Source organism: Paenibacillus aurantius (assembly GCF_032268605.1).
In the GTDB taxonomy this organism is placed as follows: domain Bacteria; phylum Bacillota; class Bacilli; order Paenibacillales; family NBRC-103111; genus Paenibacillus_AO; species Paenibacillus_AO aurantius.
Genome location: NZ_CP130318.1, coordinates 5,470,439 through 5,585,781, shown reverse-complemented (window position 1 = coordinate 5,585,781; position 115,343 = coordinate 5,470,439). Strand labels below are relative to the sequence as shown.

Below are 115,343 nucleotides of genomic sequence, written 5' to 3'. Positions count from 1 at the left end.
ACGTCGGCGAAGCGCTGATCTGGACGAGCCGCGTTCCGGTCAAGCTGAACGGGCGGACCGTCGGGGCGCTCGCCGTGTTCCAGGACCGGACGGAGGTGACCCGGATGGCGGAGGAGCTGACGGGGGTGCGCGAATTCGTCGATGCCCTGCGGGTGCAGAACCACGAGCACAGCAACAAGCTGCACACCATTGCGGGTCTCCTTCAGCTCGGCCGGCAGGACAGGGCGCTCGATTATCTGTTTGAGACGGCGGAGCATCAGGAGGAACTGACCCGTTTTCTGACGGGCCGTATCCACGATCCCAGCCTGTCCGGGCTCATTCTCGGCAAGATCGGCCGGGGCCGGGAACTCGGCATCGAGGTGGCGGTGGACCGCCGCAGCCGGCTGGAGCGGTTCCCCGAGCAGATGGACCGCCACGACTTCGTGCTCATCTTGGGCAACCTGATCGAGAATGCGTTCGACGCGCTGCAGGCGGTGTCCCGGGAGCCCAAGCGGGTTGAAATCAGCATCGAGCAGGACGAGGAGGTGCTGTCGCTGCTCGTGGAGGACAACGGCGCGGGAATGGACGAGGAGACGAGGCGGCGGATGCTGGAGCCGGGCTTCTCCACCAAGGGCGGCCAGGGCCGGGGCATCGGCCTCGGTCTGGTGGCCCGCATCGTTGCGAAGGGCGGCGGGGAGCTGGCCTGCGACAGCGCCCCGGGAGAGGGCACGAGCTTCGTGATTACGTTTCCCATGAGAAGAGGAGAGTTGTGAGCATGGAAGGCAAATGGGTGGAGGTCGTTCTCATCGAGGACGACCCGATGGTAAGGCAGGTCAACCGCGAATTCGTCGAGCGGGTGCCGGGTTTCCGGGTAGTCGGCGCCGCGGGCAACGGCGTGGAGGGCTTGCAGCTCGTTCGGGAGCTTCGACCTTCGCTGGTGCTTCTCGATGTCTTCATGCCGCAGCAGGACGGGCTCGAAACGCTTCGGCGGATCCGGCAGGAGGCCGTCGAGACGGACGTGATCGTCATCACGGCGGCCCGGGACGAGGCCACGATCCGCGAGATGATGCGCGGCGGGGCGGCGGACTACATCCTGAAGCCGTTCAAGTTCGAACGGGTGAAGGAATCTCTCGAGCGCTACCTCCGCCTGCATGCCGGGCTGAAGGAGGCGGAGGCGTTCTCCCAGGAAGAGCTCGATGCCGTCCTGCACGGGAGACGGGAAGCCCGCCCCAGCGTCTCCGGCGGATCCCCGGCGTCTCCGGCCGCTGGCGCCAAAGGGCCGGCCCTTCCGCTCCCGGAGGAGCTGCCGAAGGGCTTGAACGCCCAGACGTTGAAGCAGATCGCCGGCTTCCTCGAGAGGACGAACGAGCCGGTTTCGGCCGAAGAAGCGGCGGACGGGGTCGGCATTGCCCGCGTAACGGCCCGCCGCTACCTGGAATACCTGGAGAAGACCGGCTGGGTCGCCCTCGATATCCGCTACGGGGGAGTCGGTCGTCCGGTCAACCGGTACCTTTTGCAGAAGCGGTAGGGGGAAGGCAGTGCCTTATCCGTTAGGGTAGTTCTTACCGGATAAGGCACCAGGAACAAAATGAACAAAAGGCACAATATGTTCTTAACTTCCTTTTTCGCTATGTAAGCGATATCATTAGGTCATAACTCAGGAGAGCAGGAGGGGATCGCATGGCAGTACCAACAGGAGCCAGTACGACGATTATTTTGAGGCTGGAGATCGACAAGCAGGGGATCACCTTCGGGCAGATCGCCACGGCTATCGGAGACGCGGGCGGGGATATCGTCGCCATCGACGTCACCCGGTCGACGAAAGACTCGACGATCCGGGACATTACCGTCAACGTCACCGACCAGCTTCATACGAAGCGCATTGAGGAAGTGACGCGCCGGCTTCCCGGGGTTAAGCTTCTCAACGTGTCGGACCAGACCTTCCTCATGCACCTGGGCGGCAAAATCGAGATGAACCCCAAGGTGCCGATCAAAAACCGGGACGACCTGTCCCGTGTCTATACACCGGGCGTGGCCCGGGTCTGCATGGCCATTCACGAGGAGCCGTCGCGCGCCCATTCCCTTACGATCAAGCGGAACACGGTCGCCGTGGTGTCGGACGGCTCCGCGGTGCTCGGACTCGGAAATATCGGTCCGCTCGGGGCTATGCCTGTCATGGAAGGAAAGGCGATGCTGTTCAAGCAGTTCGCGGGCGTCGATGCTTTCCCGATCTGCCTGGAAACCCAGGATACGGAAGAGATCATCCGCACGATCAAGAACATCGCGCCGGCCTTCGGGGGCATCAACCTCGAGGACATTTCGGCTCCGCGCTGCTTCGAGATCGAGGAGAGGCTCGTCCAGGAGCTGGACATCCCCGTCTTCCACGATGACCAGCACGGCACCGCCGTCGTGCTCCTTGCCGGGCTCTTGAACGCCACGAAGCTCGTCGGCAAGCGGCTCGAAGACTGCAAGGTCGTGCTGGCGGGCGTGGGTGCAGCCGGAACGGCGTGCACGAAGATTCTGCTGTCGGCCGGCGTCCGCAACATCATCGGCGTGGACCGCCAGGGCGCCCTGGTGGCCGGACAGGATTACGGCAACGCGACGTGGAACTGGTACGGGGAGAACACGAACCCGAACCGCGAGGAAGGAAAGCTCTCCGACGTCATCGAGGGCGCGGATATCTTCATCGGCGTGTCGGGACCCGGCGTCCTGAAGGTGGAGGACGTGAAGCGCATGGCCCCCGATTCCATCGTATTCGCGATGGCCAACCCGACGCCGGAGATTTCGCCGGATGAGGTGGAAGGAATCGTGCGCGTGATGGCGACCGGACGCTCGGACTACCCGAACCAGATCAACAACGTGCTCTGCTTCCCCGGCCTGTTCAGGGGCATGCTCGACTGCCGCGCCTCCCGCGTCACGGAGGAGATGAAGCTGGCCGCGGCACGCGCGATCGCTTCGGTCGTGACGGACGAGGAGCTGAACGAGTCGTACATCGTGCCGAGCGTGTTCAACCAGCACGTCGCGGAACGGGTGCGCGAGGCCGTGCTGGATGCGGCCTACAGCTCGGGCATCGCCCGCCGCCGGGACATCCGGGAGCCGAAGTAACGGTCGCATGACCAGCGGGGCCCATACTTAAGCAGGCCCCGCCAAAAGAAGAGGAGCGGATGGCTGACGGCAGCCATCCGCTCCTTTTTTTGTTTGACCGGCCCTTAAGGGGGCTTGCTACCTTACAAGGCGCTGTACCCGTTGAAATAGTGCACCCCGTCGTGGGCGGTATCCGACGCGTCGGTTTTGCGGTTGGTGTTGAACCAGAGCTTATCCCCGTTGGCGATTCCGACGCTCTCAATCTCGAACAGGTTCGAGTAAGTGGAGGACGTAATGCGGAACGACAGATTATCGTCGGAGTAGATGGTGCCGGAGGCGGTGGAAATGTTGAGGTAGACGAGGACAATGCTTACGTTGTTATAGGTCAGCGGGACATAGATCGTGTTATTATAATAGCCCAGGCCCTGGGAGGTATACGAGCCGATGTTCGAAACGGTGCTGCCGTTGACCAGGGCGTCAGCCGTATTCAGGGCAAAGCCGTAGGCTGCATTGATGGTTCCGCTGTTAGCGGTCAGAGGAAGCGTCCCCCGGTACAGGGTCAGGCCGGATTTGAAGAGGAAGTAGATGCTGCTCGTGTCTTTGCCGGTGATGGCTACCCCCGACATGGCCTTGTCCGCTCCGCTGTACTGAATGCTGTAGTTCCCTACTTGGTAATACGTCGTCCCTACATATTTCAGCTTCACGAGGCTCATGCTGCCGGCTTTCATGGTGACGATGAACATATAGTACTCCCCGTCGATCGTGCTGAGGACCATATCGTTGGCATGGCCGAGGGAGGCGGTGTAAGTTGTGCCGCTATCCCCATTCGTCATGAGCGTCGTCGTTCCATCGCTCATGTTGGTCCGGTAAATGACAGCCTTGGTGTCGTCTCCGTTGATCTTGACGGAATAGGCGTAGGTGGAGCCGACAGCGAAGCCTTGCGCAACGTAGCAATCATTGGCATTGCCGAGCGTGGCGACGTCGGTGTAAGTATTGTAGTAGGCGGCACTGGCCGTAAGGGGCAGCAGCATCGCCACACTGAGGACAAGGGCCGTCCACAGAATAAAGCGCTTTCTAAATTTCCCGAACGTAGTCCTATTTCCCCATTTTCCTGAGACCATCTTCCTCATTCCCTAACCTCCGTAGAATCGTTTTGGTGCTGCGTATGTAAAATGGAATGAGGTCCCGGCCTCGGTAAGGAAAGGGTTCATTCCATGGTAACGTCATTATATATTACCCGTTTATCGTCTTCATTCGGGGAAGGCGGGGGTAAGAATAAATATTTTTTTGGGATTCTTTTAGATACAATTTGTCAGCAAACCTTACCTATTCCCTGCAAGTTTGATACAATTAGTATCATATGATTCAAGCTGCCCTCTAAAAGGGTAATGAAATTGTTGAATACATAATAGTCTGCCTTAGAAAAGGGGGAGTGCATTTGATCCGGTTCCAACGGGTGAACAAGCATTTTGGGCACTTCCATGTGCTCCAAGACATCAACCTGGAGATCGGGCAGGGGGAAGTGGTCGTCGTGATCGGGCCTTCCGGCTCCGGCAAAAGCACCCTTCTCCGCTGCATCAACCGTCTGGAAACGATTACGGACGGGGACTTGACGGTGGACGGGGTAAAGGTGAACGATCCCAAAACAGATATCAACGAGCTGCGCCGGAACATCGGGATGGTTTTTCAGCATTTCAACCTGTACCCGCACAAGAAGGTCATCCAGAACATTACGCTCGCCCCTGTCAAAGTGCTGGGGGTCTCCGAGGAGGAAGCCCGCCGGACGGCGATGCACTATCTGGAGAAGGTCGGCATTCCGGATAAGGCGGAGTCGTTCCCGTCGCAGCTGTCCGGCGGCCAGCAGCAGCGGGTCGCGATTGCGCGCGGGCTTGCCATGAAGCCGAAGATCATGCTCTTCGACGAGCCGACATCGGCACTCGATCCGGAAATGATCGGCGAGGTGCTTGACGTCATGAAAGCGCTGGCGAAGGAAGGGATGACGATGGTCGTTGTGACCCACGAGATGGGCTTCGCCCGCGAAGTAGCCGACCGTGTGGTTTTCATGGACCAAGGGAAAATTCTCGAGGAGGCGGCTCCCGCTGCGTTCTTTGAGAACCCGCGGGAGGAGAGGGCCCAGCTCTTTCTCAGCCGCTTGATCAACCATTAAACCGATAACAGGGGGATGAAGAAGAATGAAGAGATCCAAAGGTTGGCTTTCGCTTGTGATGGTTTTGACGCTGGTGCTGCTCGCCCTTGCGGGCTGCGGCAATAAGGATAACGCGGGTGGAACGTCGGGGTCGGGCAGCCCGTCGCCGGCGGGTTCCCCGTCAGGAGGCAGCGGCGGAGGCGGATCGGCCGCAAGCGGCAAGGCGCTCGACGGGATCAAGAAGCGGGGCAAGCTGGTGGTCGGCGTCAAGTACGATACGAAGCTGTTCGGGCTTAAGGATCCAGCTTCCGGCAAGGTAGAGGGCTTCGACGTCGACATCTCGAAGGCTATCGCGAAGAAGCTGCTCGGCGACGAGAACAAGATCGAGCTGAAGGAAGTGACTTCGAAGACGCGCATCAACATGCTGAACAATGACGAGATCGACATGATCGTGGCGACGATGACCATCAACGAGGAGCGCAAGAAGGAAGTCGACTTCTCGGACATTTACTTCAACGCCGGCCAGTCCCTGCTCGTGAAGAAGGGAAGCCCGATCAAGAGCATCAAGGATGTCACGAAGGACACGAAGGTGCTGAGCCAGAAGGGCGCGACTTCGGTCAAGAACATTGAGGAGAAGGTACCGGGCCTCCGGGTTCAGCAGTTCGACAACTACCAGGATGCCTTCACGGCGCTGAAGTCGGGCCAAGGTGATGTGCTCACAACCGACAACGCGATTCTGTACGGCATGATGAAGCAGGATCCGAACTTCGAGGTGGTGGGCGAGCCGTTTACGGAAGAGCCGTACGGTATTGCTGTCAAGAAGGATACCCCGGATCTCGTCAAATTCATCAACGATACGCTTAAAGAGCTGAAGTCAAGCGGCGAGTACGACAAAATCTACACGAAGTGGATCGGGGAAGCTCCCAAAAAATAATCCCGGGTAACCGCAAGGGGCGGGTCCGATAGAGCGCCGGCAACGGCGGCTGGACGGCCCGCTTTTTTGGTTAGCGGAATCTCATTATGGAAGGAGCGTGAACGGGTGATCGATTTCTCTGTACTCACCGAGAATTGGCGGGACTTCCTGGAAGGCTTCTACCATACGGTGCTGGCCAGCGTGCTGGCCCTGGCCGGAAGCTTCCTGCTCGGAACCCTGGTGGCGGTCCTGCGCATCACCCCTTCCCGGGTATTGAACGGGATCGGGGCCGTCTATGTGGAGCTGTTCCGGAACATCCCCCTGCTGCTCGTCGTTTATATTTTCTATATCGGGCTGCCGGCCGTCGGAATCCGGCTGCCGGTGTTTGTGTCCGGGACGCTTGGGCTCATGGTCTACACGTCCTCTTACATAGCCGAAGCGATCCGGGCGGGAATCGCGTCCGTGCCGAAGGGCCAGATGGAGGCGGCCCGGTCCTCGGGCCTTACTTACGTGCAGGCGATGCGGCTCGTCATCCTGCCCCAGGCGATCAAGCTGGTGATTCCGCCGATCAGCAACCAGTTTCTTAATCTCGTCAAGAACTCTTCGATTCTCGGCGTCATTGCCGGATTCGATCTGATGTATTATGGGGACATCGTCGATTCGGAGACGTTCCAGACGCTCAGCACTTATTTCTTCGTCGGTTTGTTCTATCTGGTACTGACTATTCCACTCAGCTATGCGTCCGTTGTCCTCGAACGGCGCTTGGCGAGAAGCGGGTAAAGGGGGAACCGTATGGATTTCATTGGAGCCTATAACCCGGACAATCTCCGGTTTCTTCTCGAGGGCTTCCTGCTGACGCTGCAAACGGCGTTCACGGCCATCGTGCTGAGCTTCGTGCTGGGGATCCTCCTCGGCGTGCTGCGGTATGCCCGGATTCCCGTGGTGTCCTGGATCGTCGGCCTGTTCGTGGAGCTCATCCGTAACCTGCCGCTGCTGCTCCTCATTGTCTTCGCGAAGCTTGCTCTTCCCGAGGTGGGCATCAAGCTCGGCCTGTTCTGGTCGACGGTCGCGGCCTTGACGGTTTTCGAAGCGGCCATGATCGCCGAAATTGTGCGGAGCGGGCTGAATTCGGTGGACAAGGGCCAGATAGAGGCCGCGCGCTCGTCCGGGCTCGGCTACACCCAGACGCTGTGGCACATTGTGCTGCCGCTTGGGCTCAGGCGGATGGTTCCGCCCATCGTTTCCCAGTTCATTTCGCTATTGAAAGACACCTCGCTTGCCGTTAGTATAAGTTTGGCGGAGCTGATGCATAACGCGAAGATCATCTCCGGCCAAAATGTTAACTTTGTCTTCCCGATTCTGATCGCGGCCGCCGTGCTTTATTTTGCGGTGAACTACACGCTGTCTCTCTTGGCGCGTCGGATGGAGGCAAGACAAGTGTAAGCTGAAGGAGTCCTGCATCGTGGATTTGACTATGTGGCAAATGATCCTGTTCGTAATCGCCGGGGGGTTCCTGGCGGCATTCGTAGATTCAGTCGTAGGCGGGGGCGGATTGATATCCGTTCCCGTCCTTCTTATGACCGGCCTGCCTCCGCATATCGCGCTCGGCACCAACAAGCTCGGCGGCACGCTGTCTTCCTTGACAAGCACGCTCTCCTTTCTGAAGTCAGGCAAAATCGACCTCAAGCTGGTCCGCGGCCTCCTGCCGTTCACCCTGGTCGGGGCGGTGGCGGGTACCGCAGCCCTGCAGAAGGTGCCGTCTGACTTCCTGAAGCCGCTTGTCGTCGTCATGCTGCTCGCGGTTACGGTCTATACCCTGACCCGCAAAAGCTGGGGGGACGTCTCAACCTACCGTAAGCTGACGGCCAAATCGGGCTTCTATATGGCCCTGGCGGCCCTCGGCATGGGCTTCTACGACGGCTTCTTCGGCCCGGGCACCGGCTCGTTCCTGATCTTTATCTTCCTCATGCTGGGCTTCGACTTCGTGACGGGAGCGGGCAACGCCAAGGTGCTGAATTTCGGCAGCAACATCGCGAGCCTTTCGACTTTCCTGTTTTTCGGGGCGGTGGATTTCCGCTACGGCATCCCGATGGGCCTCGCCATGATCGCCGGGTCCTACGTCGGCTCGCAGGTCGCCATCCGCAAAGGCGCGGCGTACATCCGGCCGCTCTTCATCGGGATGAGCGTTCTGCTGATCGGCAAACAGATTTGGGACCTTATGCATCGGGGCTAAGGAATTCCGCCGAGGGCAGAAGAATATCCGACCATTCAAAAGGAGGGTAAGCCAGATGCAGATTGTCGCGATGCTTACGATGCTGATCGACCACATCGGCTTCCTCTACTTTCCCGAAAGCCCAGGCTGGAGGGTGGTCGGGAGGCTGGCTTTTCCGATCTACGCCTATTTTATCGTACGGGGCTACCGGCATACCTCCAGCGTCAAAGCTTACATGACCCGGCTACTGCTGCTCGCGGCCGTATCCCAGCTTCCCTATATGCTTGCCCTGAAGCAGACCGGGATCAACGCCATCGGGACGCTCTATGTATGTCTGCTGGCCCTTTACCTGCTGCAGCGGAAAAGCAGGACGGTTTCCCTCCCCTTTACGCTGCTGCTCGCAGTCCTGATGGAGCTCTACGATTTTGATTACGGTGCTTACGGCTTGGCCCTGGTGCTTATCTATCACTACCTGAAGGCCGATAGGGTGGTGCTGGCCCATCTCGGCATCACGCTGGTGTACGTCCTCCTCGGAAAAGGAGGCCCCATCCAGCTGTTCAGCCTCTTTGCGACCTTCGGGATCGTCTATGGACCGAAGGTTTACGAGGCGTGGGACAAGCGTAACGTGCCTTCGTGGCTGTGGCGAAGCTTCTATCCGGCCCACCTCGCGGCCTTGGCTCTTCTGGAAAGCTTATAAGCTGCCTTCAAGGCAGCTCTTCAAGCGCAATGTTCCCCTCGATGATTTCCGTGAGGGGTTCTTTGTTGTGGATTCGGGTCAAGGCCTGGGCCAGGAGAGGGCCAACGGACAGGACGGTCAGCTTGTCCAGACGCTTCTTCTCCGGAATGTCCATCGTGTTGCAGACGATGACCTCGTCCACCGGAGCCGCTTTCAGCCGGCTTATCGCTTCACCGGACAGCACCGGATGGGTGCAGGCCACGATGACCCTTATCGTGCCCCGATCCTTCAGAGCCTGCGCTGCGTTGACGATGGTTCCCGCGGTATCGATCATGTCGTCGATAATCACGGCCGTCTTGCCCGCTACGTCCCCGACGAGGTGCAGCACCTCGGACACATTCGGCTGGGGCCGGCGCTTGTCGATGACGGCGATGGAAGCCTGGGGGATCAGCCGCGCCAGCTTGCTCGCCCTCTTCGTTCCTCCCATGTCGGGAGAGACGACAACCGGGTTGTCCAGCTTCTGCCGGTTCAGATAAGAGGCAATCAGGGCCGTGGCGTTCAAATTGTCCATCGGGATGTCCACGAAGCCCTGGATCTGATCCGAATGCAGATCCAGAGTCAGAATGCGGCTTACGCCGGAGGTTTCGAGCATCCGGGCCACCACCTTGGCGGTGATGGGGGAACGGGTGCCGTTCTTGCGGTCCTGCCGGGCGTACCCGAAGTAAGGGACCAGTAGAGTAATGGAATCCGCCGAGGCCCGACGCATGGCGTCGACGATAATCATCAGCTCCATCAAGTGATCGTTGACCGACCGCCCTTCCGCCGGAGCCGTGGGCTGGATGAGGAACACATGAAAGCCCCGGACCGTCTCGTTCAGGTCAACCCGGATTTCCCCGTCACTGAAATGGGAGCATGTCAAATCCCCGAGGGCCATCCCCAGCCGGCCGGCGATTTCCTCGGCAAGCCCGCGGTGGGCCGTTCCGGTAAAGATCTTGAATTGATTCATCCTTCCAACTCCCTTCTGGTCATTTATTAAGCTTGATAAACCTATAACCATGTTAAAGATAATAGTACCAAATTATTCCCCGGCGTGAATCATCTATAGAGAAAAGGCAGCGGTTTTACGAATCAGATCGAAGGTCAGGAGCGGGAAGAACACGGCGGGTACGACAAAGAGGCCCGGGGGAACGGGCCTCCATGTGCTGGGGCAAGAGGAGGGGAGGGGTATAAAGTGATGCTAGGTAACACCTGACAAAGGCAATTCTATTCCTCAGAATCCTCGGTCAGACGGTTCGTGACGGCTTCAGCCACTCCCGCAACGGTTCCCGCCGCGGCTGCGGCTGCTTTTCCAACGGCTTCTACGGCTTCTACCGCTACGTCAGCTGCTTGAGGTGCAGCCGTGCTGGCCATGGAAGCAGAGGCAGCAGGGGTAGCAGGGGTAGCGGCAGTCATGCCGGCCGCTTGAGCCTTGGCTGTCTGGTGCAAAGCGGAATTGATTTGATTAACGCTCTGTTGAGCCTGGTTAAGCTGCTGCATGCTGGCCATTTGGGCCTGCTGGGCTTGACCGGCCAGCAGCTCGGACGTTTGAGCCGACTGGAAGGCTTGAGCGGCCTGCTGCACGAACTGCTGGGCCTGCTGCTGCGTTTGCTGGAGCGCCTGGTTCACCTGCTGCCCGGCCTGCTGCACGGATTGCTGGGCTTGCTGCTGGGCCTGCTGAAGCGTTTGAGCAGCTTGCTGCTGAGCTTGCTGAAGAAGCTGCTGGGCCTGCTGCTGGTTCTGCTGGACCGTTTGCTGCACCTGCTGAACGGCTTGTGCGGCTTCGAGCTCTACCTGCTTAGCGGCGGCCTTGGTTTGCTGGGGCTGGGGGTTGGAAGGATTCGTCGTCATGGGCTCACCTCGTTAGTTTTTTTAGGTGTAACACTTCTTTTACTATGCGTTTAACGGGGCTGGTTTATTCGGCGAGAGGCCCGTTCCGCTCCTTCTTTAATCTTTTTTTCAGCTTGGCCGGTTATACTGAACCCATAACGAAAGGGGATACCTGCACATGGTCAAAACATCGCGTCTTCTTCCCTGGCCCGCACTATTGGCGGCCGCGGTCAGCCTTCTGCTGCTCGGCGGGTCCCTATTTCTGGCGGCTCCCAAGCATCGCCCTCTTCCCTCAGGCCGTACAGGCAGTCAAACGCAGGGGCAAGGGACCCAAGGGAGAAGTTCCAAGGACAGCTTGGGCGCTCCAGGAGAAGGACAAGCTCCCGGCTCCTTCCGTCCGAAACATGAGGAAGAAGGAGGCCCCTTCAAGCTGCTGGGGACGTTTGCCGTCGCAAGCGGGGCGGTCAGCTTCGGCTGGTACGGCTTCCGCCGCCGGCTCGGTTCGCGTCAGCTTCTCCTTAAGAAAGCCGGGCGGCTGCTGCATTCCGTCCATACGTACGCGGGCTGGCTGACGCTTGCACTTATCGCCGTGCACGGCGGCTACTACCTGGTCACCAAGCTGGGGGAGCGGGACATGTACACGGGGCTTGCCGCGTTTGTCCTGCTCCTGGCCATTGCCGGCTACGGCTACGCTTACCGGAAGGTGCGGAAGCTGGCGATGCGGCGGGCGCATTTTGTGCTGGCCACGCTGTGGGTGCCGATCCTCCTGATTCATGCCGGCGGCTCCGCAATCGCAGCTGCTGCGGCGACGGTCGCGGTTTGGGGGGCGGCGGCTCTGCTGGACAAGAAGACGGCCAAGCCAACCGGCGCCGTCTAACGGATAGCGAAGCGGCGGGGCTCTGGCTTGCCACACCAGGAGTCGGTAGCATGAGATAGGCTGCCTATGCCAAGAGTCGGTTGCAGGGATTCTAACAAATCCTCAGAACCTTATTAGCCCCATATGGGCCTCGAGGAATTACTAACGAATCGCGGTATCGCTATTCCTCCCTTTGGCTCCCTTTTTGGCGGAAAACGGGCCATTTAGCGACTAGAGGATTCGTTAAGAACGGCCAGGGGGCTGAATAGAGAGGAATAAGCTTTGTGCGGTTCGTTAACGGGCTCGGCAGAACACTTACAAGAGCATATCTGCCTTCCGTTGGGATTTACAATATGGGCTGTGATGATGGAATAAGGGTTCGTGATTTGGCTTTAGGTCTTTTCCGTGAGGAAGCCTATATGGGATATATTCTACTAGGGAAGCTTTGTTTATTTGGGAAAGCATTAAATCAAGCAAACAACAAAAAAGCCGGGATGACAACCATGTCACCCGGCACTTTTTTGGAACTTTTTTAGATTATCGCTGCAGCCCTAAGCCGCCTCGCTAACCTTGCTGTCCGCCGCACCGGAAGCGGTGCGTTCACGGAGGCCGTTGAACAGCAGGTTCAACACGATGGCGGTCACGCTGCCGGCTACGATCCCGTTGTTCGTCAGAATCTGAACGCCGGCCGGCAACTCCTTGAACAGATCCGGTACCGCGGTCACGCCGAGGCCCATGCCGACGGAGCAGGCGATGATGAGCAGGTTCTCGTGGCGGTTCAGGTCGATGGCCCCGAGCATCTTGATGCCGGAGGACATCACCATGCCGAAGAGGGCGATCATCGCTCCGCCCAGAACCGGCGTGGGCACGAGCTTCGTCAGCTCCGCCACCTTCGGAATGAGGCCTAGCACGATCAGAATGCCGCCTGCGGTGACAATGACGCTGCGCGTCTTGACCTTCGTGAGCTGCACAAGCCCGACGTTCTGCGAATACGTCGTGTAAGGGAAGGAGTTGAACAGGCCGCCGATGAGGCTCGCCAGTCCTTCCGCGCGGTAGCCGCGGGTCAGGTCGGCCGGCTGGATGTCGCGGCCGGTAATCTTACCGAGCGCCATGAACACGCCGGTCGATTCAATCATGCTCACGATGGCGACAAGCGTCATGGTGAGAATGGCCGACGGCTCGAAAGTCGGCAGCCCGAAGTAGAAGGGCTTCACCATATGAAGCCAGGACGCGTCCAGTACAGGCTGGAAGGACACCATGCCCATGAAGGCCGCGGCAATCGTTCCGGCGATGAGGCCGAGCAGCACGGAGATGGTCCGCAGGAAGCCGGTCAGGAACCGGTTCATGAGCAGAATGAGCACCAGGACGCCGAAGGAAAGCATCAGGTTCTTCGGGGAGCCGAAGTCGGGGCTGCCCTGGCCGCCGCCCATGTCGTGAATGGCGACGGGAATCAGGGTGATCCCGATGATCGTTACGACCGAGCCGGTCACGATCGGCGGGAAGAACTTCACTAGGCGGCCGAAGAAGCCGGCGAACAGCACGACGAGCAGGCCGGAGGCGAGAATCGAGCCGTAGATGGCCGAGACGCCGTATTCGCTGCCGATGGCGATCATCGGGCCGACGGCTGTGAAGGTACAGCCGAGGACAACCGGCAGGCCGATTCCGAAGAAGCGGTTCGTCCACACCTGAAGCAGCGTGGCGATCCCGCACGTAAGCAGGTCGATGGAGATCAGGTAGCCGAGCTGCTCGGGCGTCAGCTTCAAGGCTCCGCCTACGATAAGCGGCACGATGACGGCTCCGGCATACATGGCGAGCACGTGCTGGAGGCCGAGGGTGAAGGTTTTGGCTGGACTAGGCATGGATGGTTTCCTCCACGAATTGGACTTGGTTGTTCTCAAGCGACGCGATCCGGGCGAGTGACTCTACCCGGTAGCCCGCCTCCTGAAGCTTGGCGGCTCCGTTCTGGAACGATTTCTCGATGACGATGCCGATCCCGGCGACGGCCCCGCCCGCTTCCTCCACGATCTTGGCGAGCCCGAAGGCCGCTTCCCCGTGGGCGAGGAAGTCGTCGATGATGAGGACGCGGTCGCCCTTCTCCAGGAACTTGCGGGAAACGGTCACTTCGTTCTCCACCTGCTTCGTGAACGAGTATACTTTCTGGACATAAAGGTCGTCCCGCATCGTCAACGACTTCTGCTTGCGGGCAAACACCACCGCCACTCCAAGCTCGAGCGCAGCCATCAGCGCGGGAGCGATGCCCGACGTTTCGATGGTGAGAATTTTCGTGATGCCGGCTTCCCGGAAGCGTTCGGCGAATTCGCGGCCGATGGCGGCCATGAGCACCGGGTCGATCCGGTGGTTAAGAAAGGCGTCTACTTTCAGTACGTTGGCCGACAGGACGGAGCCCTCCGTCCGGATGGCTTGCTTGAGCTGTTCCATAATTCCTCCCTTAGATGCGTTAGGTATTAAGTGCGTTAACGATTTCTGCCGCTAAACAAAAAACACCCGAAGCCGGCCGGCGTCCGAAGACGTCGGGGTTCGAGTGATAATCCATACAGGCGCGTATCGGCCCAAAGCCGTCCCTTGGCGGGACAGACTCCTGAAAAACGTGGAGTAATCACTCGTAGTCCGGTCATTTCCGGTGACCGGGTAGAGACTTGCAGGCCCATTCCTGCTATTATACGAGAGGCTTTTGCGGGTAAACTTGTTTTTCCCTTCGAGTATAGCGTAAATGCCCGGACATGAAAAGAGGAAAAAGTGAGAAAAACGAACAATTTTATATATTCCAATATAATCGTTCGGATATTGATAGAGTTTTCAGACAATAATCTACCCAAGCAGCCCACGCTTCTCAGGTAACGCAAAAGAACCGCCAGCAAGGATAAGCTCTCCGAGCGGCGGTTCTTTCTATTCGGCTTCTGCCGTTATGCAGCCAAGGATTTCACTGCGGTATCCGCATGGCGCTGCTTGGCGGATTTGCGGAAGTACAGCAGCTCGTAAAGAGCCGGGATGACAATCAGGGTCAGCACCGTTGCCGAAGCAAGGCCGCCGATAACGACGATGGCCAGGCTCTTCGAAACGATGTTCATACCGCCTGAGACGGAATGGCCGAACACGAGCGGCAGCATCGCGCAAATGGTGGCGACCGCCGTCATGACGATCGGGCGCATCCGGGTTGTTGCGGCCTCGAGGATCGCTTCGCGGATCGTCATGTGCATTTCGTTGTGCTTGATACGGTCGATCAGGACGATCGCGTTCGTCACGACGATACCGACCAGCATCAAGGCGCCGAAGGCAGCCGTAAAGTCGGGACTCGTGCCGGTAATCATCAGCAGCAGGATAGCGCCGATGGCGGCTAACGGCAGGGACATGATGATCGCGAACGGGGCTCTGAGCGTTTTGAATGTCAGTACCATGATCAGGTAAACGAGACCTATGGAGACGAGCATGGTCTTCAAAATCTCCGAGAAGTCACCGGACTGCGTAGCGGACGCGCCGCCGGCAGCGAGGGTGACGCCTTTCGGCGCTTCGATCTTGTTGACTTCTTTCTTGATGCTAGCGCCGATTTCGGAAACCTTTTTCGGGTCGACTTCGGCGGATACGCGGATATATGTTTTGCCGTCCTTGTGGAACAGCTGCGACGGTGCATGGCGCACTTCGAACTTCGCGAGGCTGGTAACCGGAACCGGTCCTGTTGCCGATAGGATGGTTGCGTTCTTCAAATCGGCTTCCGATTTCGGCTTCAGCATCGCATCCAGCATGACCATGGACGAGGTCCCATTCAAGTCGATCTGGCCAATTGGCATCGGGTTCAGCATGCCGGCAAGCTGCATGGAAATTTCCTGGGCATTCGCCTGCGAAGGATCGACCGTGAAGGAGAAGACCGGTTTCGTCTCTTCCATGTTCGTGGTGACTTTCTGGACGCCTTCGATCGGTTTCACGGCGGCGGTCACCTGATCGGCAACCTTGCGGATCGCGTCGAGGTCGTCACCGATGATGTCCACATACTCGGTCGTGGAACTGGCCCCCATCAGGCCGCCCGGATTGGCGGAAAGCGTCGCTCCGGCATAATTGTCTTTTTGTGCGCGGACGGCTTCGATAAACGATTCGGCATCCACATCTTTTTTCATGATAACGGTCAGGGTTGCTTCCGTCGGAGCGGAAACCTGGCCGAATTTGGCATTTTCCGAGGAGTTGCCGGCCTGGAGAATGACGGTTTCCCCTGCGTTCTGCTCGATGATGAACTTCTCGAGCGATTTCGCTTTTTCCATGACCTGGTCGACAGGCGTATCGCTCGGAAATTTCAAGGTAACGAAAACAGCGTCGGTGCTGGACGTATCCAATGCGGCTTTCGGCATCATAAAGTAAGCACCGATCGAACCGGCGAAAATAACTACGGCAAGCAGCAGTGTCACCCATTTAAAGCGCAGGTTCCAGTGCAGGAATTTCGTGAACCATTTCGGGCCTTCGTGCTCTTTCATCGCCGTTTTGCGCAGCAGCGCGGAGCTCAGCAGCGGCACGACGGTCAACGCGACGAGCAGGGAAGCAAGCAGGGAATACGTAACCGTCAGCGCAAAAGGCAGGAGGAACGCCTGCAGGCCGCCGCGCAGCAGACCCATCGGCAGGAACACGCACACAGTAACGATCGTGGACGACGTTATGGCCGTCGACACTTCCTTCGTGGCGGAGAGGATCATGTCGCGGGAGAACGGTTCCTTTTGCAGACGGCGGTAAATGTTCTCGATGACGACGATACTGTCGTCGACCAGACGTCCGACGGCTACCGCGACGCCGCCCAGGGTAATAATGTTCAATGTAACGCCGGAAAGATCAAGCAGGTACAGCGTAATGGCGAGCGAGAGCGGGATCGAGACGATCGTAATGAGCGTCGCCCGGATGTTGCGCAGGAACAGCAGGATGACCACTGTTGCAAAAAGCGCTCCCATCAGCACTTCCTGAATCATGCTGTCGACGGAATCGACGACCATGTCCGAGGTGCTGAATACGACCTTTAGTTCGGCATTCTCCGAATCCGCGGTCAGTTTTTCGGCGGCCGCTTTGACGCCGTTTCCTACGTCCACCGCGTTGGCGCTCGCTTCTTTGGTGACCACGGCGTACAGGACATCCTCGCCGTTGGCACGGGTGACGCTTTCCTTATCGGTCTTCAGCTCAACCGCAGCCACATCCTGGAGCATGACGCCCGGAACGACCTGCAGCTTTTTCAGCGTATCGACGCTGGTGATTTCGGAAACCACGTTGACGTTTCCGGTTTTGCCGCCAAGATTCTGTTCCCCGATGGAGGCGGACACGTTTTTGCCCTGCAGCACACCCATGAGAGCCTGTTGCGGGACGCCCTTCTCGGCCAGCTTTTGCGGATCGGCCGTTACCATCACAAGTGGAGAGGTTTTGCCGTACAAGGCCACGCTCGCGGCGCCCTTCACTTTTTGCAGCTCAGGCAGGATTTCTTTCTCGGCCTTCTCGATGTTCTTATCCGTCAGCCCCTCCCCTTTAAAAGAAATCGTAAGCTGCGAGATCGGGATCATCGACGTATTGAACTGGACGATAAACGGCTTCATGACGCCTTCCGGAAACGGCAGCTGGCCGACCGCTTTCTCGACCTCCTGCGTCGCCGCCTTCATGTCGGTACTGCCGTCGAAATTAAGGTTGATGCTGGAATAACCGTCACCCGAGGTGGAGAACATGTCGGTTTTGCCTTTTATGAGCCCGACGGCATTCTCGATCGGTTTGGTGACGTTCTTTTCCATGAATTCGGTGTTTTTGCCTTGTCCAAGTGCTGTAATCGTAATTTGCGGATTATCCGCCTCCGGCATAAACTCCATCGGCAGCGTCGTGTAACTGAATACCCCGATGAGCAGCGCGATCGCGGCCAGCAGGCCGACCCCCCTTTTGTTGCCGAACGACCATTTTGTGAACCAAGTCATTGTTTTTCTCCCTCCGATTGGAAAGCTTCTATCTCACGTCCCTTATTATAGCGGCGGGTAGTCATGTGCTGGCAGTCCATCCAGTCATAAATGGGGAGTGACTAAAGTAATGGGGACTGATATGGGGGGATATGACCGGAGTGCAGGTTGCTCGGGTTCAAACGGTTTGACGACCCGGTCTGCGGCTTGTCAAATATAGACGGCAGCCTTGTATAAGTTTGTTTTCCTTCTTTTTTGGCGGAAATCACGATATAATGAATGAAATACTTTACCTATTCAGATGGGGAGGTGGCAGCGGTAATGGACGATGACCCGGGAGAAGAGGGCGATAGTTGCCGAACACAATCGCCGGCAGGTCCGGCCAAAATTTCCTATTATCTCCGGCTGTAACCCTTTGACGTTTGTTTTTTGTCTCATTCAAACCAAACGTGGAGGGTGACGCTTGACTATGGAATTCGTGGTTCTTATCCTGTTGATTGTGTTGAACGCTTTCTTTGCCGCTTCGGAAATCGCCTTGATCTCGCTGAACGATAACAAGATCAAAGCGATGGCGGAGGGAGGCCACAAGAAAGCGAAACTGTTGCAGAATCTTCTTAGCGAGCCTAGCCGTTTCCTCGCTACCATCCAGATTGGAATTACCCTGGCCGGCTTCCTGGCCAGTGCTTTTGCGGCGGAGAACTTCTCCGGCCGGTTTGCTGATTTTCTCCAGAGTACAGGGGTTCCCTTGGCGGATAACGTGCTGGAGACGATTTCCTTGATCGTCATTACCCTGGTGCTTTCCTACTTTACCTTGGTGCTGGGCGAGCTGGTGCCGAAGCGGCTCGCGATGCAGAAGGCCGAGACGATCGCCATGTTTGCGGCGACCCCGCTGACCCTGCTGTTGAAGATTGCCTCTCCGTTCGTCAAGCTGCTGACCTTGTCGACCAACCTGCTGGTGCGGATGTTCGGCGTTGATCCGAATGCCGACAAAGAGCAGGTGACGGAGGAAGAGATCCGGATGATGGTCGACGTCGGCAATGAGAACGGGGCCATTCAGGAAACCGAACGCATGATGATTAATAATATTTTTGATTTCGATAATATCACGGTTTCCGATATCATCACCCACCGGAAGAATGTCGTCTGTCTCCCGCATGATGCGAAGCTTGGGGAAGTGGCCCGCCTGGTTCAGGAAGAGCAGTACACCCGGCTGCCGGTCTATCAGGAGAACGTCGACAACATCATCGGGATTCTGCACGTCAAGGATCTCATTCCTTTCATCGAGGAAGGGAAAGCCGGAAGCTTTCAGGTGGAGAAGCTTATGCGCCCTCCTTATTTCGTTCCCATGTCCAAGCCGGCCGATGACCTGTTCAAGGAAATGCAGAGGGACAAGGTTCATCTCGCGGTGGCGATTGATGAATACGGCGGCATGGGCGGAATCGTCACGATCGAGGATTTGCTGGAGGAGATCGTAGGCAATATTTTCGACGAGCACGACGAGGAAGAGAGCGAAATCGAACAGCTCGACGAGCGGACTTACCGGATCAGCGGACTCACGCCCCTGAGAACGGTGAACGAGCTGCTCAAGATGGAGCTGCCCCATGAGGACTACGACACGTTGAGCGGCTTTCTGACGGGCCAGCTGGGAAGAATCCCCGCCGAGGGCGAGCAGCCGGAGATCGATTTCAACGGCCTCGTGTTCACGGTGGAGGCGGTTGATGAGAAGCGGATCAGCCAAATCCGGGTAAGCCGAACTGAATAACCGGGGCAGACCTTAACCGGTCTGCCTTTTTTCAACGGGAAGGAGCTTTCCCCAAGTCCGATTGGCCGTGAAAAAGTAGGGTAATAGGTAACGTGTGCCTTATCTGAAGCAGAAAGGAAGGAGAACGATGCCCGATTTGCCGCAGGACTGGCTGGAGCAGATAGGGGAGGAATTCAAGAAGCCCTATTACCTCAAGCTCCGCGACTTTCTTAAGGAAGAGTACCGCAACCGGATCATCCATCCGGATATGCACGATATTTTCTCGGCCCTGCAGTTCACGCCCTACCGCGAGGTGAAGGCCGTCATTCTTGGCCAGGACCCGTACCACGGGCCGAACCAGGCGCACGGGCTCAGCTTCTCGGTCAAGCCGGGAGTGGCCGTGCCGCCCTCGCTTCAGAACATCTTCAAGGAGCTGCACGCCGATCTGGGGCTTCCCGTCCCCAATAACGGCTATCTCGTTCCATGGGCGAAACGGGGGGTCCTGCTCCTGAACACGGTCCTCACCGTCCGGGACGGGGCCGCCAATTCCCACCGGGGCAAAGGCTGGGAGCTCTTCACCGATGAGGTGATCCGGGCGGTGAGCCGCCGGGAGGAGCCCGTCGTCTTCCTGCTCTGGGGCGCGAATGCCCAGGAGAAGACGAAGCTGATCGATACGGAGAAGCATCACATCATCCGCTCGCCTCATCCGAGCCCCCTCTCCGCGCACCGGGGGTTTCTGGGAAGCCGCCCTTTCTCCCGCACGAACGAGTTTCTGCAGAAAATCGGAGCGGGCGGGATCGACTGGCGTATCGCCGACCTGTAGCGCTTAACCTTAGAACGCCGTCCGCACAAGCGGGAACGGCGTTTTTTTTCGTTGTTTTCCGACAAATAAAGTGCAGGCTTGCCCCGACATTTAGACATACTTCTCATGGCGACTTTTATAAAATAAATTTTGCCGCCGTTCCCCGAATAAGACGAAAGAGATTTTCATATATTCTTTCGAAGACGCGGTTAGTCACTAAAGAGAGGGAGAAGATCAGCTGCCATATGGAAAAAAGAGACACGAATGTTTACGCGACCCTTCAGGCTGCGGTGAGCCAGCAGGTTGCCGCCCCGAACAAGAAGCAGGCTCTCGAGCTGGCCGATTTTCGCATGAACCGGAACAACGTGCAGCTGCAGCAGGTTCTGCTGCAGAACGAGATCGGAGGCAAGAAGGTTTTTACGATCGAGGGGGTCGAGGAAATCCGGTGGTTCGATGTTCAACTGGGGGATTACAGCGGCCGCTACGAGGTATACGGGCATGTCCGCGTTTCCATCCGGCTTCCGGTAGGGCCGGAGCATCTGATCCGGGAGATTCAGCAAACGTGTTTCTATCTGCCCCGTTCTTTGGTAACGGACAAAACGGTATGGGTGGTTCCAACGTTCAGCAAGCCGGTGTTCGTACGGGTCGTTCACCAGGCAATGGAATGGAAGAAGACCCCGGCTCTCGATCCGGCTTCCCTGTTCCGGGTGGGGTAGAGCGGACGGCAGCCGGGGAAACAGCGCGTCCGATGCAGCGGGCCCGGAGGCGGGCCCCGCGGGTTGGGCTGCCCGACTCTTGGAGCAGCCGTTCCCCGGATCCAGCTCCTGCCGGTTCCGGCTGGACGGAGTCATGAAACCCCATCTCATTGTGATTTTTATCACATACTCCAGTCGTTACGCTTGGTAAACTTGGTTCAGAAGCTTCCGAGAGGGAGCCAAAGCCAGCGTACATGGAGGATGAATTCTATGAAAATGATAAAAGCGTACGACGGACAGCAGAAGTTCGAGGGACTCGGCGCCATGGTTGCCATCATCACGGTGCTGCTTTCCTCTCCGGTGCTTTACTTTACCGTCCAGCTTCTCTTGGGTCATGCCGACCTGTTTGCCATTAACGGATACAAATGAAGAAAAGACCTTGAATCCATGGGCACATTGGGCTCATGGATTTGCTTAGGCGGCCGTTCTCCGCGCTGCTTAGGCCCGCCCTTTAGGGGAGAGCCAAGCGAGCCACCGGGGGAGCGGCCTTTTTGTTTTCCGGGCGGCAACATGCCTCCGGGAGAAGGCATCCGGTCCTGCAGCATGACGCGAAGAGGGGCTTGCCGGTCTCTCCGTTTCCTCGTTTTCCAAGGCCGGGCGGCGGTTCCTGTCCTCCTCCCATCCCGCTCTTTTCTCCTTCACATAAACCTCTACTTCAAAAGGGCTCCACATCCGGCCTCACTCCTATCTTATTGTCTGTACCGGTAAGTACTTTATGGGCCCAGTGTACCCTGGATAAAAGGGGACAAAAAGAGTATAATGCTTTCCAAACATTTCCCCTTTTGGGGAGGGAGGGCAGAAAGGCCATGCAAACAGAGGAGCAATATTTGCAGCTTCACGCCCTTCATCCGGGAGCCGGCGGCGGGGAGGCCGTGGAGATGACACTGGGGGAGCTTGCGGAGCTGTGGTTCTGCACCCCGCGAAACGTCAAGATCGTCATCCGCAAGATGACCGAGAGCGGCTGGCTGGAGTGGATCCCGGGCCGGGGCCGGGGACATACGTCCCGTGTCCGGTTTCGGGCGGACCGGGAGGAGATGCTGCTGGCCGTGACCAGGGAGCTCGTCCACAAGGGACGGCTCAGCACCGCGCTTGACTGGATCAACCGGTACGGCTCCGCCACGGAAGCCAGAACGAGGTTCATGGAATGGCTGAACGATTATTTCGGCTATGTGAAGGAAACGGACCCGGGGAAGGGCAGGGAGCGCAAGGTGGAGACGCTTCGCTTTCCGCTGTTCCGGGTGATTCACCGGCTCGACCCGGCCGAAACGATCTACGCCTTCGACGTCTTCATGCTGCGGCAGATTTTCGATACGCTGCTGACGTACGATGCCGTAAAGAAGGAAGTGCTGCCGGGCATCGCCCACTATTGGGAGGCGAACGCCGACCGGACCGTTTGGCAGCTGTATTTACGCCGCGGGGTGCTCTTTCACCACGGGCGGGAGGTGGAAGCGGAGGACGTGGTCTACTCCTTGAACCGCTGCCGGGCGAACGGGACCCACATGACCAACCGCTGGCTGCTGAAAGGCGTCGACCGAATCGAGACCCTGGACGAACGGGGGGTCCGGATCCGCCTTGCCGCTCCCAACCACCTATTCCCGCGGTTTCTGTGCTTCTCGCCGGCTTCCATCCTCCCCCGGGAGCTGCTGGAAGAGCAGGGGGAGGCGTTCTTCGAGAAGCCGGTCGGCACGGGACCCTTCCGGGTCGAAACGCTTATGAAGGACCGGTGCGTGCTGGAAGCCAACCCCGGCTATTACAGGGGAAGGGCGCATCTCGACCGGGTGGAGATCAGCATACTCCCGGCGGAGCACGAGCGCTCCGTTCATTGGGACCCGAGGAAAGGGCAGCTGTTCATCAACCATGGGGAATTCGAGCCGCTCCCTTCGGTTCAGGATTGGGAGAAGATCCTGAAAGTCAGCGACGGCTGTTCCCTGCTTACCTTCAACCTCAACAAAGAAGGCCCCCAGCAGAGTAAGCTCTTCCGGAAGGCCCTTCACCATCTCGTGGACCGGGGACGGATGATCCGCGAGCTTGGCGGAGACCGCCTCTATCCCGCCTCGGGCTGGCTGCCCGGACCGGAGACGAAGGAAGCCGACGTGGCCTATGATCCCGATCAGGGCCGGGCTCTTCTGGAGCAGTCCGGGTATAACGGGGAGCCGCTTCACTTGTTCCTGTACGGAAAGCATGAAAGGGATGCCCGCTGGCTGGCCAAGCACTTGGCCTCCTTCGGGATCCGGCTGGAGATCACCGTTACCACCTGGGCCAAGCTCCGGAACGCCGATAGGGTCCGGGCGGCAGACGCCATTCTCTATGAAGTGTGCATGGAGGTGGAGGAGGTCACCCTGCTGGAGATCTACTTGCGGGACGGCGAGTATGTCCGGATGCACCTTAGTCCGGAGGTGCGGGTGAGGATCGAGGAGATGGGGGAACGCCTGGTTCAGCTTCCGGAGGAAGAGGAACGGGCGGATATGTTTCGCAAGATGGAGGAGCTTCTTAAGGAGGAAGGGGCCCTGCTGTTTCTGCTGCACAAGGAGCTGAACACGTCTTACAACCGTACCCTTAGAGGCATTCAGTTCAATTCGCTTGGCTGGGTGGATTTCAAGGATCTGTGGTTTCAGCACCAGCGGTAAACAAGGCGGATTTCTGCTTTGGAACGATGATTCCCCTCCCGAAAAAGCCTGTCGCGCCGGTCACGAACATGACCTTGGCGGACAGGCTTTTTGATGGTTGCAGGGCTAGCAGCGGCAGCGAAGATGGCGGAATAGAGCTACCGGAGCGCTTTGCCTGGGCACCGTTTCTTATTCGCCGATGTGGCGAATTCGGCCCTCGGCAGCCTTCAGCGGGATGACCAGCTGGTTCGCCGGCTTCCCGTCCTTGGCGCTCTCCCAATACAGAACGAGCATCATGTTCTCCTGGGACGCTTGCTTGTAGGTGACGTCGAAGTGGAAAGGACCCCAAGCGGGAGCTCCTCCGTCCGCCGTCACATTCCCTTCGGCCAGAACGTTGTGGCCGTCCTCCAAGGTCCAGTGGAAAACCGCCTCGAAGACGCGGGCTTCCCCTTCCACCGTGAAGGTAGAGGCGGGGGTGGAGCCGGGGGCCGGGGAGAACACGCGGAACGCTTCATTCTCGGCAACCGGCGTCCGGACGGGCTTGCCGGTGGCGGCGTCGATGCGCACGGCAGCCGGCTTGGCCGGAGCGTCGTGCGTCACGAGCTCGACGGTCCAGACGCCCTTGGCTTCGTCGAGGGAGGCGGACTTCACGGCCGAGATGGCGGAGCCCGCGGCCTGGGCCTTCAGAGCGGCCTGCACGGCTTCCGACCGGCTGATCCGGCCTTCGGAGCCTTGGCCGGTCTCTTCCTGCAGGACGATTCGGGCCGCCCCCGCCTGGCCGGGATAGGATTCGGCAATGGCCCCGCCGGTCCAGGCACTCACCCGGCTTCCGACCGGGAGCTTATCGGCCGTAAGGCTTTTGCCCTTGCTGTCCTGCAAAGCGGTTTTATCGGTAACGGTGAACCAGATGGCTTCAACCGAAGGGGAGTCCTTGCCGGACCGGTATTCCGTGATCAGCCAGCGGCTGCCTTCTTTCTTAAGCAGCGTTCCTTTGTCGATGGCTTGGATCTCCTTTACCGGCGTAGGGCTGGGGGAGGCGGACGGACTGGCCGACGGACTGGGGGACGGGGAGGTCCCGGTTGACGGCGGCCCGGAATCCGGCGGTGCCGAAGGACCACTCGAAGCAGGCTTCTGGCCGCAGGCGGACAACAGGATCAGGCTAAGCAGGGCGGGGAACAGGATCTTACGATGTCTTCTCATGCCACTCATCTCCTTTGTAAAAGGTTAAACGGAGCGGGAAGGGCAAAGGTTTCATGGGGATCTGAACATTCTTTTAAGAGGGGCTTAGCTTTTTCTTAACACTTTCCTATCGGGGAATGGCAGGGGGGAAATCGGCTTGTTTTAGGCGGGCCGGGCGGAGCTCAGTCCTCTTCAAACAGCTCGCGAAGCACGGCCTGCCGGTTCTCCAGAAAGCGGCGGGTGACGATGTAATGCAGCGTGTCCTCGTAGGCGATTTCTCTTACCGGCTGGGCATCAAAGTCGAGAATCTGCGCACCGGGATAGCCCAGCAGAATCGGGGAATGAGTGGCGATGAGGAACTGGGCGTCCCCCTCCCGATCCTTGATGATCCGCAGAAGCGCCAGCTGGCGGGCCGGAGAGAGGGCGGCCTCGGGCTCGTCAAGCAGGTAGAGGGCCTTTCCTCCGAAACGGTTGGCGAACAGGGACAGGAACGCTTCCCCATGCGACTGCTTGTGAAGCGAGCGTCCGCCGTAATACCTAAGGCTCTCGGGCATGGTTTCGAGATGCGTGGCAAATTGATGGAAGGTTTCCGCCCGCAGGAAGAAGCCGTTCGTGATTTTCGGCAGCCATGACAGACGAAGGGCATCCCCAAGCGCCGAATGCGACGCGTCTGCTTCATAGGTGTTATTCCGGCCGCCTCCGGCCGTGTTAAAGCCGCACTGATAAGCGACCGCCTCAAGCAAAGTGGATTTGCCGGAGCCGTTCTCCCCTGCGAAGAAAGTGACATTCGTCCGGAAGGTGAGAGCGTCGAGGCTTCTAACCGCCGGAATCGAAAAAGGATAGCGGGAAGGGTCGGCCTCTTCGTTTCGTATGATTTCAAGCCTGCGCAGAAACATGGGTACCTCCTCGTTAAAAAGAAGCGATTAGGGCAGGGTGCGATTTCTCATCGGCTCCCCTTTCTACTATACTTCGTACGGCCGCCTGCTTCCAGAGACAGGGTCCCCAAGCTTTCAGCAAACCTTCAGCCGGCTTTCATGCTGGTTTAAGATAGCTCCGGCATAATCTAACCATCCAAACCACACACAAGAAATGGGGATGCTTATGAACGCCATAAAAAAATGGGAACCGGGGGAACGGCCCGCCGCACCGGGGAGGACCCCCGGGCCCGCACTCCGCCGCCGGTTCCGTCTGGATCCTTATGTGGCCGCCATCGCTCTGCTGGCAGCTTTTTTGAACGGCTTCCAGATCTGGACGGAGCATTATGCCAACACCTATTACACGATGACGGTCGCCAGCATGCTGCAGAGCTTCCATAACTTCTTCTTCGCTTCGCTGGACTCCGCCGGCTCGGTCACGGTGGATAAGCCGCCGCTTACCTTCTGGATTCAAGCCGCGAGCGCCTACCTGTTCGGCGTGCACGGCTGGAGCGTGATCCTGCCCCAGGCGCTGGCCGGCGTTGGCTCGGTCTTTCTGATGAACGCGTTGGTCAAGCCCGCGTTCGGGCCGGCCGCCGGACGGATCGCGGCACTCGCCATGGCGGCGACTCCGGTAGCCGTTGCCGTAGCGCGGACGAACAACATCGACGCCATGCTGGTCTTTACGCTCCTGCTGGCGACCCGTGTTCTGTTCAAGGCGGTGAACAGCGGCAGGCTGTGGACCGCCGTCGGAGCTTTTGCTCTGATCGGGGCAGCCTTCAATATGAAGATGCTTCAAGCGTACATGGTGCTGCCGGCCTTCTACCTGTTCTACCTGGCCGCGTCCAAGCGGAGCTGGAAAATCAAAGCGGGCCATCTCGCCGCAGCTACGGCCGTCATGCTCGTCCTATCGACCGCCTGGGCGGTGATCGTGGACAGCATTCCGGCGGACAAGCGCCCTTACATCGGCAGCTCCTCTACCAACTCCGTGCTGGAGCTGGCCTTCGGCTACAACGGCGTGTCCCGGCTGACGGGCAACCAGGGGCCGGGCGGGGGCCGGGGCGGCATACCTCCGGGCGGCACTGACGGCATGCCGGGAGCGGCGGCTGGAAGCCCAGGCGGCCAGTCGTCCGCTGCGGACGGAGGCGCGGGGGCCGGTGCAGCCCCCGGAGCGGACGGCGGTCAAGGCGGCCAGGCGGCTGCAGCCGGAAGAACGCCCGGTGCGACAGGCGGCCAAGCAGCTGGGGACGGAGGAGCCACGGGTACCGGAGGAGCTCCCGGAGCGGATGGCTCCGGCAGTGGAGCCTCCGCAGGCCAGCCGTCCGGTTTCGCGAATGACGGCCAGCGGTCCGGACGGGCCGGCGGGGATTTCGGCCAGGGCGGACCTGGCGGCCAGGGTGGCCAAGGCGGAGCCTTCAATACGGGGACGAAGGGACCTCTGCGGCTGTTCCAGTCGGAGCTGTCCGGCCAGGCAAGCTGGCTGCTGCCGTTCGTGCTTTTCGCCGTCATCGGGCTGTTGGCCGGGCTTCGCCGCCGTCTGTTGACCCGCCAGCATCTGGAGTCGCTGTTCTGGCTGGCCTGGCTGCTTCCGGTTATGGGCTTCTTCAGCATTGCGGGCTTCTTCCATCAATATTACCTGATCATGATGGCACCCCCTATAGCGGCCTTGGTCGGGGCCGGCTGGAACGAGCTCTGGGCGCAATACCGCGGGGGATCCGGCTGGCGGAGCTGGCTGCTTCCCGCAGGCGTTCTTGCCACCGCCGCCTTTGCCTGGTTTATCATGCGTCCCTATGACACGGTCATCGGCAAAGGATGGTCCCTCGGCATCCTGCTGGGCGGCCTTGCGGTCTCGCTTCTTCTCGCGCTGGCCCCCCGCCTTTATCACCGCTTGCCGGTGCTGGCCGCCTCTCTCGTCGGCGTGGTGCTGTTCGCCGGCCCTCTGTATTGGGCGGCTACGCCCATCACCTACGGCCAGAACAGCATGCTTCCGGCCGCCGGTCCCGGCGGGTCCGCGGTGTCGGGTCCCGGCGGCATGGGCCGGTTCCCGGGAGGCATGGCCCAGCCGGGCGGGGACGGCACGGGCCGAACCGGCGGGATGCCGGGGAACGCATCCGGTGCTCCGGCTGATGCTTCCGGCGCTCCGTCCGGCTCCGCGGCCATCCCGGGCGATGCCGCCTCCGGCAGCTACGAAGGCAGGCAGGACGGCCGCAACGGCGGCATGCCGGGAGGACCGGGCCAGGAATCGCTGAACGAGAAGGCGCTCGCTTACTTGAAGGAGCATAACACGGGCGAGGAATACCTGTTCGCGGCCTCCGATTACGGAACCGCCGCCCCCTATATTATTGATGCCGGCGAGAAGGTCATCTCGCTTGGGGGCTTCTCCGGCAATGACCCGGTCTACACCGCTGCGAAGCTCGAAGAGCTTGTTTCATCGGGGCAGGTGAAATACTTCATGCTGTCCGGACGCGGAATGGGAGGCCGGGGCGGCAGCTCGGAGCTGACCGCCTGGATTGAAGAGCACGGCACCCTTATCCCTTCGGAGGAATGGCAGGGAACCGCCGCCGGTTCGGCCTCCGGATCTCGGACCGCAGCAAACCCGAACGGAAGCGGAGCCGGAGGGTTTCCCGGTTCAGGGAACGCTCAGCTGTATGAGGTGAAACTATAAGGGAGGAGGCAAGCCAGCCATGAACAGGGTAACTTATTCCGTAATCGTTCCTATGTACAATGAAGAGGCCGTCATCGAGGAAACTTACCGCCGGCTCAAAAAGGTCATGAGCGGAACCGGAGCTTCCTACGAGCTTCTCTTCGTAAACGACGGCAGCCGGGACCGCTGCCCCGCCATCATCCGGGATTACGCCTATTGGGACGATACGGTCAAGCTCATCGATTTCTCCCGCAATTTTGGGCATCAGATCGCCATCACGGCGGGCATGGATTATGCGGAGGGCGAGGCCGTCATCATCATCGATGCGGACCTTCAGGATCCGCCGGAGCTCATTTATGACATGATCGCCAAATGGAGAGAAGGCTACGAGGTCGTTTATGCCCAACGGATGAAGCGCAACGGGGAGACCTGGTTCAAGAAAAGCTCCGCCAGCCTGTTTTACCGGCTTCTGAGAGCCTCCACCGAAATCGACATTCCCGTGGATACGGGGGATTTTCGCCTGATGGACCGCAAGGTGGTGGAGGAGATGAAGAAGCTCCCCGAGAACAACCGCTTCGTCAGGGGGCTTGTGAGCTGGGTCGGCTTCCGGCAGACCTCCGTGGAGTACGAGCGGGACGAACGGCTCGCCGGAGAAACGAAGTATCCCCTGAAGCGGATGATCAAGCTGTGCCTGGACGGGATCACCTCTTTCTCCATCAAGCCGCTTAAGCTGTCCGGGTACCTCGGGGCTCTTCTGTCGGCAAGCGGATTTCTCTACCTGCTGTATGTGCTGTATCTGGCCGTCTTCACGGACGAGACGCTGCGCGGCTGGGCTTCGCTTGTGAGCGTGATGCTGCTTTTTAACGGATTCATTCTTCTCATGCTCGGGATTATGGGCGAATACATCGGGCGCATTTACGACGAGACGAAGGGCCGGCCCTTATACGTGGTCCGGGAAGTGTATGGCATGAGGGACGGGGATAAACCGGGAAGAACGCCGCTCGTCGTCAACCGGTAAGGAGGCGTTAGCGGGCTGCCTTTGGTCCCTGTTCCAAGAAAGGAGTGGAAAGCATGAAGCGGATACGCAAAGCCGTTATTCCGGCAGCGGGTCTCGGCACCCGGTTCCTGCCGGCAACCAAAGCGCAACCGAAGGAGATGCTGCCGATTCTGGATAAGCCGGCCGTTCAATATATCGTGGAGGAAGCGGTACAGGCCGGGATCGAAAGCATCATTATCGTCACAGGCCGCAACAAGAAGTCGATCGAGGATCATTTTGACAAGTCGGTGGAGCTGGAGCAGCTTTTGCAGGAGAAGGGCAAGACGGACCTTCTCCGCGAGGTTCAGGCGATCAGCGACATGGCATCCATTCATTATATCCGGCAGAAGGAGCCGCTTGGGCTCGGCCACGCCATCCTTTGCGCGAGGGAGTTTGTCGGAGAGGAGCCGTTCGCGGTGCTGCTCGGGGATGATCTCCTTCACGCACCCCAGCCGGCCATCGGCCAGATGATCGGGATCTATGAAAGGACGGGCCGGCAGGTAGTCGGTGTGAGGGAGGTGCCCTCCCCGGACGTTCCGAAATACGGGATTATTGCGCCTGCCGAAAGGCGGGAGAGGCTTCACCGGGTAGCCGGGCTGGTAGAAAAGCCGCGTCCGGAGGCCGCGCCTTCCAATCTCGCGGTCATCGGCCGGTATGTGCTGTCGCCGGACATTTTTCCCGTGCTGGAGCGGCTCGAGAAAGGGGCGGGAAGTGAATACCAGCTGACCGACGCGCTTCATGTCATGGCGGCCGGCGGAGAGCTGCTCGCTCTGGAGCTGGAGGGCAAGCGGTACGACATTGGCGACAAGCTCGGGTACTTGAAGGCCAACATCGAGATGGGGCTGGAACGGGAGGATTTAGGGGCGGAGCTTCTCGGGTATTTGCAGGGCCTGCTACACGAGCGGGGGCAGTCCGTCCGGGCTTCCGGCAGCGGGCTCGTGCCGAACGCCGTGCCGTGGTCCTGACACGGAACGTGAGACAAGGCCGGTTCCAAGGTCATCCAGGATGACTTTGGGGCCGGCTTTTGTTTTATTGTGTCGTCGCCTCGACGTTCTTCCGACCGAGGGTCGCCCAGACCCGGTGCATGAATGCGTGTGTTTATTTCGGTTAAGTCTTCTTATAAAGATCCCTTATTTATTACCGAGTTGTTCCGCCAACCCTATTAGAAGTCCTTCATTTCCACGAATGTAGCAGAGCCGATACGAATTCTCGTACTGAACCACTTCGCCAACGAGCTGGGCACCATGTTTAGTGAGTCTGGCTACCATTTCGTCAATGTCCTCAACGGTGAACATGACGCGTAGATAACCTAGGGCATTAACAGGAGCCGTTCGGTGATCGGATATAGTAGGCGGGTTGAGAAATCGTGAAAGTTCAAGTCGGCTGTGGCCATCCGGGGTAACCATCATAGCAATCTCTACACACTGGGAACCCAGCCCGGTTACGCGACCAGCCCATTCCCCTTCGACAGTAGCTCGCCCTTCGAGCTTCAAGCCAATCTCCTCGAAGAAAGAGATGGCGTCATCCAGGGATTCGACCACGATGCTAACATTGTCCATTCTTAGTAATTTGTTTTTTGCCATAGTTTTATCTCCTTATGTGGACGAATTTATTACCTGATCATCTTCCTACTTATTCTATCAAGAATTACTAATTACTTCCAGGTTAAACTAAACTGCCTTTTAGTTGAATAAAGGAGCCGTTCGATTCCCTATATCCTGCCTTACCAGGTTGGAACCGAAATCTGGCAGTGCCAAGTCAACGAACAGGCGTATAGTGAAGCAGCACAACGCCGGAGCCGAAGGGTTTGGTCCCGGTCAGCTTCAAATTTAGTCGCTCATGAACTCCCCCCAATAAATGAGGGCCACGTCCGGCAACGATAGGATTTACCAGGAAGTGAAACTCATCCACCAAGTCCAGTTGGGCCAGGGTGGAACCGAGACCGGGACCGGCGTTAACGAGCAGGTTCTTCCCTTCTGCCATAAGCTTCGGCACCTCCTCGGAAACAGGCCCCTTCAACAAGAAAGAGTTCTGCCACGACAAGTGATCCAGCGTCCGCGAGACAACGTACTTGGGTTTCTGATTGAGTTTGTGTGCGAAGTCGACCGTGAATGGGGGGCCTTCACCGCTGCTGGCAATGGCCGGCCAAAATTGCTCCATCAGCTGGTAGATTTTACGTCCAAAAAGCAGACCATCGGACTGGTCGATCAGCTCCTCCGTATACCGGTGAAGTTCCTCGTCCGCAATCATCTGCGTGTGGTCACAGCACCCGTCCAGTGTCACATTCATCATCATAATGATACGTCCCATAAGCAGCCTCCTTTATGATTATATTTTATCCTCCAACAGCAGGCCTGCTTTCTCATGGATTGCTAATGTGCCCTGTAAAACGATTTAATAGAATATGGTTGCATCGACCCATGTAATTTATCCATTCCCCCATATTCATTGCCGTGACCTGAGACTATAATCCAAATTATAACAAATTAACACTTTACAAGGAGATGCTGATTGTTTATACAAATTAAAGGACATTTTGTTAACGAGGGCAGCTTTTATTGGTGCCTTGTATCCGACGAGGTACTTTCTTAGAAAGTTAGCATGACTAACAACTTTTGTGACCGCTAATGGAATTCTTCGATAACCATTCCCCAAACAAATTTAACAGCAACCCTGCTGTTAACGATCTCTCTGTACTCGATTAGTCGGGTTTTAAATACGACTGCGTTCTGCTCCTCCTCTACTCCGACGATAGTTTCAAACCCGATAAGTGCCCTCTTCCTTGCTGGTTTTTCGACAACCTTCTGATTTATCATCCCGTGCCCTTCTAAGTTCTATTAGAATAAAACCTCTTAATCAACCGAAAATGTTAGCGCTTACTTTCATGGCGGGATGGGAATCACCTATTAGAATAATTCCTTAATTAATATAAAGATTATGGAAAGGAGGTGATAAAAATTGGTGAAGGCAAACGAATTATTAAAGAATATCCGTCGTTTTGAAAAAACATGAGGTCATGGAAAGAGTGTGCCTTATCCGGTACGAAAATTAATAGGAAAGCGGAACAATACTCCCGGATAAGGCACTAGCTCCGGCACATGCGGATTTTAAGCAAAGGCGGTGATAAAGAAACAAAAGAAAAAACAATAGTATCCTAGTTTTTTATTTACTATATGACAAGGAGGATTAAGATGTTTAAATTCAAAAAAGCAGTAGGTCTAATGCTAACGTTTTCTTTGGTTGCGCCCCTTAGTGCGGTGACCGCAGACGGGACAGGCAGTACGAACATACCCAACAAGTACAACATCCCCTACTCCGTAGATGATGATGAGATCTTCATCTTCGCGGCGAACTACAAACCTTTAGAATATAGTGCGAAGGGCCAAACCGGTGGCGACGTGGTCTTCAACCAAATCATCGGAGACAAGCTTCGGGAAGCCTTCCCGGGACTTAAGATCAAGTTCGGCACCTGGGATTATCCGGTCCGCTATGAGGATCTGAAAGCGGCCGGGGTCGTGCCCGACATCGTCATCGAGAACCCGTACAACCGGATCGACCGTGACCTCGAACCCCTTGGCTGGGTCCAGGACATGACTTCTATGATCGAGCAGAGCGGGATCGACCTTAGCGCGCTCAACCCGGCCGCCGTGGAGATGGTAAAGTCACGGTCCGATGGCGGGATCTACGGCGTACCGCTCTTTATCGACGACTATATGCTCTACTACAACAAGAAGATCTTCGATAAGTTCGGCGTGAAGTATCCGACGCCCGGCATGACGTACGATGAGATCTACAGGATGGCCAAGAAGCTGACCACGCAGGACGGGCTCGACGCCTACAAGGGATTCATGCAGCATCCCGACAACTACCTGCAGTATAACCAGCTCGGGCTGTACCCGTTCCAGCCGACCAACAGTGAGGAGCCTGCACCGGAGGACGTGAAAGTGGACATCACGTCACCGGAGTGGTTCCAGTTGGGCGAGAACATCGATCGCTTCCTCTGGCTTCCTCGTAACGGCTTCACCACGGTCACCGACTTCCTCAAAGGGGACATGAGCCGTCCCGGGCATGTCGCTATGGCGGTCGACACGTTGCAGAAGCTGCCTGCGTACGCTGGGGACGACCTCTTCATCAAGGATGGGGATGAAGCCCGCTACCATGAGTGGTTGAATAGTATCGATGTCGGCGTCACGTCGGTGCCCGTGCTTAATAATCGTTCACAGACGACGTATCAGCCCAACACGATGGCGGCGTTCATTCCACCGCAGGCACGCCATCAGGAGGAGGCTCTCCAGATCGTGAAATGGCTGGTGTCAGAAGAGGGACAGGTAGAACTGTCCCGCCATGCTATCAAAGGGGTCCTGCAGACGCCAGCCGTCGTGGACAGCTTTGGTGACGATGTGCCAGGGCTGGCGAACGTCGATACTTCGGGTGTTTTCTGGGGTTCCAATGCTGTCGTAAAGAACTACCAGAAGACCGAGTACTGGGATATTCCGCTGTATTCCGTGTTCCGGCAGCACGTGTTGAAAGACGCGATGAGTGTCGAGGCGGCTTTCACCGTCACCGAGACGGTGGATATTCCCAACTACATCAAATCCCAGACGAACGCGGGTAAAGGCTGGTAACCCAACCACACCCGCACCGTGCCGGTGCCGCGGAAGTAGTGGAGCGCGGTCTCTGGTGTACTGCGCAAGAAGCAGCTGAACCCGTTGAGGGTATACGAAGAGCCGACGTCAGGCGTGGAAGCGGCCCGGATGGCGTTCTGAACTGAATTTTTCGATATAAAAAACCGGCAGGCGGGATCCTTGTTCCCGTCTGCCGGTTTCTTATGGATTCCGGCTGTTATTCGGCCCTTACTTGCAGCAGCTTAGCCAGCATCTTGACGGTCTCTTTTCTCGCAGCCCCCGGCTGCCCGGGCGCTTCAGCCGGCCCAGTGGGAAGGGCGGGGGAGTCCCGGCGGAAGCTTCGTGCGGGAGTCTCCCTTGGCGGCGTTCACCTGAAAGACGGTGAGAAACAGGCTCCCCGTCAAGTCCGCCCCCCGCAAATCGGTATCGCGCATATCCGCGCCGATGAGATCGGCTCCGTTCAGATTCGCTTCCCGCAGATCGGCCGCGATCAGGCACGCTCCCCGCAAAAAGGCTCCGCGCAGGTCGGCTCCCTTCAGCTTGGCGCCAAAGAGGTCGGCGCCCCGGCCGAAGGCTCTCTTCGCCCCGCTCCGGGCGCCGCCTTGGCGCCGGCGCCCGGCTTCCGCCTCCGCGCGCACCAGTTCGCTCACGCGAAGCAGCAGGAGGTTCACCTCCGCGCGGTGAGTGGCTGCGTCAAGCTCCCGGAGAGCAGCGGGCTCAAGCCGGGTGAGGCGTTCCGTCTCGTCCCGGGCGGCCTGAAGCTCGGGGTAGAGGGCACGGACCGCGGGCACCTCCAGCGCCTCCTCCTCGTACCACAGCAGCTCATACAGCTGGCGCATCACCGGGAACACCTCGAACATCGTCTTCGCGGTTTCGGGCGCTTGCCGCCAGTCCGTTCCGCCGAAGGTCACCTGGGAGACCGTCTGGCCGGCCCCGAAGCAGTCATAGACGGTGCAGCCGCGGAAGCCTCTCTCCCGCAGGCTGCTGTGGATGCCGCAGCGGAAGTCCTTCTGCAGGTTCGGGCACGGCTGGCCGGCCGCCTTGTCGATGGCAAAGTCGGACGAAGCGGCAAAGGGCAGGGCGGCGCAGCACAAGCCGAAGCAGCTTTCGCAGTCCGCCTGAAGGCGGGAGCGGAAAGCGGCACGCTCAGGTTGGGGACGGTTGGAAGGTGGGGACATCGGGCATACTCCTTTTGTTCATATGGTCATCCTAAAATGGTAGTACGGATCCCACTCCCCGTCAATCCTGGGCACTCGTTTTTCATTCTGAGGAATCCGGTGTATTGGAAGGCCAATCCATGCGGCAGAGTAAGGATTCCTCCTTATCTTAGGGATATAACGGCGGTCCATAAATTGGTATAATTGGTGCTGGACATCGCGAAGGGCTATAAGTCTGCCTAACAACCACAAGAAGAGGAAAACGCAGGAGCCTGCGAGAAGATAGACCGAACCGTGCTTAAGAAGCACCGGTTCCGAATGGGAGGTGGACCGATGATCGTGTGGATTAACGGAGCCTTCGGGGCAGGCAAAACCCAAACTGCCTTTGAGCTTCACCGGCGGCTTCCCGGTTCGTTCGTGTACGACCCGGAGAATGTAGGGTACTTTATCCGCCGAAATCTTCCGAAGGAGCTGGCCGGCGGGGATTTTCAGCACTTTCCCATGTGGAGGGAGATGAACTACCACATGCTCGCCTACTTGAACCGTGAGCATAAGGGCGTTCTCCTCGTTCCCATGACCGTGGTGGATACCGGGTATTTCGACGAGATGGCAGGCCGGCTGAGAAGAGAGGGGGCCGATGTGCGGCACTTTGCGTTATGCGCCTCCCGCGAAACGCTGCTGAAGCGTCTGCGGAGCCGCAGGGAGGGGCCGGACTCCTGGGCGGCCCAACAGATTGACCGCTGCGTGAAGGGCCTCGCCCACGAAGCCTTCCGGCATCATCTCGACACGGAACATCATACCGTCCGGGATAATGTGGAGGCGATTGCATCCCTGGCCGGACTGGAGCTGCAGCCTGACAACCGGGGACCGTGGAGGCGCAGGGCCGACCGTCTGCTGACGACGCTTAAGCACATCCGGCTGAAATGACGCCGGCCGATGACGGCGGGCCTGCCGGCTGTCGAAAGGTTGCGTTCTTGTTGCCGCCCGCTTCTCTCCCGGACCGCCCGGGGGTATACTGGCGGTAAAGGAGGTGACGCGGATGGACGCCGAATTGTTCAACCGGGTCTACGAAACGGTGGCCCGCAAGGAAAGCACCTTTGACGGCATTTACTATACGGGGGTCCGCACGACGGGCATCGTCTGCCGGCCCTCCTGCCGGGCGAAGACCCCGAAGCCTGAGAACGTTACGTTCTTTCCCTCAGTAAAAGCCGCGGTCCGGGAAGGCTTCCGCCCGTGCAAGCGGTGCCGCCCCGAAACGCCGGGAAGCCACGGGCCCGACGCCGCGCTCGCCGCCGAGGTGGACCGGCTTCTCACGGAGCGGCTCGGCCGCCCGCTGACGCTGCCCATTCTGGCCGACGAGCTTGCCGTCAGCCCTTACCACCTGCAGCGCGTCTACAAGCGGGTAACCGGCCGGAGCCCCGCGGAGCAGCTGCAGCGGGTGAGGCTGCAGGAGGCGAAGAGGCTGCTCGGGGAAGGAAAGCTGTCCATGGCCGAGATCGGCTCGGCCATAGGCTTCCGCAGCGCCTCGCATATGGCCCAATGGTTCCGCAGGGAAACGGGAAGGACCCCTACCGAATACCGGGAGGGGTCCCTCGATTCCCGCTGACCGGCGGGTCGTTCTCCAGGCGGCGGCGAAATCCGGCGGGAGCCGGACTGCCGGGCTGGGGACGGGAGCTCTATTCCTTGATCGGAGCCCAGCCCCACCGGCTCCGCTTGCTCGTCTCCCGTCCCTTGGCCGGTCTCCCGGGCGCTTCGTCTCCCGGCCTCTCCTCGGCCATCATGGCCTCGGCCTCGTAAGGAAGCAGCAGGGACAGAAACTCGTCGGATCTCCGGTAGGCCGGATCAAGCCATGGGGCCGTGTCCTGCTCCTGAAGGATGACCGGCATCCGGTCATGATAAGGAAAGATCACCCGGTTCGCCCGGGTCGTCAGAATGGTGCACGTCCGGTACTCCGCTCCGCTTGGCTGTTTCCATACATCATAGATACCGGCAAGCCCGAACACTTGGCGGCCGGGTAGGGTGAATTTGACGGGGATGCGGGTTTTGCCTTCCATTCTCCATGTATAGAAGCCGTCGCACGGAATGAGGCAGCGGAATTTGGCCATCAGCCGGCGATAGGCGGGCTTCTCGGGAATGGATTCGCTCTCGGCGTTGACCGAATCCTTGGCCCAGTGGGGGAAAATCCCCCAGGTATGAAGGTCGAGGCAGGTTTCCTTCTGCTCGGCCCCCTTCATGTAGAGCACGGGAATCGGCTCCGTCGGCCGGTAAGAGGCATCGGCTTCATAGCCGGTCACGATGCGGTCAACGGAATAATGGGCCGCTACTTCCTGCGGGGGGAGTGAAAGTGACAAGCGGTTGATCATGGAAGCACCACCTTTTTCTAACCAGTATCCTCTCTTCCGGCGGGAAGTATGTATGGGCAGGGGTCATTCTTGGATAAGCTAGTTTCTTATCCGGGAACTTTGTTGGCAAGTAAAGCACCGGGTATGCGCACGAGAATCCATAGGAAAGCAGAACAACACTCCCGGATAAGGCACTTGCCGCACTTGGTTCAAAAGCCTTTCCGGCGGGTAAACATCGTTGACATGCTTAAAAACGCCGGTTTGCTTTGCTCACTCACTTTCTTTTTACAAGAAGCTAACTATTTCCGAAAACCAGATCACAGTTGCGGAGGGAATACCCATGACCAAAGAGTTTGCCAAGGCCGTATCGGAAAGACGCTCCATCTATACACTCAGCAAGGAATCGACCGTTTCGGACGAGCGCATCCAGGAAATCGTCCACGAGGCGGTGAAGCATACGCCGTCCGCGTTCAATTCCCGCAGCTCCCGCGTCGTCATTCTGTTCGGGGAGCAGCACAACAAGCTGTGGGACATCACGACGGAAATCCTGAAGACGATTGTCCCTGCGGACAAGTTCGAATCGACCCAGCAGCGAATGGACGGATTCCGCGGTGCGTACGGCACGGTGCTGTACTTCGAGGACCAGGCGGTAATCGAGGAACTCCAAGCCAAGCTTCCGACCTACCAGGATCGGTTCCCCGTCTGGTCGCAGCAGTCATCCGGCATGCTCCAGTTCGTCATCTGGACGGCTCTGGAGGCCGAAGGGCTCGGCGCGAACCTGCAGCATTATAACCCGCTCATCGACGAACGGGTCAAGGCCGAGTGGGGGCTTCCGGAAACGTGGCAGCTCATTGCGCAGATGCCCTTCGGAACCCCGACCGCTCCTCCGGGAGAAAAAGAATTCGGTCCGGTCGAGGAACGGATCCAGGTGTTCAAGTAAGCTTCGGCCTGCCATCCGACCGCCTTACGGGCCCAACGGGCTGGGGGCGGTTTTTTTTGTGGAAGGAAATAGTGGTAAGGGGGACCGGACTTCGTTTAAAGTATAGATAGCGGATAGCGCTCGGCCGGCAGCGGTCAGCCGTCGGCAGATGAAAGCCAGGAGGGCCCCGAAATTATGGAGTTTTATGCGGATAAGGAAGTTGTCTTTGAACGGGCTTACGAAAGCGCTCCCTTCGGGATCGGAATCATGGACAGGCAGGCGGGTCACTGGGTAATGGCGAATCCTTCCCTGTGCCGTCTGCTGGGATATGGGGAAGAGGAGCTGCGGAGGATGACCGACCGGGAGCTGACTCACCCTGACGATCCGGCGTTTCCGGCCGTCGGGGAGGAAGAAAGGCTTTTGTCCGAACCGCTGGTGAAGCGCTATCTTCATAAGAACGGAACGGCTGTCTGGCTGTCGCTGGCCTTCTCGGAATGGGAAAGGACGGAAGGGGACGACAGGCGCTTTCTGCTCGTTCAAGCCGTCGACATGACCGGGCTGCGCTTAATGGAGAAACGGCTGAAGGACAGCGAACGAAAGCAGCGTCTGATCACGGAGGCCTCCCTCGACTGGATCTCCCGGCATACGGCGGATGAGGCCGCGACCATCACCTTCTCGTCCCCGAGCTGCCGGACCTTTTTCGGCTATGAACCGGAGGAAATGGTAGGGGGAAGCGCCATTGAAATGGTTCATCCGGAGGACCTGGACCGGGTGAAGGTCTTTCTCGACCAGAACCGGTATACGGAAGGCAGCAGCGTCACCTTCCGCTTTCAATGCAAGGACGGCCGTTACGTATGGCTCGAATCGACGAGCCGCTACATGATGAACGGCAACGGCGAGCTGGAGGAGATTATCTCCATCTCCCGGGACATTACCGAGCGGCGGGAAGCGGATCAGCGCCTTCAGGAAAGCGAGCAGCGGTACAAGTCGCTTTTTGACCATAATCCGGCGGCGGTTTATTCCATGAACCTGGACGGGGATTACCTGACGGCCAATGCCAATCTCGTGAAGATTACAGGCTATACGCTGGAGGAGCTGATCGGCATGTACTGGGGGCCGATCGTCCATCCGAAGGACCTGCCGAAGACCCTGCATCACTTCGGTCTCGCCAAGCAAGGAGAGCCGCAAAGCTACGACCTGACCATCCTTCACAAAGACGGGCACCCGGTGGAAATCAACTCGACGAACATTCCGATTATCGTGGACGGGGAAGTGGTCGGGGTGTTCGGGATCACGACGGACATTACCGAGCGTAAGCAGTACATCGAACAGATCGAGAAGCTAAGCTCGGACTATACACTTATTCTGAACTCGGTCTCGGAAGGGATCTTCGGGCTCGACGAGGAGGGCCATGCCATCTTTATCAATCCGGCGGGGGCGGCCATGCTCGGCTTCGAGGCGACGGAGCTGATCGGACGGCCTTATCTCGGGATGCTGAGAGAAGCGCTTAACGACATGAGCCGGCTGACGACGGAAGAAACGGCGCTCTTCCGCACCATCCGGGACGGACGCTCGCACTACAACAAGGAAGCGGTGTTCTGGCGCAAGGACGGCTCAAGCTTTCTGGCCGATTACCGCGTTACCCCGCTTGTCGAGAACGGCCGGCCGAGAGGGGCGGTGGTCGTGTTCCGGGACATCACGGGAGAGAAGGAAATCCTCCGGGCAAAGGAGGCGGCGGAGAAGGCCGATCAGGCCAAATCCGAATTTCTGGCCGTGGTCAGCCATGAGATCCGGACCCCCATGAACGGCATTATTGGCATGGCGGACCTGCTGGCGGGAACCCCCTTGTCTGAGGAGCAGAAGCTCTACACGGAGACCATCATCAAAAGCAGCAAGGCGCTTCTGCGCATCATGAACGAAATTCTCGACTTCAGCCGGATCGAATCCGGCAAGATGGAGCTGAGCCATGACAGCATCGAGGTGCATTCTCTCCTGCGCGGTGTTCTGGAGCTGTTTGCCCCGAAGGCAGCCGAGAAGGGGCTGGCGCTGGAATGGCGGGTGGACGAAACGGTGCCGGTCCAGCTGGGGGGAGACGAAGGGCGGCTCCGGCAAATTCTCGTGAACCTGGTCGGGAACGCGGTGAAGTTTACGGAGGAGGGCCGCATTGAAGTGCAGGCCCGGTCCCGGTTCGTCCCGGAACGGGATCAGGTGCTTCTCGAAATCGCGGTTGAGGACACCGGAATCGGCATCCCCGCGGACAAGCATGATCTGCTCTTCCAGTCCTTCTCCCAGCTGAGTCCCGTCATTAACCGCAAATATGGCGGAACCGGACTGGGGCTTGCCATCTGCAAGAAGCTCGTGGAACTCATGGGCGGTTCCATCGGCGTGGAAAGCCGGGAGCACGAGGGCTCCACCTTCTCCTTTGTCGTTCCCCTCACTCCTCCCGGCAAGGAGTTCGCCGCCGCGGCCCTTCATCCGGCTATCGAAACGGATGTCGCCGCCGCGGGACGCCGGGAGGACAGGCCGGCTCTTGCTCCTGAAGAGGCGGTGGACTACAGCGCTTTGCGGATTCTCGTGGCCGACGACAATGGGGTGAACCGGCAGCTCCTTCACTCGCTGCTCCGGAAGCACGGCTGTGCAGCCGACAGCGCCGGGAGCGGGGTGGAGGCGCTGGAAGCGTCGAAGGCAGAGGCCTATGACCTGATCTTCATGGACCTGGAGATGCCGGACATGGACGGCTTGGAAGCCACCCAGGCGATCCGGCAGCATTATCCGCCCGGCGAGGGACCTGTCATTGTGGCCGTTACGGCGTACGCGCGGAGGGACGACCGGGAAAGGTGTTTCGAGGCCGGGATGATGGACTACATCAGCAAGCCCGTGTTTGCTCCCGAGGTGGAGCGGGTGCTGAGGCAGTGGGCTCCGCGCCCTGCCTAACGGGACGGCTGGCAGCATTAAGGCACTAGAATCGGCCCGCACCAAAAAACGCCCTTTCCTCTCGTCCGCCGGACGAAAGGAAAGGGCGTTTTGGTGCGGGCCGGCCGGTTCGCCGGCGGCGGGCGGTCCCCGCCTCGCACCCTCGAGCCATTCCGCGGCGAGCTAAGCCTCTGCGGAACGGCGGGCCTTCGCGCCGAGGGCAATCACGGCCGCGGCGGCCGCCTGCAGGCCCACCTTGACGAGCACCTGCCCGGCCATGGCGTAGCCGACGGCCTCCCACGGCAGGAAGCCGGCGCCAAGCGGGGACAGGCCGATGAGCACAAACAGCACACTGTCGACGGTTCCCCCGGCGAGGCCGCTGTAGAGAACCCGGCGGGCGAGGGGAAGCTTCAGCCGCGTATAGATTTCCGTATCCGTCGTTTCGGAGACGAGGAAGGTGACGGCGGACGCGAAGACGATCCACAGCGTATCGCCGAGCAGCCAGGACGTCACCGCCGACAGCACCATCGCGCAGGCGATGACAGCGTACGTTCGGGCACGGCCATAGGCGTTCTGCACGAGATCGCGCAGGATGAAGATCGCGCCGATCAGGAACGACCCGGCCGGCACGAGCACCGGCCCGAACGCGAGCGGCGCCGTGGAAGCCGTCACGACGTTGGCGCCGGCAATCGAAACGAGGTAGAGCAGGAGAAGAAATGGTCTCATCGGTTTCTCCCTCCTACCGGTTATCCACTTTTTCGGGATAGAGATCGTGATTCATTAGCCGGTGCTCGGCCATGGCTTCGTATTTCGTCCCCGGCTGGCCCCAGTTGCAGTAAGGGTCGATGGAGATGCCGCCGCGCGGGGTGAACTTGCCCCAGACCTCAATGTAGCGGGGCTGCATAAGGGCGATCAGGTCGTTCATGATGATGTTCATGCAGTCCTCATGGAAATCGCCGTGGTTGCGGAAGCTGAACAGGTAGAGCTTAAGAGCCTTGCTCTCAACCATCTTCTTATCCGGAATATACGAGATGTAGATCGTGGCAAAATCCGGCTGTCCCGTCATCGGGCACAGGCTGGTGAATTCGGGGCAGTTGAACTTGACGAAGTAGTCCCGGTTGGGGTGCTTGTTGTCGAACGCCTCCAGAACCCCGGGATCGTAGCCGAAGCTGTATTTCGTTCCTTGGCTGCCGAGCAGGGTGATGTCTTTCATTTCTTCCGGCTTTCTTCCTTCCGACATAAAAAAATCTCCTTCCTGGATGCGGCCCTAAGGCCGAATGGGTAGAAGAAGAGATTCCGGGAACAGGCTATGATCAAACGTAAGAATGCGCAAAAAAGGCATACCGGTCCTAGGACGGCAGCATCCATTCTTAGTTTTTTATAGAGGGAGTTCGCGAACCTCTCCTAGGACTGGCAGCCCTAGAGTTTCTTCTTTGGTTATCCTCTAGTACTATACCACATATGTCTTCCGTCTGCATCCGCCGCCTTATCTTTCAAAAGGCACCCCCCCAAACAGCGGATCGTTTCCGATGTCTTTGGAAGAGGTGCCTTTTAGGAAGGTGTCCGTTTCTCCGGCTGGCGATGCTCCCCGACGAGCGTTCCGGCCCGCTGCCGTTTAAGGGGGTTCGCAGCCGTTCCTATTATAATAGAAGAGACAGGGTGGAGACGGTTCACTTTACTTCCTTCGGATTCATTTCCCGCTCCGCCCTCACGAAGGCGATAAAACGCCGTGCTTCTTCCGGGGTTAATCTTCTTCCGTCCACGGTCAATTGAAATTTCTCCAGCAGGGTTTCGTCGGAAAGCTCCAGGTTATCCACGAACTCCCTGACGTCGGGATCGAGCGTGCGATGGGGCTCGTTCGTCCGATTCATGAGATAATCCGCACTGACGGAGAAGAAATCGGCGAGCTTCAGAAGCGTATCCCAATCGGGCTCCCGGCGGTTATTCTCATAGTGGGATAAGGAAGCCCGGGTGACCCCGACTTTCTCGGCGAGCTCTCCTTGGGTTAGGCCCCTGGCCGATCTAAGCTGTGCTATACGGTTTCCGTCCTTCAAGAAAATCCCTCCAACGATACTCAGTGTAACCTATTATACAGGCAGATGGGTCTAGATGACTACTCGGAATTCAAAGCCGGGCCGGAAGCAGCCGGAAACTTGCCGTTAAAGCCGTTATTGGTCTTAAAGGAGCATAGAAAACGGGGAGAACCAGTCATTAAGTGCGACTTGTCGAACCCTGTCTCTCCATGAAAATCAGCCGAAAAATCCGGGATAAAGTCCCTTTTTTTTGCAGGGGATTCCGCTATAATGGTAAGTACCGTGATACATATCGTTACATTATTCCCAACAATCATGACCGCTCCTCCTGCTCCGTAAGGAGGACGGACAAGCTCACACTATATTATACGTGGTGTTGCGGCAATTTGCTTACTATTTCGACAGATGGAAGTAAATTTTTTTCGGTATCGGTCAACCGGCAGGAAAACAACTTATTTTTTCGTTAAGGAGGGCTTTTCGTGGAGAAACAAGGAATCGAATTGGATATTCTGAAAGTGATGCAGCAGCTTGGGCTGTGTCCCGAGAAGTTTGAGAAAACGAAAGAGTCCCGCTGGGTGTCCGAACTCGAACGCAAGAAGGCCATGTAATCCTCTGCAGCCGCGAGAGCAAGGAAGCGGGCTTGTCGGGTAAGGTTACATCCGAAAGTCCCAGAAGAAGAGGACCTTCCTCCAGCAGCCTCCTCCAGCGCTATCTTCCACCCCTTCTATATAAAACCGCCTCCAGGCGGACAAGGCCTCCCATTTTTCCTCCTTTTTTTAAAAATGCTGAAAACGCTTAACTTAACCGCGAATTCCCCGTGATATCGTCGAAAACCCTCTGAAAATCCTAACGATTTACAAAGAATTAACTCGAAATGTTAGGCAATTTTTAGAAAAGTTATTGACAAGATACATTTTGTATCTTAAATTGGTCATACGGTGGATGATACATTATGTATCACAGTGTGTCACTGCGTATCATCACTCCATCAAACGAGCAAAGGGGGGACGTTATGATAGACATCCATTGCCACATTCTTCCCGGCATGGATGACGGCCCTGAAGAGATGGACCAGTCGGTCCGCATGGCCGAGCTTGCCGTCCGGGAAGGGATCACCGCTATCGTCGCTACCCCGCACCATGCCAATGGCGTTTACCGGAATTCTGCATCCGCTATTATACAAGCCGTCCATACCCTTAATGCTGTTCTGGCCGATCTCGACGTAAACCTGGAGATTATCCCCGGCCAAGAGGTCAGGCTGACTGACCGGCTGCTGGAGGATTTGGAGGAAGGCCGCCTGATTCTGCAAGGAAACCGCTACCTGCTTCTGGAGCTGCCGGCGAGTCGCTTGCCCTCCCGTCTGGAGGAAACCCTTCATGAGCTTCGGGTGCTGGGCATTACCCCCATTATCGCCCATCCCGAAAGAAACGCCGTCCTGGCCGCCGATCCCGGGCTCCTCGAAGCCCTGATCGACAAAGGAGCCCTCAGCCAGCTGACTTCCCATTCCCTGACCGGTCTGTTCGGCTCCCGAATCCAGAAAGCCGCCTTGCGGTTCTGTGACCGGGACCTGGTTCATTTCGTGGCAAGCGACGCCCATGATACGGAGGTTCGAAATAACCGGCTGGCTCCGGCCTATGCCCTCCTGCAGAAAAGACTGGGAGATGCTGCAGTCGAACGTCTCCGGCGCAACACCGAGCTTATGCTCACAGGCGAGGCCATAGACCCCTGGCCCATCCGGCAGAAGCCGAAAGGACTTCTCCGCCGGTTGACCATACCATTCCAAAGAACAAGAGGTGAGCATGCCAAATGAAGAAAACGACGATTGCTACGACGCTGTCCCTAAGCCTGCTGCTGACCCCCGCAGCCCTGCTGCCCCTGCAGTCGGATGCCTACGCGGCCGTGTCGCTGCCCCCGCAAGCCGGCCAGGTGCAGTTGAAGCTTAACCGGATCCATGATTTCCTGCTCCAGGAGGATCTGCCTCTCATCCGGGAAGTGCGGAACAATGTAAAGGCCTTGACCGATCCCATGCTGATCAAGGAGATTTGGGAGCCGATCGCCGCTAAGAAAGGGAACCAAGAAGGCTTCGAGTTCGTGACCGAGGAGAACCTGATGGATCTCGTGACCGATCTTGGGATTTACTATAATCCAACCCTCGCCGATCTTGAGCGGGTACGGGTGAAGCATTATCCGCTGCTCAGCCAGCTGGCCAAGCTCTCGGGCATCAGCGCCGGGGCGAACGGCTTTGACTTCCAGGACATCGTGGAGTTTTACGGCGCTCTTGAAAGCAACCTCCAGGAGCGGCTAGCGAAGAAATCCCTTCCCCAGCTCGCCGAGCTGGCCCAGCGCCCCGAAGCCGCCGAATTCATCAACGATACGTTCCGGGAAGTGATGGCAAGCGACGGCCTGACCTTCAGCCGGATCCTGAAGGGCTTGAATATCACGGCGGACGACATTATTGAAGTGAAGAACAAGATAGGGATCGTGGTGGATCCCGGCAGCCAGGCCCGAATGGCGTTTGCCTTCGGCTATGCCCGGTCCAAAATCGTCTACACCGAGGACCGCAAGAAGAACGGGAAGGAAGTTACCCCTCACCTGAAGCTGTTCGGCAAGGAGATCCCCAATTCCCTGATCACCTGGGAAGAGGTAGTCGACGATCCCAACGTGGAGATCGACAAGAAGGGCACGATCAAGCTGAAGCAGGGAACGGGAGCGACGGTTACGGTTAGAGCGGTGCTCACGATTCTCGGCAAGCCGCTGCTCGACAACAAGCTCGTGGCTCTAGGGGACGCTTCTGGTGAGGAGGCCCCGCTTCCGCCTCAAGCGAAGGAGCTCGTGGCCAAGCTGAACGCCATCCATGATTCGCTGCTGCCGGAAGACATCGAGGCGGTCCAGCAGGCCCGCGACAACCTGAGAGAGATCAGCGACCCGATGCTGATCAAGGAAATCTGGGAGAAGATTGCCGCCAAGAAGGGAGACCAGGATGGGTTCGAATTCGTTACCCAGGAGAACCTGATCGAGCTCGTGTCCGACCTTGGCATCTACTATGATCCCCAGCTCTCGGATCTCGAGGCGCTTCGCCGCAAGCATTATCCGCTTCTAAGCCAGCTCGCGAAGCTGGGCGGAGTGGAGGACGGCATGAACGGGGTGGACTTCAACGACATTACCGAGTTCATCGCGGCCTTTGAGGCGCGCTTCAAGGACAAGCTGTCCCGCCTGACCCTGCCGGAGCTCGCCGAGCTCGCTACGCGCCAGAAGGCGTCCGCTCTTATCAACGAGACGCTGACGGAGCTGCTGAACGACGACAAGCTGACCCTTTCCCGCATTGTGTCGGGGCTTGGTATAACGGCGGACGATATCATCGAGGTTAAGAACAAAATCGGCCTTGTGACGGATCCGGGCAGCAAAGCCCGACTGGCCCTCGCTTTGGCGTATGCCCGTTCCGAAGTGGTTTACAGCGAGACGGAAAGCGAAGGCGGCACCGTACTCACGCCGCACCTGTCTCTCTTCGGCAAGGAAATTCCGAACGCCCTGCTGACCTGGGAGCTTGTGAAGAGCCATCCGAACGTAGAGATCGGACAGGACGGTACCCTGCGGCTGACCAGGGGCAAGAACGCCAAGGTGACCCTCCGCGCGGTCATTTCCATGCTGGACAAGCCGCTTCTGGATGCGCAGGACGTAGAGATCCGCGCGGATAAAGGAAACGGAAATGGTAACGGTAACGGTAACGGTAACGGAAACGGCAATGGCAACGGAAATGGTAATGGTAATGGCAATGGTAATGGAAATGGAAATGGTAACGGAAATGGCAAGGGCAACGGTAACCGCTAATTTTCTTGCCGCTACATAAGGCACCAGGCATAACGGAGGGGAACCGGCAGGACCCGGACGACAATCAAGCTTTTGCTCGCCCGGGTCCCGCTTCCTTCCTAACCTTAAGCTGGACACAGCAGTGGAGGAAAAGCATGGGACTGAAACAATACATGAACATCATCCGAAAGAGGCTTTGGCTGATTGCCCTCTGCGTTCTGGCCTGTACGGCCGCAACGGCACTCATCAGCTTCTACTACGTAAAGCCGGTCTACGAAGCCTCGACCAAGCTGATTGTGAACAAGTCCAATGACAGTGTCGCCGTTCAGCCCCAAATTACTTATGACAATGTGAATGCGACCATCAAGCTGATTGATACCTATAAAGAAATCATCAAAACCCCGGCGATCATGAACAAAGTCGTCGAGCAGTACCCCGATCTAGGCCTTAGCGCCGCCCAGCTCATCGAGCAGGTGAAGGTCAGCTCCGTCAACAACACCCAGGTCATGACCCTGGAGGTGGAGGACCCGTCCTACGAGAAGGCGGCCGCCATTGCCAATGCGGTATCCACGGTCTTCCAGGCGGAGATTCCCAACATCATGAAAGTGGACAACGTGGCCATTCTGAATGTGGCCGACACGGCGGAGGCTCCGGCTCCGATCAAGCCGAACAAGGCGCTGAACATTGCCGTCAGCCTGATTCTGTCGCTTATTCTTTCCTTTGGCCTCGTCATTCTGCTCGAGTACCTGGACGACACGATCAAGACCGAAGAGGATGCGCTCCGCCACCTCGGCCTGCCGGCGCTCGCCGTGATCTCGAAGATCAAGGAGTCCGACCTGAAGGAGAAGAGCCCAGCATCCTCCAAGCGAAAGGTAGGGGAAACGACTTATGCGACTGCCAACCATTAACCGCCCGATCATCATGGACGTCAATCCCCATTCCCCGATTGCGGAAGCCTACCGGACGCTGCGGACGAATATCGAGTTCTCCGCGGTGGACGAGGAAATCCGTGTCATCATGATCAACTCGGCTCAGCCGGGGGAGGGCAAGTCCACTACAGCGGCCAACCTGGCCGCCGCCTACGCCCTGTCGGGCAAGAAGGTGCTGCTGATCGACGCCGATTTGCGGAAGCCGACGGTCCATCACATCTTCGGCTTGTCCAACCGGTTCGGGGTGACCAACCTGCTGACCACCCCGGCGGACTTTAAGGAGGCGGTACGGGAGACGCATGTCGACAACCTGCATGTGCTGACCTCCGGACCCACGCCTCCGAATCCTTCCGAGCTGCTTGGCTCGAAAAAGATGGAGAACCTGGTTCACGCGCTTAAGGAAGCGTTCGATGTTCTCATCATCGATACACCCCCGACCCTTGCGGTCACGGATGCCCAGATCGTAGCAGCCCTGTGCGACGGGGTGCTTCTGGTTCTCGAATCCGGCCGGATCAAGCGGGAAATCGCCCGCAAGGCGAAAGCGAACCTAGAGCACGTCAATGCCCGGATCCTCGGCATCGTACTGAACAACGTCAAGCGCCGGGATGGAGATGCGCCTTATTACTACTACGGGAGCTCGGCAAAAGGAAGCTGATCAGGCGCCGGCGCCTGATCAGAAAATGATGGTCCGCTTCCGGTTGGTGATAGGCAATAGCTATTAAAAGATAGATGTTGATAGTTCATTTTGATCAACCATTAGGGGAGGAACCGATCATGAAGAAAGTAAGAAAAGCCATCATTCCCGCCGCCGGCTTGGGAACCCGATTTCTGCCCGCCACCAAAGCCATGCCGAAGGAAATGCTGCCCATCATTGACAAACCGACCATTCAGTACATTGTCGAAGAAGCGGTCGAAGCCGGAATCGAGGACATTATCATCGTCACGGGAAAAGGCAAGCGCGCCATCGAGGATCACTTCGATCACGCCTTCGAGCTCGAGTCCAACCTCGAATCGAAGGGCAAGCTGAAGCTTCTCGAGGAAGTGCAGCGTTCCTCGAAGGTGGACATCTACTACACCCGGCAGAAGGAACCGAAGGGCCTCGGCCACGCCGTCTGGTGCGCCCGCCGCTTTATCGGGGACGAGCCGTTTGCAGTCCTGCTTGGCGATGATATCGTACGGGCCGAAACCCCCTGCCTGAAGCAGCTGATCCAGCAGTACGAAGCGACCGGCCAGCCCGTCATCGGTGTGCAGCCGGTATCCGACCAGGAGACGGAGCGTTACGGCATCATCGATCCCTCTTACCGGACCGGGCGGCTCTACGGAGTGAAGGGCTTCGTCGAGAAGCCGGCGCCGGGACAGGCACCCTCGAACCTGGCCATCATGGGCCGCTACCTGCTGACTCCGGAAATTTTCGACATTCTCGAGAAGCAGGAGAGAGGCTCGGGCGGGGAAATCCAGCTGACGGACGCGATTCAGAAGCTGAACGGAATCCGCGAGGTGAATGCCTATCATTTTGAAGGAACGCGTTACGATGTGGGCGAGAAGCTCGGCTTTATCAACACGATTCTGGATTTTGCCCTGCAGAACAAAGAGCTCCGGGATTCGGTGCTGCATTCCCTCGAATCGATTGTAGACCGCGAATTGGCCATACGCGCCAACAAAATTGGATAGGAGATGAAGAACGATGAGCTTGTATCCTTACCCGAAGGAAGCGGACGCGGTCAAGAATGCGCCTTTTAGCGGGCGGTATGTGTCTCCTCTGTCGGAAGGAAGCGCCGGTTACCGGTTTGCGAAAAGGAGCATGGATATCGCCGGAGCGGCTGCCGGCATCATTATCCTGGCGCCCGTGCTGCTTCTGATCGCTGTGCTCATCAAGTGGGAAGACCCGAAGGGGGGCATTTTCTTCAAGCAGACCCGGGTGGGCAAGAACGGGCGGACGTTCCAGATGTACAAGTTCCGCTCGATGGTATCGAACGCGGAGGAGCTCCTGAAGGAGCTGCTGGCGAAGAATGAAATCCAGGGCGCCATGTTCAAAATGAAAGACGATCCGCGGATTACCCGCATCGGCAAGCTGATCCGCAAGACGAGCCTGGATGAGCTTCCGCAGCTGTTGAACGTGCTGAAGGGCGAGATGAGCCTCGTCGGCCCCCGCTTCCCCGCGAGGTGGAGGAATATACGGCCTACCATAAGCAGCGCCTGAACGTCACACCGGGCTGCACCGGCCTTTGGCAGGTAAGCGGCCGCAACAGCCTCAGCTTCGAGGAGATGGTGGAGCTCGACCTGACGTACATCCGCAGCCGGTCGATCGGGCTGGACATTAAGATCATTTTGAGGACGTTCAAAGAGGTGTTCGCCTCGAGCAACGCATTTTGACGAAAAGGACGGAGCAGCGATGAAGAAGCTTAGGATCGGAATTGACGCCCAGGCGGTCGGAACCAACTTCAGCGGCAATGAAATCTACATAAAGAACGTCATCAAGCACCTGGGCGGCCACGACCGCTTCGAGTATGTGCTGTTCGTCAACGAGAATTACAATTACGCCGGAGACTTCACGGACTCATCCCTGCGGATGACCCGTTTCAAGTCGAGAAGCCCCTTTATCCGGCTGCCGATTGAGTTTCCCTACAAGATCAACCGGGAAAGCCTGGACCTGCTTCATGTCCAGTACACGGGACCCTTCTTCGCGAGCTGCCCGGTCGTCTCGACGATTCACGACATCTCGTTCGAGCACTATCCCGAATACTTCACGAAGAAGGAAGCGGTGCTTCTGAAGTACGGGGTGCGCAAGACGGCGAAGGAGGCGGCCAAGATCATCACCGTGTCCGAGTACTCCAAGCAGGACATCATCGACACCTACGGCGTGCCGGAGGACAAGGTGGCGGTCACCTACAACTCCATCGACACGAGCTTCCAGGTTGAGAAGGATGCCGCGAAGGTGGAAGCCGTGAGGAGCAAGTACGGCATCGAGGGCGAGTACGTGCTCGCCGTCGGCAACCTGCAGCCGCGCAAGAACATCCCGAGGCTGCTTCAAGCCTACCGCAGCATTCGCGACGGCAACCCGAACGTGACCGACAAGCTCGTGATCGTCGGCCGCAAGGCCTGGCTGTTCGACAGCATCTTCGACGCCTTGAAGGGCTTCAAGTACATCCAGGACGTCATCATCACGGATTACGTGCCGAAGGAGGATCTTCCGCTTCTGTACAACGGGGCGAAGCTGTTCGTGTATCCTTCGATTTTCGAAGGCTTCGGGCTTCCGGTCCTCGAGGCGATGGCTTGCGGGGCGCCGGTCGTTACCTCGAACACCTCCTGCCTCCCGGAAATTGCCGGAGGAGCGGCGCTGCTGACGGATCCCTTCCGGACCGAGGACATCGCGGGGGGCATCCTGAAGCTGCTGACCGACTCCAGGCTGCGCCAGGAGTATTCCCGGAAGGGGCTCGCCCGCGCCGGCGAATTCTCCTGGGAGAAGACGGCCCGGCAGACGATGGACATCTATGCAAGCGTGGTGTGAAGGGACGAAGGCGTCCGCCTCCGGAAGCCGTCCAAGCGGCCGGCCATCCGGCCTCATCCATATATTTTAGGAAGAACAGGTGAATGGACATGAAAATTCTCATCAGCAACGCCTACTGCTACTTGAACAAAGGAGACGCCGGCATCATCCGCGCCATGGTTCAGGAGTTCCGCAAGAAGCATCCGAGGGCCGAGATCAAGGTGGTCTCCCTGTTCAAGGATCTGGATCAAGGCAAATACGGGAACTGCGAGGTGATCGACTGCATCATCAAGCCGTATACCGGCAAGAGCCGCCTTATGAAGACGATCCGGAACACCGCGCTCTATTTTCTCGTGTGGCTGCTCAACCTGCTGGGCATCCCCTTCAACCGGACCGTCCGGGAGTTCAAGGAAGCCGATATTGTCGTCAGCTGCGGAGGAGGGTATTTGAAGGCCCGCAACCTGGCCCAATTTCTGGGTGATTTCATGTACCATTACATCCAGTTTCTTACTGCGATTCAATACAAAAAGCCGTTCGTGGTCTACGCCCAAACGGTAGGCGAATTCGGCAGCCACCCTTACGTCACGAGCCGGATCAAGAAGGTGCTGAACAAAGCCGCTCTCGTGCTTCCGCGGGAGCCGATCTCCTACAACTACTTGAAGGGCTTCGTTCCGGACAACCGTAACTTCTTTGAAACGAGTGACATCGCCTTCCTGCTCGAGAAGAAGGAAATCGACTCCAAGAGCCTGAAAGGGCTGCTCGCCGTGAAGAAAACCAAAGTAGGCATTACGATGAGAAGCTGGCATTTCCCGGGGACGCCTAACCGCGCCTGGCAGCTCGAGAATTACAAGAACGCGATGAGCAAGCTGATCGAGCATCTCGTTACCCGGCAGAACGCGGAAGTGTTCCTGATGCCCCAGTGCATCGGACCGGGCGAGGACAACGATCTTCTCATCTCGCGGGAGGTGTACGCGCCGTTCCAGGAGAACCGCAGCGTCCATCTGGTGGATAACAACCTCACGCCGGAGGAACTCAAGTACGTGTACTCGCAAATGGACCTGTTCGTCGGGACCCGGATGCACTCCAACATTTTTGCCTTGTCCGAGAAAGTGCCCTGCGTCGCCATTTCCTACGACCTCAAGACCGACGGGATCATGAAAGCGGTGGGGCTGAAGGATTATGTTCTCGACATCAAGGACCTGAACGAAGGCGGCCTCCGGGCCAAAATCGACCAGGCGCTGGCGCGCCGGGATCTCATGAAGCAAACGCTGGAGACATCCATCCCCCAAATTTGCTCGAAAGCGCGAATGAACAATACCCTTTTGTACCAGGTGATGGACAACAAAGGGAAACAAACAGCCGAAAACCGGAAGATCGGGGAGCTGCTTGATGCTTAAGAAGAAAGTTTTGTTTCTTGGCGCTTTTCAGGAGCCCGGCGGGGAAGAGGAAGTCATTACGTATCTGTATAAGCATTTGGACCGCACCCGGTTCGAGCCGTTCCTGTGCGGCCCGTTCCGCAGCGAGTTCTTCGACAAGCACGGCATCGGCCGGGAGGAGATTCTCGAGCTCGACATGAACGGCATGACGGACATCGCCTCCATGCGCAAGCTCGCGGGCTACATCGACCGCTACGGCATCGATCTGGTGCATTCGCACGGCAACCGGGGCGGCCTGTTCGGGAGGGTCTCGACCTTCCTGTCGAAGACCCGGCCGGTGTCGGTGTGGACGTGCCATCTCCTCATCGAGGAGAACGACTACACGCTTTCGAAGCTGCGGAAGAAGATCTACTCGAATGTCGAGTATTTCCTGAGCAACCGCATGACCGACCACGTCGTAACCGTCTCGAACGACCTGCAGACGAAGTACCGGGCCCACTGCTCCTCCCGTAAAATCACGACGATCCACAATGGAATCGACACGACGAAATATTACGGGGAGAAGCCCTTGGCGGACCGGAAGAAAACCTTCACCTTCGGCTTCGTCTCCCGGATGTCCAAGCAGAAGGGGCTGCCCTATCTGATCGAGGGCTGGAAGAAGCTGACCGACCGGTACAAGGACGCGGACGTCACCTTGAAGCTCGTTCTCGCCGGAAGCGGAGAAGAGGAGCAGCCCACGAAGGAGCTCGTCCGGCAGTACGGCCTCGAGGACACGGTGACGTTCCTCGGGTTCCGCAAGGACATTCCCGAGCTGTTGAACCGGATCGACGTTCTGGTGCTGCCTTCTCTGTTCGAGGGCTTGCCGATGATCGTGCTCGAGAGCCTCTGCTCGGGAACGCCGGTGGTCGCGTCCCGCGTGAACGGGGTTCCCGAGGTGATCGAGGACAAGCACAACGGGCGCCTCGTGACTCCCCGGCATGTCGACGAGCTGGCGGAGGCGATGGCCTATTACGTCGAAGAGCCGGACCGGATCGCCCTGCATGGGGCCCGCGGGCAGGAGCTCGTCACCGGGCAGTTCACGAAAGAAGCCATGCTTAACAAGCACGCCCAGCTCTACAGCGTCCTGCTGGAGGAACGCGGGAGGGCGATATGAGCCGCGGGAAAGCCGCCTCCAACACCTCCGTCCTCTTCCTGGTCACGATGGCGCTCGCGGTTGTCGCGAAGCTGTCGGGGATGATCCGGGAGGTCATCATCGGATGGTATTACGGCACCGGCGCGGAGCTCGACCTGTTCTACTACATCTACTCCATTCCGGAGCTGTTCATGACCGGGATTACGGCGGCGGTCGCCGTCGCGGTCATTCCTTTCCTGAAGGCGAAGCAGGATCCGGATTTCGCCGCCAACAAGGCGATTATTTCCCAGGTGATCGTGATCGGGACGCTGTTCTTCAGCACCGTGACGGCCGCCGCTCTCCTGCTTCACAAGCCGATTCTGGCGTTCTACCTGGCGAAGTTCGATGCGCCGGTAACCGGCGCCTACGGCATCCTGCTCGTCTCCTGCCTGCAGATCGTGCCGACCTTCTTGTGCGCCATTCTGCTGGCCGTGGAGACGAAGCTGGAGAAGTTCAAGACGATTACGCTGCTCAGCCTGCCGCTTAACCTGGCCTCCGTGCTCGTCATGGCGCTGCTTAACCAGCCGGTCGGGGTTCTCTCCATCGGCATCGGTCTTCTGGCCGGCGTTCTGCTGCAGCTAGGCTACCTGTTCTGGGACCTGCGCCGGGAAGGCATCCGGTACGAGCTGAAGCTGAACCGACCGCGGGTCAAGGAAGCGAAATTCTACGAATTTCTTCTGCTCCTTCTTCCGGTATATTTCGGAACAGTCGTTCAGCGGGCCGGCGTCTTCATCGACCGGTACCTGGCCGCAGGCCTGGAGGAAGGAAGCATCTCGGCGTTGTCCTATGCCGACCGGATTATCCAGATGGCGGTCATGATCATCGTGAGCACGATCGGCATGATTCTCTTCTCGAAGATCAGCCATACGATCCACCACGATGAGGAAGGAACGGTGGAGCTGCTCGGCAGCACGATCGTGTTCTCCTGCCTGACCATTCTTCCCGTTTCCGCCTTCCTGGCCGTGTTCAGCGGAGACATCACCCAGCTGCTTTTCGGGCGGGGGCAGTTCGACGAGAAGGGCCTTCAGATGACCTCAATCGCCTTGACCGGCTACAGCATCGGGCTGTTCGGCATCGGGATGCGGTACATCCTGAACCGCGTCTATTTCGCCCAGCACAACGTCAAGGTGCCGACCGTCAACACAATCCAGGCACTCGTCATCAATGTCGTGCTGAGTGTCGTGCTCTGCCGCTACTACGGCCTACTCGGCATCGCCGTCGCCGGCTCGGTGACGATGCTTCTCTCCAGCATCATGCTGGCCGTCAAGCTGGAGAAGAGCTTCCGCTTCCTCTCCCGCATGGATTGGAAGGACGCGGCCCGCTCGTTCCTGCTCAGCCTGATTCTTCTCGCGGTCTGGCTGGCCGTCAAGCAGTTCGTCCTTCCGGGCGTCCCGGGCACCTTCGTCCGCCTGGCCATATCGGGAGCGGTCGGAGCTCTGGTATTCGTCACCGGCGCCAAGCTGCTCGGCATCCGCGAATTCGGGAAGCTGACCGCCGCCTTCGGGCGCAAATTCAAATGGAGCAAGAGCAAGCGAAGCGGTACCGTACTTCAGAAAGGGTGAGACCATGAATCACGTGTTTATTATCGGGTCCAAGGGCATTCCGGCCAAATACGGCGGGTTCGAAACCTTCGTCGACCAGCTGACCCGGCAGAAGCTGACGGGCCACATCCAGTATCATGTCTCCTGCCAGAGCGACAACGACGACGAATTCGTGCACAACGGGGCCCGCTGCTTCAACGTGAAGGTGCCGGAGATCGGCCCGGCCAAGGCGGTGCTGTACGACGTGCTGAGTCTGAAGCGCTGCCTCTCCTACATCAAGGAGAACCGGATCGAGAACGCCATCGTGTACATTCTCGCCTGCCGCATCGGTCCCTTTCTTTCGTCGTACCGCAAGGCCCTCGCGGCTCTTGGCGCCAAGGTGTACGTCAACCCGGACGGCCACGAGTGGAAGCGGAGCAAGTGGAACCGCATGATCCGCGCCTACTGGAAATATTCCGAGAAGCTCATGGTGAAGAATGCGGACCTGCTCGTGTGCGACTCGGTCGGCATCGAAGAATACATACAGACCGAGTACAAACGGTTCCGCCCGGTGACGACCTACATCTCCTACGGGGCGGACCTGGAGCGCTCGGCCCTCTCCAACAGCTCGCCGAAGCTGAGGGAATGGTACGGCAAGCACGAGCTTCTGCCGGATGCCTATTACCTGATCGTCGGGCGCTTCGTGCCCGAGAACAACTACGAGCTCATGATCCGCGAGTTCATGGCCTCGAAGACGGACAAGGACCTGGTGCTGATCTGCAACGTGGAGCAGAACAAGTTCTATGAGCGGCTCCTGCGCAGCACGAATTTCCCCAAGGACAAGCGGATCAAGTTCGTCGGCACCGTCTACGACCAGGAGCTGTTGAAGAAAATCCGCGAGAACGCGTACGGTTATCTGCACGGCCACGAGGTCGGCGGGACGAATCCTTCGCTTCTCGAGGCGCTCGCCGGCACGAAGCTGAACCTCCTTCTCGACGTGGTGTTCAACAAGGAGGTCGGACGCGGCGGCGCGGTGTATTTCACGAAGGCGGCCGGAAGCCTGGCCCGGACACTCGAGCACGCCGATGCGTTGACGGAAGCGCAGCGGGACGCTTACGGGAAGAAGGCGGTCCGCCGCATAGCCGAGGCGTATTCCTGGTCGAAGATCGTCGACCAGTACGAGCATCTCTTCCTGGAGGCCGGCCTGAGCCGAAAGGAAGACGTGTTCCTGAAGAAAGTCGTTTCGTTCTCGAAGCAGGGGTAAGCCGCTCATGGCTTCCTTACGATTCAGCCGGGCGGGGATCCCGTTGGGCGATGGACGGATGGCAGCCATCCGGATAAACAGATTGAAACCATTCACACATAGAAAGCTTAAGCCAACCAGCAAAGGAGCGATTGGGATGAAAGGGATTATTTTGGCCGGAGGAACCGGTTCGCGTCTGTATCCGTTGACGAAGGTGACGAACAAGCATCTGCTTCCCGTCGGGCAGTATCCGATGATTTACCACAGCATCCATAAGCTCATCGAGGCGGACATCAAGGACATTCTCATCGTCACCGGACGGGAGCATATGGGCGACGTCGTGAGCCTGCTCGGAAGCGGCCACGAGTTCGGCGTCACATTCACCTATAAGGTCCAGGACCAGGCGGGCGGCATCGCTCAAGCGCTCGGTCTTGCAGAGACCTTCGCCGGCAACGATTCGATGGCCGTCATCCTCGGGGACAACATCTTCTCGGACAGCATCGCTCCTTATGTGGCCAGCTTCGGGGAACAGGGGCAAGGAGCCAAAATCCTGATCCAGCAGGTCGAGGATCCCGAGCGCTACGGGGTGGCCGAGTTGAACGGCAAGCGGATCGTCTCCATTGAAGAGAAACCGAAATACCCGAAAAGCTCGTATGCCGTTACCGGCATCTACATGTTCGACTCCTCCGTGTTCGAGGTTATCCGCACGCTGAAGCCTTCGGCCCGCGGCGAGCTGGAGATTACCGACGTGAACAACCACTACATCCGCCAGAACACCCTCACCTACGGGGTGCTGGAAGGCTGGTGGACCGATGCGGGGACGCACGAATCGCTGGCTTTGGCCAACCGGCTCGTGCAGGACCAGACCTTCGATCTAAACTTCGGACGGAAAAAGGCTGCGGCCGTGTAAAGGGGAGAAAAAGATGAAACGGTTGGAAACCAAGCTGGAGGGCGTTGTTATTCTGGAACCGGCCGTTTACGGCGATCACCGGGGATTCTTCACCGAGAGCTATAATCGTAAAAATCTCGCCGGACTCGGGATCGAGCTCGATTTCGTCCAAGACAACCATTCCTATTCGGCGGAAGCCGGAACGCTGCGGGGGCTGCATTACCAGCTGAACCCGATGGCCCAGACGAAGCTGGTTCGCGTAACGGCGGGGGCGGTCTACGACGTGGCGGTGGACATCCGCGAAGGTTCCCCGACCTACGGGGAGTGGGTCGGCGTCATCCTGAGCGAAGCGAACCATCGGCAGCTGCTCATTCCGGCAGGCTTCGCCCACGGCTTCTGCACGATTACCCCTCACACCCATGTGAGCTACAAAGTGACCGACTATTATTCGGCCGAGCATGACCGCGGCATCCGGTGGGATGATCCGGAGCTGGCCATTCCGTGGCCGGTCACCCGTCCTGTTCTGTCGGACAAGGATAGCAAGCACCCGAGCCTGCGCGAAGCGGAAGCCCATTTCCCCTACAGAGAGGTGAGCCTGACATGAAACTGCTCGTTACCGGCGGCGCCGGCTTTATCGGAAGCAATTTTATCCGTTATGTGCTGAACAAGCATGAGGACTACACGGTGGTTAACCTGGACAAGCTCACCTACGCGGGCAACCCGGACAACCTCGCGGACCTGGAGAAGGACCCCCGTTATGTGTTCGTAAAAGGCGACATTGCCCACAAGGAGCTCGTGAGCATGATCGTACGCCAGATGGAGATTGACGTTATCGTGAATTTTGCGGCGGAATCCCATGTGGACCGCAGCATTTCGGATCCGGGAATCTTCGTGCAGACGAACATCACGGGAACCCAGGTTCTTCTCGAAACCGCCAGGGAGAACAAGATCAAGAAGTATGTGCAGATCTCGACGGACGAAGTATACGGGTCCCTTGGGGAGACGGGCTATTTCACGGAAGAGACGCCGCTAGCACCCAACAGTCCCTATTCGGCGAGCAAGGCGGGAGCGGACCTGCTGGTCCGGGCTTACTATGAGACGTACGGCATGAACGTCAACATCACCCGCTGCTCGAACAACTACGGGCCGTATCATTTCCCCGAGAAGCTGATCCCGCTTATGATCACGAACGCCGTGGAGGGCAAAACCCTTCCCGTCTACGGGGACGGCCTGAACGTGCGCGACTGGCTGCATGTCACGGATCACGCCGCCGCCATCGATCTGGTTATCCGGGACGGGCGCCCGGGAGAAGTGTACAACATCGGCGGCCATAACGAGCGGACGAACCTCGACATCGTCCGGGCGATTCTGGACAAGCTCGGAATGGGACACGAGCGTATCCAGTTCGTGGCGGACCGCCTGGGGCACGACCGGCGCTATGCCATCGACCCGGCGAAGATTACCGCCGAGCTCGGCTGGAAGCCGCAGTACACGTTCGAGACGGGACTCGCCGAGACAATCGACTGGTACTTGGCGAACCGGGACTGGTGGCACCGGATCCGTACGGGCGACTACCAGAAGTATTACTCGAAGCAGTACGGGGAGCGCCTCTATGGCTAAAGGAAAAGTCATCGTCACCGGAGCGAACGGACAGCTCGGCGTTGACCTCGTGAAGACCTTGAAGGGCCTCGGCTACGAGGTGTACGGCATGGGCCGGGAAGAGCTCGATTTCAGCTACGCGGAGCAGGTGGATTGGGCTTTCCGGCGCATCCGCCCGGATGTGGTTATTCACGCGGGCGCCTACACGAAGGTCGATCAGGCCGAGAAGGAGCCGGCGGAGGCGTTCCGCGTGAACGGCTTCGGCACGCGCCATGTTGCCTCGGCGGCCGAAGAGGTGGGGGCGAAGCTCGTGTATGTGAGCACGGACTACGTCTTCGACGGCGAGAGCGGGGAGCCTTACGGGGAGGAAGCCCTTACGAATCCGCTCAATGTCTACGGCCAGACGAAGCTGGCCGGAGAGAAGTTCGTGAGGGCGGTCCATTCCCGCTCCTTCATCGTCCGGACGTCGTGGGTGTTCGGCGCCCACGGGCCGAACTTCGTCAAGACGATGCTGAGGCTCGGGGCGGAGAGGGACACGGTGTCGGTCGTAGGCGACCAGATCGGCTGCCCGACCTACACCGTGGACCTGGCGAACTGCATCGCCCGCCTGATCGAAACGGAGAGCTACGGAACGTATCACGTGTCGAACACGGACAGCTGCTCGTGGTATGAGTTCGCCCAGAGGATCTTCGACAAGGCGGGGACGCCGGTCCGGGTGGAGCCGATTACGACGGCCGAGTTCCCGAGACCGGCGAAGCGGCCGGCTCACTCGGTGCTCGAGCACGGGATGCTCCGGAAGAACGGCTTCCCCGACCTGCGCAGCTGGCGGGAGGCGCTCGACGCCTTCTTCGAGGAGCTTCTCGCGGAGGCCGAGCAGGCACCGGTCACGCGCAGCTCGTAGAGGCTTGGCGAGCGGCTCGCCGCGCTGGGGAGCACCCGCAGCTTACAAGCTCGCTGCTGGCTGGCGGGACCCCTGGCCTGCACGAACAGCTAACGGGTGCACACTGCCGGATCGGCAGCGTGCAAGTAAGCCGGTTCGCGCCCCGCTTGAGCCGATCTGGGCCGCCGGCCAAGGCTGCACCGCCACCGCCGGGGCCCGATAGAGGAACTCAGATACCCTATTCGGCTGTTTTCGCTGATTTCACCACAAATAGAGGAACTCCGATTCCCTATTCAGCGAAAAAGAAGGCCTTACCCGGCCTGTTGAGGCGGAATAGCGGAACAGAGTTCCGCAATCATTTTGACTTTGAGGACAAATGGGCGAATAGAGAATTAGAGTTCCTCTATTCTGCAGGGTGCACTTCAGGGTGAGCGGCTAGTGAGCGCACTCCGAAGTGAAGTTGAAGTACATACAGGCGGCAACGCCACTCCCAATCAGGAGGAGGAAGCGGCATGAAGCTAATCTTATTGTCGGGCGGATCGGGAAAGAGGCTGTGGCCCCTGTCGAACGATTCCCGCTCCAAGCAGTTTCTGAAGGTTCTGCGCAGCCCGCAGGGAGAGCTGGAATCGATGGTCCAGCGGGTGTGGCGGCAGCTCGACGCCGTCGGCCTGGGCCCGCACTCGTATATTGCGACCGGGCGTGCCCAGGTCGAGATGATCCAGAGCCAGCTCGGCGCGGAAGCCCGGCTCATTACCGAGCCCGAGCGGCGGGACACGTTCCCGGCCATTGCTTTGGCCGCCTCCTACCTCTATTCGATGACGGATACCGGTCTTCAGGAAACGGTGGCCGTTCTCCCGGTTGACCCTTATGTGGAGGACCGGTTTTTTCTGCAGGTGGCGGGCCTTGAGAAGGTGCTGAACGATTCCGGCGCGGATCTCGCCCTGATCGGGGTGACGCCTACTTATCCTTCGGAGAAGTACGGCTATCTCGTTCCGCAAGGAGAGGTATCCGCATCGGCGGCACCGGAGGAGACCTACCGGAAGGTGGCACGGTTTACCGAGAAGCCAGACGAGGCGGGGGCCCGGGAGCTTATCCGCGAGAGGGCTCTCTGGAACTGCGGGGTATTCGCCTTCAAGCTGGACTATCTGATCAACGAGCTTATCGCCCGCGGCCTTCCGATCCAATACGAGGAGCTGCTGAAGCAGTACGGCCAGCTGAAAAAAATCTCCTTCGACTACGAGGTCGTCGAGCAGGCGAAGCATATCGTCTGCACGGCATACGACGGAGACTGGAAGGACCTCGGCACGTGGAATACCTTGACCGAGGAGATGAGCACGACCCAGCTTGGCAAGGGCATTCTGACGGAGGAATGCCAAGGAAGCTACCTCCTGAACGAGCTCGACATTCCGGTAACGGTCATGGGCCTTACGAATGTCATCGTGGCTGCGAGCCCGGACGGCATTCTCGTCACCGAGAAGGAGGCCAGTCCGCGGATCAAGGAAGTGCTGAAGCATACGGAAGCCCGTCCGATGTACGAAGAGCGCCGGTGGGGCTGGTACCGGGTGCTGGACTGCAAGAAATACGGGGAAGGCCAGGAAATGCTGACCAAGCGGATAGGCATCCGCGCCGGCTGCAACCTGAGCTACCAGCTGCATGAGAAACGCCGCGAGGTCTGGACGATTCTCTCCGGAAGCGGAGAGCTCATCCTGGACGGGCGGCTGTACCCGGTGGATGCCGGCGACGTATGGCAGATCCCGGTCGGGGTCAAGCACAGCCTTCGCGCATTCACCGAGCTGGAACTGATCGAGGTGCAAACGGGCAGCGAGCTCGTGGAGGAGGACATCGTCCGCCTGTGCTTCGATTGGGACGAAGCCCTGCGTCTCATCCAGAAGGCCTAGCCTTTATCCGCCGGGCCGGCTCAAATGCTGGAAAGAACGTGCTTTCCTGCCACGCTTGGCAGGGGGACGCCCCGGCGGATAAGCGCCGGTGATCGGACGGCAGCCCCGCCGCAGGCATGGATGGATGTCTCCGGCGGGTCGGGCCGCTATCCGGGCGGGATGGCCCGGATAGTCTTAAGCTGCTCCGGGTCATTTTTCACCGGAAAAGGGGAAGGGACTGTTCGTGCGCATAAGGCACCAGGCAAGGAGCCGCGTCCGTCATTAGGCAGGGGACCGGAATCCGAACCAAGCCTGGCCGGCACTCTCCCCGCAGGGGACGGCAGATGGGACACAGGGACCAGCAGACATCAATCAACCGACCAACCGTACACAAACGACACGAGGAGGAAACAAGGATGGCAAACGAAAAGCGCAACACGAACGGAATCAAACGGGCGGCTGCCTTAGGCATGAGTTCCGCCTTGGCTTTCTCGCTTTGGGGAACGGCTTTGGCCGCACCTCCGCTTAAAGACGTAGGCACCAGCTATGCTGCTAATGAGATTAACACGTTGGTGGAGAAGGGGATTATTTCCGGTTATGAAGACGGCAGCTTCTCCCCGCTTGGGAACTTGACCCGCGCTGAGCTGGCCAAAATCATTACAGCCGCCACCGGACTGGCCGAGGATTCCTCCGCCTCCGGGAAGTTCCAGGACGTGGAGCCGGGCTCGTGGTACAGCGGATACGTCGGGGCTTTGGCCAAGGCCGGGATTACGGACGGCACCTCGGAAACGACCTTTTCTCCTTCGGCCAACGTGACCAGGGAACAGATGACCGTTTTCCTGCTCCGCGCGGTGAATCTGGAGAAGAACGCCCTGAACGGCGATTATGCATCTCCGTTTGAGGACAAATCGGACATCTCCGCCTGGGCCGCCAAGCAGATAGGCTATGCGTACCAGATCGGCCTGTATACCGGGTTTACCGGCAAACCGCTGACCAACCTGGAGCCGCAGAAAGCCATCAAGCGGCAGGACGCCGTCAAGCTGGCCTATGAAGCGCTGAAATACGCGGGTAAGGATAAGCCGGGGCAGCCAGGGCAGCCGGGAGCCGTCGGTTCCCTGGAGCTGAAATCGGCGACGGCGGTCATCGGAGGCGAGAACTATACGGCGGAGCATAACGGGAATGGAGCCTTCGTGATTTCCCTTCCGAAGGGAATCGATCCGGAGGCGAAGCTGACCGGCTTCCAGCTTAAGGCTTCCCCTGACGCGGCCAGCCTGACGGTCGACTTCATGGGCGAGAGCCGGACGGTGGAATTCAAGGAAGGCGTCGCCCTGATTACCGTCAAGGATCTGTTGGGCGGTTTGGATGTTAACGGCGACGGCGTCTCCATGGAGAAGCTGGGCAGCGTTCTCGGCTACAGTGCGTTGAACATTATCGGGGAGCTTGCGGACAAGGACGGAAAGACGTCCGAGGTTAAGCTCGTCATCAAATTGAGCGAGAAGTAAGGAACGGCGCTGCACGATCCGGCCGTCGCCACGAACAACCTTAGCCCTGCCGCCTCCCTGACAAATCGTGTTACAAAGGAAAGGCGGGGCTAAAGGAAGGAAAGGGATGGAACATCATGCGCAAGCGTTGGAAGGAGTGGAAGCCGTGGGCCCGCTGGCTCACATTGTCGGCGGCAGGGGTGATCCTGCTGGCCGGCGCCGGAATCGGCACCCTTCAATACAAGCTGCACTCGACGAGCCTGGAGGATATCCAGGCCCGTCAGGCGGCTAAGCAGAACGGCAGCACCCCCGAAGCCGGGACACCCGCTTCCGGGGCACCGGGAGCGCTGAAGGATCCGCTCGCGAAGGCGAACGAGTTCACGGATAAGCCGATCAGCGCCCAGGATGCGCTGGATGCGGCCGCTATCCTCAGCCAGGCGGGACTCAGCATGAAGGAGATGTCCTATTTAACGGGAAAAGCGGACGCCGGGCTGCCGGTTGAAGAGAAGCAGCGCATCCGCGACCTGCTGCTTTCGAAGCTGACGCCGGAGCAGATTCAGACGCTCCGCTCGATAACGGAGCCGTACGGCAAGAAGCTGGTGATCCTGGACAAGGATTACCCGATCGAGCTGGTCGGCGTGTATGACGAGGCGGAGCGGCAGAAGATCATCAAGGAGATCCATGAGCGCCGCCGAGCCTCTGCGGCCAAGCCGCCGGCGGCACCGGACGCTGGCGGCCAGGCCGATGCATCCGCCGGGCCGTCTGCTGCGCCGGCTGGCGAAAGCGGCGGCAGCAAGGCTTCCGGCGGAGCGTCAGGCAGCGGCACAGGCAACAGCACCACCGGCGGCTCCGCTCCGTCCGCCTCGGGCGGCGCTTCGAAGCCGGAGCCGTCTGCTGCGCCGGCAGAGGCCTCCAAGCCGGCCGCACCAGCCGGGGGCTCCGCCGGATCTTCCGGCGGCTCCTCCGGCACGGGTTCCGGAGCGAGCAAGGCGCAGATCAAGAACAAGTACGAAGGCAAGCTGGCGGCCATTCAGAACGGCTGCCAGAGCCAGGTCAGCCAACTGGCGGGCGGCATCGTAAGCTCCATCCGCCAGGCGAAGGCGAGCAACCAGCAGATCTCGGTGGATCAGCTCCAATCGAAGTACATGGGGCCGATTTCCGCCTCCGAGTCCTCCTGCGATAGTCAGTTCAACTCCGTGCTGGCCGCGGCGCAAAAGGACTACAAGGCGGCCGGATACGATCCGGCCGAGCTCGAGTCGTGGCGCAGCCAGTATCAGAGCTCCAAGAGCCAGGCCAAAAGCCAGGCTCTGCAGCAGATCGCTTCGGCGATGAAATAACCTTGTTTTTACTCCCTCTTTTTTTACTATAGATGGCCTCCCGTTTTAGACGGGAGGTTTTTTTTCGTGATCCCGTATCCCTATCCTCTTCCGTGCAAGAGATTTGGAAATAACCAATTGATTATATAAGTGAATCCGTATATAGTTATGAAGGTCGGGTTGAAATAAGGAGAGCGCGGGCAGCTCAAGCGGCCTAAGGAGCTCGGCGGGGGGAGGTAAGGGATGGAACCAATCAGCGAAATGGCCGGGAATTTAAAATTGCTGGGCGATAAAACCCGGCTTACGATCATGGCCTTATTAAAGGAACGGGCCTTGTGTGTTTGTGACGTGGTGGAGCTGCTTGAAACCTCCCAGCCGAACGTCAGCCAGCACTTGCGGAAATTAAAAGCGGCGGGGCTTGTCAAGGAAACACGCAAAGGCCAATGGATTTACTATTCGTTAAATGTGGAAGATAAGCCCTATCTTCAAGCGATTATAGGCTACCTTCCGTCGTTAAAAGAAAAAATGGATCAAATTAAAAATGATTGCGATTAGTTCGGAGGGTTACATGGCTATCACTGCGTTTCTTATTTTTTTGGTTACCCTTACCTTTGTCATTTGGCAGCCCAAAGGGTTATCGATCGGCTGGTCGGCAAGTGCCGGAGCGATCCTTGCTTTATTATTTGGCGTGGTCCGTTTCGCGGACGTCGGTATCGTAACCGGCATCGTGTGGAACGCCACCTTGACGTTCGTCGCCATTATTTTAATCTCCCTGGTGCTTGATGAAATTGGATTTTTTGAATGGGCTGCGTTACATATGGCGCGGCTGGCACGGGGAAACGGGTTGCTCCTGTTTGGGTTTATCATCCTGCTTGGATCGGGGGTTGCCGCTCTCTTTGCCAATGATGGTGCGGCCTTGATCATTACACCCATCGTCCTTGCCATGGTCCGGGCGCTTAAATTTGATGACAGAATGATCCTGCCGTTTATTATGGCGAGCGGATTCATTGCCGATACGGCTTCTTTGCCGCTTGTCGTCAGTAACTTGGTGAACATTGTTTCGGCTGATTATTTCAACATCGGGTTTGTCGAATACGCGAGCCGCATGATCGTTCCGACTTTCTTTTCCATTATCGCGAGCCTGGTTGTGCTGTATCTGTGTTTCCGAAAAAGCATTCCAAGCGGCTACAACGTAACCCAACTGAGAAGCCCTAAGGAAGCCATCAAGGATATGCGGCTGTTTACCCTTTCCTGGATCATTCTGGCTGCGCTGCTTATTGCTTATTTCGTCAGCGAGTGGCTCTCCATCCCGGTATCGATCCTTGCCGGGGCTGCGGCCATCGCGTTCTTGTTCGCCGCTAGAAAAAGCCCGGCGATTCATACGGGGAAGCTGGTAAAAGGCGCGCCTTGGGCCATTGTCATCTTCTCGATCGGCATGTATGTGGTCGTTTACGGCCTTCGGAACGCCGGTCTAACCGATGCGCTGGGCAGCGTCATTCAAGCGGTCGCAGACCATGGACGGTTTGCGGCAACAGTAGGCATGGGTTTTATTGCGGCGATCCTGTCGTCCATTATGAATAACTTGCCGACTGTGTTGATTGATGCGCTGGCGATCCAAGGTACCCATACGGAGGGGGTCATACGGGAGGCGATGATTTACGCGAATGTGATCGGTTCGGACTTAGGACCCAAAATCACACCAATCGGCTCGCTGGCCACGCTCTTATGGCTGCATGTGCTGTCCACCAAAAACGTGAAAATCAGCTGGGGCTATTATTTCAAAGTCGGCATCCTGTTAACCGTTCCGACCTTATTCCTTACGCTCGCCGGGCTTTATCTGTGGCTGGGTGTCCTGCAAACGCTGCAGGTGAATGTATGGCTGGTTATCGCGGGGATAACGGCCGGGCTTGCCGCGGCTGCGATGATCCTCCAGGCGTTTTTGGGCAGCAAACGAGCGAGAAGAGTTCATCAAGGCGATTAACCATTTCGATATAAAAGGAGACTTATCCACCATGGAGAAAAAACCGTTGGTTTACTTTTTGTGCACCGGCAATTCCTGCAGAAGCCAGATCGCAGACGGGTTTCTAAAGGCACTGGGCAGAGGCCAATACGAAGTGAAGAGCGCTGGTCTTGAGGCGCATGGGCTGAATCCGCGTGCGGTTCAAGTCATGCAGGAGGCCGGCGTGGATATAAGCCAAAACTCCTCTGATGTGATAGACGTCGAGATTCTGAATCGTGCCGATTACGTCATAACCCTGTGCGGCCACGCCGACGAGCACTGCCCTGTAATGTCCAACAAGAACGTTACGAAATGGCATTGGGGTTTTGATGATCCGGCAAAAGCAACCGGAACGGAACAAGAAATCATGAGCAAGTTCCGCACCGTTCGCGACTCGATCAAGAGCCGGATTGAGCAATTTGTTAAAGAAGGGGAATGAGGGGAGAAAGGCCGGTAAATAAACCATTAGGAACCACTCAGCCGAGTGGTTTTCCTTTTTGCGAATAAAATACTTGCAATTTGTAAGTATGTGCAGGTCTGGAGAACTCCGCTTAAGCGGAAATCTCCTCTTTGCCCGGGGGAATGGCCGTTCTTTGGCGGCTTTGCCGCAGGAGGTCCATGCGGCGGACGGCCTTTTTGCCCAGGGAGATAAACGGCTTCTCGATCGTAAGGTAGAGAACGAGAGCGGTGGCCAGGCTCAAAGCCAGGAAGACGGCGAACGAAAGCAGGGCGACTTCCACCCGGCTCAGGGGTACGGTTTCCGCCTGCCCGATGAAGAAGGTCAGGATGAACGGCAGCAGGAGGAGGTGCACCAGGTAGAGGGAGTAGGAGAGGTCCGCTCCCCAGCGGGCCGCCCTTCCCGAGAGCAGCTCCCGCACATGGTACAGCGGCTTCGTCCAGCCCATGCCGACTTTGGCGCGGATGCCGTTAAGGAACAGAAACAGCATCAGCAGTCCCATGAGCAGGACGGTGAATTTCGCCTGAAAAGGCACAATCATTACCGCCCCCATGGCAAAAGTAATCCAGCGGATCCGCCCCAGTCCGGCGGCTGCGGCAAGCATGCCGAAGAGAAACAGGGGAAGCTTGTAGAGGAGCATGGCCGGCTGTCCGTGCAAATACTTGGTGAGGAGAACCTCCGATACCACAACGGCGGCCGCCAGGAATACATACAGTTTAGCGGAGCGGACCTTAAGGAACAGAAAGGCGAAGAGGACCGGGAACAGGACGTAGAACTGCATTTCGAGCGACAGGCTCCAGGCGACCGAGAGAACGGAGCTTTCATAGGCGGGAAACAGTCCGTGCAGGAAAGTCAGGTGGAGCAGCAGCCCGGTCACGCTCGGGTCTTCGGATTTGCTCTCCGTGCCGAAGGGGGTGAGCGTGCTTCCCGTAAAATAGTCCAGAATCTCCTTGCGCATCTCGTACAGGTCGCTTACGACGAAGAAGGCCGCCAGAATGGCCAGCAGGTAAACGGGATAGAGCCGAAAAAGCCTCCGGACGAGAAAGGTTACCCCGGTAGCTAGACGGTCAGCCGGCTCTTTTGCTTCCCGGAGAAGGTAATGGTACGTCATCAGGAAGCCCGTGACCACCATGAAACCGTCCACCGCCGCCCAAGGCGACAGAAGAAGCTTCGTTACCCCGGGAGCCTGCCAGAAGCCCGGTCCCCCAATGATGATGTAGAAGTGGCCGACCGCCACCCACAGCGCCAGCAGAAACCGGAACCCGTCCAGGCACCTCGTGTCTAACCCCCCTCGTTTGACTGCCACTGAACCCATCCCGCTATTCTTCATCCCGAATCCTCCCTGTTGTCCTGACTCCTTGGTTCCATAAAAAGACCGCCGGCAGCCGCACAAGCGGCCGGGCGGTCAAGACGTCTTCCGGCCCCGCACCACGGGCTCCGGCACGACGAACTCCGTTTGCCCGAACTCCGCCTGCGCCGGGCCGGCCAGCTCTTTAACCCGCCTGGCGGGCGTGCCCGCATAGATTCCATGAGGCGCGCAATCCTTGGTGACGACAGCTCCCGCCGCGATAACGCACCCATCTCCGATCCGCACGCCGGGCAGAACCGTCGCCCGCGTCCCGATCCATACCCCGTCGCCGATGACGATCGGCTTGCCTACAGGCGTCCCCGCCCGTTTGTCGGGCCCGCCCATCTCGTGGGTCGAGGCGCAGAGCATGACCTCCATGCCGAGTGAGCTGTTACGGCCGATGGTGATCTCCCCGTGGTTCTCGAAGAAGCAGCCGGTGTTCACGAAAGCCCCTTCCCCGATATGGACCCGGCTGCCGCTGAAGAAGCAGCGGGGACCGAGGAACGTAGTCTCCGTCCGGATGCCGAAGGCCCGGTAGATCCGGGCGCGGACCGAGCTTGGGGTCAGCACGGAAGCCGCCACGACGTTAACGAACAGTTTGTGGAGCTGCGACCGGATTTTATCGTTCATGAACAGCCTCTCCTTCCCGTATCCGTTCCTTTGAAGCGAGCGCATAGATGAGCCCCAGGTGCACCCAGAACATGGCGAGCGTGTGGCCGGGGGAGAAGTTATACGACAGGAGAAGCACGAGCAGCCCGCCGACCATCCCGAGCAGGTAAGCCCGGTGCTTGGCATCGGATGTGACGAGAGCGGCACGAAGTCCGTAGAAGAAGACGTAGCCGACCGCAAAGACGAACAGGCACAGCCCGATCAGCCCCGAATCGTGCAGGATGGCAAGGAACATGCTGGTTACCCACTCGTCGGGGTTATACACCTTGATGCTGAAATAGCCGTTCCCGGCAATCGGGTGGCCGTTCAGCCAGTTGTCCCAGGCGAACTGGAACTTCTCGGCGCGGAACTTTCCCGTTCCTTCTTCGCTGTTGAACAGGTTCATGAGCTTGGAGGTCAGGAGCCCTTTGCGGCCGGACGTCTGGTCGAAGATCGACTCGACAAAGACGAAAATCGGGACGAGCGCCGCAGCAAGCCCGCCGAAAAGCACCACATTGCGCGGATGCACCCATTTGCGCACATAGAAGAGGGAGGTGAAGGCGACGCCGAGAGCCGTTCCGATCCAAGCGGAGCGTGTCCAGCCCATGACGATACCCACCACGGCAAGAAGCATGCCGAGGAATAGAAGAGGGGTTTGCCGGGGCTGCACCCTCGCGACAATCACCGTAACGAGAAAAACAATGCCCGCTCCCAGGTAAGCGGAGAACAGGTTGGCTTCGTAGAGCCCCCCGCGCCAAGTGATGGAGGACCAGTCGACCCCGGAGATTTGGCCGGTCATGAGGCCGCCGTATTTTTCCCCGAAGAGGAACTGGCCGGTCGTCTTGTTGTAGAGGAAGCAGAGCAAGGCATAGACGGATTGGAACACGGTAAGCCCAATGTAGAAGCCGACGTAAGAGTGGATCCGGTTCCGGTCGAACCCGGCCACCTGGGTCATAACGAAGAAGCCCATGCTGGCCAGCGCCAGCTGGATCATACCGGCGACGGAATAGGAGAAGACCGGACTGTTCCAGTACGACACAATATACGTATACACAAAAAAGAGCGCAATCGCGATAGAGGGGGCTCCGAAGGTAAAACGGACCGTGACGTCGTTCTGCCACTTGTTCCGGGACAACCAGAACAGCAAAGCGGCTGCGGCTCCGATCAGGACAGCCAGCATTTCGGGCCGCAGGTTGGTGCTCGATACATTGAAGGAAAGCCGGTTGAAAGTAACGGCGACGAGAAGAAGATACACCGCGGCACGCCAGGAGAACAGGAAGACGAGGGCCAGAGCGGCAGCCGGCAGCAGCAGCACGTAATCGGGGCGAAGCGCCGCCAGTACGCCGAGCGCCAGGAATCCGGCGAGCAGAGAGGGAATGCGGACCCTTTCGACGAGCATACGCAGAGTACTCCTTTCTATTGGGTCTGACTTTATGTACGATACAAAACGTATCCAACTATACTTAAAGTATCACGGCCCGTCCGGATCGTCAACGGTTAGATGAGGAGAATCCGAACGAACCAAAAGACCCTGATGGAGTCAGGGCCGAAGGATAGAGGGTCTTCTTACGGATTAACCGGAATGGAGAAGGTTAAGTTTTCGTAAATGTTCGGGTTTGGCTGTTCGCATCAAAAAAGGCCAACCGGAAAATCTTCGGTTGACCTTCCTTCAAAAAGACTTCCGGGATCCTCCCGACAGTCTTACCGGCGGCTGCTAGTCGGCAACCGGTCTAAACACCACATGATCGATATACGCCACCGTCTTGCCGGAACTCCAGCTGAGGAACCGGATGCTTCCGTTCACGCCGCCCGGTTTGGGCTTGACCGTGAAGGAGATTTTCTGCCAGTTGCGGTTGCTCACCTGCTTCTGGACGGTGAAGCCGAGGAAGTTCTTGAAGCCGGCGTCGGCTTCCGCTTCCGCGATGTTCAGGGTGCCGGCTTCCACCTTAACCCAAGCTTCCACGACGTAGGTCTTCTTTGGATCGAGAGCCAGCCACTCCTGCCGGATGCCCGCTCCGAAGCCTTGGGCCGTGAGCTTCTGCGCCATACTTCCGTCGTGCTTGTCTCCCGACAGCTCGAAGGCTTCCTTGCCCGTCATCGCGAGCCAGCCGTCGGCCAAGCCGTTCTTGTCCTTGTCCTTCTCGAAGCCGGGATTGGCCAGGGAATTGCCGACGGAGAGCGTGATGGAGCTTCTCGTTTCCCGGCCCTGGCTGCTCACCACGAGGGTCACGGGGTAGCTGCCGTCCGTTACTTCCTTCGGAATGGTGAGCTGGGCGGCCGCGGACAGCGCCTTCCCGTTCTCCGGCTTCTTCCCGGTGAAGGAGAAGGAGCCTTCGCTGCGGCCGGACAAGCTCCAGCCGTCCGGAGCTTCGATCCGGTAATGGCCCGCCGCGGCGTCCGGGGTGTAGCGGATCAGGTTAAGCTCCAGGGAGAGCTTGTCTCCGCCGAACACCGGTCCCGTAATGGGCTCGATCAGCCCATGAACGTCGGGGGTTTCGACAACGAACGTGGTCGTGTTCTCGACGGCTTTTCGGCCTCCGGTCTCGTACGCTGCGGAGATGGTCAGCTCGTGCTTCGTCCAGTCCTTGCCGTCACCGGCGGCCACCTCAAACTCCACTTGCCTCGTTTCGCCCGGCTTCAGGCCGGCCAGGTCCGTTCCGGATAGCGCCTTCGCCTTCCAAGCACCGGCGTCCAGCGTGACCGTTCCTTGGCGGACCGTTTCGCTTCCCTGGTTGGTGACCTTCCCTTTGACGCGGAGGGCAGCCCCCTTCGTGACACTCGTCTGGACAGGAGCGAATTCCAGCCGCAGGGCGGGATCCTCGTTCTCTAGCCCATCCTTCTTCACGCGGGCTTGGTAGCGGCTGTTGTCCAGATGGAACGTTTCCTGCAGCGCGTTCACGTACCCGAAGCCGTACTGGGTCGTCGGCTCGATCGCCCCGCCTTCCCCGAATTCGTTCCAGGCGTAGAACGTCGCCATGTTCATGGAGCGGGGGTGAGTATCCAGGTAGTCCTTGACATTCGCAGCCTGCACCCGGAACTTGTCCGGAGAGGGGTTCAGGTAGGCGGATGTCTCCACCCCGTCATGGTCTCCGTAGCCGATCCCCCGCCAGGAGCGGGTATCGAAGCCGCTGATTCCCCCGGGAATGAGCAGATAATTCTCGTAGTTCTCGGATTTGCTGCCCTTTGGATACGTTTTGTAGACAAAATCCTTCCAAGCCTTTGGGTATACCGAGTAATCCGCGGTATTCCCTTGGGAGCCGTCCAGGCCGATGCCCGCCAGGTTGAGGGGCAGGAAGCCGTCGAAGCCCTGCTCAATGGACGGAGACAATTCCCGGTAACCGTTCACGAGCAGAAGAGGGTTCTTGAGCCCGGCCGCCTTGGCTTGGGTACGCAGGGTGGCCAAAGCCTTCTTCCACTGCTCTTTGCCGCCGAGCCTCGACTCGAAATCCCCGTAGAAGCCGACAATCGGTCGTCCATCCGGTGTACGCTGGTACGAGGAATCCTTCATAAACTGAACAAGATTCGGAACAATCAGCTTGTCCCAGTCGGAGGCGGGCCATTTGCCGTCCGCCATCATGTAGAGGTAGAACTTCATCAGGTCCTTGTAAGGAGAGGACTGGAACTGGTGCACGTTCTGGCCGGGACGCTCGCCGCCGCCATTATCCTTCCAATAATAATAGAAGGCGAAGTGTCCCAATCCCCGGGAGGACGCCTGCAGGATATGGGTGTCCATAACCGATTGCTCCCGGTCGTCGTACCAGCCGCCGAGCGGTTCCCGGTCGCTAATGGGTCCGTATCCCCATGGACCGGCCGCGGTCAGGTGGTCCTTAATGCCTCCCATCCAGTCTCCGTCCCGGCCGTACAGCTTCTCGGTATTCTTCATGAGGAAGGGACCGAGCTCCGGGTTCCAATCCGAGAAATAGAAAGCCCCGACATTGTAGTCCGGTTCCGCTTGGACGGGAGCCGGGGAAGGAGCGGTAAATAGAGCAGCGGCAAGCGCGATGCAGCTTACCCCTTTCAGCAGCAGTGAAGTGACTTTCATAGAAGCAGGAGCCTCGCTTTCCTATCATTCATCTATCCCTAAAGACTCAGGCGAGTCTTGTTTGTCTGGGACTTATAGATTATATAACGGCAGAATCATGTCGAAAGTTTATGTATTTTGGAAGATTTTTATTAAAAAGTAGGACAAAAGGGACCCGGGAAACAAGAAAAAACCCGGATTTAAGATGAAAGCGGTTCCGAAGTCCTGTTTTCGGGATGGGGAGGAATAGGGGGGCTTATAGAAACGAGAAAGCTTCTTGAACAGGTGGAGGAAGGAAGGGAGACCGATCGAAGTGGTCAGGGGTAGGTTAGGTTTTTATGATAAAATAAGGAAAAAAGGAGGCGGGTTCTCATGTTCCAGACGGCTGGCCACGAAATCGCTCGGCGGATCGCTCTGTCCCTTCCGGAAGTGGTGGAGGGAACCTCCTACCGGACACCGGCTTTTAAAGTGGGAGATAAGCTGATCGCCCGGTTTCATCAGGACGGGGAGACGCTGGTGCTCCAGATGAAGGAAGAGACGCGGGAGATCTGGCTGATGACCCGGCCGGAGGCTTTTTATTTGACCGAGCATTACCGTAACTACGATTACATACTGGTTAGGCTGTCGGTTGTCGGTGAGCAGGAGCTGGAGGAAGTCATCCGGAATGCCTGGCGGGAGGCGGTTCCCAAAGGGCTTAGGGAGAATGGCGCGGGAAATTTTTCGGGTGAGTAAGCGGATCTCTTATTCGCGGACATTTCTAGGAACATCACGGAGATCGATTCGCCGGAAGGAACGGAAGGGATTAGCGAGAAGGAGTGGAGGAGCTCTTCTGTCAGATTAAACGAAACAGCAGCAGCCAGGGACGAGAAAATAAAGTCCTAGACTTCTGCTGTTTTATGGAACAAATATTCCCAAAGGAAACGTAAGGTTCAAAGTGATTAACGGGAGGCAAGATAGTCGGCAAGTTTATCGAAGGTACCCTCAAGATCTTGTTGAAGCTTTGGAGCCATACCTTTATAAGTTTCATGTTCCTCAGCTGAAGCGTTCACTGGACAACCTTTCAGTTTTAAAACCGTTTTACCTTTGTCATCTTCTAGCGTTAGGATATTCATAATTTCAAGAGGCCAGCTCACGCTAAAAGGCGCTCGGACCGTATGGCCTTGCTCATCAGAAAAGGATCGGATATAAGCCACTTTCTCAGGTTCGACAACCTCTTGGTATGCAAATTTCACGCACATAACCTGATTTCCGTCAGCAGACGTCTGAATACCTATAAACTCGCCACCTGATCGAGCATCCATTTTAACGATTTCAAGGGCGACCCCCTTTGGTCCCCACCATTTCGCGAAATGCCCGAGTTCGGTCCATGCTTTAAATACAAGTTCGCGAGGGGCATCGAATACACGTGTAATGGCAATTTCGAACGATTGGTTCAGATTGTTAACCATGAAAATCCTCCTTGTTTTTTACATCCAACAAGCAGACCATCGGACTGGTCCATCAGGTCCACCGTATACGGGTGAAGCTCCTCATCGGCAATCACTGCGTGGGGTCACAGCAACCGTTGAGTGTCACATTCTTCTTATTGAACGTCCATATGCGGCTTCCTTAAGTCTACATTTTATCATCCTACAGCAGGCCCGGTTTCTCATGGATTGCTAATGTGCACGGTATGGGCCATGTTTCACGCAACTCGTGAAAGTGGGGAAGAACCAAGGGGAGAGGAGTTTTGCAGATGGGCCGTTTCCAGACGGGACGCGTGGCTGTTACGTTTCGACCCCGAAGGAAATAGGCTGCTCTTACGCACACCGTCTATTCACTAATAGGAGGCTACTAATGGAGCACCTCGCACATTACCAAAAGGTACAATCCATTGCGAAGGCGACAATCAGCGAATTAAAGAAACGGATCAAAGAAGGGATCTCAGAAAAGGAAATCGTCTTTAATACCGAAGATATCATGCGAAAGATGGGCATAGAGAAATTTTGGTACCATGGTGTCGGTGCCTTTGTGCATGTCGGTAAGAGGACGATTATTTCGGAGTCAGGTAGGGATTATACCCCATCGGAAATAGCAGTCGGTAGCGATGACATTGTGACCATAGACCTTAGTCCAGAGTGGAACACTTTTTGGGGAGACTTCGCTCGAACTTTAATCGTCATCAATGGAAAAGTGATTGACGAGGAAAAGGTTGAATATGGAAAAAACGAATTGGTTTTGGAATTTTCGCATGGAATTCATGCCGAAAAGGAGCTTCATAAAGCATTCATCGATTATGTCAAACCTGACATGACTTTTGAGCAAGTTTACTTACATATGAACGAAGTCATCGATCAACTCGGTTACATCAATCTTGACTTTTCTGGGAATCTCGGTCATACGATTGAATGTCATAAGGACCACAGAAAGTATTTTGAGATGGGAAACAAGGCAAAACTTATGGATGGTTCCTACTTTACCTTTGAACCGCATATTAAACTCAAAGATGGAGCGTACGGATATAAGTGGGAAGATATTTATTATTTCGATAACGGGGAATTGTTTGTTCTATAGTTTTACACATGCTAGGGCTACCAGCAGAACAAGCAGTGGAAGAAGTGGCCGGGATACAGGGCAACACTTGTTTGGGTAAAATCGGAGCAATTCACTATCATCGTAAATAAAACCTAATCTTCAATTGTTTAATTTACCATCCATAAATTTGTATTCGGTCAGGCCAGGACTGTGCACATTAGCAATCCATGAGAAACCGGACATGCTGTTGGATGATAAAATGTAGACATAAAGAAGGCTGCATAGGGAACGTGTAATCTTGATGATGAATGTGCGAGAAAACCAGGGAGGAGAGTCAGTCGCATGGCAAAGATCGTTTTCGCATTGAACCAGTCTCTGGACGGATTCGTCGACCACGACCACCCGGCATTTCAGCCGGACCCCGTACTATTCCGTCATTTCATCGACGACGTGCGTGGCTTGTCGGGCATCTTGTACGGGTGCCGCATGTACGAGACTATGCGGGTTTGGGATGGATTTGAATGGGATGCGCCGGAACGGGAATACGCAGCGGCGTGGCAAAGCAAACCGAAGTGGGTGGTGTCGAGGACGTTAAAGTCCGTCGGTCCGAACGCTTCTCTGATCGAGGGCGACCTCGCCGCGGCCATACGTGGGCTGAAGGCTCAGCATGAAGGGGAGATTGAAGTGGCCGGGCCGGAGTTGGCCCACAGTTTAACGGAGCTCGGTCTCGTTGATGAGTATCGACTCTATCTCCATCCAGTCGTGCTGGGTCACGGCAAGCCGTTCTTCGCCGGTCCGCGGCCGCCGCTGCGCCTCGTGGCAAGCGATCGAATTGGCGAGAATGTGATCAGGTTGACCTACGTTCCAGCTTAGTTGTGCGGTTGACCCAGCGGTCTAAAGGGAACGTTACTTTAATAGGGATTCTCCGGCTGTAGCGGCAGTCAGAGGATCCCTTGTTGTTTAAAATTTGTTCAGTTAACGACAACAAGCGGCCGACATCATCGGCGGCTTGTTACGCTAAGGGGAGGTCGAGCCATTTGCATGATAAAGCATTGGTACTGGAGCAATACGGGACAAAGAAACATCTTCAAACGAGAATCAATATCCATAATTTGTACAGTCAAGCTCCATTTTCGTTTACCCAGTGGGCTTTGAATCAAATTTCGTTGTCGGGTTCTGAAAAGGCTTTGGACGCTGGTTGTGGCTCAGGGGGCTGGTTGTTTCCGCTTGCTGAGAGATTGTCTCAAAACGGCGGTTCGGTGGTGGGGTTGGATTTGTCGGAAGGAATGTTAGCTGGGATTCAAGCTCAAGCAAGCCGTTATTCGAACGTGGAATTGAAGGTCGGTGACGTGCAAAAACTTCCATTCCGCGATGATTCGTTCTATTTGGTGATGGCCAACTTCATGTTATATCACGTCCCCGATATCGAAATAGCTGTTCGGGAATTGAAAAGGGTTTTGAAGCCGGGGGGACAGTTGATAGCTGCGACCAGCAGCCAATCATCCATGAGCGTTCTTTGGGATATCCACTTGGCATGCCAACGGAAAGCGGGGATTGAAGAAAAGATTGTTCTTCGTTCCGTACCCACCATGCGCTTTTCATTGGAAAACGGTTCTGATTTTCTTCGTCCACACTTCGATTGGTTTGAATCAAAATTGCTTTATGACGTTTTAAAATTCAAAGAATCTCAGCCATTGATGGATTATTATGCTTCTCTATTAATGAAACGCGGCGATACCGAACATGAAGTGTCGGATGAACATTGGCGGAAGGTGTATGGCTTAGTTCGTCACCAGGTGGATGAAATCATAAATCAGCAAGGGTGTTTTTCGCTTCCGAAGACTGCGGGCTTCTTTGTCGCATGTAAAGTGGCAAACTAAAAGTAGTTGTCGGTAAACCGCGCCTCGCCTTTTTCGTGTTGGTAATTGTACTATAGGTTCTCCGGCCAAATTTATGGCAAAAAGCCGTTGTACTAACGGGTACAAGCCCACATATGACCGTCCAAGTCCTCGAAGGCCCATGATAAAGGAACCCATAATCCTGCCTATTTATTCGGATTGAGGCTGTCCGCTTCATTGCCTATAATGTAGGTACCGCCCTTCGGGGAGATCGTTAAGGGAGGCCGCGATGAACGAGACCGCATTTGACGAACCATTATTTGCAAGCTTGAAGCCGGGCTTAACCTCGTTCTGTTACCGAATGCTAGGCTCCATGGACGATGCGGACGATGCCGTTCAGGAGACGAGTATTCGGGTCTGGCAGAGCTGGAGCACGTTCAGACAGGATTCCTCGTTCAAAACTTGGGTCTATCGGATTGCCTCCAACCTGTGCTTGGACAAGCTGAGACAATCCAAACGCCGCGCGCTTCCCGTTGACCTGTTCGACCCGGCCGTCGCCATCGTCGAGCCGCGCGACACGCTGCCGGACTCTGCCTGGATCTGGCCGTCTCCCGACTTTGGGGGCAATCCGGAGGATCGGCTCGTCCGAAGAGATACCCTTCGACTGTGCTTCATCGCTCTCCTGCAGACCTTGCCTCCGCGGCAGCGCGCGGTACTCATTTTGAAGGATGTATTTGAATGGTCCTCCAAGCAGATCGCGGAAACGTTGGCGATGTCGCCGGCAGCGGTGAACAGCGCCTTGCAAAGAGCCCGAGAGACGATGGACCGGGCGCAGCTTCGCTCGGATGAGCTCAGCAGCATGGACGTTCAACCGAAGCAGCAGCTGCTGTCCCGGTATGTGGAGGCCTTCGAGCAATTCGATATTGCTGCGCTCGTCGCGTTGTTCCACGAGGAAGGCTGCATGTCGATGCCGCCCTTCGAGATGTGGATCCGCGGCAAAGAAGAGTTGTCCGCCTTCTATTCGCTTACTCGCTGGCATTGCGAAGGTTCGCGATTTGTGCCCATTACGGTGAATGGCGGTTATCCGGCGTTGGCCCAGTATATGCCGGGCAAAGAGGGCTCTGGCCTGGTACCCTGGGGCATCCACGTCATCGAAACCAAAGAAAATCAAATCCTGCACGTTCAAAACTTCATTCATACGCCATTATTTTCGCGATTTGGGCTGCCTGAACGAATGGACCGATGAATTCCGTCATTGGCTTACGTCTATATCATTGAGAATAACCAAACGACGAGTTTCAGGAGAGAGGTGTCTATTTAAAATGGAAATGAGTCAACCGACGAAAGTAACCGTGCAAGCCGTCATTCAAGCCCCTGTCGAGAAGGTATGGCGCTATTGGACCGAGCCGGATCACATCACGAAGTGGAATCAAGCGTCCGAGGACTGGCATGCTCCTAGAGCCGAAAACGATCTGCGGGTCGGCGGCAAGTTTCTGACACGGATGGAAGCGAAGGATGGCAGCATGGGCTTTGATTTTGGCGGCGTCTACGATGTCGTGAATCGGCATGAGGCGATCGGCTACACCATGGAAGACGGAAGAAGAGTGGATATTGCTTTCGTCGATCAAGGGAATGAGACGAAGGTCATGGAAACGTTCGACGCGGAAAGCTCCAATCCCGTCGAGTTCCAGCAAGCAGGCTGGCAAGCGATCATGGACAATTTCAAAGCCTATACCGAACAAAACTAATCATCGAAGAAGATGCCGGGGAAGATGCCCGGCGTCTTTCTTTTTGAACCCTAGTACGAGCGTGCCCTCCGTTAGCCTCAACCTTGAGCCGCATCCATGTTCATGTAGTTAATGGCCCACAGATGGCCGTCCAAGTCCACGAAGCCCCAATGATACATGAACCCATGATCTTCAGGTTCAGCGTGCAATTTCCCGCCCAAGGAGACCGCGGTATTCACGATTTCATCGACCTTTTCCCGGCTCTCGAAGGCCAATGCGATCGTCATCTGCGCATACTTGCTCGTATCGACGGATTCCTTCTCCGTGAGCGTATTAAAGAATGCTTGATTGATCAGCATGACCTGCAGGTTGTCGCCGATCACGATGGCTACCGAATTCTCGTTCTCGGGGAATTGCGGGTTGAGCTCGAATCCGAGTCCGGTGAAGAACGCTTTCGATTGTTCTACGTTTTTTACAGGCAGGTTGAAGCTCGTGAATGCGGACGTTAATGCCATTTTCAAAACACCTCTTCGTCAAATTAGTTTGTGTTCATTTATGCCTTCGTTTATATAGACGACAGCCGATCCGGGAATTCATCGGTCTCATGGATTCGGAAGCGTAAATTTTGAAAAATAACTTGGTATTGAGTTCGGATACCCTCCATTCCCGTAAGGTTGCTTATTCTTATTGTGCAAGGATAAAGATTGAACCTCTCTAAAAAGGAATTCGTCTGAATATATGACAATTAAAGGGTGGGTATCGAGTAACGGAAGGAGGGAACGGTATGGAAATTAATGATAAAGCGATCAGTTGCCTTTTTAAGCTAACAGGGCAGGGGAGTTCAAAAACGATATACAAACATGTGAAACTTTGTGACAATTGAGTGTAGTATATGATAACGCTTGGAGGTGCATTGTGAAAGACACAGTAACTAAGTTTTATGATGATTTTGCGGAGGATTATCACCTCATTCATGGCGATTGGGACTCTGCGATAGACCGTCAAAGCATGATTTTGAATAACCTTATACGAGTTAATCTATCTGATTCAAGAAACGGTCAAATCTCACTTTTAGATTGTTCCTGTGGCATTGGTACGCAAGCAATAGGGCTGGCAAAACACGGATACGTCGTTACTGCAACGGATATAAGCCCAGCTTCCATACAAAGAGCAATACGAGAGTCTGAATCACGCGGAATCAAAATTGCTTTTGGGGTAGCCGATTTTCGAACATTGATATCTGATGTGCCTGGGGAATTTGATGTTGTTTTATCTGCCGACAATGCAATTCCTCATCTTCAATCTGATGATGACCTCAACTTAGCTGGGCAGAATATGTATTCCAAAGTACGTCAAGATGGCTTATTGGTCGTCTCAATTAGGGACTACGACGGTCTCTTACAGGAAAAACCTCGCGCCACCAAACCAAATGTTTTTGACAATGGGAAACGGATTGCGTTTCAAGTGTGGGATTGGGCTGACGACTCTAAAACGTACACAGTAAATCTATTTGTGGTTCAAGAATTCAACGGGAATTGGGAAACAAAGCATTTTTCAACAACTTATCGCGCACTAAAACGAGATGAGCTCAGCTCGATTCTAAGGTCTTGCGGCTTCATTGATGTAAGGTGGCACATGCCAGAGGAATCAGGATTTTATCAACCGATTGTGACTGCACGTAAACCACCATCCCCCAATGGGAAATAATTAGTTCATTCAGCTCCCTCGAAATGATTCAGTTTCCTCACTCAGGCTCATGTATTCGCAGGATTTCATCCTCGAGTTAGTACGAAGAAGAGATTCTAGGAGGAGCCGGTAGCTGGGAGATAGGGATTTGGGCATGCGGAAATAGAGGTGAATAGCTATGCACCCATATTGTTCCATATACGCACGTCTCCACGTCGCCCTAGCGATTCTCGCTCCCATGTCTCAACGGGTCATAGCCCTTTCATTCCTTCGTCACATCTAACTACGGGGTGGAGGTCGGTCTTTCTAACGGAACGGGTCCGAGCCCTTTTGCGTAACGTCTCCCGATACTCCGTGCTTCTTGTCATCCTGCGAATGCTTGAGCCGGTGAGGATCGACTATTCTTAGGCTGCTTGTGGAAAAATTCTAGTTGAATCATAAGCTTGGCTGCTTTTAGCAAGGCCAACTAATAGGCGGGCTACTTTATTGCATAATTTCATAATGGATTTCATCTTCTTTATCTTCTTTTCCTCCACATTGTAACGGTGTAAAGCCCGAATTTCCGGGTTCGTCATGACCATGCTCATCGTCATGAGAAAAAGGAAATGCCGTAAACGTGGACGGCCTCGCTTGCTTAACACCATCTTTCCTCGCCATTTCCCTGAACTCGCTTCGGCGAGATTTAAGCCGGCATGTCTCAGAAGAGCATTCCCGTGTGAATAGCCGCTTAGATCACCGGTCTCACCGAGAACACCAGCAAGACTCGTGGCGTTGACGCCCCGTATCTCGAGCAATTTCTGCGCATAAGGGATGCGTTCAAGAATGAGGTGGAGTTCCTGCTCGATCTGTTCAAGTTGGCGCTGAGCCAGGTCGAATTCTTCAAGCAACTGTCCTAGATGAAGCTTGTAAGCTTGGAGTGCCTGGGTAGTACCGACACTGGATTTAGCAAGTGAAATGAGCAAATCTGCGCGTCTAACGCCGGCATGACGCTTCACGTATTGCTTCCAACCGTCAAGGACCTGCCCTGTACTTAACCGGCTGATGTCGCTCGGCAAAGGAAAGAGTCTGAGTGTTGCAATTGCACTGGTGCAGGTAAGGATTTTGAAGACCTGACGCAGCTCGGGAAAGACGATGTCTACCCAGCGATGAATTTGGTTAACGGCACTGTTCAAGCGTTTGGTAACCGTCTCGCGGTTTGACATGAGAATACGTAATTCCTCATAGGCTTCCGGATTAAAGCGAACAGGGGAGTAGTACCCGTTTTTGATCATATCTGCAATGACAAGGGCGTCCTTACGATCGCTTTTAGACGGTGTATTATCCCGGTTTTCCTTGTTCTTTTTGACAAGATGAGGATTAACTAGAACGGCCTCAATACCTTGATCGACCAGCCAGCGTGCTAAGCTGAACCAGTAGTGGCCAGTGGGTTCCATGCCAACAATGACGCTGCTTAGGGTGTAGGTCTTGAGCAGATCTTGGATCCAACTCTCGAACAAATTGAACCCTTCCCGATGGTTGCCGAATTCGAGCGGAGTGCCTAGAGCAATCCCTCGAAAGCTTACGGCGCGGGCGACATGAGCTTCTTGAGCGATGTCGACGCCAACGACCAGATGGTGAGCGGTAATGTTTTCAATGAGTTGATTTTGCTTGTCTTGTGTCTTAAACTTCATAGTAGAGCGACCTCCTGATGGGCTTTTTGAGGCAATGACCTCGTGTGCAACCCCATCTTACTGGAGGCGCTCGTTTTTGTTCAAACGCCAAATTATTCGTTTTACAGGAATTCTAACGGGTAACGACAACGCAACGACAACAAGCGGCCGACATCCAACGGCTGCTTGTTCAGCTATCGGGCAGGATAACACAATGATTGTCCCTGAGTCATATGGCTGCCGCGGCGAGGTTGATCGTCCCAAAATTAGGGGGTAAACCACTGTGACCATTTTCTATCTAATCCGGCATGGCGAGCCGAATTGGACATTAACGGAGCAACGAAATTTGACTGGAGCTCTAAGAGATTTTGTTCCTCTGACAGATGCCGGCGTGTGTCAGGCTCAAGAGGTAATAGCAAACCACAATTACTTGTCAGATTGCGATTTGATTCTATCGTCACCGTACACACGTTCTTTACAAACCGCCGCCATTATTAACAGGAATATAGGATTGCCTATTAAAGTGGAATTTGATTTACATGAATGGACCCCGGATAATTGGCAAGCAACATGTGTTCAGCAAATCACAGAACTGTGGAACGACTACATGAAACATGATGGAGTCCACCCTCCGGGTGAGCGTAAAATGTGGGAATCTAAGGAAAGTGTCAATGAACGAGTAATGAATGTTTTATACCAATATCTTGATAAGTCTAAGGTGATTGTCGTTTGTCACGGTATGGTCATTGCAACGTTAATACAACTTATCTCTGAAGAAGTAAAGCTATGCGGGGTATATGAGTATGAAATTACTTAGTAGAAATGAATAGGTGCTACACTAACTGGCAGGATAGTTATAATCCGATTAAGCTTAACGGGCATGAAAGTTAGATAACAGCCACCAAAGGCTGCCGAATGATGGAACGGCAGCCTTACTGTATTACCGGTCATTTAGTACGATCACCGTTAGAAGACAACAACCTGATACGTTAGGGTAAAAAGGCTAAATTAATGTTGCTCTACAAAGGTACTAGTGCAGGATAGCTTCATCCTCGCTCAAAACAGCAGCTATTGAACTTCTCAATGTAACTTCGTTTTTTCTACAACGTATTTATTATTGAGGGGGCGAGTATATTGAACCTATATTTTCGAGACAATTTCTTCAATACCGGATTAACCGAGATTCTGAACGATCAAGAAGAAAACATAGGATATCTAGATTTGAAGAGTACCTTTCGTTCCTCGGTGGATGTCTATGGGCAGAGTAACCAGTTGATTTGTAGCGGGAAATTTCCCTTCCTGTCGGCAAAATGGCAGGTTATTAATGAAAAAGGGGAACTAATGGGTGTGTTGAGAAACCGATTATCATTTTTAACTAAAAAATTCATCTACGAATCCGTTGAACGAGGCATCTACGAGATCACCTCTCCGGCATTTTCAAAAAAATATGAGATATGCGATGAATCAGGTGCGTTAGCTGCAGGTTTCGAACAAATAAACGGCTGGTTTTCTCCAGGTGCGTTTCTTTTAAAAAATGATTCCGAATATTTGAATAGTAACGAGCTTATTGCAGTGATAATGGGGATGTATAACATTCAGAAAAGGCAGCAGGTGGCGGCAGCAAACTAATAATAACGGGGTCCCCAACACCACTGAACTAACACCTACTATAGCGTCACAATCAAGCGTGATGCTGTATGAAGATTATTTAATGAGGCTTCGAGAAGCTCCATCCTTCTTCTGCAGGCGGACTGCCTTCACCTTTAAGGACTCCGGATAATGCTTAAATGGTTGTCCTTTAATTGCCACAAAAATGCACCCCCTGTATGTTCATCGGTTTACCCATGGGGTTTTTCCAATGTCCATTATAAGGGGTGCACTCAACAGAAGGGATTATCCGCTTTACGCTTTCATGCTTTCCCAAAGTGCCTGGAAGGCGCCCGGCTCCACCTCGAAAAACACCGGCGCATTGCCGTACCGGACCAGTCCCTTGCCGAACAGCGTCAGCTCGACCCGGCTATGGTCTTCAAGGATCAGGTAAAGCTGCTTGCGATTCTCGTCATCGTAAATTCCCTGCTCCATCAATGGCTCGGCCGCCAGAGGCTTTGCCTTCAGAAGGGCCACGAGGAAAGCGTCGAGATGGGCGTCGTTCGCCAGCGCCGAGTAGCTCTGCTTGCCGTTGTTCCAGCTGTCGAAGCTCTCCCACTCCGCCGAAGCGATCCGGCCCTTCAGGTTCAGCTTGCCGAGGAGATCCACTCCGCTGTTCACGGTGATGCCGTTCGTATGCTCGAACAGCTCGGCAAAAACTTGGCCGTCCATCTCGGTGTACGACATGACACGGAACTCCGAATCATAGCCCTTCACCGCATAAATATCCGTTTCCCCGATGGTGGAGGCCAGCTCAATGTAGGAATCCTTGCCGCTCCATTCGTCAATGCCGCCGGTTGTCCGGCCGAGCTTGTCGCCGCGCAGCGCAGCCGCATCGGCTGCTTCCAGGCGGGTGTTCGCCTGCGTGTAGACGTTCCCTTTATAGACAACCAAGCCGATCATTTTCGCCTTGGCGCCGGATTTACCATCCGGCAGCTTCAGCTTGGGGATCACCACGCTATTCGAAGAGACAGCGTCAGGGTCAGGGGCGGCCGGATTCGTCCCGGCCGTCTCCACGCTCGGCGATGCTGGACCGCCCTGCTGCAAGACGCCGGTTGCCGCCAGTCCGATACCGGCCGCGAGCACAAGGCTGGCGGCGAGATAAAGGGTTTTGCGCGGACGCTTCTTTTCCTGAGTGGGATTCTGCATACGGGCTTCCCATCGCTTCTTCATTTCTTCGCTGGGGGTCATCGAATCCACCGCTTTCTTATAGGTAGTCTTGAACTGGTCTTCTTTCACTGCGGTTCCGCTCCTTCCAGATCCAGTTTCAACAGCTGTCGTCCCCGCTGGAGTCTCATTTTCACCGCAGATTCACTGATCTGCAGAATGCTGCTGATTTCCTGGACTCGGTAATCCTCGTAATAGTACAGATGAATGACCGTCTTATATTTGGCGGGCAGCGCCATTACAAGATGGAGCAGGGCCGTATCTTCCGGAGCACCCGCTGCAATCGGCTCCGCACCGTCCAGCTTGACCTCCCGCTTGCGCCAGCCTCTTCCTAGCAAGGTGTAGCAATGGTTGGTGATCACCCGGATGAGCCAGGCTTTCTGATGCTCGTCATCCTGAAACACGGGGGCTTTCTCCATTAGTTTGATGAACGTATCCTGTGTGGCTTCCTCCGCATCCTCGCGGCTGCCTAAGTGAACGACGGCAATCCGGAACAGCATGGCTGCGTACGTTTCGTAGCTTTTCATTACATGATTTCCCGGCCGGGTCATGGAACGCTGCATGGTTTCAAGCTGCCCTCCTTTTACCGTTAACACCATTTACAACGTTGTTTGGTCACATTTTGTTGGGGTTGAAGTAAAAAAAGAGGTTTTGTAGGGGTTCCCGTCACTCTTCCTTTTCGAGGAAAATGCGAATATGCAGGGATTTCTCGTGAAACGGTCAGTTTTTATACCATCAATCAAGTAGGCTCAGCAATCTAGCCTAAAGAATCTCATAATTACAGAAATCTAAGTAACATAGCCGATTGTCACCCTCTTTCCGTTGCCCACAAGTTACCACGGACCTAGGGTTCCAAATGCTATTAACCTAACGGGTACATGAGCCTAATAAACCACATCGATCAAGGGGCTGCCCTGAAATGATCGGCGGCTTCTTACGCTAACGAGCAGTTTAGTTTCAAGGAGTGGTATCCTATAGATGGTTGGATTTTCCCTCAAAAGGAACGCAATTATGGATGTTTTAGGGAAGTTGTAATACTTCTAGTATGAGATGGGATGGGGGAGTCCGTATTGGCCAACATTAAATATCTCTTTTTTGATTGCATGGAAACGATAGTAGATTTATATGACCTGCCACAGGAGAATGATTATGCTTTGTGGGCTTTTAAAGATTCTGGCGTGGAACATTTCTGGAAGGGATTTAGTGATTTTTTAAATTCACATGAAAAGGTAAAAAATGAAATTTCCTATACCCTTGAACCGCATCAAGAGTATGACCTGATTAGAAGATTTGAGTTATTAGTTCAAAAAAATAAGGCAATAAGCATAGAAAAACAAATTGAAGTTGTAAACAAACTACATGCAAATTATTGGAAGACATATCAATCAAAATGCTTTGTCAAATCAGAAGTAAGAAATGTATTAAAAGAACTTTCAAAGAAGTATGAGTTAGCGGTTGTCTCGAATTTCAAGGTGAATGGCGGTATTGAGCAGCTTTTACAGAATAATGAACTAGGAAATGTTTTCAAATTTGTTGTCACATCAATCAATGTAGGTTGGCGAAAACCACATCGTAGAATCTATGAACATGCAACTAATTTAGCTGGGTGTAGCAGTTCCGAGATTTTATTTATTGGTGATGATTATGAGAACGATTATAAGACTCCCCAGAGGATGGGCTATAAAACCATCTATTTGGATAAAAATGGTGCCAAAAGAAGCGGTATTGAATCCGTCTCCAATTTCTATGAATTACAAGCGGTTCTGAAGGAATAGTGGGATTTTGGCTAGGGCAATAAAACCCACCACGGGTACGAAAAAAAACATAAAGAAGCTGCCGCGGGAAAAGATCGGCCGCTTGTTCCGCTAACGGGCAGATTACTTGGATAGGAATTAGGCTAATTAGGAGAGGGAAAGTGATGAAATATTTTGATTACCTCAACTCTAATAAGAAAAATCTGGTCGAACAGTTAGAACGTATTTTAACATTGTATAAAGTGGAGCCAGTCGGCACTGGTTATGTTGATTGTATTGTTATGAGGGATAATTTGAAGCAGTTTGTTGATGAGATAACAGCTTTAGGTGTCGTTATCTCCGGTGTCTCTTGGTGGTGTTATGTTGACCCATGGTTGCAGGTTCCTGATGACTGGAAGCGGTGACATGAAGTTTTTTGGTACCTAGCCGATTCACAGAAACATTTGAACAAATGAAGCACGGAGAAACCGGTACGACACTATTACTTGGGGCATGACCCTGCCGGGCAGCAAACCACTGGTCTCCCCCTTTGATAGGCAGAACGATGGAATGAAACGGGGCGAAATAAGGACCCCGTGTGGTTTAATTACTTGGAGGGGTAAAGATGAACCAAATTATCGTTAGAAAAGCAGAAATTAATGACGTCGTTGGCTTGTCTAGACTGTTCGTTGATTTTATTGGCAAAAAGTCTAATTTATCTGCCATGAAAGAACAGCTTAAAATGATTAGTGACAATGATAGTTACTACGTTGCGGTTGCTTGTCATGGAAATGAGGTTATTGGTACTGCAACGGGAATTGTTTGTCATGACTTAGTTGGTGACTGTAATCCATTTATGTTGGTAGAAAACGTGGTTGTTTCACCTACCTACCAACGCAAAGGTGTAGGGAAAATACTTATGAAGAATCTCGAAGATTTTGGAGAAAAGAAAAGGTGCAAGTATGTCATTCTTGTCTCTGAGATCCAAAGGGAAATATCGCACAAATTTTACGAAGCAATTGGTTATTCAACTGACCAAAAAGGATTCAAAAAAAGGCTGAAAGCTTAAGCTAACGGATACGTGAGTTCCGTACTGAAAAACTTTCCTATCTGCAGAAAATACTGGACTTATCGTTCCGGAAAAGGATATACTGTACCTACGGAAACGGAGGGAGAACCATGGGACGCTACAAAGAGTTTGATAAAGAAGCGGTGCTTCATAAAGCGATGCTCGTTTTTTGGAAGAAGGGCTACGAAGCGGCAAGCATTCCCGATTTGCTGGAAGCTATGGATCTTAGCAGATCAAGTCTGTACGAAACGTTCGGGGACAAACAAACGCTTTATATCGAGGCGATCAACTGGTACAAGAAGTGGAAGCAAGCCAAACGGGACATCCTCGTCAATGCGACATCCGCAAAATCGGGAATCCGGCAGTACTTCGAGATACATATCGATTCCGCCATGGACGGCGAGTCGCCGAAGGGCTGTCTCATTACTAATGCAGCAGTCGGCATGGATTCGCCAGATGAGCAACTGAATGCGTTGATCAGGGAGCGGTTTGACGAGTTGGAGAAATCCTTCTACGAGCTGCTGCGCAAAGGTCAGGAGACGGGAGAAATCATGCCTGAGAAAGATATCAAGAATTTATCTTATCTGCTTTTAAACCTGAATCATAGTATAAATATCGTGGCGAAGGTGCAGGGTGACCGAAGCAGGATGCAGCAGATGATAGACATGGTGATGGAAATGTTATAAAACATTTTTTTTTTGTATATTCCGGAACGACTGTTCCAGAAAATTTCTGGTAAGAAAAGGAGACTTTCTATGCATTCAGCTTCCATTCCAACGGAAAAATCGGTTTCGCCATCGCTTATTTTTATCCTGGCAGCCGCTTGCGGTATCATAGCGGCCAATCTTTATTATGCTCAACCATTGATAGGCTCGATCGGTTCGACCATCGGGCTCTCCTCCGGGGCTGCCGCACTCATCGTTACGTTGACTCAAGTCGGCTACGGGATCGGTTTGTTATTTATCGTACCGTTGGGAGACATCCTGGAAAATCGTAAGTTGATCCTTTCCTCATTGCTCCTTACAGCCGCCGTTTTGACAATTGCCGCTGTAATCAAAAACGCCATCCTGTTCCTCACCGCTTCACTCGTGATCGGAGTAGGTTCCGTAGCAGCACAAATCCTTGTGCCGTATGCGGCTCATCTATCGCCTGAAGCCGTGCGCGGTCGCAATGTGGGCAACGTCATGAGCGGGCTGCTTCTGGGGAATATGCTCGCGCGTCCCATTTCAAGCTTGGTGGCGGAGTATATGGGCTGGCGCGCCATATATTTCATCTCAGCAGCATTGATTTTCGCGCTGGCTCTTGTATTGGCAAAGGCACTACCCTCAAGGAAGCCTTCGACCGCTACAGCTTACCCGGCGCTGCTGCACTCCATGCTCCATCTGCTGAAGGCGACACCGGCATTGCGCCGGAGGGCAATTTATCATGCTTGTGTATTCGGAACGTTCAGTTTGTTTTGGACTACCGTTCCTTTGGTATTGACAAGCCCGCCGTTTCATTTCACTCAGAAGGAGGTCGCTCTGTTCGCATTAGTCGGGGTAATGGGGGCCATTGTGGCGCCAGCGGCGGGCCGCATGGCAGACCGTGGATGGGTTCGCCCGGCTACGGGATGGGCATTGGCCATCGTCATCTTTTCCGGGTTGCTTCCCTTGCTGGTTCCATCAAGTTCTTCACTCGCCGTCCCCATCCTCGTAGTTGCGGCGATTTTACTTGACATGGGGGTTTCCGCCAACATGGTTCTCGGGCAGCGGGTGATTTTCTCTTTAGGAGCGGAATTCCGCAGTAGGCTTAACGGTTTGTATATGGCCATTTTCTTTTTAGGGGGCGCTATTGGCTCAGCGGCAGGGGGATGGGCTTACGCAACGGGGGGCTGGGAGGCGGCACTGCTGATCGGAATCGCCTTACCGGCCATCGCCATGGCGTATTATGCGACGGAGTTTTTCGAGATTAAGGAAGGTAAATCTCATTGATTGAGGAGCACAGTGCCACACGTACGCATTTTATGAATAATCATATGCTTTTTTGACGAGTGCGACCAAGGGCTAACTCTCACGAACGCGATCAAAAAAGGGGCGAAAATCACTGACTGTCATTGTCAGTAATTATTAGGTACACTTGAATCAGGAGGCGATTCAGGTGGTAAAAAAATCGAGTGACTTGCCGGTTATGTCCTTTGCCGATCCACTGTCTTTTGAGAGTTGGCTCGACGATAATTATACCTCACCCGGTATCCGATTACAGATTGCGAAAAAAAACTCCGGCGTCGTTACGATTTCCTATAACGAAGCGCTCGAGGTTGCCTTATGTTACGGATGGGTCGACAGTCAGAAAGAAGCGTTAGATGAGAAAACATGGCTGCAGCGGTTCACTCCGCGCGGGGCCAAGAGCATCTGGTCGAAAATCAATAAAGAAAAAGCGGAACAGCTGATTACAAACGGGCGAATGAAGACTTCTGGATATAAGGCAATTGAAGAGGCCCAAAAGAATGGGAACTGGGATAAAGCCTACGAATCTCAAAGCATCGCCTCGCTGCCTGAGGACTTCGCGATCGAGTTGGAGCGTAATGCCCAAGCTAAGGCGTTCTACGATACGCTCGATAGACAAAATAAATACGCAATCTTATTTCGAATTCACAACGCCAAAAAACAAGAAACCCGAGAGAAGCGGATCCGGCAGTTCATCCAGATGCTTGAGAAAGGCGATAAAATTTATCCTTCATCCCTTTAATATACCCAGCTCATCTAAGGAAGGTATGGCGAACGATGTCCAAAGCAGACCATATGCTGTCCATTCTGTGGCTACTCCGGTCGGGTAGACGAATGACCGCTAAGCAGCTGGCGAACGAGCTGGAGATCCATATTCGCACGGTATACCGATATATCGATTCGTTGTGTGCCAGCGGGGCCCCGATTATAGCCGACTCAGGGCCGAACGGAGGCTATCGGATACTCGATCGGTTCGCGGAATCCCCCCTGATGTTCGATATGGAAGAGCAGAAGGCGCTAGTTCACGCTTCAACATTCGCTCACGAGGCGGGTTACCCGTTCAAAGAAGAGCTCAATCGGGCGATTAATAAGCTGAAGCGCTATACGAATGAAGAGCAATTCGATCAAATCGAGCGCCATATGGAAGGCATCTCCATCATCAATCCGCCGATCGAAGAGAAGCAAAGGGATTGGCTTCGGATTTTGGAAGAGGCAGCGGCTTGGGGCAGATCGGTGGAGATGGTGTACGACAACGGCAAGCGGGAGACCCCTAGCATTCGCGAAGTCGACCCCTACGGCATTGTACATTGGAAAGGGAGTTGGTATGCCGTCGGGTATTGCAACCTTCGAAAGGCGATACGCAGCTTCAGGGTGGATCGCATTTCCCGAATCGCACCGGGCGATCGTTATTTCGAGCGGCCTTCCGAGTTCTCTGCAAAAGATTTTCTTCTGCGCAACTTGCTTCCCGGCGCTTCGGATTCGGAATCTCTTATAACCGTAAAGATCCGGGGCTATGGGCAGGCGCTGGATCTCTTATGCCAGCATTGGCTGTTCAGCCATACGCTTGTCGAACGTCAAGAGGGACAGGCCTTATTCAGGCTTAGCCTGCCTTCCTTGAAGTCCTATGTTCCTTACTTTCTTCTCCCTTACGGAAAATCGCTGGTCATTCTCGAACCGGACATGCTTATTGAAAGGCTTGTGGAAGTAAGCCGCGATATGGCGGCCCATTACGAATCGATGCTATCGGTACGAATCCCAGAAAGCAAAGGATGAACGATATGAACAAATTTGCCATGTATGGAAAATTGATCGCCCACCCGGGTCAGCGAGATGCGCTCGTACAGACGATGCTGGAAGCGGCCGATCAGTTAGATTCTATGGAAGGCTGCGAATTATATATCATCAATGTGTCGGAAAACGATCCGGACGTCGTTTGGATCACGGAGCTTTGGAGAGACGCCGAAGCGCATGCCGCTTCTCTTCAAAATGAGAATGTATTGGCATTGATCCAGAAATGCAGGCCGTTGATTGCCGGCGCGGAACCGATAAAGCTGCGTCCGGTCGGCGGAAAAGGGATCTAGAGTCAGGTTTATGCAAAGAAGGGGTAGTTCCTATCGAGGAGCGGCTCCTTCTTTTTTTATTGCGGCCGAAAGATAACCTGTACAGAAATACTGACCGTAACTGTCAGCGATTGCGAGCTATGATTAGCGAGAAAGGAAAACATTAACTTGGAGGGAAACAGGAATGTTTACCAAAATCGATGAGTTCATAAAGGAGTTCGAGATGGAGTCCGCCATAACGGAACGGGTGCTAAATACGCTGACAGATAAATCGCTCACCCAAATGGTCTCGGACAATCAGAGGACCCTTGGAGAGATTGCTTGGCATCTCGTAAGCTCTATTCATTTTCTCACCTATCTGGGCTTATCCTACGACGAGCCGTTGGCTGAGGAGGCCGCGCCTTTATCCGCCGCAAAGATTGCAAGTGAATATCGACGTATTGGAAAAGCGATGCTGCGTGCTATCGGAAGCCAATGGACGGATGAATCGCTTAGCCAGGTCGTTAACGTGGCCGGTGAAGATTGGCGGAACGGTGATTCACTGCGGTTTACATTGCGACACGAAATTCACCACCGCGGCCAATTGACGGTATTGATGCGCCAAGCTGGTTTACGAGTCCCCCCTGTGTTGGGGCCCACTCGCGAAGACTGGATTGACAAAGGGATGAAACCCTATGCCTGAGCAAAATACTAAATTCAATTAAGAAAGAAGGATCGTTCCATGTCTGCACGGTTTGATATTTATCAGGTGATGAAATTAGTGCCGCAAGGATTTAAGCTTCTAGGCGAGCTGGATGCGTATACTAAGTCGACTGATCTTGATCCAAAGCTTCGCGAACTGGTCAAATTCAGGGCATCTCAACTCAACGGCTGCGTATATTGCCTTTCTTATCACGCAGCCGATGCGCGAAAATTAGGGGAATCCGAAATGAGGCTTTATTGTCTCAGTGCATGGGAAGAAAGCCCTCTTTACTCGGAAATGGAGAAGGCGGCATTAGAACTTACAGAGCATGTAACATTATTGCCCTCGCTTAAAGTGCCGGATCCTGTGTATCATAAGGTCAGGAAGTATTTTTCGGAAACTCAGTACATTAATCTAACGATGTTAATCATGATGATCAATAGTTGGAACCGGCTTTCGATTGCGATGGGATTCACTCCAGAAGCAGAATGAGTTAAGGGTAAGAGGCGCTGAAAAACAGCCAATAATTCTTGAACTTATTCGCGTGGAAAGTAACGGATTGCCGAAGGGGGGCTTACGAGTTTAGGAGAGGTTGTCGGGTCAAAGCGTAAGGAGTAAACTAACGGGCACCTTTGTTCAGCGATCCAGGGAGCAGCTTGCCGCAGCGGCAGCTGCTCCTTCCGTCATTGAGCTAAAGGGCAGATTTCGTTAATAATTCAGTATTAGAAAAACAGTGATAACTAATTTAGAATTAGTTTAGGACCACTACCGGTTTCACGATGCGAGACTGGGTTGCTTGCACAGCCAAAGTGGACACGCCCGCGGCAAACTGGTCCTCCTGCCTGCCGCCGACTGAAGTTGAGACGACTTGCTCTATTCACGTGCAGGGCGAAGCGGGGCAAATGACGAATAGTCGATATGAATAAGGCCCACTCGCTCGAGTGGGCCTTATTCAACTAGACCACGGGCTGTGCGGCTTCCTGCTCAGCCTGTTCATCCGTCGGGTCAAGCTTCGTCACAGGCGAATACGCATGACCAAGCGCGTCCCGAAGAGAGCATGCTTGCGGGCTGAACTGGTTGCGGTTAAAAGGGTGAACGTCAACCAATTGGAGAATGACAACTTCGTGGTTATTGGTCATTATGCAAACGGGTACGATAGAATAGTTGAAGATCAATTCAGGTGAACCGTACAATAAGTAACGGCAAGATTTTTGGGAAAAACCATGCTGAGATTCCGAAGAGAGGTATCAAAATGTTCAAGATTGGAGCGTTCGCTAAACTGAGTGGCGTGACAGTGAAGACATTGCGTCATTATGATGAACTCGGCTTATTAAAGCCTGCGCGAGTGGACGAAGAATCGGGATATCGTTTTTATACATCGGAGCAGCTACTGACTATCCGTCGCATCGCGGGGTTCAAAGAGCAAGGCCTAACACTCGAGATGATGCGGCCGCTGTTGACCGGGCCAACCTCTCAAACGCAAGTGGAGCGTACGTTGCTTGAGAAGCGGAAGGAGCTGGAGCTCCAGATTCAAGAGGCTCAGAGGCAAATGGCGGAGGTCGATGAGCGACTCGTGCGGATCGAACGGCATGCAGTGACTGCAGAGGAAGGGATGTTCTCGCTCCGAAGTGTGGAGCCGGTTCTCGTTGCTTCTATCCGCGAGTTTTTGCCAAAAGGCGGACTGTGTCTGCTGCTTGATGAATTGAAGCGGTATGTCCGCTTACAGGGTGAGGAGTCGGACAGCGAGATGACGATCGTCTGGCACAGAAGGGCCGATTGCGACGAAGAACCTTCGGACATCGAGGTGGCTATTCCTATCTCGAAATCGATCCCTAACAGCCACAAAGTGACGATTCATCAATTGCCCGGCGTGAAGGAAGTCGCTTCTTATATCCATCGATGTGACCCGTATAAAGATAATTGTAAGGCGAGTGAGGCGCTGCGGGCATGGATCGCTAACGAGGGCTATCGGCTGATCGAGTCGATCCCCGTCCGGGAGATTTATCTGACCTCAGATAAAGATATCTACGGCCAGCTGCGAATGGCGGAGGCGGTCGTGCCGGTCGAACGGATCTGAAAAAAGTTTGGGTCCACTCTTGACTCTCCCCTTTGGGGGAGGGTTTACTATGACATCAACCAATAGATAAGGAGTGGATATACATGAATAGGAAGCGTTTGGAAGGTCGAATCGCAATCGTCACGGGAGCCAGCCGAGGGATCGGGAAAGGGATTGCGCTGCGTCTCGCCGCTGAAGGTGCGCTTGTCGCCGTACATTACGGCACACGGAGGGACGCGGCGGAGGATACGATCTCCGCGATCGAAGAGGCGGGCGGCTCAGCCTTTGTCGTCGGTGCAGAGCTGGACTCCCTAAGCGGAGTCGATCGGCTCCTTCAGATCTTGGATGAGGAACTCATTCGCAGGACAGGCAGCAACCAATTCGATATTTTGGTCAACAATGCCGGTATCGGCACATCCTCCTCATTTATAGAGACGAGCGAAGAGGACTTCGATCGTCTGTTCTCGGTCAACGTCAAAGCGCCTTTTTTTCTCGTCCAGCAATCGCTTGGACGCTTGCGTGACGGTGGTCGCATCATCAACATCTCATCCGGAGTGACACGTATTGCCTATCCTCATATCATGACCTACAATTTAACCAAAGGAGCGCTGAATACATTCACCTTGCACCTGGCACAGCTTCTGGGGCCGCGGGGCATTACCGTGAACGCAGTCATGCCCGGCATCGTTGATACGGACGTCAACGCGTCATGGCTGCACACGCCCGATGGCCATAAGCATGCCGTAGAGATGTCGGCGCTTGGACGCGTCGGCGAGCCCTCGGATATCGCGGACATCGTCGCGTTCACGGCGTCCCCGGACGGCCGATGGGTAACGGGACAGATGCTGGATGCGACCGGCGGATCGCATCTGTAAGCTGGGTCGGGATCTTGGTAGATTACACGAGACTGCCAGAATATATCACTCTCGGCATTAATAGGTAGGATAGTATGATGCTGTATCACAGGAAGCCCTCACCATGGATGGCCTTAAACTTGCCGTTAACAGACTGCGCGGAGAACCGTACCATAAGCAACGGCAAGATTTTAGGCACATTTTTCAGCAATAAAGAAACTCGCCGTTAATGCGGCGAGATTCTTTATATGTCAACGTTAAGTCAAAAGCAATTTTAAATCGATTTTTCCGGCACCTGCGTAATGGAAGACCCTTTTTCATTTTGTTGTGGTCATTCAATTAGGTTTTTCGTTGCCTGATACAGCTTTTCCGCGTATACGTCTATTTCGTCTCGGGACATGCGTAAGCGAGCCACAGAAGTACCATACCCGATTTCCATTTTACCCTCAGCTAAATCATTGAAAATCCCATCTGAGAAAGCATCTAGCGGTTCTCCTTGCGTATGCAATCCTGCCCCTCCTAAAGATGTATTTACCGCTGGAGGAGCAACTTCAATGACTTTAACAGATGTTTCGGAAAGCTGGTGTCTTAGGCTTATGGTGAATGAATGAAGCGCTGCTTTGGTTGCTGAATAAATCGGAGCAATCGCAAACGGTGTAAAAGCCAGTCCGGATGTGACGTTAATGATCGCCGCTGTTTCTTTTGCTGCAAAATAAATAGCGAAAAGCATGGACAGATGGCAAGGGGCTTCAAGATTCGTAGTAATTTCTTTACTAAAATAGCTCCAATTGTCTCTCGCATCCGCTTTAAGTACATTATAACGCAGCTGAATGCCGGCATTATTCACCAACACGTTCACGTCCGGAAAGTTCGCAGTTACCCAGTCAAACAACGCTACCCGCTCGGATTCCATTTCCAAATCGCATACACGAGTGATGAGATTGGGAACTTTTTCTTTCGCTTGTTGAAGTACATTTTCGCGTCGGCCGCAAACAATTACTTTATTCCCGGTTTTTATAAATCTTTCGGCAAATGCCAACCCGATTCCAGAACCTCCTCCGGTAATCAGGATTGTATTTCCTATAAGCTTCACGGTCGTTCCTCCTCAATTTGTTTGATATAGCGATCAATTTTTGCATCAATTCCCGGTAAGTATTCGGTCAACAATGCAATCTCATCCAGCACTCTTTGCTTATGTTTCTTCATCATGTCAAGCCGGCTTTCAATAGTGGCTTCTCCTTCCACGATCCATTCCATATACTGTCGAATGCTGCTTATTGGCATGTGCGTGTTTTTTAAGCAAATAATAGCTTCAACGAGCGCCATTTGACGTTCCGAAAATAAGCGCCTGCCCGCATCATCACGCTCGATTAGCGGCAGCATTCCTTTTTTTTCATAATAACGCAATGTTGATTCTGGAATATTATATTTGGCTGAAGCTTCGCCGATGGAATAATACTTCATTTGGAGGCCTCCAAGTTCTTACATTTGATTGTCGACATGACTAATCATAAGACTTAAACTATGGTTTAAGTCAACAGGGAAGTTTCGTGAGGGCACTTGCCGTTACAGGCAGCGCGGTGAACCGTATCACAAGTAGGACGAATTCCTGCTGACGATTTGTCCGGTCGTGTTGGGCAGCGGAAAATCGGTATTCGACGGCGGCATCGAGAAAATCAGGCTCTAGCTGCTGTCCAGCCGAACGCTGAAGTCGGGCATTATCGCGACCCGCTATGCGTTGGAGAAATAGTCGCGCGTCATAGTTTTGCGTGTATAAAAACAATTGACATATTCTGGACCTGGAAGTAAGATTAAATCACAAAATGAATGAACGGTTCATTCGACAAACTATAAAGGAGAAGGAGTTTGATAATGAGCGAAAGAATGAAAAATAAAGCATGGAGCGTGCAGGGCAAATATGTGCTCATTACGGGGGCAACCAGCGGCATCGGGCTGGCAGCGGCCAAGGAACTGGCGATTCGAGGAGCCGACTTGGGAATCGTGGCGCGAAGCCAGGTTAAGGCGAACGAGACAGCCGAAAAGCTCCGAACTCTTACTGGCGGCAATACGAAAGTGGACGTCTTCCTGGCAGACCTAACGGATCAGCGGTCGATTCGCCGCGTCGCTTCCGAAATTTTGGCCCGGTGTCCCCGCATCGACGTGCTGATTAACAACGCCGGTGCGATGTTCGTCAAGCGGATACTGACCAAGGACGGCATGGAGAAAACTTGGGCGGTTAACCATCTCGCCCCCTTCCTGCTGACGACACTGCTCCTAGACCGGATCAGGATGAGCGGCGAAGCCCGGATCATCACGACTTCTTCCCACGGACACAAGATGGCGAAGAAAGGCATCGCTTTCGACGACTTAACCGCCATGAAACGCTATAGCTTCCCGCAAGTCCTAATGGGAGGGGCCAACTTCCGATACGGAGAGACGAAGTTAGCGAATATTTTGTTCACTACCGAGCTGGCCCGCCTCCTTGAGGGAACCGGAGTTGTCGCTAATTGCTTAGATCCTGGGCTTGTCGCTACCAATTTCAATCAGGGCAACGGCATGCTGGCGCGGATGACCATGGCGGTCATGAAGCGGTTTTCCCGAACGCCGGAAAAAGGAGCCGAGACGCTTGTCTGGCTGGCGGATTCGAACGAAATCAACGGAGAGAGCGGACGGTACTATTTCGATATGAAGGAGGCTATTCCCACGGCTCCGGCCAGCAGCCGGGAAGCTGCACGAAAGTTATGGGAAGTCAGCGAAAGTCAAACCCGGAACTCGAGTATATAATTGAGGAGAATGATTACAATGACGCAAACGAACAACCCGGCGGAACGCAACTATGACGAACGGAGAGAGCAGATTAAAAAGGCTGCGCTCAAAGTGTTCGCCGGCCGGGGAATCGCCGGCACGAAGATAAGCATGATTGCCGCCGAAGCCGGCATTAGCCAAGGTCTCACCTACCGCTATTTTCAGTCCAAGGAAGAGCTGTTTACGCTGCTCGTCCAGGAGGCCATTGATGAGGCACAAACGGCGATTCGGAATGTTCCTTTACTTCCCGGAACCCCGCTTGAACAGTTCAAAGAGCTGACACGGAATATGCTGGACGATACCCACAAGCACTACTTCCTGCTCATTCAGCATGCGCAGACGTCGGAAGGAGTGCCGGAGCAAGCCAAACGGGCAGTCTCCAGGTATCACCCCCAGGATACGATGGATTTACTGGTACCTATTTTTGTGAAAGGACAGGAACTCGGTGAATTCGGCGAGGGTGATCCACGGCAGCTGCTCTTCCTCTATTTTTCCGTCGTCACCGGGCTGATGATCCAAGAGATTCATGTAGGCGATGGGTATTGGCAGCGGGAAGTGGACCGTTTGATCAAGCTCCTGACTTGAAACTCCATATACCAGAGCTTTCAGATACTGCTTTACCACATCGATCAAGTGAACCTTATCCTAAATAAGGGTAAAGGTCGTTCCTCTAACGGGTACGATAACGCAAACGACAACAAGCGGCCGATATCATTGGCCGCTTGTTCCGTCCCAATTAGGAGGCCACATGCCTTTTTGCTCATGGACCAGACACATTAAGAATGGTTAGTCGATGAGAATTCAGTTTATGCCATCGGTGAAAATTGGTTTATAACCGGAAAACGCGGTAGTTCCCGTCCGTGGTAGTTTTTTTTATACTGGGAAATACAGGATGGATGTCGACAGCCGATGAGCATAAGGAACCGAAGGAGAGGTAGCATGATAAAAGGAAAGCGGTTTCTCGTTAGGAAAGCAAAAGTGTCCATTTTACTGTTTCTAAGTTTTTTGATTGCCCTAGGAAGTTTCGGTCTAGTGCCTCAACCCGTACTTGCTTCCGGAGCCGTGACACTGGATGCGCCAGCCGACGGCGCGAACGTCCCCATCGGTTCGCTGCGCGTGTCCGGTACTTACAGCGATGCTTTTGGTGTAAAGCTATTCATCAACGGGGAACGGCAAGTGAGCGCCGTGATGAACGATCCTGACGGAGACGACAATGGTTCTTGGTATTATGACCTGGACACCACTATGTATCATGGTGAAGTGAAGCTGAATGCGATGGCTACGGATAACTTGACGAGATACGGCGTTTGGAGCCCCACTATTGTCATTCATGTAAACAACGCGTCTGCACAGGAACCACAGGTTACGATTGTCAGCCCCGGCGACGGTGCTTCAGTCAGCGGGCTCGTAGAGGTGAAAGTAAGGGTGTACTCTCCGAATCCGATAAACAGCTTACAGGTCCGGATCAACGGCGGCCCTTGGCGGAGCGCGGTAAAGAATGGCTCCGATTATGTATATTCCTGGGATACAAGGGACATCGGTGATAAAACATCCAGCATCGAAGCGAAAGCGATAGACAGCCTGGGGCATATTGGCAGGAGCTTGACAACGTATGCAAAGGTAGGCGCGGGAACTCACGAGCCGTTTTTTATGAAGAGGCAAGATCGGGCGATGTGGATCTGGGAATCGGAAACGTACAAATTGCTGCTAAATCCTGGATCGAGGACTGTTCTGGATGCGTTTTCCAAAGACACCGATACGTTCAACTCCGATCCCGTGACGACGTTTTATTTGGCGGTTGGCCCGTTCGCCGGTATGAATATACTGGAGGATGATCCGGACAAACTGCGGGATTTCATCGCGTGGGCACACAGTCAGGGCTATCAGGTGTATGCATGTATCGCCGGAGGAACGTCTCCCCCTTACATGGGCGCCTACGCCGCTTACCACGATAAAGCAATACGTGAAATGGAAAGCATCATCAACTACAACATCTCTTCGGGCGAAAACGAGAAGTTTGATGGAATCAATGTTGACATCGAGCCCTATATTTCGCCAGATTTCAAAAACCAATATCCCTCCTTACAGCTGCAATATTTGGACGGTATGCGCAAAATGATCGGTCGCCGTGACGCAGCCGGTATCAACCTGCCGTTCGGACCGGCGATCCCGAAATGGTTTGATACTTCGCCGCTGGCCGAAAGTATTACGTGGAACGGTTCCACGAAATGGTTATCCGAGCACGTTCAGGACCTCAGTGACTACATCAGCATTATGGATTATCGCGATACGGCGGACGGGTCAGCCGGCATAATTGCGGGCGGGGAGGGCGAAATCTCTTATGCGGAAAAGATTGGTAAGCCGAATTCCGTGGTGTTAGGCGTCGAAACGCTCGATATCGCAAACAGCGGCGATCCGGAAACGATCACGTTCCGCGAGGAAGGCCGAACGCATATGGAAGCCGAGCTTGATAAAGTTTATACGGCTTTCGCCGGAAGTAGCTCATTCGGCGGAATCGCCATGCATCATTACGATTCGGTCCGATTACTACCGTCCTATTGGGGGCCAAGTGGGACATTTTGGAGCGCACCTACAGACACAGTCGCGCCAACGGAGGTCAGCGCAGGCCCAACAGCGAAAGCCGTGTCCTACCAGCAGATCGATATCTCGTTCGGCATGGCGCACGATAATACCGATATCGATCGGTACGTCATCTATCGTGGCACAGTCAGCGGCTTTACGCCGGGACCGGAAAGCATGGCAGGTACAGCACGAGGACAATCGTTCAGCGATACGGGTCTTCTGCCAAACACAACGTATTTTTACAAAGTAGCTGCCAAGGATTTGAAAGGCAACATAGGCCCGGCTTCAAAGGAAGTGTTTGCGACGACTGCCGATACTTCGTTGAGACCATTAATCCTCACGAATCTGTTTGTCAGCTATACGGGAAGCAGCGCAGCCGCTTCCATGCGCGCCGTTGATCCTGCCACTGGCAACCCGGTACCGGCTGCTGCCATCGAAGGCAGGTTTACCTATGCCGGCGGCAAATATACGAGCGGCGTGGCGGATGCAACGGGACGGATCACCTTAACATCGGAAGCCATTCCATCCGGAAGACAAGTCGGCTTTGAACCCAGACGGGTAGCGGCAAGCGGCTACTATTGGGCGCAAGCCTATGACCGGCCGCATACGACGGCATTATACCCTCAAGCCGGACTGAGCGGCTTATCCCTGAGCGCTGGATCACTTTCGCCGCTGTTTAGCCCAAATACGACACGCTACACGATGACCGTCCCGGCCTCAACAAGTGTGATCTCGGTTACTCCGACTGTGGCCGTACCAGGAAGTACGGTCGAAGTGAACGGGAAGGCGGCGGCAAGTGGTCAAGCAACCCAGCCGATTCCGCTCGCCGTGGGAGATAATACGGTCTTCGTCATCGTGACCGGCCCGGATGGCTTCAAGGACACCTATAACCTAACCGTTACACGTGCTGTACCTATCGATAATGAGTTCCGCGCTGCAGAAGATACGTATGTGTTTGAGAACGCGCCGGCCGCGAACTACGGCAGTGCCGAGACGCTCGATATTGCAGATGTTCCACGTGCCGCTGGCGGCGGTGACCGGATGTCTTATCTTAAGTTTGATCTCGCCGGATACACAGATCCCGTTCAAACGGTCGTGATGAGGGTATACGTTCCGACACCTCCCTCTGCTCCCCTCGACGTTCACGCAGCTGGATTCGACGGGGACAACTGGAGCGAACAGGTAATGAATTGGAACAACCGACTGCTGGCGGGTACCCAGCCACTCGGCACTCTTCATGTGACAAAGGCGGGTTGGTACAGCCTAGATGTGACTAATTTTATAAAAAACCAGCTCGCACTGGACAAAAAAGCGACGATTCGGCTAATGGACCCGAACACAAGGAACCTTCTCGTCTCCGTCAGCAGCCGTGAAAATTTCGCGGTCGCTCCTTATTTGATCCTTAACCCGTCCTCCGATGCGACGCTAACGTTGCTTACGACGAGTCAAGGCGAACTATCGCCGGAATTCTCGTCCGGGGTCTTCGACTACAGCGTCAAGCTGACCAGGCATCAGTCCACCGTAAGAGTCACACCGGTAACAGCAGAGTCCCATGCCTTGATCTCGGTCAATGATAAGCCGGTCAAGAGCGGGCAAGCGTCGGATATCATCCCGCTAGCCGAGGGATCGAATGCCGTTACGATTCGGGTCACAGCGCAAGACGGGGTTGTCCAAACCTATACGATCACGTACGACAATCCGCCAAACGATACGACACCCCCGGTGACAACCGCCTTACTGGACGGCACGTACCGGGGCGGTTGGTTCTCCTCAGACGTTACGGTCAGATTGACGTCGTCGGACGATTTGTCAGGAGTCGATCGGACCGAGTTCAGCCTGGATTCGGGGCGCACCTGGCGTCAGTATGCGACCCCTGTGGCCGTCACCGAAGAAGGGGCGCAAACGGTCATGTATCGTTCGATCGACCGGGCAGGGAATGTGGAAGGACCCCAATCCGTCAGCATCTCCATTGACAAGACGGCACCGGAAATCACGATTATCGGGGCGGGTGAGTATACGATAGACCAGACGGTACTTATTACATGCACTGCCTCCGATAACGTATCAGGCGTCACGTATAGTTCCTGTGCATCACCACTCGTGATTGCTCCTGCGTACCAGCTGCCACTTGGCACCCATACGATAACGGCTCAAGCGGAGAACGGTGCAGGATTTACAGGTTCCGCTTCTGCCGAATACACGATTCGGGTAACGCTGGAAAGCCTGATTAATCTGATCCGACAATGGCTGTGGAATCCGGAGGAGGCAGGGCTGGCACAATCTTTTCTCGTGAAGCTCCAGCAAGGAAAGCTAGACGCTTTCGTGCACGAAGCTGAAGCACAGAAGGGCAAGAAGCTGTCCGAGAGCCGGGCCGAATGGCTCATTAAATTTGTAAAAGCATTGGAATGATTTGATTGTCATGTGAACACCCTTACATCTGAATCGGAAGTAGAAAAAAGGGACAAAGACCATTATCTTCGGTCTTTGTCCCTTTTTGTCCACTTGAAGAGGCTCTTTGCGAAGAAAATACTAAACTAACGGGCACGATATAAAGGAAATCAGGGGGGCTGTCACGAAAATGTATGGCAGCCTTTTAAGCTAATGGGATACAAGACTTAATACATACACGAAGGCAGTTGATCAGATGGATCGGCTGCCTTTGTTGCGCTAACGGGCAGGATATTGTTGCAAGGTATCATGAAAAACCAATGATTCCTCAGCCAAAATATGGTATTATTGAAAAAGTATTAGGCATCCAAAACCTATTTTTCTTTTACTAAACGAGACCCCAATTTATCTCAGAAAGGGAGACCATAATTTGATTTATTATGCTATTGCATTATTCGTCTTATTAACTGATCAATATTCCAAATGGATTATTAGGAATAAACTTAGTTTGAATGAATCCCGTCCTATAATTGAAGATGTCCTTCAAATCACTTCAGTCCGTAACGGAGGAGTTGCTTATGGTATTTTAGAGGGGCAACATTGGTTTTTTGTTGCAATTACTGTAATTATTATAGGTGGTATTTTATGGTACATTCGCAAAATGTTGAGAGAAAAAAAGAAAATCTTAGCAATTGCAAGCTGTTTTATTTTAGGTGGAGCGATCGGGAATCTTACGGATCGAATATTTTACGGTAAAGTGGTGGACTTCATTCAATTTAATTTTCATTTTACAATTTTCGAACATGTGTTTTATCCGCTTCAGATTTTTAACATAGCAGATTCAGCTATTTTTTTTGGCGTTGTACTTATTTTTGCCAATGCTTCTTTTGAATGGATAAAAGAGAGTAGAGTTAAGAAAGCCTATTAATTTAACTCCCTCGGTACAATGTAGTTTTCTCACAAATGCTCGCTTATTCGCAGGATTTCACCATGGGATAAAACATTATCTAGGTAGAATGGGCTTGGTACCGTCAAATTCATCAACCGAAGTTCATGCGGGAACAGAAGGGGCGAGGTTTCGCTCCTTTTTTTACTGCATTGCTGCACGCTGCTCCACGTACCTCCGGAGGCTTTCACTCCCATTTCTCGACGGGTCCATGCCCTTTCATGCCTTCGTTACGCCTATCCGGTGGGTGGAGGCCGGTTATCCTAACGGTACGGGTCTGGGCCCTTTTGTTGAACACAATCCGGTACTCCGTGCAATCTTAAGGTCCTGCGAATAAGCCAGTTTTCGTGCCAATTGAGAAGCGGTTAAGCAGCTTGTTTCACAGGAAGAGCTCGATCTGGATCGTAGGCTTCCCCGCTCTGTGCCATGGCAACCAGGAGGCGAGCCAGCTTGCCGCAAAGCTTCATCACTGAGCGCATCGGCTTCATACTTTTCATTTTTACATTCACTTCGTGCTGTCGTTTAAACACTTCATCGTTCAAGATGAGAGCATGGTTGCCATGAACAGGGCATGCCGAAGTCTGGGTCGGCCCCGTTTGCTTATGGACATCTGACCTTTCCACTTGCCTGAGCTGCTTCCGCCAGGTTGAGGCCGGCATGCCGCAGCAAGGCATTGCCATGTGCATAGCCGCTGAGGTCGCCAGCTTCACCCAGTATGCCGGCGACTGACAGGATGCTCATGCCCCTCATCGCCAGCAGCGGCTTGGCCAGCGGGATCCGAGCCAGTGCAGCCGCCACTTCATTCTCGATTGCTTGTAGCTGCTCTATAGCCAGATCATATTCGGCCAGCAGCTGTTGCAGATGAAGCTTGTAGGCTTTCTCGGCATGCTTGGCACCAACCGAACGGGCTGCCAGTACCAGCAACTCGCCGGCCCGTCGCTCACCGCTGTGCCGTTTCGTGACCGTTTTTTCCAGCCGTCGATTACCTGGCGAACGTTGAGCTTTTGAAGATCGGCAGGCGTTGGAAACAGACGCAGTGTAGCCAGCGACCCGGAGCCAATGAGGTGCTTGTATACCTGCCGCAGCTCCGGAAAAACAATGTCGACCCAGCGGTGGATCTGGTTCTTGACGCTGATGAGACGATGGACGATGGTCTCGCGGTTCGCCATGAGCACGCGCAGTTCCATGAACGCTTCACTGGTTTCTTTGATGAAGGTGTAGTAGCCATTTTTGACCATGTCGGCGATAACAAAGGCATCTTTGACGTCGCTTTTGGAAGGCGTATTGTCGCGGTTTTCCTTATTCTTTTTGACGAGATGAGGATTTACCAACACGACTTCGAGGCTTCGGTCTTTGAGCCAGGCAGCCAGGCTGAGCCAGTAATGGCCGGTTGGTTCCATGCCGACGATGGTGTCGTTAAGTTGATGCGTCCCCTGCAGATCTTTCAGCCACTGCAGCAGTTGGTTGAAGCCGGCATCGTCGTTGGAGAAGTGAAGAGGAGTGCCAAGCAGGACCCCACGGAAGTTGACGGCGCGAGCAACATGGGACTGTTGGGCGATGTCAATGCCGACGACAAGGTGCCGAGTTGAAATGTGTTCGAGCAGTTGATTTTGTTTGGCTTGAGCTTTAAACTTCAAGATAGAGCGACCTCCTTAAGATGGCTAAAGGGCTATGACCCGTGACTACCCCATCGTACCGGAGTCGCTCGTTTTTGTGCAAAGCGCAAAATTAACGCCCTACAGGAATCCTAACGGGTACGAGAGCGCGGCGATGGAGCCGATCCATTGCCAATTTGCATTTGCAATAGTTGCCGCTGCGCTAACGGGCAGTTTAATGCAACTTTCCAAGTCATGGAAGCGTTAAACACAGTGAACATTGAATAGTTCGCAATTTGTCACAGGGGGATTAACGTAGTATGATTACAAACTTCTTTTTGGTAAGGCATGCTATTAAGGAGAAGGCAAAAGGGGATGTTTCAATAACTCCTGATGGCATTATGCAAGCACAACTGACTGCTAGATATTTGTCGAGCTCCCCTATAAAAGCAGTTGTTTCAAGTCCACTCCGTAGAGCTAGAGAGACAGCTAAATACATCGCATCAGCAACGAGATCAGAAGTGACAGAGGATATTCGTTTGCGCGAACGCGCTAACTGGGGGGACTTACCTGAGCAAACCTTTGACGAATTCGTGGAAATGTGGGAGCAATGTACACGTGATCCTGACTATATACCTCCTGTAGGTGATTCAGCAAAACAGGCATGTATGCGCCTTTCATCTTTATTATCGGAATTAGGCAATATACACCCACCCGAAAGTAACATTGTAATTGTTACTCATGGTGGATTAATAACCGATTTCCTAGTTAATGCCATTCCCGAATCCGAGTTGAACGTTTGGCATCCTAGTTTTATAGAAGAACAAAGTAACCTTGTTCCTGAATGTTCAATAACGAAACTAAATTATGATAATGGAAAGTTCAGCATAGATGATTTTGCGAATGTAGAGCACTTAAAATAGTAGGCCTCCCATTCCACTAACGGGTACGATAACGCAACGACAACAAGCGGCCGACATCATCGGCCGCTTGTTCCGCTAACGGGCAGGATAGCGATTGACAGTACTTTTGAGATGCCGAGGGACGGGCAAAAAAGTTGAGCTACAGTATCCATCGGTAACTTCAACTCGTTAGGGTAGTAACAAATTGAAGGAATGTTTAAAAATAAGTGTTGCATGCATCTGAGGGGAAGGATATAATCGGAAAAATTATTCAGAAAATGTTCGGATGTATTTTGAGAAAAGGAAAGGAATGGAACTAAATGCCTGAATCCATAAAAATAAGTATCTCGGAGATGACTCATTGGTGTAAGAGCATTCTACACAAATGGGTGGAAGATGACTACGTTGTAAACACGTGGACAGAAATACAAATCAATCGTGATATTATTGGTGATTTTCCAAGAGGTACTGCACGGCTCGAATCAATTATTGATAGAATTAATAGTGGAATGGTGACTAAGCAATTGGAAGTCACAACGGAGCTTATTACACCAATTTCAGCTCGTGTTTTTTCTACTTATAGAAATTGGCCTGATGAAGTCGCCAGGAAAGGTGCGTCACTTGCATCATCCCTAGCTGATACGTATGGAATTGGGATCGTCGCGGTGCCTAAACCGAACATCATTGGGGAAGGATTAAAACCGATTTTATCAGCAAACCAAATAGGGTTAATAATAACGCAAAACAACCCATTACTGAATAAAGGCATTACCGATCTAAATGTTATTGGTAATAATCCGCTTGCCATAGGTGCACCAGGTACCCCGCCCTTTTTATTTGACGGTTCTTTAAGTGCTCATGATGTTCGTCACTCAGCGGTCGGGCTAAAAGAAATTGCTGACCAATATGGAATACTTCCTCCTGGAATCGTACAAGATGCCAATGGTGAGGCATCTCAAGACTTAAATATCTTGTATAAGATTCTCGAAGGAGATCGAAGTTGCGGATCTTTTCCGCCCTTGGGTGGAACCAAAGGTCTTTGGTTAGCAATGGGTATGGAGTTTATTGCAGGTGCATTAACTGGGGGATTTTTTGGAAATGCACCAGGTAAACCCTGGGGAGAAGGGGCTATTATATTTGCATTTGACTCAAAATTATTTAACTCAGCTCCTATGATCAAACAAATTCAAGATTATTTGAAGCAGTTTAAGACCTATCCAGGCTATCATTCTTTTGAAATAAGTAATCAAGTAAGGAGCAGGGGATGGATTGAATATCCCAAGAGTCAACTTGATTCAATTATTCGTGTCAGCAACAGATCAGGTATCCATATGAATTTTCAATCATTACGTTAACGGGTACGAAAACGCAACGACAACAAGCGGCCGACATCTTCGGCCGCTTGTTCCGCTAATGGGCGGATTAGTGGAATATCGAACTAATAAATTTGGTAAAAAAATCCAATTCCAATGATAACTTATTACTTATTCGCTTCGTCTAATTCGTTAGAATAAACATTGGGAGTGATGATTTTTAAGAAAACCTCCGAAATCCGTTCCTAACGAATAGGCCATTCCTTGCGGGATGGCCTCCTACTTGTCATTACAGAATCAGATCTAAGTTCGAAGGGCCGCCCTCCAAGGATTGCCGTTCAAGGTGATTGCTAGAAACATAGAGCCATCGGTAGGGCAAGGCGTCATTCATGCATTCCGTTCGGCAGTGCCCCCTACATCTCTAACGCATAAGAAACGGCCTGTTCTCTTGTCATTCCTCTTCCAATCGCAATTGCCTCGTTAAACGGTTCATCGCCGTATTCTAGCCTACAGGTTCGTATCGCCTGTTCGTAAATCATTTGAAACTGGGGCTGAGCCGTGGAACCAAGCTTCGCACGTAACTTCTTGGAGACGCCGATAAACATAGCTGCCGCGCGATATTCTTCCAGCCCGCACAATGTGCTTGCAAGCCCCTCGACTCCTAGCGCGAGGAACCACGTTCCCTGATAAGTTTGACAAATGGCAATGCTTCTCTTAAAAAGTGCCAACGCTTCTCTGGGCCTCCGCTGGTTTAATGCAATATATCCCAATGCCCGCAAAGGTCCCGACAACTCCAAATCGTCTTTTGCTTTCTCGAATAGCGTTGAACTTTCGATGAACAAGGGTTCAGCCTGTTCCCACTTCTGTTGCACCAGCAGGATGTTGCCCAGAGAGCTTAAGGATGACGCGAGGTTCCAGTCGTCACCTGAATCCCTGGCATGAAGCACGCTTTCTTCCGCTAGCCGGATCGCTTCGTCCGCTAAGCCCGAACGCGATGCCAGCTGAGTCAGCATTCGAAGCTGAGATGCCAAGAGCGCCGGATGTCCGAGCTTGCGAGCTTCATCCGCGCTTTGTCTGGCCAAATTTTCGGCTTCCTCGATTTCTCCCATGACCCATAGCAACACGCTAAGACCATGCTTAGCTTTGACCGCGTGTTCTTGAACGGAAGCTTGACTATGCGTCGCGAGAGCCGATCGAAGCTGCGCGGATCCTTCCTGCAAGGTGCCTTCATGCAGCCAGTAATAATAGAGGCAGGACGCCATTCTCACTGCGGCTCCCACCTCCCGCGGAAGATCGCAGGCTTTTCTCAGCGCGGAGCAGATGTTAGCGTATTCCCGCTGAATCTCCGCGAATGCGGCATCCCGGTTCCGACTTCGGAATCCCCGTTCCGCTCTCTCGACCAACCGACAGTAGTGGTCGACGAAGCGGCTGTTAAGCCGTTCGCGTTCCTCGTCCGTGCAGTGCTTCTCCCATTGTTCGATTCCAAATTGTTTAATTGTTTCGAGCATCGAATATCTTCGTCTAGGAGCAACAATTGCTGAATCAACAGATAGAAACGATTTATTGTATAGGCTAGCAACCAAATCTAAGGCTTCCTGACGATCGAACCATCCGAGAGAAGGGTTCGATTCTTCATCCGCGCATATATGTTCGACCGCTTCCAGCTCGAATCCCCCGGTAAACGGACTCAGCTTCCGCAGCAGCTGACGCTCTTGCTCCGTGAGCAGAGTGAAGCTCCACTCGAGGGTGGCTCGAAGCGATTGATGACGGGGGGCAGCCGTTCTCTTCCCGGCGGTAAGGACGGCGAACAAATCGGACAGCCGTTCGTCGATTTGCTCAATACTAAGCACGTTGGTCCGGGCGGCTGCAAGCTCTATAGACAACGGAATGCCCTCCAGACGTTCGCAGATCCGTCCGACGATCTTCAAATCCTCTTCCATAACGCGGAAGGGAGGAGATATGGCGGTCGCGCGCTCGATAAACAGCTGAACGGACTCGCAGGACAGAATGGCGTCATATCCTACATGATCCCGCAACTCATTCTCCGTGGGGAAAGTGAGCTGCGGAACCCTCCATACGCACTCCATGCCGATGTTCAGTGGCTCCTGGCTGGTGGCCAAAATGGCGATCGAAGGAGCGGCCGACAACATCCGCTCGATGAGAGCAGAGCAGAAATCAATCAAGTGCTCGCAGTTATCGAACACGAGAAGCATGCGTTTGTTCCGGATATGGTCCAGCAAGGACTCGATGAGCGGCCTTTCCTTCTGTTCCTTGACGTCCAATACCGATGTGATGATTCTCAGAGCCGAGAGCATATCCATGGCCGAAGCAAGCTCGAATAGCCATACGCCGTCAGGATAACAAGGACAGGCGTCCGAAGCGACCCTATACGCTAGACGCGTCTTGCCGCTCCCCCCGGGACCCGCAAGCGTGACGAGAGGAGATTCGGCAAGACGTTGCCGAATCTCCTGGGCCTGTTCGAGGCGACCGATAAACGAGGACATTCTACTGGGTAGATTCGTTGGCCCGTATTTCGCGGCTGCATTTTGCGGCGATGCATCGGGCCTGCGAACCTGCGAACCTCCCGATCGGATGCCGGAGTGAACGTCAGACTCGCTTCCCGCAGAAGCATCCGCGAGAATCGCTTCGAACCATTGTTCGTCAAAGAGAGGGTACACCCGGCCGTTCCTCGACCTGTCGTCATGGAATCGACGGACCGTCTCCCAAAGTAACTGAGCCTCCGCTCTTTCGGAACCGCGAAGAAACTTTTGTTCTACTACAAATATTTGAATTAACAATTGCAGATTAGGAGCGCTCGGCAGTCGCTCGCCATTCTCCCACTGCTGAATCGTCCTTGTCTCCACCCCGATCCGCTTGGACAGATCAATCTGCCGCAGCTTCGCTTTTCCGAATGGGCTTGGTCTCTGTCGCAGTCTGCGAATCATCTCTTCCGGCCATATCCGGTCCTCTTGATTATTCGCCATCCGATCTCCTCCCGAAAACACGAACTTACACGAACTCTTCGCACGAACTCGCCTGCATTCTTAGCATAGAGGTTATCGTGCTAAGATTCAATCATACCAAACACGCCAAAAAGCGTGCGGCATGCCATTCATACGCATCGCATTGATGAAGGGAAAATCGGCGGAGTATCAAAAGAAAGTAGGGGATACCGTGTATCAGGCGATGATCGACACGTTGAACGTCCCGGCGAACGACCGGTTCCAGAACTTCACGTCTCGATCTCTTCGGTTGGTTAACTGATTACCGGCTATGCCTTCGGTGTCGCCCTGGGCTCGCCAATCCTCGGGATGATCATGGGCCGACGGCCGATGCCCGAAGACATCGCCAACAAAGCCCGACTTTCCTTAGAACGCATGCTGCAAGTGAAGTAGCATGCGCTACTTTGAATCTAGAGGTGACCTGACCTCATGTTCCCACGTTATTTAGTCGATTTCGATATGCAGCAGCTCCCTCGCGCCCGGACGGATGTGATCGTCATAGGGGCGGGGATTGCCGGATTGTTTACGGCGATTAAAGCGAGCGAAACGAAGTCGGTGTTAATGATTACGAAAAAATCGCTGCTCGACAGCAATACCCGATACTCCCAAGGCGGCATCGCGGCGGTCATCTCCGATGAAGATTCGCCGGAGTTTCATAGGCAAGACACTTTGGTTGCCGGAGCGGGTTTGTGTGACGAAGCAGCGGTTAGCGTGCTTGTCCACGAAGGGCCGGACGGCGTCCGCGACCTGATTCGAATGGGGACCGTATTTGACGAGGAGAACGGCGAATTGGCCTTGACAAAAGAAGGGGCCCATAGCCATCGACGTATCCTGCATGCCCATGGGGATGCGACGGGGGCGGAGATCGTACGCTCGCTGTCTGAACGGACGAAGCTAGACCCGAACATCGAGCTGTGGGATGACCATTATGTGATCGATCTGTTGACCGAGAATGGCGAATGCCGCGGCGCACTTGTGCAGAAGCCGGATGGGACAAGAGTCGTGGTGGAGGCGGACGCAACGATTCTGTGCTCCGGAGGGGCAGGACAACTGTTCCGCTATACGACGAATCCGGACATTGCTACGGGCGACGGCATCGCGATCGCTCTTAGAGCCGGTGCGGAAATTCGCGACGTCGAATTAGTCCAGTTTCATCCGACCGCCTTGTGCTATCCGGGTGCTCCGCGGTTTCTGATTTCCGAAGCGGTTCGCGGCGAGGGGGCGATCCTGCGCAACATTAAGGGTGAGCGCTTCATGGCCCGATATCACGAGCAGCTTGAACTGGCTCCGCGCGATGTTGTAGCGAGAGCTATTCTCGATGAGATGGAAGCAACGAAGTCGACTTTTGTCTACATTGATATTACGCATGAATCGGAAGAATTCGTCAAGCGCCGCTTTCCAACCATCTACGGCTTCTGTCTGCCATTTGGGCTCGATCTGTCCACGGACTGGATCCCGGTTGCACCGGCAGCCCACTATATGATGGGCGGCGTCAAGACGGATCTGCATGGGGAGACAGCGGTGAAACGATTGTTTGCCTGCGGAGAAGTGTCGTCTACTGGCGTGCACGGAGGCAATCGGCTGGGCAGCAATTCGCTGTCGGAGGCGATTGTTTTCGGCCGCCGCATTATCGAGCGGATCGCAGCGCTGCCGCCGCTTGGCCAGGGGGTGCAGCAGCTTTGCGTGGCGACGCATCGGCAAGAGCCGCAGCAGCAGTCGATTGTGGAAAAAAGGCTGAAGCTGCAAAAAATTATGCTGCGCGAAGCCGGTATAAGGCGCGATGCGAAGGGGCTCCAACGCGGATTGGACGAGCTGAAGCGACAAGTCGCGTTCCTTGACGGAGCATTAACGAAGCAGGAAGAATATGAATTTGCCAATTTGCTTACTTGCGCGTTGCTTACTACGAAAGCTGCTCTGCGACGCGAAGAGAGCCGCGGCGGACATTATCGGGTCGATTACCCGAAACGTGACGACGACCGCTGGATACGTCATATTGTCTTTCGGTTAACGCCCGAGGGACAGTTGGAGGAGAGCATTCAAGAGGCTGGAGCTGAACCGCGAACGGATGAGCCGCAGGTTTGAGCCGCGGTGGGGTGGTGTCGACGGAAGCGTAAACTTATAACATAGCGATCCATGAGAAGGTGTTGATATTGTCATATGCCGTACGCCTGGGCAGAGGTTAGCATGATGGTCCAGAGAGAATGCGCTCGATCTGATTTTTAAAAAGTCGAAATAGATGTGTGCTGGATTACCAATCAGATTCATTCAGGGAGGAAATAACATGCTATACGAGTTGCGAATCTATACGATTTACGAAGGTCGAATGGATGCCATTCAAGACAGATTTAAGGAGCATACGTTTAAAATTTTTACAAGACTGGGAATGAAGGTCGTGAATTTCTGGATAGATGCAACAGGCCAAAATAAACTATACTATGTGATGGAATTTAAGGATATGGCGCAGCGTCAAAGGCTATGGGAGCAGTTTAAGAAAGACAACGAATGGATTCAAGTAAAAAGCAACTCGGAAGAAAACGGAGGGCTCATAATCGAAAATATTGATGTATATTTTATGAATCAAGCTGAATTTTTCAGATTGGGAAATTGAACTAACGGGTACGATAGCTCAATCGAAACCAATGGAGTGAGCGAACGGTGCGCCCGATCATGGTTAAGAGTGTATAAATTCCCAGACCGATTTGTGTCAAGGCAGGCTGCTTAGCAGCCTTTTTTGCGTTCACGCGCAGGAAAGATCAATTGAAACCAATCCTTCTCTAGATATAGGGGTACACCAAGGTAAAATAGTGAGAAAGAAGTGCTTAAAGCCTTGCTGGAAAGGGAGAAGAGCAATGGAAAATTTACAGAGCATGATTACTAAACAATGGCAAGTTAAAGTCAGCGGGGACCTCAGACCGGTAGACAGCGGGACAAAGAACGTAACATGTTTTCATGATGAGAACGGACGTCCGTTTTACCTGAAAAGGAAAAGGGGTGCCGCCCGTATTGCCCAGGAAGAACTGATTTATCATGCTCTTTCCAAAGTCGGCATCTCCGCCTCCTATCCGATAGAGACTGTTGAAGGCAGAGCTTTTACTGTATTTGAAGGGAATAGGTATTGTCTGTATAGGCCGGTACCGGGTACCGTCGTGAATGGGTTTGATGAAAAAATGACTTTTCAGATCGGGAGATCCCTGGCCCTGCTGCACAAAGGATTACTTGAAATTAACGATCATGAGCTCTTCCATGATATGAATATAAAAAAACAGTTGACGGAGTGGGCGATTCCGGTCGTTTTAGCGGAATTCGGCAATTCTGGGGCTGCTTCCGCAAAAGATTTATTTGAGGAATTGCAAAACAACTTTTTAAATAGGTGTGATACGCTCCCGCACCAACTCATTCATCGGGATCCGAATTCATCTAACATGCTGTATGCAGAGGATAAGGGGATCAGCTTTATTGATTTTGAATTAGCTACTTACGGGCTGCGCATCTTTGATATTTGTTATTTCTCGACGGGCATGTTAATGAGTGATTATAGTAACACCGATTTTAGATTGCGCTGGTTCCATTTGTTAGATGTGCTGGTAAAAGGATACCGAAGCGAAACTCCCTTAACCCAGGCCGAGCTTGACGCTGTCTTCTATGTAATCGTCTCGATACAAATCATTTTCTCTGCGTACTTCAGTAAAATAAATAAGGACATGGCTCTTCTCAATTTTGATTCTCTTTTTTGGATAGAGAGACATAAAGCAAAAATACAGCAAGTCGTGGGTAC

Annotated in this window: 106 protein-coding genes, 3 pseudogenes and 2 riboswitches (2 of these 111 running past the window's edge); of the genes and pseudogenes, 78 read left to right on the top strand and 31 right to left on the bottom strand. The window is 55.0% G+C overall.

Features of this window, described 5'->3' with window-relative positions; genetic code table 11:
- The 3 genes from MJA45_RS25195 to MJA45_RS25185 form a co-directional block, all read left to right on the top strand.
- Positions 1–752 carry the final stretch of an ATP-binding protein gene (locus MJA45_RS25195; protein WP_315604651.1) on the top strand. Its footprint begins 844 nt before the window's first position, so 752 of the gene's 1,596 nt are visible here — the last part of the coding sequence; its start codon lies off the left edge, out of view; the stop codon is at positions 750–752.
- Positions 753–754: 2 nt separating this feature from the next.
- Positions 755–1,507, top strand: a complete 753-nt coding sequence (locus MJA45_RS25190) for a response regulator (RefSeq protein ID WP_315604650.1) — start codon at positions 755–757, stop codon at positions 1,505–1,507.
- Positions 1,508–1,659: 152 nt separating this feature from the next.
- Complete coding sequence (locus MJA45_RS25185; protein WP_315604649.1) at positions 1,660–3,084, top strand: NAD-dependent malic enzyme; 1,425 nt, start codon at positions 1,660–1,662, stop codon at positions 3,082–3,084.
- A gap of 122 nt (positions 3,085–3,206) precedes the next feature.
- Here the strand turns inward: MJA45_RS25185 and MJA45_RS25180 are convergent, their stop codons facing one another.
- On the bottom strand, positions 3,207–4,193 hold the full coding sequence (locus tag MJA45_RS25180) for a hypothetical protein (protein WP_315604648.1): 987 nt from the start codon (positions 4,191–4,193) through the stop codon (positions 3,207–3,209).
- Positions 4,194–4,501: 308 nt separating this feature from the next.
- Here MJA45_RS25180 and MJA45_RS25175 point away from each other — a divergent pair, with 308 nt between their 5' ends.
- From MJA45_RS25175 to MJA45_RS25150, 6 genes are all read left to right on the top strand, one after another.
- Entirely contained in the window at positions 4,502–5,230 is a 729-nt protein-coding gene (locus MJA45_RS25175; protein WP_315604647.1) for an amino acid ABC transporter ATP-binding protein, read from the top strand.
- Positions 5,231–5,255: 25 nt separating this feature from the next.
- Entirely contained in the window at positions 5,256–6,143 is an 888-nt protein-coding gene (locus MJA45_RS25170) for a glutamate ABC transporter substrate-binding protein (protein ID WP_315604646.1), read from the top strand.
- Between the two features lie 105 nt (positions 6,144–6,248).
- Positions 6,249–6,902 (top strand): amino acid ABC transporter permease, encoded by a 654-nt coding sequence (locus MJA45_RS25165; protein ID WP_315604645.1) that lies wholly within the window; start codon positions 6,249–6,251, stop codon positions 6,900–6,902.
- A gap of 12 nt (positions 6,903–6,914) precedes the next feature.
- Positions 6,915–7,565 carry an amino acid ABC transporter permease gene (locus MJA45_RS25160; RefSeq protein WP_315604644.1) on the top strand — a complete coding sequence of 217 codons (651 nt, stop codon included), beginning with the start codon at positions 6,915–6,917 and terminating at the stop codon, positions 7,563–7,565.
- A gap of 19 nt (positions 7,566–7,584) precedes the next feature.
- The gene (locus MJA45_RS25155) at positions 7,585–8,355 is read left to right on the top strand and encodes a sulfite exporter TauE/SafE family protein (RefSeq protein ID WP_315604643.1); all 771 of its coding nucleotides are present in this window, start codon (positions 7,585–7,587) and stop codon (positions 8,353–8,355) included.
- A gap of 55 nt (positions 8,356–8,410) precedes the next feature.
- On the top strand, positions 8,411–9,031 hold the full coding sequence (locus MJA45_RS25150; RefSeq protein WP_315604642.1) for a TraX family protein: 621 nt from the start codon (positions 8,411–8,413) through the stop codon (positions 9,029–9,031).
- A gap of 7 nt (positions 9,032–9,038) precedes the next feature.
- Here MJA45_RS25150 and MJA45_RS25145 read toward each other — a convergent pair whose 3' ends face one another.
- Together MJA45_RS25145 and MJA45_RS25140 are read right to left on the bottom strand one after the other, a co-directional pair.
- Positions 9,039–10,016 (bottom strand): ribose-phosphate diphosphokinase, encoded by a 978-nt coding sequence (locus MJA45_RS25145; protein ID WP_315604641.1) that lies wholly within the window; start codon positions 10,014–10,016, stop codon positions 9,039–9,041.
- Between the two features lie 257 nt (positions 10,017–10,273).
- Positions 10,274–10,897, bottom strand: a complete 624-nt coding sequence (locus MJA45_RS25140; RefSeq protein WP_315604640.1) for a hypothetical protein — start codon at positions 10,895–10,897, stop codon at positions 10,274–10,276.
- A gap of 157 nt (positions 10,898–11,054) precedes the next feature.
- On the opposite strand from MJA45_RS25140, the gene MJA45_RS25135 reads away from it, so the two are divergent.
- Both MJA45_RS25135 and MJA45_RS25130 read left to right on the top strand, forming a co-directional pair.
- The gene (locus MJA45_RS25135; RefSeq protein WP_315604639.1) at positions 11,055–11,753 is read left to right on the top strand and encodes a hypothetical protein; all 699 of its coding nucleotides are present in this window, start codon (positions 11,055–11,057) and stop codon (positions 11,751–11,753) included.
- A gap of 332 nt (positions 11,754–12,085) precedes the next feature.
- Positions 12,086–12,268 carry a hypothetical protein gene (locus MJA45_RS25130; RefSeq protein WP_315604638.1) on the top strand — a complete coding sequence of 61 codons (183 nt, stop codon included), beginning with the start codon at positions 12,086–12,088 and terminating at the stop codon, positions 12,266–12,268.
- 15 nt (positions 12,269–12,283) lie between these two features.
- On the opposite strand, the gene MJA45_RS25125 is transcribed toward MJA45_RS25130, so the two are convergent.
- The 3 genes from MJA45_RS25125 to MJA45_RS25115 all read right to left on the bottom strand — a co-directional run bounded on the left by MJA45_RS25125 (position 12,284) and on the right by MJA45_RS25115 (position 17,674).
- Complete coding sequence (locus MJA45_RS25125) at positions 12,284–13,591, bottom strand: nucleobase:cation symporter-2 family protein (protein ID WP_315604637.1); 1,308 nt, start codon at positions 13,589–13,591, stop codon at positions 12,284–12,286.
- Positions 13,584–14,171 carry a xanthine phosphoribosyltransferase gene (locus MJA45_RS25120; protein WP_315604636.1) on the bottom strand — a complete coding sequence of 196 codons (588 nt, stop codon included), beginning with the start codon at positions 14,169–14,171 and terminating at the stop codon, positions 13,584–13,586. The genes MJA45_RS25125 and MJA45_RS25120 overlap by 8 nt, the downstream gene beginning before the upstream one ends.
- 165 nt (positions 14,172–14,336) lie before the next feature.
- Positions 14,337–14,437, bottom strand: a riboswitch (purine riboswitch).
- Between the two features lie 219 nt (positions 14,438–14,656).
- Complete coding sequence (locus tag MJA45_RS25115; protein WP_315604635.1) at positions 14,657–17,674, bottom strand: efflux RND transporter permease subunit; 3,018 nt, start codon at positions 17,672–17,674, stop codon at positions 14,657–14,659.
- Between the two features lie 442 nt (positions 17,675–18,116).
- On the opposite strand from MJA45_RS25115, the gene MJA45_RS25110 reads away from it, so the two are divergent.
- The 5 genes from MJA45_RS25110 (at position 18,117) to MJA45_RS25090 (ending at position 23,578) form a co-directional block, all read left to right on the top strand.
- Entirely contained in the window at positions 18,117–19,415 is a 1,299-nt protein-coding gene (locus tag MJA45_RS25110) for a hemolysin family protein (protein ID WP_407083078.1), read from the top strand.
- Between the two features lie 127 nt (positions 19,416–19,542).
- Positions 19,543–20,217 carry a uracil-DNA glycosylase gene (locus tag MJA45_RS25105; protein ID WP_315604634.1) on the top strand — a complete coding sequence of 225 codons (675 nt, stop codon included), beginning with the start codon at positions 19,543–19,545 and terminating at the stop codon, positions 20,215–20,217.
- Positions 20,218–20,441: 224 nt separating this feature from the next.
- Positions 20,442–20,912, top strand: a complete 471-nt coding sequence (locus tag MJA45_RS25100; protein ID WP_315604633.1) for a hypothetical protein — start codon at positions 20,442–20,444, stop codon at positions 20,910–20,912.
- A gap of 249 nt (positions 20,913–21,161) precedes the next feature.
- Positions 21,162–21,320 (top strand): hypothetical protein, encoded by a 159-nt coding sequence (locus MJA45_RS25095; protein ID WP_315604632.1) that lies wholly within the window; start codon positions 21,162–21,164, stop codon positions 21,318–21,320.
- A 437-nt stretch (positions 21,321–21,757) separates the two neighbouring features.
- Positions 21,758–23,578, top strand: coding sequence for an ABC transporter substrate-binding protein (locus MJA45_RS25090; RefSeq protein WP_315604631.1), 1,821 nt, complete (start codon positions 21,758–21,760; stop codon positions 23,576–23,578).
- Between the two features lie 168 nt (positions 23,579–23,746).
- On the opposite strand, the gene MJA45_RS25085 is transcribed toward MJA45_RS25090, so the two are convergent.
- Both MJA45_RS25085 and MJA45_RS25080 read right to left on the bottom strand, forming a co-directional pair.
- A complete protein-coding gene (locus MJA45_RS25085) occupies positions 23,747–24,757 on the bottom strand; it encodes a Gmad2 immunoglobulin-like domain-containing protein (RefSeq protein ID WP_315604630.1) in 1,011 nt (336 codons plus the stop codon).
- A 161-nt stretch (positions 24,758–24,918) separates the two neighbouring features.
- A complete protein-coding gene (locus MJA45_RS25080; protein WP_315604629.1) occupies positions 24,919–25,632 on the bottom strand; it encodes an AAA family ATPase in 714 nt (237 codons plus the stop codon).
- 205 nt (positions 25,633–25,837) lie between these two features.
- Between MJA45_RS25080 and MJA45_RS25075 the strand changes: the two genes are divergently transcribed.
- From MJA45_RS25075 to galU (MJA45_RS25065), 3 genes are read left to right on the top strand one after another with little or no spacing between them, the layout of a single operon-like run.
- Positions 25,838–28,315, top strand: coding sequence for a mannosyltransferase YkcB-related protein (locus MJA45_RS25075; protein ID WP_315604628.1), 2,478 nt, complete (start codon positions 25,838–25,840; stop codon positions 28,313–28,315).
- A gap of 19 nt (positions 28,316–28,334) precedes the next feature.
- Positions 28,335–29,312 carry a glycosyltransferase family 2 protein gene (locus MJA45_RS25070; protein ID WP_315604627.1) on the top strand — a complete coding sequence of 326 codons (978 nt, stop codon included), beginning with the start codon at positions 28,335–28,337 and terminating at the stop codon, positions 29,310–29,312.
- A 53-nt stretch (positions 29,313–29,365) separates the two neighbouring features.
- Positions 29,366–30,295 (top strand): UTP--glucose-1-phosphate uridylyltransferase GalU, encoded by a 930-nt coding sequence (galU, locus tag MJA45_RS25065; RefSeq protein WP_315604626.1) that lies wholly within the window; start codon positions 29,366–29,368, stop codon positions 30,293–30,295.
- A 165-nt stretch (positions 30,296–30,460) separates the two neighbouring features.
- Here the strand turns inward: galU (MJA45_RS25065) and MJA45_RS25060 are convergent, their stop codons facing one another.
- From MJA45_RS25060 to MJA45_RS25050, 3 genes are all read right to left on the bottom strand, one after another.
- Positions 30,461–30,913: a VOC family protein gene (locus MJA45_RS25060; protein ID WP_315604625.1), complete on the bottom strand. Its 453-nt coding sequence runs from the start codon at positions 30,911–30,913 to the stop codon at positions 30,461–30,463.
- A 175-nt stretch (positions 30,914–31,088) separates the two neighbouring features.
- Positions 31,089–31,640 (bottom strand): dihydrofolate reductase family protein, encoded by a 552-nt coding sequence (locus MJA45_RS25055; RefSeq protein WP_315604624.1) that lies wholly within the window; start codon positions 31,638–31,640, stop codon positions 31,089–31,091.
- Between the two features lie 314 nt (positions 31,641–31,954).
- A complete protein-coding gene (locus MJA45_RS25050) occupies positions 31,955–32,146 on the bottom strand; it encodes a hypothetical protein (protein ID WP_315604623.1) in 192 nt (63 codons plus the stop codon).
- A gap of 375 nt (positions 32,147–32,521) precedes the next feature.
- Between MJA45_RS25050 and MJA45_RS25045 the strand changes: the two genes are divergently transcribed.
- The gene (locus MJA45_RS25045) at positions 32,522–33,955 is read left to right on the top strand and encodes an ABC transporter substrate-binding protein (RefSeq protein WP_315604622.1); all 1,434 of its coding nucleotides are present in this window, start codon (positions 32,522–32,524) and stop codon (positions 33,953–33,955) included.
- Positions 33,956–34,251: 296 nt separating this feature from the next.
- Here the strand turns inward: MJA45_RS25045 and MJA45_RS25040 are convergent, their stop codons facing one another.
- The gene (locus MJA45_RS25040) at positions 34,252–35,133 is read right to left on the bottom strand and encodes a pentapeptide repeat-containing protein (RefSeq protein WP_315604621.1); all 882 of its coding nucleotides are present in this window, start codon (positions 35,131–35,133) and stop codon (positions 34,252–34,254) included.
- Between the two features lie 312 nt (positions 35,134–35,445).
- Here MJA45_RS25040 and MJA45_RS25035 point away from each other — a divergent pair, with 312 nt between their 5' ends.
- Entirely contained in the window at positions 35,446–36,039 is a 594-nt protein-coding gene (locus MJA45_RS25035) for an AAA family ATPase (RefSeq protein WP_315604620.1), read from the top strand.
- A gap of 112 nt (positions 36,040–36,151) precedes the next feature.
- Positions 36,152–36,718, top strand: a complete 567-nt coding sequence (locus MJA45_RS25030) for a bifunctional transcriptional activator/DNA repair enzyme AdaA (protein WP_315604619.1) — start codon at positions 36,152–36,154, stop codon at positions 36,716–36,718.
- A 70-nt stretch (positions 36,719–36,788) separates the two neighbouring features.
- On the opposite strand, the gene MJA45_RS25025 is transcribed toward MJA45_RS25030, so the two are convergent.
- Positions 36,789–37,475 (bottom strand): SOS response-associated peptidase, encoded by a 687-nt coding sequence (locus tag MJA45_RS25025; protein ID WP_315604618.1) that lies wholly within the window; start codon positions 37,473–37,475, stop codon positions 36,789–36,791.
- A gap of 319 nt (positions 37,476–37,794) precedes the next feature.
- Between MJA45_RS25025 and MJA45_RS25020 the strand changes: the two genes are divergently transcribed.
- Positions 37,795–38,394, top strand: coding sequence for a nitroreductase family protein (locus tag MJA45_RS25020; protein ID WP_315604617.1), 600 nt, complete (start codon positions 37,795–37,797; stop codon positions 38,392–38,394).
- A gap of 174 nt (positions 38,395–38,568) precedes the next feature.
- Positions 38,569–41,307 (top strand): PAS domain S-box protein, encoded by a 2,739-nt coding sequence (locus tag MJA45_RS25015; RefSeq protein ID WP_315604616.1) that lies wholly within the window; start codon positions 38,569–38,571, stop codon positions 41,305–41,307.
- A gap of 162 nt (positions 41,308–41,469) precedes the next feature.
- Here the strand turns inward: MJA45_RS25015 and MJA45_RS25010 are convergent, their stop codons facing one another.
- From MJA45_RS25010 to MJA45_RS24995, 4 genes are all read right to left on the bottom strand, one after another.
- Complete coding sequence (locus MJA45_RS25010) at positions 41,470–42,012, bottom strand: VUT family protein (RefSeq protein WP_315604615.1); 543 nt, start codon at positions 42,010–42,012, stop codon at positions 41,470–41,472.
- Between the two features lie 13 nt (positions 42,013–42,025).
- Complete coding sequence (gene queF / locus MJA45_RS25005; RefSeq protein WP_315604614.1) at positions 42,026–42,526, bottom strand: preQ(1) synthase; 501 nt, start codon at positions 42,524–42,526, stop codon at positions 42,026–42,028.
- 124 nt (positions 42,527–42,650) lie between these two features.
- Positions 42,651–42,694: riboswitch (PreQ1 riboswitch) on the bottom strand.
- Between the two features lie 262 nt (positions 42,695–42,956).
- A complete protein-coding gene (locus MJA45_RS25000) occupies positions 42,957–43,340 on the bottom strand; it encodes a helix-turn-helix domain-containing protein (RefSeq protein ID WP_315604613.1) in 384 nt (127 codons plus the stop codon).
- A gap of 59 nt (positions 43,341–43,399) precedes the next feature.
- Positions 43,400–43,636: a hypothetical protein gene (locus tag MJA45_RS24995; protein WP_315604612.1), complete on the bottom strand. Its 237-nt coding sequence runs from the start codon at positions 43,634–43,636 to the stop codon at positions 43,400–43,402.
- A gap of 162 nt (positions 43,637–43,798) precedes the next feature.
- Between MJA45_RS24995 and MJA45_RS24990 the strand changes: the two genes are divergently transcribed.
- The 22 genes and pseudogenes from MJA45_RS24990 to arsC all read left to right on the top strand — a co-directional run bounded on the left by MJA45_RS24990 (position 43,799) and on the right by arsC (position 67,332).
- Complete coding sequence (locus MJA45_RS24990) at positions 43,799–43,927, top strand: hypothetical protein (RefSeq protein WP_315604611.1); 129 nt, start codon at positions 43,799–43,801, stop codon at positions 43,925–43,927.
- A 404-nt stretch (positions 43,928–44,331) separates the two neighbouring features.
- Entirely contained in the window at positions 44,332–45,129 is a 798-nt protein-coding gene (locus tag MJA45_RS24985; protein WP_315604610.1) for a tyrosine-protein phosphatase, read from the top strand.
- Positions 45,126–47,147 (top strand): hypothetical protein, encoded by a 2,022-nt coding sequence (locus tag MJA45_RS24980; protein WP_315604609.1) that lies wholly within the window; start codon positions 45,126–45,128, stop codon positions 47,145–47,147. The genes MJA45_RS24985 and MJA45_RS24980 overlap by 4 nt, the downstream gene beginning before the upstream one ends.
- A 134-nt stretch (positions 47,148–47,281) precedes the next feature.
- On the top strand, positions 47,282–48,034 hold the full coding sequence (locus MJA45_RS24975) for a YveK family protein (protein ID WP_315604608.1): 753 nt from the start codon (positions 47,282–47,284) through the stop codon (positions 48,032–48,034).
- The gene (locus tag MJA45_RS24970) at positions 48,015–48,710 is read left to right on the top strand and encodes a CpsD/CapB family tyrosine-protein kinase (RefSeq protein WP_315604607.1); all 696 of its coding nucleotides are present in this window, start codon (positions 48,015–48,017) and stop codon (positions 48,708–48,710) included. Before MJA45_RS24975 ends, MJA45_RS24970 begins: the two co-directional genes overlap by 20 nt.
- 119 nt (positions 48,711–48,829) lie before the next feature.
- A complete protein-coding gene (gene galU / locus MJA45_RS24965; RefSeq protein ID WP_315604606.1) occupies positions 48,830–49,726 on the top strand; it encodes a UTP--glucose-1-phosphate uridylyltransferase GalU in 897 nt (298 codons plus the stop codon).
- 13 nt (positions 49,727–49,739) lie between these two features.
- Positions 49,740–50,428: pseudogene (locus tag MJA45_RS24960) on the top strand (sugar transferase).
- Positions 50,429–50,447: 19 nt separating this feature from the next.
- The gene (locus tag MJA45_RS24955; protein WP_315604605.1) at positions 50,448–51,563 is read left to right on the top strand and encodes a glycosyltransferase family 4 protein; all 1,116 of its coding nucleotides are present in this window, start codon (positions 50,448–50,450) and stop codon (positions 51,561–51,563) included.
- 83 nt (positions 51,564–51,646) lie between these two features.
- On the top strand, positions 51,647–52,939 hold the full coding sequence (locus MJA45_RS24950; protein ID WP_315604604.1) for a polysaccharide pyruvyl transferase family protein: 1,293 nt from the start codon (positions 51,647–51,649) through the stop codon (positions 52,937–52,939).
- Positions 52,932–54,071: a glycosyltransferase gene (locus tag MJA45_RS24945; RefSeq protein WP_315604603.1), complete on the top strand. Its 1,140-nt coding sequence runs from the start codon at positions 52,932–52,934 to the stop codon at positions 54,069–54,071. Before MJA45_RS24950 ends, MJA45_RS24945 begins: the two co-directional genes overlap by 8 nt.
- A complete protein-coding gene (gene murJ / locus MJA45_RS24940; RefSeq protein WP_315604602.1) occupies positions 54,068–55,651 on the top strand; it encodes a murein biosynthesis integral membrane protein MurJ in 1,584 nt (527 codons plus the stop codon). Before MJA45_RS24945 ends, murJ begins: the two co-directional genes overlap by 4 nt.
- 4 nt (positions 55,652–55,655) lie before the next feature.
- Positions 55,656–56,873 (top strand): beta 1-4 rhamnosyltransferase Cps2T, encoded by a 1,218-nt coding sequence (gene cps2T / locus MJA45_RS24935; protein WP_315604601.1) that lies wholly within the window; start codon positions 55,656–55,658, stop codon positions 56,871–56,873.
- Positions 56,874–57,009: 136 nt separating this feature from the next.
- Positions 57,010–57,762, top strand: coding sequence for a sugar phosphate nucleotidyltransferase (locus MJA45_RS24930; RefSeq protein ID WP_315604600.1), 753 nt, complete (start codon positions 57,010–57,012; stop codon positions 57,760–57,762).
- Positions 57,763–57,775: 13 nt separating this feature from the next.
- Positions 57,776–58,345: a dTDP-4-dehydrorhamnose 3,5-epimerase gene (gene rfbC / locus MJA45_RS24925; protein ID WP_315604599.1), complete on the top strand. Its 570-nt coding sequence runs from the start codon at positions 57,776–57,778 to the stop codon at positions 58,343–58,345.
- Complete coding sequence (gene rfbB, locus MJA45_RS24920) at positions 58,342–59,361, top strand: dTDP-glucose 4,6-dehydratase (protein ID WP_315604598.1); 1,020 nt, start codon at positions 58,342–58,344, stop codon at positions 59,359–59,361. Before rfbC ends, rfbB begins: the two co-directional genes overlap by 4 nt.
- Complete coding sequence (rfbD, locus tag MJA45_RS24915) at positions 59,354–60,241, top strand: dTDP-4-dehydrorhamnose reductase (protein WP_315604597.1); 888 nt, start codon at positions 59,354–59,356, stop codon at positions 60,239–60,241. Before rfbB ends, rfbD begins: the two co-directional genes overlap by 8 nt.
- A 491-nt stretch (positions 60,242–60,732) precedes the next feature.
- Complete coding sequence (locus MJA45_RS24910) at positions 60,733–62,118, top strand: sugar phosphate nucleotidyltransferase (RefSeq protein ID WP_315604596.1); 1,386 nt, start codon at positions 60,733–60,735, stop codon at positions 62,116–62,118.
- Between the two features lie 395 nt (positions 62,119–62,513).
- Positions 62,514–63,599 carry an S-layer homology domain-containing protein gene (locus tag MJA45_RS24905; RefSeq protein WP_315604595.1) on the top strand — a complete coding sequence of 362 codons (1,086 nt, stop codon included), beginning with the start codon at positions 62,514–62,516 and terminating at the stop codon, positions 63,597–63,599.
- 116 nt (positions 63,600–63,715) lie between these two features.
- A complete protein-coding gene (locus MJA45_RS24900) occupies positions 63,716–64,915 on the top strand; it encodes a hypothetical protein (protein WP_315604594.1) in 1,200 nt (399 codons plus the stop codon).
- Between the two features lie 222 nt (positions 64,916–65,137).
- The gene (locus MJA45_RS24895; RefSeq protein ID WP_315604593.1) at positions 65,138–65,449 is read left to right on the top strand and encodes an ArsR/SmtB family transcription factor; all 312 of its coding nucleotides are present in this window, start codon (positions 65,138–65,140) and stop codon (positions 65,447–65,449) included.
- Between the two features lie 13 nt (positions 65,450–65,462).
- Entirely contained in the window at positions 65,463–66,875 is a 1,413-nt protein-coding gene (locus tag MJA45_RS24890; RefSeq protein WP_315604592.1) for an arsenic transporter, read from the top strand.
- Between the two features lie 31 nt (positions 66,876–66,906).
- Positions 66,907–67,332: an arsenate reductase (thioredoxin) gene (arsC, locus tag MJA45_RS24885; RefSeq protein ID WP_315604591.1), complete on the top strand. Its 426-nt coding sequence runs from the start codon at positions 66,907–66,909 to the stop codon at positions 67,330–67,332.
- Positions 67,333–67,444: 112 nt separating this feature from the next.
- Here arsC and MJA45_RS24880 read toward each other — a convergent pair whose 3' ends face one another.
- From MJA45_RS24880 to MJA45_RS24865, 4 genes are all read right to left on the bottom strand, one after another.
- Positions 67,445–68,680, bottom strand: a complete 1,236-nt coding sequence (locus MJA45_RS24880) for an acyltransferase family protein (RefSeq protein ID WP_315604590.1) — start codon at positions 68,678–68,680, stop codon at positions 67,445–67,447.
- 75 nt (positions 68,681–68,755) lie between these two features.
- Positions 68,756–69,328: an acyltransferase gene (locus tag MJA45_RS24875; RefSeq protein ID WP_315604589.1), complete on the bottom strand. Its 573-nt coding sequence runs from the start codon at positions 69,326–69,328 to the stop codon at positions 68,756–68,758.
- Positions 69,318–70,745, bottom strand: a complete 1,428-nt coding sequence (locus MJA45_RS24870) for an O-antigen ligase family protein (protein ID WP_315604588.1) — start codon at positions 70,743–70,745, stop codon at positions 69,318–69,320. Before MJA45_RS24870 ends, MJA45_RS24875 begins: the two co-directional genes overlap by 11 nt.
- A 315-nt stretch (positions 70,746–71,060) precedes the next feature.
- A complete protein-coding gene (locus MJA45_RS24865) occupies positions 71,061–73,388 on the bottom strand; it encodes a glycoside hydrolase family 99-like domain-containing protein (protein WP_315604587.1) in 2,328 nt (775 codons plus the stop codon).
- 351 nt (positions 73,389–73,739) lie between these two features.
- Here MJA45_RS24865 and MJA45_RS24860 point away from each other — a divergent pair, with 351 nt between their 5' ends.
- Positions 73,740–74,099, top strand: coding sequence for an MmcQ/YjbR family DNA-binding protein (locus tag MJA45_RS24860; RefSeq protein WP_315604586.1), 360 nt, complete (start codon positions 73,740–73,742; stop codon positions 74,097–74,099).
- Positions 74,100–74,305: 206 nt separating this feature from the next.
- Here MJA45_RS24860 and MJA45_RS24855 read toward each other — a convergent pair whose 3' ends face one another.
- Positions 74,306–74,815 carry an SRPBCC domain-containing protein gene (locus MJA45_RS24855; RefSeq protein ID WP_315604585.1) on the bottom strand — a complete coding sequence of 170 codons (510 nt, stop codon included), beginning with the start codon at positions 74,813–74,815 and terminating at the stop codon, positions 74,306–74,308.
- A gap of 388 nt (positions 74,816–75,203) precedes the next feature.
- On the opposite strand from MJA45_RS24855, the gene MJA45_RS24850 reads away from it, so the two are divergent.
- From MJA45_RS24850 to MJA45_RS24830, 5 genes are all read left to right on the top strand, one after another.
- Entirely contained in the window at positions 75,204–75,920 is a 717-nt protein-coding gene (locus MJA45_RS24850) for a M24 family metallopeptidase (protein WP_315604584.1), read from the top strand.
- Between the two features lie 303 nt (positions 75,921–76,223).
- A complete protein-coding gene (locus MJA45_RS24845; protein WP_315604583.1) occupies positions 76,224–76,754 on the top strand; it encodes a dihydrofolate reductase family protein in 531 nt (176 codons plus the stop codon).
- Between the two features lie 164 nt (positions 76,755–76,918).
- Positions 76,919–77,761, top strand: coding sequence for a class I SAM-dependent methyltransferase (locus MJA45_RS24840; protein WP_315604582.1), 843 nt, complete (start codon positions 76,919–76,921; stop codon positions 77,759–77,761).
- A 247-nt stretch (positions 77,762–78,008) separates the two neighbouring features.
- A complete protein-coding gene (locus tag MJA45_RS24835) occupies positions 78,009–78,965 on the top strand; it encodes a sigma-70 family RNA polymerase sigma factor (protein ID WP_315604581.1) in 957 nt (318 codons plus the stop codon).
- 76 nt (positions 78,966–79,041) lie between these two features.
- The gene (locus MJA45_RS24830; protein WP_315604580.1) at positions 79,042–79,467 is read left to right on the top strand and encodes an SRPBCC family protein; all 426 of its coding nucleotides are present in this window, start codon (positions 79,042–79,044) and stop codon (positions 79,465–79,467) included.
- Positions 79,468–79,544: 77 nt separating this feature from the next.
- Here the strand turns inward: MJA45_RS24830 and MJA45_RS24825 are convergent, their stop codons facing one another.
- Positions 79,545–79,961 carry a VOC family protein gene (locus MJA45_RS24825; RefSeq protein WP_007729208.1) on the bottom strand — a complete coding sequence of 139 codons (417 nt, stop codon included), beginning with the start codon at positions 79,959–79,961 and terminating at the stop codon, positions 79,545–79,547.
- A 400-nt stretch (positions 79,962–80,361) separates the two neighbouring features.
- On the opposite strand from MJA45_RS24825, the gene MJA45_RS24820 reads away from it, so the two are divergent.
- On the top strand, positions 80,362–81,153 hold the full coding sequence (locus MJA45_RS24820; RefSeq protein WP_315604579.1) for a class I SAM-dependent DNA methyltransferase: 792 nt from the start codon (positions 80,362–80,364) through the stop codon (positions 81,151–81,153).
- 383 nt (positions 81,154–81,536) lie between these two features.
- Here the strand turns inward: MJA45_RS24820 and MJA45_RS24815 are convergent, their stop codons facing one another.
- Positions 81,537–82,802 carry an IS110 family RNA-guided transposase gene (locus MJA45_RS24815; protein WP_315604578.1) on the bottom strand — a complete coding sequence of 422 codons (1,266 nt, stop codon included), beginning with the start codon at positions 82,800–82,802 and terminating at the stop codon, positions 81,537–81,539.
- A 262-nt stretch (positions 82,803–83,064) separates the two neighbouring features.
- On the opposite strand from MJA45_RS24815, the gene MJA45_RS24810 reads away from it, so the two are divergent.
- On the top strand, positions 83,065–83,598 hold the full coding sequence (locus MJA45_RS24810; RefSeq protein ID WP_315604577.1) for a histidine phosphatase family protein: 534 nt from the start codon (positions 83,065–83,067) through the stop codon (positions 83,596–83,598).
- A gap of 317 nt (positions 83,599–83,915) precedes the next feature.
- Positions 83,916–84,410 carry a hypothetical protein gene (locus tag MJA45_RS24805; protein WP_315604576.1) on the top strand — a complete coding sequence of 165 codons (495 nt, stop codon included), beginning with the start codon at positions 83,916–83,918 and terminating at the stop codon, positions 84,408–84,410.
- A gap of 273 nt (positions 84,411–84,683) precedes the next feature.
- Here MJA45_RS24805 and MJA45_RS24800 read toward each other — a convergent pair whose 3' ends face one another.
- Entirely contained in the window at positions 84,684–85,667 is a 984-nt protein-coding gene (locus MJA45_RS24800; RefSeq protein WP_315604575.1) for a hypothetical protein, read from the bottom strand.
- On the bottom strand, positions 85,664–86,158 hold the full coding sequence (locus tag MJA45_RS24795; protein WP_315604574.1) for an RNA polymerase sigma factor: 495 nt from the start codon (positions 86,156–86,158) through the stop codon (positions 85,664–85,666). The genes MJA45_RS24800 and MJA45_RS24795 overlap by 4 nt, the downstream gene beginning before the upstream one ends.
- A 507-nt stretch (positions 86,159–86,665) precedes the next feature.
- Here MJA45_RS24795 and MJA45_RS24790 point away from each other — a divergent pair.
- From MJA45_RS24790 to MJA45_RS24745, 10 genes are all read left to right on the top strand, one after another.
- On the top strand, positions 86,666–87,370 hold the full coding sequence (locus tag MJA45_RS24790) for an HAD family hydrolase (protein WP_315604573.1): 705 nt from the start codon (positions 86,666–86,668) through the stop codon (positions 87,368–87,370).
- Between the two features lie 143 nt (positions 87,371–87,513).
- Entirely contained in the window at positions 87,514–87,753 is a 240-nt protein-coding gene (locus tag MJA45_RS24785; RefSeq protein WP_315604572.1) for a hypothetical protein, read from the top strand.
- A gap of 200 nt (positions 87,754–87,953) precedes the next feature.
- Positions 87,954–88,397, top strand: a complete 444-nt coding sequence (locus MJA45_RS24780) for a GNAT family N-acetyltransferase (RefSeq protein ID WP_315604571.1) — start codon at positions 87,954–87,956, stop codon at positions 88,395–88,397.
- Between the two features lie 110 nt (positions 88,398–88,507).
- Entirely contained in the window at positions 88,508–89,083 is a 576-nt protein-coding gene (locus tag MJA45_RS24775) for a TetR/AcrR family transcriptional regulator (RefSeq protein ID WP_315604570.1), read from the top strand.
- A gap of 69 nt (positions 89,084–89,152) precedes the next feature.
- Complete coding sequence (locus MJA45_RS24770) at positions 89,153–90,367, top strand: MFS transporter (RefSeq protein ID WP_315608099.1); 1,215 nt, start codon at positions 89,153–89,155, stop codon at positions 90,365–90,367.
- A gap of 166 nt (positions 90,368–90,533) precedes the next feature.
- The gene (locus tag MJA45_RS24765; RefSeq protein ID WP_315604569.1) at positions 90,534–91,124 is read left to right on the top strand and encodes a YdeI/OmpD-associated family protein; all 591 of its coding nucleotides are present in this window, start codon (positions 90,534–90,536) and stop codon (positions 91,122–91,124) included.
- Positions 91,125–91,159: 35 nt separating this feature from the next.
- Positions 91,160–92,155: a helix-turn-helix transcriptional regulator gene (locus MJA45_RS24760; RefSeq protein WP_315604568.1), complete on the top strand. Its 996-nt coding sequence runs from the start codon at positions 91,160–91,162 to the stop codon at positions 92,153–92,155.
- Between the two features lie 5 nt (positions 92,156–92,160).
- A complete protein-coding gene (locus MJA45_RS24755; protein ID WP_315604567.1) occupies positions 92,161–92,463 on the top strand; it encodes a putative quinol monooxygenase in 303 nt (100 codons plus the stop codon).
- A gap of 163 nt (positions 92,464–92,626) precedes the next feature.
- A complete protein-coding gene (locus MJA45_RS24750; protein WP_315604566.1) occupies positions 92,627–93,124 on the top strand; it encodes a DinB family protein in 498 nt (165 codons plus the stop codon).
- Positions 93,125–93,163: 39 nt separating this feature from the next.
- The gene (locus tag MJA45_RS24745; RefSeq protein ID WP_315604565.1) at positions 93,164–93,616 is read left to right on the top strand and encodes a carboxymuconolactone decarboxylase family protein; all 453 of its coding nucleotides are present in this window, start codon (positions 93,164–93,166) and stop codon (positions 93,614–93,616) included.
- Positions 93,617–94,080: 464 nt separating this feature from the next.
- Here the strand turns inward: MJA45_RS24745 and MJA45_RS24740 are convergent, their stop codons facing one another.
- Positions 94,081–94,263 carry a hypothetical protein gene (locus tag MJA45_RS24740; protein ID WP_315604564.1) on the bottom strand — a complete coding sequence of 61 codons (183 nt, stop codon included), beginning with the start codon at positions 94,261–94,263 and terminating at the stop codon, positions 94,081–94,083.
- A 113-nt stretch (positions 94,264–94,376) separates the two neighbouring features.
- Between MJA45_RS24740 and MJA45_RS28690 the strand changes: the two are divergent.
- The 3 genes and pseudogenes from MJA45_RS28690 to MJA45_RS24730 all read left to right on the top strand — a co-directional run.
- Positions 94,377–94,571, top strand: a pseudogene (locus MJA45_RS28690) (MerR family transcriptional regulator); the annotation flags it as partial.
- Between the two features lie 36 nt (positions 94,572–94,607).
- Positions 94,608–95,201: a GyrI-like domain-containing protein gene (locus MJA45_RS24735; protein ID WP_315604563.1), complete on the top strand. Its 594-nt coding sequence runs from the start codon at positions 94,608–94,610 to the stop codon at positions 95,199–95,201.
- 83 nt (positions 95,202–95,284) lie between these two features.
- Positions 95,285–96,055 carry an SDR family oxidoreductase gene (locus MJA45_RS24730; RefSeq protein WP_315604562.1) on the top strand — a complete coding sequence of 257 codons (771 nt, stop codon included), beginning with the start codon at positions 95,285–95,287 and terminating at the stop codon, positions 96,053–96,055.
- 310 nt (positions 96,056–96,365) lie between these two features.
- On the opposite strand, the gene MJA45_RS24725 is transcribed toward MJA45_RS24730, so the two are convergent.
- Complete coding sequence (locus MJA45_RS24725; protein ID WP_315604561.1) at positions 96,366–97,127, bottom strand: SDR family oxidoreductase; 762 nt, start codon at positions 97,125–97,127, stop codon at positions 96,366–96,368.
- Positions 97,124–97,498: a MerR family transcriptional regulator gene (locus MJA45_RS24720; protein WP_315604560.1), complete on the bottom strand. Its 375-nt coding sequence runs from the start codon at positions 97,496–97,498 to the stop codon at positions 97,124–97,126. Before MJA45_RS24720 ends, MJA45_RS24725 begins: the two co-directional genes overlap by 4 nt.
- 408 nt (positions 97,499–97,906) lie before the next feature.
- Here MJA45_RS24720 and MJA45_RS24715 point away from each other — a divergent pair, with 408 nt between their 5' ends.
- The 4 genes from MJA45_RS24715 to lspA all read left to right on the top strand — a co-directional run bounded on the left by MJA45_RS24715 (position 97,907) and on the right by lspA (position 104,738).
- Positions 97,907–98,818 (top strand): SDR family oxidoreductase, encoded by a 912-nt coding sequence (locus tag MJA45_RS24715; protein WP_315604559.1) that lies wholly within the window; start codon positions 97,907–97,909, stop codon positions 98,816–98,818.
- Positions 98,819–98,836: 18 nt separating this feature from the next.
- Positions 98,837–99,424, top strand: a complete 588-nt coding sequence (locus MJA45_RS24710) for a TetR/AcrR family transcriptional regulator (protein ID WP_315604558.1) — start codon at positions 98,837–98,839, stop codon at positions 99,422–99,424.
- Between the two features lie 354 nt (positions 99,425–99,778).
- Positions 99,779–103,831, top strand: a complete 4,053-nt coding sequence (locus MJA45_RS24705) for a cadherin-like beta sandwich domain-containing protein (protein ID WP_315604557.1) — start codon at positions 99,779–99,781, stop codon at positions 103,829–103,831.
- A gap of 409 nt (positions 103,832–104,240) precedes the next feature.
- Positions 104,241–104,738: a signal peptidase II gene (gene lspA, locus MJA45_RS24700; protein WP_315604556.1), complete on the top strand. Its 498-nt coding sequence runs from the start codon at positions 104,241–104,243 to the stop codon at positions 104,736–104,738.
- 383 nt (positions 104,739–105,121) lie between these two features.
- Here lspA and MJA45_RS24695 read toward each other — a convergent pair.
- Positions 105,122–106,393 (bottom strand): annotated as a pseudogene (locus tag MJA45_RS24695) (IS110 family RNA-guided transposase).
- A 278-nt stretch (positions 106,394–106,671) separates the two neighbouring features.
- On the opposite strand from MJA45_RS24695, the gene MJA45_RS24690 reads away from it, so the two are divergent.
- On the top strand, positions 106,672–107,274 hold the full coding sequence (locus tag MJA45_RS24690) for a histidine phosphatase family protein (protein ID WP_315604555.1): 603 nt from the start codon (positions 106,672–106,674) through the stop codon (positions 107,272–107,274).
- Between the two features lie 299 nt (positions 107,275–107,573).
- A complete protein-coding gene (locus MJA45_RS24685) occupies positions 107,574–108,608 on the top strand; it encodes an Ldh family oxidoreductase (RefSeq protein WP_407083077.1) in 1,035 nt (344 codons plus the stop codon).
- 371 nt (positions 108,609–108,979) lie between these two features.
- Here the strand turns inward: MJA45_RS24685 and MJA45_RS24680 are convergent, their stop codons facing one another.
- Entirely contained in the window at positions 108,980–111,550 is a 2,571-nt protein-coding gene (locus MJA45_RS24680; RefSeq protein WP_315604553.1) for a tetratricopeptide repeat protein, read from the bottom strand.
- Positions 111,551–111,671: 121 nt separating this feature from the next.
- Between MJA45_RS24680 and MJA45_RS24675 the strand changes: the two genes are divergently transcribed.
- The 4 genes from MJA45_RS24675 to MJA45_RS24660 form a co-directional block, all read left to right on the top strand.
- The gene (locus MJA45_RS24675; protein WP_407083076.1) at positions 111,672–111,830 is read left to right on the top strand and encodes a tautomerase family protein; all 159 of its coding nucleotides are present in this window, start codon (positions 111,672–111,674) and stop codon (positions 111,828–111,830) included.
- A gap of 167 nt (positions 111,831–111,997) precedes the next feature.
- Positions 111,998–113,650 carry an L-aspartate oxidase gene (gene nadB / locus MJA45_RS24670; RefSeq protein WP_315604551.1) on the top strand — a complete coding sequence of 551 codons (1,653 nt, stop codon included), beginning with the start codon at positions 111,998–112,000 and terminating at the stop codon, positions 113,648–113,650.
- A 199-nt stretch (positions 113,651–113,849) separates the two neighbouring features.
- A complete protein-coding gene (locus MJA45_RS24665; protein ID WP_315604550.1) occupies positions 113,850–114,176 on the top strand; it encodes an NIPSNAP family protein in 327 nt (108 codons plus the stop codon).
- Between the two features lie 241 nt (positions 114,177–114,417).
- Positions 114,418–115,343 carry the 5' portion of a phosphotransferase enzyme family protein gene (locus MJA45_RS24660; protein WP_315604549.1) on the top strand. The gene runs 4 nt beyond the window's last position, so the window shows 926 of its 930 coding nt (coding positions 1–926); it begins with the start codon at positions 114,418–114,420; its stop codon lies off the right edge, out of view.

Coding starts and splice junctions, on each gene's coding strand:
- MJA45_RS24865 (WP_315604587.1), bottom strand. CDS start 73,388: ATGAAAGTCACTTCACTGCTGCTGAAAGGGGTAAGCTGCATCGCGCTT.
- MJA45_RS24970 (WP_315604607.1), top strand. CDS start 48,015: ATGCGACTGCCAACCATTAACCGCCCGATCATCATGGACGTCAATCCC.
- MJA45_RS25185 (WP_315604649.1), top strand. CDS start 1,660: ATGGCAGTACCAACAGGAGCCAGTACGACGATTATTTTGAGGCTGGAG.
- nadB (WP_315604551.1), top strand. CDS start 111,998: ATGTTCCCACGTTATTTAGTCGATTTCGATATGCAGCAGCTCCCTCGC.
- MJA45_RS24710 (WP_315604558.1), top strand. CDS start 98,837: ATGACGCAAACGAACAACCCGGCGGAACGCAACTATGACGAACGGAGA.
- MJA45_RS24745 (WP_315604565.1), top strand. CDS start 93,164: ATGTCTGCACGGTTTGATATTTATCAGGTGATGAAATTAGTGCCGCAA.
- queF (WP_315604614.1), bottom strand. CDS start 42,526: ATGTCGGAAGGAAGAAAGCCGGAAGAAATGAAAGACATCACCCTGCTC.
- MJA45_RS25160 (WP_315604644.1), top strand. CDS start 6,915: ATGGATTTCATTGGAGCCTATAACCCGGACAATCTCCGGTTTCTTCTC.
- MJA45_RS25085 (WP_315604630.1), bottom strand. CDS start 24,757: ATGAGAAGACATCGTAAGATCCTGTTCCCCGCCCTGCTTAGCCTGATC.
- MJA45_RS24910 (WP_315604596.1), top strand. CDS start 60,733: ATGAAGCTAATCTTATTGTCGGGCGGATCGGGAAAGAGGCTGTGGCCC.
- MJA45_RS24845 (WP_315604583.1), top strand. CDS start 76,224: ATGGCAAAGATCGTTTTCGCATTGAACCAGTCTCTGGACGGATTCGTC.
- MJA45_RS24890 (WP_315604592.1), top strand. CDS start 65,463: ATGGCTATCACTGCGTTTCTTATTTTTTTGGTTACCCTTACCTTTGTC.
- MJA45_RS25090 (WP_315604631.1), top strand. CDS start 21,758: ATGCAAACAGAGGAGCAATATTTGCAGCTTCACGCCCTTCATCCGGGA.
- MJA45_RS25050 (WP_315604623.1), bottom strand. CDS start 32,146: ATGATAAATCAGAAGGTTGTCGAAAAACCAGCAAGGAAGAGGGCACTT.
- MJA45_RS24795 (WP_315604574.1), bottom strand. CDS start 86,158: ATGCAGCGTTCCATGACCCGGCCGGGAAATCATGTAATGAAAAGCTAC.
- MJA45_RS24905 (WP_315604595.1), top strand. CDS start 62,514: ATGGCAAACGAAAAGCGCAACACGAACGGAATCAAACGGGCGGCTGCC.
- MJA45_RS24870 (WP_315604588.1), bottom strand. CDS start 70,745: ATGCTCGTCGAAAGGGTCCGCATTCCCTCTCTGCTCGCCGGATTCCTG.
- MJA45_RS24750 (WP_315604566.1), top strand. CDS start 92,627: ATGTTTACCAAAATCGATGAGTTCATAAAGGAGTTCGAGATGGAGTCC.
- MJA45_RS24880 (WP_315604590.1), bottom strand. CDS start 68,680: ATGAAGAATAGCGGGATGGGTTCAGTGGCAGTCAAACGAGGGGGGTTA.
- MJA45_RS25150 (WP_315604642.1), top strand. CDS start 8,411: ATGCAGATTGTCGCGATGCTTACGATGCTGATCGACCACATCGGCTTC.
- MJA45_RS24815 (WP_315604578.1), bottom strand. CDS start 82,802: ATGAAGTTTAAGACACAAGACAAGCAAAATCAACTCATTGAAAACATT.
- MJA45_RS24945 (WP_315604603.1), top strand. CDS start 52,932: ATGCTTAAGAAGAAAGTTTTGTTTCTTGGCGCTTTTCAGGAGCCCGGC.
- MJA45_RS24860 (WP_315604586.1), top strand. CDS start 73,740: ATGTTCCAGACGGCTGGCCACGAAATCGCTCGGCGGATCGCTCTGTCC.
- MJA45_RS24955 (WP_315604605.1), top strand. CDS start 50,448: ATGAAGAAGCTTAGGATCGGAATTGACGCCCAGGCGGTCGGAACCAAC.
- MJA45_RS25100 (WP_315604633.1), top strand. CDS start 20,442: ATGGAAAAAAGAGACACGAATGTTTACGCGACCCTTCAGGCTGCGGTG.
- MJA45_RS25120 (WP_315604636.1), bottom strand. CDS start 14,171: ATGGAACAGCTCAAGCAAGCCATCCGGACGGAGGGCTCCGTCCTGTCG.
- MJA45_RS24705 (WP_315604557.1), top strand. CDS start 99,779: ATGATAAAAGGAAAGCGGTTTCTCGTTAGGAAAGCAAAAGTGTCCATT.
- MJA45_RS24730 (WP_315604562.1), top strand. CDS start 95,285: ATGAATAGGAAGCGTTTGGAAGGTCGAATCGCAATCGTCACGGGAGCC.
- MJA45_RS24950 (WP_315604604.1), top strand. CDS start 51,647: ATGGACATGAAAATTCTCATCAGCAACGCCTACTGCTACTTGAACAAA.
- MJA45_RS25125 (WP_315604637.1), bottom strand. CDS start 13,591: ATGCCTAGTCCAGCCAAAACCTTCACCCTCGGCCTCCAGCACGTGCTC.
- cps2T (WP_315604601.1), top strand. CDS start 55,656: ATGAATCACGTGTTTATTATCGGGTCCAAGGGCATTCCGGCCAAATAC.
- murJ (WP_315604602.1), top strand. CDS start 54,068: ATGAGCCGCGGGAAAGCCGCCTCCAACACCTCCGTCCTCTTCCTGGTC.
- MJA45_RS25015 (WP_315604616.1), top strand. CDS start 38,569: ATGGAGTTTTATGCGGATAAGGAAGTTGTCTTTGAACGGGCTTACGAA.
- MJA45_RS25075 (WP_315604628.1), top strand. CDS start 25,838: ATGAACGCCATAAAAAAATGGGAACCGGGGGAACGGCCCGCCGCACCG.
- MJA45_RS25070 (WP_315604627.1), top strand. CDS start 28,335: ATGAACAGGGTAACTTATTCCGTAATCGTTCCTATGTACAATGAAGAG.
- arsC (WP_315604591.1), top strand. CDS start 66,907: ATGGAGAAAAAACCGTTGGTTTACTTTTTGTGCACCGGCAATTCCTGC.
- MJA45_RS24980 (WP_315604609.1), top strand. CDS start 45,126: ATGAAGAAAACGACGATTGCTACGACGCTGTCCCTAAGCCTGCTGCTG.
- MJA45_RS25105 (WP_315604634.1), top strand. CDS start 19,543: ATGCCCGATTTGCCGCAGGACTGGCTGGAGCAGATAGGGGAGGAATTC.
- MJA45_RS24985 (WP_315604610.1), top strand. CDS start 44,332: ATGATAGACATCCATTGCCACATTCTTCCCGGCATGGATGACGGCCCT.
- MJA45_RS25055 (WP_315604624.1), bottom strand. CDS start 31,640: ATGGGACGTATCATTATGATGATGAATGTGACACTGGACGGGTGCTGT.
- MJA45_RS24875 (WP_315604589.1), bottom strand. CDS start 69,328: ATGAACGATAAAATCCGGTCGCAGCTCCACAAACTGTTCGTTAACGTC.
- MJA45_RS25045 (WP_315604622.1), top strand. CDS start 32,522: ATGTTTAAATTCAAAAAAGCAGTAGGTCTAATGCTAACGTTTTCTTTG.
- rfbC (WP_315604599.1), top strand. CDS start 57,776: ATGAAACGGTTGGAAACCAAGCTGGAGGGCGTTGTTATTCTGGAACCG.
- MJA45_RS24835 (WP_315604581.1), top strand. CDS start 78,009: ATGAACGAGACCGCATTTGACGAACCATTATTTGCAAGCTTGAAGCCG.
- MJA45_RS24740 (WP_315604564.1), bottom strand. CDS start 94,263: ATGACCAATAACCACGAAGTTGTCATTCTCCAATTGGTTGACGTTCAC.
- MJA45_RS25095 (WP_315604632.1), top strand. CDS start 21,162: ATGAAAATGATAAAAGCGTACGACGGACAGCAGAAGTTCGAGGGACTC.
- MJA45_RS24690 (WP_315604555.1), top strand. CDS start 106,672: ATGATTACAAACTTCTTTTTGGTAAGGCATGCTATTAAGGAGAAGGCA.
- MJA45_RS24720 (WP_315604560.1), bottom strand. CDS start 97,498: ATGAAGTATTATTCCATCGGCGAAGCTTCAGCCAAATATAATATTCCA.
- MJA45_RS25115 (WP_315604635.1), bottom strand. CDS start 17,674: ATGACTTGGTTCACAAAATGGTCGTTCGGCAACAAAAGGGGGGTCGGC.
- MJA45_RS24830 (WP_315604580.1), top strand. CDS start 79,042: ATGGAAATGAGTCAACCGACGAAAGTAACCGTGCAAGCCGTCATTCAA.
- MJA45_RS24770 (WP_315608099.1), top strand. CDS start 89,153: ATGCATTCAGCTTCCATTCCAACGGAAAAATCGGTTTCGCCATCGCTT.
- MJA45_RS25025 (WP_315604618.1), bottom strand. CDS start 37,475: ATGATCAACCGCTTGTCACTTTCACTCCCCCCGCAGGAAGTAGCGGCC.
- MJA45_RS24755 (WP_315604567.1), top strand. CDS start 92,161: ATGAACAAATTTGCCATGTATGGAAAATTGATCGCCCACCCGGGTCAG.
- MJA45_RS24930 (WP_315604600.1), top strand. CDS start 57,010: ATGAAAGGGATTATTTTGGCCGGAGGAACCGGTTCGCGTCTGTATCCG.
- MJA45_RS24995 (WP_315604612.1), bottom strand. CDS start 43,636: ATGATTGTTGGGAATAATGTAACGATATGTATCACGGTACTTACCATT.
- MJA45_RS25135 (WP_315604639.1), top strand. CDS start 11,055: ATGGTCAAAACATCGCGTCTTCTTCCCTGGCCCGCACTATTGGCGGCC.
- MJA45_RS24850 (WP_315604584.1), top strand. CDS start 75,204: ATGGAGCACCTCGCACATTACCAAAAGGTACAATCCATTGCGAAGGCG.
- MJA45_RS24780 (WP_315604571.1), top strand. CDS start 87,954: ATGAACCAAATTATCGTTAGAAAAGCAGAAATTAATGACGTCGTTGGC.
- MJA45_RS24975 (WP_315604608.1), top strand. CDS start 47,282: ATGGGACTGAAACAATACATGAACATCATCCGAAAGAGGCTTTGGCTG.
- MJA45_RS24760 (WP_315604568.1), top strand. CDS start 91,160: ATGTCCAAAGCAGACCATATGCTGTCCATTCTGTGGCTACTCCGGTCG.
- MJA45_RS25020 (WP_315604617.1), top strand. CDS start 37,795: ATGACCAAAGAGTTTGCCAAGGCCGTATCGGAAAGACGCTCCATCTAT.
- galU (WP_315604626.1), top strand. CDS start 29,366: ATGAAGCGGATACGCAAAGCCGTTATTCCGGCAGCGGGTCTCGGCACC.
- MJA45_RS24895 (WP_315604593.1), top strand. CDS start 65,138: ATGGAACCAATCAGCGAAATGGCCGGGAATTTAAAATTGCTGGGCGAT.
- MJA45_RS24785 (WP_315604572.1), top strand. CDS start 87,514: ATGAAATATTTTGATTACCTCAACTCTAATAAGAAAAATCTGGTCGAA.
- MJA45_RS24715 (WP_315604559.1), top strand. CDS start 97,907: ATGAGCGAAAGAATGAAAAATAAAGCATGGAGCGTGCAGGGCAAATAT.
- MJA45_RS24675 (WP_407083076.1), top strand. CDS start 111,672: ATGCCATTCATACGCATCGCATTGATGAAGGGAAAATCGGCGGAGTAT.
- MJA45_RS24775 (WP_315604570.1), top strand. CDS start 88,508: ATGGGACGCTACAAAGAGTTTGATAAAGAAGCGGTGCTTCATAAAGCG.
- galU (WP_315604606.1), top strand. CDS start 48,830: ATGAAGAAAGTAAGAAAAGCCATCATTCCCGCCGCCGGCTTGGGAACC.
- MJA45_RS25130 (WP_315604638.1), top strand. CDS start 12,086: ATGGGCTGTGATGATGGAATAAGGGTTCGTGATTTGGCTTTAGGTCTT.
- MJA45_RS24855 (WP_315604585.1), bottom strand. CDS start 74,815: ATGGTTAACAATCTGAACCAATCGTTCGAAATTGCCATTACACGTGTA.
- MJA45_RS25190 (WP_315604650.1), top strand. CDS start 755: ATGGAAGGCAAATGGGTGGAGGTCGTTCTCATCGAGGACGACCCGATG.
- MJA45_RS24685 (WP_407083077.1), top strand. CDS start 107,574: ATGCCTGAATCCATAAAAATAAGTATCTCGGAGATGACTCATTGGTGT.
- MJA45_RS24825 (WP_007729208.1), bottom strand. CDS start 79,961: ATGGCATTAACGTCCGCATTCACGAGCTTCAACCTGCCTGTAAAAAAC.
- MJA45_RS24665 (WP_315604550.1), top strand. CDS start 113,850: ATGCTATACGAGTTGCGAATCTATACGATTTACGAAGGTCGAATGGAT.
- MJA45_RS24680 (WP_315604553.1), bottom strand. CDS start 111,550: ATGGCGAATAATCAAGAGGACCGGATATGGCCGGAAGAGATGATTCGC.
- MJA45_RS25145 (WP_315604641.1), bottom strand. CDS start 10,016: ATGAATCAATTCAAGATCTTTACCGGAACGGCCCACCGCGGGCTTGCC.
- MJA45_RS25040 (WP_315604621.1), bottom strand. CDS start 35,133: ATGTCCCCACCTTCCAACCGTCCCCAACCTGAGCGTGCCGCTTTCCGC.
- MJA45_RS25060 (WP_315604625.1), bottom strand. CDS start 30,913: ATGGCAAAAAACAAATTACTAAGAATGGACAATGTTAGCATCGTGGTC.
- rfbD (WP_315604597.1), top strand. CDS start 59,354: ATGGCTAAAGGAAAAGTCATCGTCACCGGAGCGAACGGACAGCTCGGC.
- MJA45_RS25010 (WP_315604615.1), bottom strand. CDS start 42,012: ATGAGACCATTTCTTCTCCTGCTCTACCTCGTTTCGATTGCCGGCGCC.
- MJA45_RS24900 (WP_315604594.1), top strand. CDS start 63,716: ATGCGCAAGCGTTGGAAGGAGTGGAAGCCGTGGGCCCGCTGGCTCACA.
- MJA45_RS25030 (WP_315604619.1), top strand. CDS start 36,152: ATGGACGCCGAATTGTTCAACCGGGTCTACGAAACGGTGGCCCGCAAG.
- MJA45_RS25140 (WP_315604640.1), bottom strand. CDS start 10,897: ATGACGACGAATCCTTCCAACCCCCAGCCCCAGCAAACCAAGGCCGCC.
- rfbB (WP_315604598.1), top strand. CDS start 58,342: ATGAAACTGCTCGTTACCGGCGGCGCCGGCTTTATCGGAAGCAATTTT.
- MJA45_RS25080 (WP_315604629.1), bottom strand. CDS start 25,632: ATGTTTCTGCGCAGGCTTGAAATCATACGAAACGAAGAGGCCGACCCT.
- MJA45_RS25170 (WP_315604646.1), top strand. CDS start 5,256: ATGAAGAGATCCAAAGGTTGGCTTTCGCTTGTGATGGTTTTGACGCTG.
- MJA45_RS25035 (WP_315604620.1), top strand. CDS start 35,446: ATGATCGTGTGGATTAACGGAGCCTTCGGGGCAGGCAAAACCCAAACT.
- MJA45_RS25180 (WP_315604648.1), bottom strand. CDS start 4,193: ATGAGGAAGATGGTCTCAGGAAAATGGGGAAATAGGACTACGTTCGGG.